This window comes from Blautia sp. BIOML-A1, from assembly GCF_009883055.1.
Classification (GTDB): domain Bacteria; phylum Bacillota; class Clostridia; order Lachnospirales; family Lachnospiraceae; genus Blautia_A.
The window spans coordinates 1-106,480 of record NZ_WWVR01000007.1 but is presented as its reverse complement, the minus strand read 5'-3'; the positions used below and the strand labels follow the sequence as shown (position 1 = coordinate 106,480).

Genomic DNA, 106,480 nt, shown 5'->3' with positions numbered 1-106,480 from the left:
ACGGTTCAGGTAGAGGCGGAAGGTTTTGAAAACTCGGAAATTGCAGGTATACAGGTTCTTCCATCGGTCAGGGCAGAGCAGCCGGTAAGACTTGCATTTCAGGCAGGTGCAGAGTTTGAGCGTCTTGTGATCGGTCCTCATACTCTGTGGGGAGAATATCCACCCAAGATAGAAGAGGCGGAGGTAAAGCCGGTAGGAGAGAGCGGAGAGATTGTTTTGAGCCGGGTTGTGATCCCGGAATATGTTGTTGTACATGACGGGCCGGTGAACGACACTACAGCACAGGATTACTATGTGCGTTATAAAGATTATATCAAAAATGTAGCAAGCAGTGAGATTTATGCGACCTGGCCGGACGATACGATACGGGCGAATGTACTGGCGATCATGTCCTTTACACTGAACAGGGTTTATACAGAATGGTACCGGAATAAAGGCAAAGATTTCACGATCACTTCTTCCACGGCCTATGATCATAAGTGGATACGCGGGAGAAATATATTTGACAGCATTTCGAGGATTGTGGATGAGCTTTTTGAGAATTATCTGTCCAGACCGGATGTGCGGCAGCCGATCCTGACGCAGTACTGTGACGGACGTCAGGTGCAGTGTAAGGACCGGGGCTGGATGACACAGTGGGGCAGTAAGTCGTTAGGAGACAGAGGATATTCACCGATTGAGATCCTCAGGTATTTTTATGGAAATGATATCTATATCAACGTCGCAGAGGGAATATCGGGAATTCCCCTGTCCTGGCCCGGATATGATCTTAATATTGGCGCAACGGGAAATAAAGTCCGGCAGATTCAGGAACAGCTGAATGTGATCGCAGAGGCGTATCCAGCGATTCCGAAGGTGGGTGTAGATGGGATTTATGGAGAGCAGACAAAAGCTGCAGTCCGTAAATTCCAGAATATATTCGGTCTTTCGGAAACAGGGATCACGGATTATTCCACCTGGTATAAGATTCAGGAGATCTATGTTGCGGTCAGCAGAATTGCGGAATTAAGCTAGGAAACAGCAATACCATCAGTCAACGATATGGCTGGTGGTATTTGCGAATTGAATTAAATTTATAAAAAAATGAAAAAATTTCAAAAAATGCTTGACTTTGTGAATGGCTTCTGGTATTCTACTACTTGTCGCGAGGGAAGAGAGCAAAGAATTCCCGATGAAATGCGATATGCGGAAGTGTCGGAACTGGCAGACGAGCAAGACTAAGGATCTTGTGAGCATTGCGCTCGTGTGGGTTCAAGTCCCATCTTCCGCATGAAAGGTATTGACTTATGTACTACCTTTTGTTATACTAATATCTATCGCGAGGGAAGAGAATAAAGAATTCCCGGAGAAATGCGATATGCGGAAGTGTCGGAACTGGCAGACGAGCAAGACTAAGGATCTTGTAAGCATTGCGCTTGTGTGGGTTCAAGTCCCATCTTCCGCATGAAAGGTATTGACTTTTACATTACCTTTTGTTATACTAACATTTGTCGCGAGGAAATGTATGTTTCCATGAAATGCGATATGCGGAAGTGTCGGAACTGGCAGACGAGCAAGACTAAGGATCTTGTGAGCATTGCGCTCGTGTGGGTTCAAGTCCCATCTTCCGCATGAGAGAACTCCTGTTACATCAGGAGTTTTTTTGTGTTATTACAGAGTGCTTTCTATAACGCAGAAATGCCCTGCGAGGATACACTCAGATGTATGAGAAAGACATCTGCGAGATAAAAAAGAAATTTTTTTGAAAAAAAGAGGAATTTGAAACATTATGTAGAATATATTAATATAAGGAATTTTGTCGTTACTGTGAACCATTTGTACGGTAGAGGATATGCTTATGAATATCAGAGAGAAGATGGAACAGCAGGAACTGGAACTTTTGAATCCGTATGCGGCACACAGTGCTCATTCCAGAGGGAGAGAACGTGCAGAAGAAGAGTGTGATGTCAGGACTGTTTATCAGAGAGACCGTGACAGGATTCTTCACAGCAAGGCATTTCGCAGACTCAAGGATAAGACGCAGGTGTTTCTTGCACCGCATGGTGACCATTACAGGAATCGTCTTACGCATACTCTTGAGGTATCACAGATTGCCCGGACGATCGCCAAGGCTCTCCGGCTGAATGAGGATCTGGTTGAGGCAATCGCACTTGGACATGATCTTGGGCATACGCCGTTTGGCCATGCCGGTGAGCATGCATTAAATGAGATCCATCCGGGAGGTTTTGCCCATTACCGGCAGAGCATCCAGGTTGTACAGGTTCTGGAGAAGAACGGAGAAGGACTGAATCTTACGTGGGAAGTGCGGGATGGAATTCTGAACCACCGTCTCAGCGGGAAACCTGCGACTCTGGAGGGACAGATCGTTCGTTTTTCAGACAAGATCGCTTATATTCATCATGATATGGATGATGCCCAGAGAGCAGGCATCCTGACCGAGGACGATATACCGGTCACGCTTCGGATACTTCTTGGCTATACGACAAGAGAACGCCTGAATACATTCGTGCACGATATTATTGAGAACAGTCTTGGCAGGGATCATATAGAGATGTCGGGAGAGATCTTTGAGGCATTGATGAATCTTCGGTCGCTTATGTTCCAGAATGTATATATGCATCCGGAGGCAAAGAAAGAAGAGCAGAAAGCAATCAGAATGCTCACGAAATTATACGAATATTATATTGATAATCCGGAACAGATGTCCAGAGAATATCAGGAGCTCATAAAGAGAGGAGAACCTGTATCCCAGGCGGTCTGTGATTACCTGTCAGGTATGACAGATCAGTATTCTATGGAGAAGTTCCGGCAGATATACATACCGAAGTCCTGGGAGGGCTATTAAGCAGCAGAGGAGGATGGGCAATGCGTTATTCCGACGATATCATTGAAGAAGTACGTCAGAAGAATGATATTGTAGATGTGGTATCCCAATATGTGAAACTAACACGGAAGGGAAGTTCTTATTTCGGACTGTGTCCCTTTCATAATGAGAAAACACCTTCGTTTTCCGTGACGCCGGGAAAGCAGATGTATTATTGCTTTGGCTGCGGAGCCGGCGGAAATGTTTTTAATTTTATTATGGAATATGAGAATTATACATTTGGGGAGGCACTGAAGCATTTGGCTGACAGGGCAGGAGTAGAACTTCCAAAGATCGAATATTCCAAAGAAGTGAGAGAGAAGGTACAGGAGAGGACGGAACTTCTGGAGATCAATAAGCAGGCTGCACAGTATTTTTATTATCAGCTCCGCACAGAAAAGGGGGAGCAGGGATACCAGTATCTTACCGGCCGCGGTCTCAGCGAGGAGACCTTACGTAAGTTTGGACTCGGGTATTCAGATAAATTTGGCGGTGGCCTGTATCAGTTCCTCAAATCCAAAGGATACAGCGATGACCGGCTTCGGGAATCGGGTCTGTTCAATGTAGATGAACGCCATGGAATGTATGACAAGTTCTGGAACCGTGTGATCTTTCCGATCATGGATGTCAATAACCGTGTGATCGGTTTTGGCGGCCGTGTCATGGGAGATGGCAAACCGAAGTATCTGAACTCTCCGGAAACTAAGATTTTTGACAAGAGCAGAAACCTGTATGGACTGAATGTGGCAAGGACAACCAGGCAGAAGTATCTGATCCTCTGTGAGGGATATATGGATGTGATCTCCATGCACCAGGCAGGATTCACAAATGCCGTTGCTTCTCTTGGAACAGCGCTTACCTCGGGACATGCAAGCCTTCTGAAGCGTTACACGCAGGAGGTGTTGCTTCTTTATGACAGTGATGAAGCCGGTGTCCGTGCGGCACTTCGTGCGATCCCGATTCTTCGGGAAGCGGGGCTGAATTCCAGGGTCGTGAATCTGCGCCCATATAAAGATCCGGATGAATTCATCAAGAATCTTGGGGCGGAGGCTTTTGAGGAACGGCTTAAGCAGGCATCTGACAGCTTTATGTTCCGGGTCAGTGTGGCAGAGAGTGAGTTCCAGATGGAGGAACCGCAGGGGCAGAACCGCTTTTTTGAACGCTGTGCGGAGATGATCCTGGAACTGAAGGATGAACTGGAGCGGAATCTCTATATCGAGGCTGTTGTCAGGAAATACCGGGGACAGTACGGGATCAGTACCGAGGATTTAAAGAAGAGAGTCAACACACTGGCACTTAAGGGGACACCGGCAGAATACCGCGTGCAGCCAAAGAAAAGTCAGGATAGTACCGCTAAGAAAAAGAAAGAAAATGCATCTGAACAGGCGCAGAAACTGATGCTGACCTGGATCGTCACCTATCCGAAGATTTTTGATAAGGTGGCACAGTATCTGACACCGGAGGATTTTGTGGTCCCTCTGTATCGGGAAGTCGCAGGCATGCTGTTTGCACAGAGGGAGGAGGGAGATGTAAATCCCGCCAGACTTCTGAACAGCTTTACGGACAGTGAACAGCAGAGAGAGGTTGCCTCGTTGTTTAATGCGACGATCCATCTTGAGACGCCAAAGGAGCAGGATCAGGCATTTGCCGATACGCTTCTTCGGATCAAGACAGAGAGCCTTGCAGAAAAAAACCGGAACTGGAATCCTGCGGATATCGCGGGACTGCAGGAGATCATCAAAGCAAAAAAAGAATTAGAGGAACTCGGCCGAAAACGCCGGGAACTGCATATTTCTTTTGAATAAGGATAAAATATAAACACTATATGGAGGAATGAGCACCTATGGAAATGAATATGGGTAAATTCAGCGAGAAACTGGTTGAACTTCTGGAGCTTGCAAAAAAGAAAAAAAATGTACTGGAATACCAGGAGATCAGTGATTTCTTCAAAGATCAGCCCCTGGAAGTTGAACAGATGGAGAAGGTATACGATTTCCTGGAAGCCAGCGGAGTAGATGTTCTCCGTATTTCAGGGAATGACGATAGCCTGATGCTGGACGATGATGCAGATCTGGATAAGCTCGATGATGAGGAAGAGATCGAGCTCGATAAGATCGATCTCTCAGTGCCGGAAGGTGTCAGCATTGAGGATCCGGTCCGTATGTATCTCAAGGAGATCGGTAAAGTCAGCCTTCTTACAGCAGACGAGGAGATCGAGCTTGCGAAGCGTATGGAGCAGGGCGATGAGGAAGCCAAGAAACGTCTGGCAGAAGCCAACCTTCGTCTGGTAGTCAGCATTGCGAAGCGTTATGTGGGACGCGGAATGCTGTTTCTGGATCTGATCCAGGAAGGAAACCTCGGACTTATCAAGGCAGTTGAGAAATTTGACTACCGTAAAGGATATAAATTCAGTACCTATGCAACCTGGTGGATCCGTCAGGCGATCACAAGAGCGATCGCGGACCAGGCCAGAACTATCCGTATTCCGGTGCATATGGTAGAAACCATCAACAAACTGATCCGTGTTTCCCGTCAGTTACTGCAGGAGTTAGGCCGTGAACCTACTCCGGAAGAAATTGCAGAAGAGATGGATATGAATGTAGAGAGAGTCCGTGAGATCCTCAAGATCTCTCAGGAACCAGTATCTCTGGAAACTCCGATTGGTGAGGAGGAGGACAGCCATCTTGGAGACTTTATCCAGGACGACAATGTTCCGGTACCGGCAGATGCGGCAGCATTTACCCTGCTCAAGGAGCAGCTGATCGAAGTGCTTGGAACGCTGACAGAGAGAGAACAGAAAGTCTTAAGACTTCGTTTCGGACTGGATGACGGACGTGCACGTACTCTTGAAGAGGTTGGTAAGGAATTCAACGTCACCAGAGAGCGTATCCGTCAGATCGAGGCGAAGGCACTGCGCAAGCTGCGTCATCCGAGCCGCAGCCGCAAGCTGAAGGATTATCTGGACTGATGGGTGCTTCAGTACAGATATCCAGGAGGCTTTGTGCGATCGCCGATATGGTGACAGAGGGAAACCGACTGGTGGATGTGGGCTGCGATCATGGATATCTGCCGGTATACCTGAAGCTTCAGGGCAGGATCCCGGGAGCGATTGCAACAGATGTTGCAGAAGGACCATTATCCAGAGCGAGAGCACATATTGAACAGTATGGCTTGGGTTCTTACATAGAAACCAGACGCTGTGACGGACTGGCTGATATCGGACATGGAGAGGGAGATACTCTGGTTATCGCGGGAATGGGAGGACCTTTGATGGAGCGCATTCTTACGGATGGCAGAAGTGTCTGGGAAGATTTTCAGGAGATGATCCTTCAGCCACAGTCGGATATTCCGCATTTTCGACACTTCCTTCTTGAAAACGGATTTCGCATTACAGAAGAAGAAATGATCCTTGAGGACGGCAAGTTTTACCCGATCCTCAAGGTGGATCGAAAAACAGAAGAGCAGACCTTGCCGTGGAGTATACAGGAAGAGATGTTTGGCAGATTCCTTCTGGAGAAGAGACATCCGGTTCTTAAGAAATATCTGGAGCGGGAATTAAGGATCCACGAAGAGATTCTGGAAAGACTGAAAGAAGCCACTGGAGAGAGTGCGGTTAAACGCAAAAAAGAAATCGAGGAGGAGAGGCAGCTTATCCTGGCTGCCCTGAATCATTATGAAAGTTAAGGAACTGACAGCATGGCTGGATCATGAATATCCGGCAGAGGCGGCAGAGAACTGGGACAACGTCGGACTTCTGGTCGGAGATGATGAGGAGGGTGTTTTTCATGTCTTTCTCGCATTGGACCTGACAGAGGAAACGCTTGAGGAGGCAGTTCAGGAAGGTGCAGATATGATCATCACGCATCATCCGATGATCTTTGGCGGAATCAAGAGGATCAATAATTATGACTCGTCCGGAAGAAAAATTATGCGTCTGATCAGGAATAATATTTCCTATTATGCCATGCACACCAACTATGATGTACTTGGTATGGCTGAACTGAGCGCGGATTATCTGAAGCTTACGGACAGAGAAGTCCTTTCTGTGACAGAGGAGACAAAGGACGGCTGTGAGGGATTTGGCCGTGTCGGAATGCTTCCGGAGCAGATGACGCTGAGAGAGTGCGGAGACTTTGTCAAAAAGGCTCTTGCACTTCATGATGTCAGAGTTTACGGTGATCCGGATTGTCTGGTGCAGAAGGCGGCAGTCTGTACGGGAAGCGGCAAGAGTATGATCCCGGATGCACTGGCAAAGGGAGCGCAGGTGTACGTTACCGGTGATATTGATCATCATACGGGAATTGATGCCGTAGCTGCCGGTCTTCCGATCATAGATGCCGGACATTATGGAACAGAATATATTTTTATGGAGGCCATGAAGAAAAAACTGAGTCAGAAATTTCCGAAGCTTCAGATTTCATGTGCAAAAATAAAAAGCCCGTATATAACATTGTGACATCAAGGGTAAACGGGAGGGTTTGTTATGGAACAAAAAATGGCAAAAGTAACTGTCAATGGTGATATAAAAGAATATCCCTGTGGGACTTCCTACAGGGATATTGTCGATGAATATCAGAAAGATACAGAGTTTCCGATCATACTGGTTACAGCAGACGGAAGGCTCCGGGAGCTTCACAAGAAGGTAAAGCGTGACTGTACTGTGAGATTTGTGACGATCAGAGATCATATAGGATTTTCCACCTACAAAAGAAGTGCCTGCCTGGTGCTCCTTAAGGCGATTTATGATGTGGCAGGTAAGGAAACTGTGGAGAAGGTGGAAATCCATTATTCTGTCGGATCAGGATATTATTTTACAATAAACGGATTCCCGGGTCTGAATCAGGGATTTCTGGATCAGATAAGAGAAGAGATGCACAGAATCGCGGATGCATGCCTGCCGATCGGCAAGAAATCTGTCAGTACAGCTGACGCGATTGCATTGTTTCATCAGCATCATATGTATGATAAGGAAAAACTCTTCCGTTACCGCCGTGTTTCCAGGGTAAATATCTACAACATCGAGAATTATGAAGATTATTTCTATGGATATATGGCAGATCATACAGGATATGTGAAGTATTTTGACCTGAAGCTTTATGATGAGGGATTTGTGTTGGAACTGCCAGAGCGCAGTGATCCATTTACGATTCCGCCGTTTGCCCCGGAGGAAAAAATATTCAGGGTACAGAAGGAATCCCAGGAATGGGCAGAAAAGATGGATATCTCCTACGTTGGTGATCTGAATGACCGGATCACCAGAGAAGGGGTGCGGAACATCCTTCTGGTCCAGGAAGCACTTCAGGAGGCCAGGATTTCCAGGATCGCACAGCAGATCGTAGCAGATGGAAGCAGGAAATTCATCATGATCGCAGGTCCGTCTTCATCAGGAAAGACCAGCTTTTCGCATCGTCTGTCGATCCAGCTCACAGCACATGGCATGAAGCCGCATCCGATCGCTGTAGACAACTATTTCAAGAACAGAGAAGATACACCTCTGGATGAATACGGTGAGAGGAATTATGAATGCCTGGAAGCCCTGGACGTGGAGAAATTCAACGAAGATATGCTGGCACTTCTCCGTGGAGAACGCATTGAACTTCCGGTATTTAACTTTGTGACAGGCCACAGGGAATACCGGGGAGATTTCCTTAAGCTTGGGAAAGACGATGTCCTCGTTATCGAGGGAATCCACGGGCTTAACGACAAACTGAGCCATTCCCTCCCGAAAGAAAGCAAATTCAAGATCTATATCAGCGCACTGACACAGCTGAATGTCGACAGACACAACCGTATTCCGACCACGGATGGCAGACTGATCCGAAGGATCGTGCGTGATGCGAGAACGCGTGGAACGAGTGCAAAGGAAACGATCGCCAGATGGCCGTCGGTAAGAAGAGGAGAGGAAGCAAACATCTTCCCGTATCAGGAAGAGGCAGATGTGATGTTTAACTCCGCACTTGTCTATGAACTCGCCTGCCTGAAGCTTTATGCAGAGCCGCTTCTGTTCGGGATCGGCAAGGACGAGCCGGAGTATCTGGAAGCGAAACGCCTTCTCAAATTCCTGGATTATTTTGTCGCAGTACCGAGCGACGATATCCCGCGGAATTCTCTTCTTCGGGAGTTTGTAGGGGGGAGCTGTTTTGATGTGTGATTCTTTTTCCGCTCATCTTATGCCTTTGATAAACAGTTCCTTTGCTCCCGGACAGGCACAGGCTACTGTGGATGCTTTTCAGGATCCGGATCAACGGCAGATCGCACAGGCGGAGTTATATTATTTTTCAGGACGCGCGCAGGAATGCAGAAACATTACGGAGCTTTATCTGCAGGACAAAGATCTCTGCCTGCGCCTGTCCGCAGGACTTTTGTATTCTTTTTCCAATCTTACGCTGGGAAATCCATCTGCTTCCAGAATGGGATTTCGAAACATCCAGGAATGCCTTCGTCTTGCAGAAGAAAACTCTGCATCAGAAGAAGTTATGGCTTCCTGTGTTTTTGCCGGCTATCTGGCAACGGTTCTGATGCATCTTCCGGCAGACGGACTTCCACCTCTCAAGGATTTTCTGCCGTACCTGCCGGCGGGTATTCGTGCTTATGCAATCTATATCCTCGCACACAATGCTTATCTGAATGAAGAATATGAGCGGGCACTGGGATTATGTCAGTCAGTTTTTCTGATGCTTGATGGCTGTTATCCCATTGCTATGGAATATCTCTACTGCGTGATCATCATGTGCCTGAATAACCAGAAGAAACACGAGGAGGCCAGTGAAATCCTGATGAAAGCATGGAACATGGCGAAACCGGATGGATTTCTGGAACCGTTCATCGAGCACCACGGACTGATGCTTGGCCAGATCGAAGCCTGTATCAAACCAACAGAACCGGAAAATTACAAACGGCTTTCACAGGCAGTCATTGCTTTCAGCCGCGGCTGGATGGATATTCATAATCCACAGCTTCAGAGCTCTGTTACAGATAAGCTGACACCTATGGAATTTTCCATAGCCATGCTTGCAAGCAAAGGCTGGAGCAACCGGGAGATCGCAGACCATCTGTCCATGTCAGTCAATACGATCAAACATTATCTCTCCCGCATTTTTCAGACACTGGGTGTGGAAAAGCGCGAAGAGCTGAAACCTTTTGTAAATAAATAACAGACAAAGATACATACGGCGGTCAATTGCGACCGCCGTAATACTTTTTTCAGAAAAAAAGGCACTTTTTTGGCTTCTGATGGGCATTGCCTAATTTTGTTCTGTAAAGTATAATATTTTCATAAAATATAAAATGTGGAAGGAGGAACAAAATGAAGAAAAATGAATTAGTGAAAAAGAGCCGGAAACTGCTTTCAGCGATCCTGACCGGAACAGTGCTGATCACATCTGTGGTACCGGAATCCCTCATCTGGGCGGCTGATGTGGAAATGCAGGAATTCGAAGACGGCGAAGACAATGAGGATGTGATCTTTGAAGCTGCAGAAGAACCTGCAGAAGAACCTGAGACAGAGGATATTGAGGAAAGTGGAGAAGTGGAGATCCAGGATCTTTCAGAATCCCAGGACGAAGATGATACTGAGGATGCCGTGGAAGTGGAAGAAGACTTTACGGATGGAGTTGCTCTTTTTAGCAGCGGCAGTGAGATGGCAGTGGGAACAGCGGCTGCGAATACGATTTCACCGGGGGAAGATGTAACGATCACTTCTGGAGGAATGTATACGGTACAGGGAGGAACGTATACGAATTCAATCAGTATTAATACTGCAGAGGAAGTTACTCTGGAGATTGCGGGGGAAATTATTGTAGAGAGGGACCCTTTTATTACTGTGAAAAATGCCTGCAAAGAATTAAAAATTATGAATAATCAAAATTATAAGGTGACTATGAAAAGGATCGCTCTTTTAGATAATAAAAATGCAACCGTTACTTTTGAAGGTGGCATTTATGAAGGACGGTCCAAAGGAGAGTCCGGTAGTTTAAACATAATTTGTAATGATGGAATTATTAATCTTAAAAATGTTAAAATTAAAGTAACGGATGTTGTGCCAGCGAAGAAGGAAAGGGTTAGAATAGTAGACAATTTTGACGGGACACTAAATATTCAGGATGGAACGACTCTGGATAATGGAGGTGCCAGGGCTGCGGTGGTTGAGGGAGGAACCGTCAATATGTATGGTGGAACCATTACATCATCAGAAGGTACAGGAGTTGGCATATTTGATCCGGACGTAGCAAAAATTGTTGGCGGAAAAATCTCAAATTTTAAAACTGGAGCAGGAATTATATATGGCATAGAGCAAAATGGACCACTTACGATTGGAAATGTAACCTTTGAAAATAATGATAGCGATATTGCTTTGGTGCCAAGCAGCGAAAAAAACTTATCATACAAGATGACTTCAAAGGAACTGCAAGTGTTCATCAAACTTATTGGTTTGGATACCCATATATAATTACAATGCCAGGAACATCTCCGGAGATGCGCACAAGGATTACTTTTATAGATGAAGATCGTAATCCTCATTCAGTAAATTATGATACAACTGAAAAGTATCTGTATGCAAGTGATCATGTTCATTCATGGAGTTATTCAACAAGTGCGGATAAAATCATTGCAACATGTACGGCGAAGACAGATTGTGAATTTAATCCAGGTAAATTAAATTTAACCCTGGCAGCAGCTGATGCATATTATTCCGGCAATACTTATACCGGAGCGACCGTGACAAATGACATTACCTGTCAGACAGGTGATGAAGCGAGCATCGTATATTATCTGAAAGACGGCACGAAGACCAACAGCAGCAACAGCGGTGCTGCGAGTGAGGGAGCTGCACCGGTAAATTTAGGACAATATACGGTAAAAGTCACGCTTGGCGGCCAGACCATAAGTGCTGATTTTAAGATTAAAAAAATGGAAATTGATCCGACAGTGACTATGGATGACTGGATCTATGGACAGAAGGCGAACACACCAAGCATAACAGTTAAGTCAGGTGAAAGTGACATTACAGCTTCTTATGATGCCTCCGGTTTTACCTGTACGTACTACACAGATGGCAGCTGTACAGATATGACGACCGCAGCAGATGGTGCAGCCACAAATGGAGGAGTACCAAAGAATGCAGGTACTTACTATGTGAAAGCGGTTGTGCCGGAGAATGGAAACTATGCAGGGGCAGAAGCGGAAACTTCCTTCAAGATCGCACCACTTCCGGCAGACTTAACCTGGTCGAAAACAGATCTGATTTATACGGGAAGTGAGCAGAGCGTATCGGCGACGGTTGCGAATGCACTGGAGGGCGATTCTTTTGCAATTGCCTATGAAGGCAATACACAGACAAAAGCAGGCAACAGCTATACGGCAACGGTAACAGACCTTGGAAATGATAACTATACACTTACCGGTGCCACGGGTGTTTCCCAGAACTGGAGCATCAGCTATCTGCAGACTTCAGTGGCCGCGCAGGTTTCCGGAACAAAAGGTAACAATGACTGGTACATAAGTCCTGTGAAACTTGTACCGGACAGTGGATACCAGATATCGACGGACAAAACAGACTGGAAGGATTCGCTTGGGGATTACACGGATCAGGGAGAACAGTCTGCAGGATATTATCTGAAAGAGACTGCAACAGGTGCCGTTACCGATAAAAAAACAGTAACATTCAAAATTGACACCGGAATGCCGTCAGGCAGTATCCGGATCGGGGAAAATACATTTGACAGTTCCCTGAAGGATATTACTTATGGTTACTGGTTCAGGGATAATGTTTCTGTTGACATCACAGGTGCAGATAGTGCCAGTGGAATTGCTTCTGTAGAATATCAGGCGGTCAGTGCGGAGGAATCCTATGATGCAAACGGCACATGGCTTCCATGGAATGCAGAGGAGAAACTTTCCCTGACAGAAAGCGGCAGGTATGTGGTCTATGCCCGTGTTACAGACAAGGCAGGAAACCAGACGATCATCAATTCTGATGGGGTAGTTGTATTTAAAGATTCTGTAGTTGTGGATTCTTCCATCGACTACACAAGGACAACCAAAGCTTCCGTGGACGCGAAAGTGAAATTGAATGGAAACACCATAGCGTCTGTAAGAAACGGAGAAACCACTCTGACAGAGGGAAAGGATTATACAGTTTCCGCAGACAGGATCACATTCAGCGGAGAGTATCTGGATACTCTGGAAGCAGGCACTTATAAACTGACAGTTGCATATTATCCGCAGGGCGTGACAGAATACAAAGGCGGTGACAAACCTGCCGACAGTCAGATCGCAGTAAATGTCAGCCGTCAGACAGCAAATGTAAAAATCACAGGTACGCTGGATAAGGAATACGACGGACAGCCGGCAGATCTGGCATATACAACAAACAGCAATGCCAATATCAAAGTTGAATACAACGTAAATGAAACCTGGCAGACAGAAGCCCCGATACACGCAGGAACTTATGAAGTCAGGGTCAGTGTATCCGAAAATGGTGATTTTACCGCTGCTTCCGATACGAAGGCTTATACGATCCGGCAGCGGGAAGTTGTGATCTCCGGAATCACTGCAAAAGGCAAGGTATATGACGGAACAGCGGATGCGGAACTGGATTACAGCAAAGCCGTGTTTGCAGGAGCAGTGAAAGGTGACAGCCTTACAGTAAGTGCAGAAGGTACTTTTGCAGACAGCAATGCAGCCAATGGAAAAACTGTTACGATCACAAAGCCTGTGCTGGGCGGCGGATCGGCAGGGGATTATATCCTGGCAGATAACGGGCAGCAGACAAGTACCACAGCAGATATCAGCCCGAAAGAGATCACAGTTAAGATCACACCAAACGGCGGGATATATGAAGGAACGATCACTCCTGCGACCGCGGTTCTGAACGGACTGGTGGGAGAGGATGATCCGGAGATCATTCTGACATATGCAGGCAAAGCAAACGATGGTACCGCAGCAGACGGGAAAGTGCCATCCAAAGCCGGAACCTACACAGTGACTGCTTCCGTCAAAGATGGCAATTACAGTCTGAAAGAAGACGGCAGCTCTGCTGAATTTACAATAAAGAGAGCAGATCCACAGTTGAGCGTATCCGCAGTCAAAGACAAAAAATATGGAGAAGAAGCCTTTAAGCTGGAAGTGAGCAACAAAGGCGATGGCGTGAAATCTTATGTAAGCAGTGACGACAAGGTTGTAACGGTGGACAATAACGGTGTGGTAACGATCATTGGAACTGGCACAGCAACGCTGACCGTTTCCCTTGCAGAGAGTGCAAACTATACAGCAGATCAGAAAGAAGTCACTGTAGCTGTCGGAAAGATCGAACACAGCCTTGTGGTAGATAAGATTTCTTACAAGGTAACTTATGGAGATCCGGCATTTAAGATCACAGCGAAGGCAGGAGATAAAGAATCCGGTATCCAGTTTGTAAGTGATAATAAAGAGGTTGCCACAGTAAGCAAAGATGGAACTGTAAACATCGGAAATACAGGAACAGCGAAGATCACAGTTTCCATGGATGAGAGCCAGAATTACCTCGCAGTTTCCAGAGAAGTGACAGTGGCGGTTGTTCCGAAAGAGATCAGTGCGAAGATCGCACCGAACGGCGGGATCTATGGAGAAATCATTGTCCCGGCAGTGGCAGCTCTGGACGGACTGGTGGGAAAAGATAACCCGGAGATTACCCTGACATACACAGGCAGGGCAAACGACGGAACAGAGGTAAATGGAACGAAGGTGCCATCTCTTGCAGGAATCTATACCGTGACAGCAACGATCAAAGATAAGAATTACAGCCTGAAAACAGAGGGTGCCTCTGCAGCATTTATTGTGGCAAAGGCGTATCCGGCACTCAGCGTATCCGCAGTCAAAGATAAAAAATATGGAGAAGAATCCTTTAAGCTGGAAGTAAGCAACAAAGGTAATGGCGTGAAAACTTATGCAAGCAGCGACGACAAGGTTGTGACAGTGGACAAAAACGGTGTGGTAACGATCGTTGGAGCCGGCACCGCAACCCTGACCGTTTCCCTTGCAGAGACTGCAAACTATACAGCAGATCAGAAAGAAGTCACCATAACGGTCAGAAAAATCGAACACAGTCTTGTGGTAGATAAGATTTCTTACAAGGTAACTTACGGAGATCCGGCATTTAAGATCACAGCGAAGGCAGGAGATACAGAATCCGGCATCCAGTTTGCAAGTGATAATAAAGAGGTTGCCACAGTAAGCAAAGATGGAACCGTGACGATCAGAAATGCAGGAACAGCGAAGATCACAGTTTCCATGGATGAGAGCCAGAATTATCTCGCTGTTTCCAGAGAAGTGATCATAACGGTCGCTCCGAAAAATATCACGGTAACTGCTGACAATAAGAATAAAATTGTCGGTAAAGCAGATCCTGTCCTTACTTATACGGCAAAAGGTCTGGTGGGAAAAGACACTTTATCAGGAATTACAGTAAGACGAAAAGCCGGTGAAAAGGTGGGAATCTATCCGATCACAGTTTCTCAGGCTTCCGGTTCTAATCCAAATTACAGGATTACTTTCAGGAAAGGTATCTTCACGATCGAGCAGGCCGATCAGTCCAAACTGAGCGGAAAGGACGTTTATCGCCTGAAACTTCCGATATTTTTTGCAACGGGCAAGGCACAGAAGAACAGCATTGTCGTTTCCTGGAGAAAGTATCCTGGTGCAGCCGGTTATGATGTTTTCTGGTGCTACTGTAACGGAAGTATAAATTATAAAAAGGCCGGAACGGTTAAAAATGGAAAGCTTTCGATGACACATAAGAATCTGAAGTCGAACCGTGAGTATAAGTATTTTGTTGCTGCTTATAAAATGGTGAAAGGCAGAAAAATCTACATTGCCAAATCCAATGAAGTGCATGTTGCCATGAAAAAGGCACGTACAACAAATGCTTTTTCGATTAAAGTAAACAGGACCACAGTTATCCTGAAACCTGGCAAAACCTTCAGGCTGAAGTGTCAGCTTACAAGTGAGAACCGTAAAAAGAAGCTGCTTTCCCACCCAAGTTCCTACCGCTATTACACTACCGACAGCAAAGTTGCAACGGTAAGCCAAAACGGGGTGATCCGGGCAAAGGCTAAGGGAAGCTGCAGCATATATATTCTTGCCAGCAACGGTGTATATAAAAGAGTGACTGTAAAGGTTAAGTAAAGCAGCCGGTTATAATTTTTCAATTTACTTATTTATAGTACTTTACTTAAAGCGGGATTCGTGTTAGAATAGCATTCGTGCGAGCAGGCCAGGTGATCGCGGCTGTACAGACGAAAGGGTACAGACGAGGAAAGTCCGGGCTTCACAGGGCAGGATGCCGGATAACGTCCGGTGGAGGTGACTCCCAGACCAGTGCAACAGAAATAAACCGCCTCCTTTGGAGGTAAGGGTGGAAAGGCAGTGTAAGAGACTACCGCCGTTGTGGTAACAGAACGGGCACATGTAAACTCCATTTGAAGCAAGACCGAAACGAAAGCGATACGGCTGCCCGTCGTGCTTTCAGGTGGGTCGCTCGAGCCAGCTGGCAACGGCTGGCCTAGATAGATGATCACTCAACGACATAACCCGGCTTATCGACCGGCTCGCACAGAAATAAGAATAAAGGCCATAAACATCGGCATAATTTACAGAAGTGTAGATTATGCCGTTTTTTCTTGACTTTTTGGATAAAATTAAATAAAAAAGCAAGACAATACTGATATGAAAAATTTATAAAAATTATTATAGTTTTATCAGGGAGTAGTATTTGTCGAGATGATTTGTTAAAATGAATAGATACAAGAAGAAATAATAAAGTATCTTCTTAAAAAATAAATGCAGGAGGCAAAAGGTGTATCTGAAAAAAATTTCTCTGGAAAATTTTAAATGTTTTGAAAAGGCCGAAATTGAATTGCAGAAGAAAATGACGTTGATCGTTGGAGCAAATGGTGCGGGAAAAACCTCCCTGTTGGAAAGTATCGCAATTGCAATGAGCACAATGTTTACTGCTTTTGATGGTGCAAAAGCAATGAATATTAATAAAGAAAGTGCTCATTTAAAGGCATACAGAATTGGAAGTACAGATAATGTGCAGCCACAATATCCGGTTCGTATATCTGCGAGGGCCGAGATAGATGGAAAGCAGGAAATATATTGGGAACGAACTTTGAATACTGCAAAGGGCAAAACTACAATAAAGGATGCCAGGCAATTACTTGAGATTGCGGAAAATTATCAGAAACGCCTTCAAAAAGGGGATACCACATTGGTGCTGCCTGTTATAGCTTATTACGGTACTGGAAGATTGTGGGATTATCATCGAGAAAAACAGACAGATATTTTTGAAAAAAATACAAGAACAAATGGATACATTGATTGTATGAGTGGAACTGCAAACATTAAATTGATGATGAACTGGTTCTTGAAAATGACAGTGCAAAAATACCAGAATCAGGAAAATGGTTATGGTCCTGTGCCGGAACTGGAAGCTGTTTTTTCTGCTATGGAGCAGTGTTATAACAGGATTACAGGTTCCAATGATTCTAAGATCCAATACAACATAGGAACCAAAGAAATAGATGTTGCTTATACTGATCTATATGGAGTGCGTATGCGCATTCCGTTAAACCAATTAAGCGATGGGTATAAGAGCACGATCAGTTTGGTTGCAGATATTGCGTATCGAATGGCTGTATTAAATCCTCAGTTTTTGGGAGAAGTTTGTTTAAAAACAGATGGGATAATTCTGATTGACGAAGTGGACCTTCATTTGCATCCCGCATGGCAAAAACGAATTTTAAAGGATCTGACAGAAATTTTTCCAAATGTACAATTTGTTGTAAGTACACATGCACCGGAAGTGATCAATTCTGTATTAAGAGAACAGGTGATTGTTCTGGAAAATTATCAGGCGTTACCGGCACCAATGGAAACATATGGAAAGGACGCAAATGGCATTTTACGTGCCATCATGCGTGTTAAAGAACGACCAAACGATATTATGGAGCAGTTTGATGCTTTTTACCATGCAATAGATTTACATGATTATATGCAGGCGGATGAAATTCTCAGCAACCTGGAAGAACTTTTGGGAGATGATCCTGAACTTGCTGCAATGCGTGTACAATTGGAACTGGAGCAGATATAAGATAGGGATGACAGTATATGATAGAAATAAAAAAGGGAACGGAACCGAAAGAACTTCTGGAGTATAGACAACAAAAATTTGCTTCATATGCAGACATGCCGGCTGATGTAAAAAAGAAAGTGATCAAAAGTCTGCTTTTGGAACAAGGACATCTTTGTGCATACTGTATGAGCAGAATCAATGCGGATGATGGCAAACACAAAACAACGATCGAACATTGTACACCACAGTCGGCTACAACAGAGAAAGAGCGTCTGGATTATAAAAATATGGTCGCAGTCTGCTGGGGAAACCGCGATGCACATTCCAATGATGACAAAAGCTGTGATGCAAAAAGAGGCACTTTGAAAGATGTACAGCAGAATATGAAGAAGATCAATGTTCTGGATGGGTCAACACTGTCAGATATAAAATATCGTTCAGATGGCACGATTTATTCAGACAATATGGAAGTGGATGAAGACTTAAACGTGAGACTTAACCTAAATTGCGAGGCTCGCAGGTTGAAAGAATGCCGTTTACAGGCTCTTCGTTCATTACATAGAAATATTACTCTGAAATATCCAAATAAAACGGCTCCAAAGGGATATTACCAAAAACTTCTGGACCATTATATGGAGCAGCGTGAAATGAAAGAACCATATAGTGGGATTCTGATAGACTGGCTAAAGAAACATATCAGATAAAATAAAACGACCATCCAAGAACACATCCAAGTTCCTGTATGGTCGCTTTTTAGTATTATTAAAAGACAGGATTATTTATTGCGTTTGCCGCGATATTTCTCTTCGCAGTATTTACATCTGTAAACTTCTTTTTCCGGGTCGGCAAGGATAAATACCTGATCCAGACCCTGCTCGATGGAAGTGATGCAGCGAGGGTTCTTGCATTTGATAACATTTGTGATCTGCTTTGGAAGCTTCAGGATTCTTTTTTCAACGATCTTCTCGTCCTTGATGATGTTGACGGTGATGTTGTGATCGATGAAACCGAGAATGTCCAGGTCAAGGTTTTCGATAGGGCATTCTACCTTGATGATGTCCTTGACACCCATTTTGTTGCTCTTGGCATTCTTGATGATGGCAACGGTGCAGTCAAGCTTATCAAGCTTCAGATCATGATAGATGGTCATAGCTTTGCCGGCCTTGATGTGGTCGAGTACGAAACCTTCGTGAAGTGCTCCAACATTTAACATTATACTTCCACCTCCAGTAATGTAAGAATCAGTGCCATACGGACATAAACACCATACTGTGCCTGTCTGAAGTATGCAGCACGAGGATCATCATCTACTTCAACAGAAATTTCATTTACACGCGGAAGCGGATGAAGAATGTACATATCCTTCGGAGCAAGCTCCATTTTCTGTTTGTCGAGGATGTAGAAATCCTTCATGCGGACATAATCTTCCTCGTTGAAGAAACGCTCTTTCTGCACACGTGTCATGTAGAGAATGTCAAGTTTCGGAAGTGCATCTTCCAAACGTTCCACTTCTTCGAACTCAACGTTGTTTTTCTCAAGAATATCCTCACGGATGTAGCTTGGCACACGGAGTTCTTCAGGTGAGATCAGAATGAACTTCACGTTGGAATAACGAAGCACCAGTGCTTCGATCAGAGAATGAACAGTACGTCCGAATTTCAGATCGCCGCACAGACCAATGGTAAGGTTGTCAAGTCTTCCCTTGAGGGAACGGATGGTAAGCAGGTCAGTGAGGGTCTGAGTAGGATGCTGATGACCACCGTCACCGGCGTTGATAACAGGAATAGAAGAAGCCATAGAAGCTACGAGCGGAGCACCTTCCTTCGGATGACGCATAGCGCAGATATCAGCATAACAGGAAACGACACGGATGGTGTCGGCAACACTTTCGCCCTTGGAAGCGGAACTTGAACCGGCAGAGGAGAAACCTAAAACCTTGCCGCCAAGATTCATCATGGCTGCCTCAAAGCTTAAACGTGTACGTGTGCTTGGTTCGTAAAAACAGGTGGCAAGTCGCTTATCATCGCAGACGTGCGCGTATTTTGACGGATTTTTTTCAATGTCGCTGGCCAGATCCAGAAGAGTATCAAGTTCTTCTTTGGAAAAGTCCAGCGGGCTCATTAAGTGTCTCATGTAATACCTCCCTTTGATACGGAAAATTTACAAATTTTCTCTCTTGCACAATCATATACTAGTAGAATTGATTTTTCAAGCAGATTTCGCAAGTATTTTTTCAAAAATAAGTCCGGCGGCGAACCAGAGAGGCGCATAGTCCAGCCGTATGATTCCTCTGTACTGAAAACGGGCGGCTGAATAATCCCAGGGACAGATGCCGAATGCCCTGAAAAAACTGCCGCTTATGAATTCAATCAGATAAAATCCTGTCATATAGAGGATTCCCCGGTATACAAAAGAGAGCGAAGATATCCGGGAATATAAAGGCGCGATAATGGCAGCGCAGCCGTAGATCGGAAACATGAGAAGAGAACTTTTGCCCGTCAGGGTCCACTGGCCGGATAAGAGTGAATGAAATCCGGTCCACAAGATTTCCATATTCCATCCGACAGAGCCGCAGAGAAGAAAGTTTGCCAGATTCTGGTTCATAAAAGAAAACTCCTTGTAACTTACAATAATTTTAGTTACAGATAGTATGCACGACTCTTGAAAAAACGATACACAGATGGTATAGTTTAACTTAATAAAGTCGTCTCTTACTGGGACGGAATATACTTAAGAAACAGGAGCATAAAAGATGGATTATCAGCAAAGCAGGGCATACATAAGAGACGCGGAGCAGTACGCAGGCGGAGCCCTGGATCTTACAAATATAAAGGAACTCATGAAGCGTCTTGGGAATCCTCAGGATCAGCTTAAATATATTCATGTGGCAGGAACCAACGGCAAGGGATCTGTGATCGCATATTTATATACGACGCTGATGAAAGCCGGATATCATGTTGGACGGTATATCTCTCCTTCGGTGTATTCGTATCGTGAAAAGATCGAAACAGAAGGAAAGCCGATCAGCAGGGAAAAGTTTGCCGAGCAGACGACGAGGGTTGCCGCAGTGATTGAAGAAATGACCGCAGAAGGTCTTGCGCATCCCACCCCATTTGAAATCGAAACGGCGGTGGCATTTTTGTTTTTTGCAGAGGAAAAATGTGACCCGGTCATTCTGGAGGTCGGAATGGGCGGTATCACCGATGCCACAAATCTGATCACCACAACAGAGCTTGCAGTGCTTGTGCCGATCAGTATGGATCATCAGTCCTTCCTTGGAAATACGATTTCCGAGATTGCTGAGAAAAAGGCCGGGATCATTAAACCGGGAAGCAGTGTGGTGACGATCGGACAGGAGACGGAGGCTCTGGAGGTTATAAAGAAGACAGGGGCAGAGGCAGGCGCGGATGTCTGTGTGGCAGATGTCTCCGAAGCAGAGGTTCTGGAGGCGGATTTTACCGGACAGCGTTTCTGCTATAAAGGAGAGGAATATACCCTTTCGCTTGCCGGCTCCTACCAGACGGAGAATGCAGTTCTTGCACTGGAGGCTCTTCGGATCCTGGATGAGAGAGGATATCATACGACTCTGGAACAGCGCAAAGAGGGGCTTTGGGCAACCCGCTGGAACGGAAGACTTACCATTATCCATAAGGATCCGTTGTTTATCGTGGATGGTGCGCACAATCCTGCAGCGGCAGACATGCTTGAGGACTCTGTAAGAAAATATTTCAAAGACCGCAGGCTGTTCTTCATCATGGGAGTTTTTAAGGATAAGGACTACCCGTATATTATCAGAAAGCTCTGTCCTTACGCAGAGCAGATCCTTGCGATCGAGACACCGGATAATCCAAGAGCACTTCCGGCGGAGGAACTCGCCAAGGCGATCCGTCCGTACAATGCAAATGTCCGGGCAGAGAAAAACATTCCAAGAGCAGTAGAGGAACTGTTTGAGATGGCGGGGAAGGACGATGTGATCTTATCTTTTGGTTCACTGTCTTTCATCGGGGAGATCACCCGGATCGTAAATACAAGAAAAGAGGTGTCAGAGGTATCGTCACCGGAAGGGAATAACGAATGATAGATTTACAGGAATGCCGCAAAGAGATCGATGTCATCGACAAAGAGATCTTACGGTTGTTTGAGAAACGAATGGAAGTCTGTGAGGATGTTGCAGAATACAAGATACATACAGGAAAACAGGTTCTGGATCCAAAGAGAGAGCAGGATAAGCTTGATGTCCTGAAGAATCAGGCACATGGAAGCTTTAACAGCCTTGGCGCCCAGGAACTGTTTCAGCAGATCATGGCGATCAGCCGCAAGCGTCAGTACCAGCTTCTGACCAAGAATGGCATTGATATGGAGAAAAACTACGAAATGGTAGATGAGCTTCCACTTAAGAATGTCAATGTGGTTTTTCAGGGCGTGGAGGGCGCATACAGCTATGCAGCCATGCGGGCATATTTTCCGGATGAGATCAACAGCTACCATGTCAGAACCTTTCGGGCGGCGATGGAAGAGGTCGCTTTTGGAAAAGCCGATTATGCGGTGCTTCCGATCGAGAATTCTACAGAAGGGATTGTAACAGATATTTATGATCTTCTGACAGAATATCAGCTTTATATTGTGGGCGAGCAGGGTGTGAGAGTACAGCATGTGCTCCTGGGACTTCCGGGAGTTTCTGTGGAGGAGATCGATACCGTTTATTCTCACCCGCAGGCACTTGCACAGTGCAAACATTATCTGGAGGATCATCCGTCCTGGAAAACCGTCAAAACAGAAAACACAGCTGCCTCTGCCAAGAGAGTTAAGGAGGAGCAGAAGAGAAATCAGGCTGCGATCGCAAGCCGTGCGGCAGGTGATCTCTACGGGCTTTCTGTTCTTGCAGAAAATATCTGTCATAATGACCAGAATGTGACGCGTTTTATTATTGTCAGCAGCAAGCCAATCTATGAGAAAAATGCCGGAAAGATCAGCGTTTGCTTTGAATTGCCTCATGCAAGCGGTACTTTGTATCATATGTTGTCTCATTTTATTTATAACAGTCTGAGTATGACAAAGATTGAGTCCAGACCGATACCGGGGCAGAAGTGGAAATATCGTTTTTTTGTAGATTTCGAGGGAAATCTGGACGAACCGGCTGTCAAAAATGCACTCAGAGGTCTTGAATCAGAGGCAATCGGTGTACGCGTACTTGGCAATTACGGACAGCAGGAGGAAATTTAAAAATGACCAGAATAAAAGAATGCGTATTATACAGAGAGTTTGAACATGGAGAAATCCTTGACAAAATGACAGCACTTATGGATGCCTGTGAGAAGTCAGCCGTAAATGCAAGGGAGATGGAAGAAGATTTTTATGAATGTGTCAATGGTCTGATCGAGATTGCAGGCTCCTATGGATTTGCGGGGAATCTGTGGCACAACTATCTGACACTGCTTCTTGTAAATAATGAGAATGCTTTCAGCACGGCAAGTGAGATCCGCGGACATATTGATGGCAGCATCAATGAGCTTGCACGGCATGATTTTACAATCTTTAAGGAACTGTATGACTTTGATCTGAACATGCTGGATAAGATTTTTCATACTTCCTGCTGCAGTATTCTCTGCAATTACCAGGCACCGCAGGATACAGGAAAGATGTTTAATAAACGAATCCGCGACCGTATCTGTGAGATGAGCTGTACTCTGGCGGCAGCACAGGATACAGAGGAATTTATGGAGGATATGGTTCAGTTCTATAAGGATTTTGGTGTAGGCAAGCTGGGACTTCATAAGGCCTTCCGTATTGAGCGTGATGAGAAAGGAAAGGCACAGATCGTTCCGATCACAAGGATTGCCCATGTGCGTCTGGATGACCTTGTAGGATATGAGATCCCGAAGCAGAAGCTGATCGAGAATACGGAGGCTTTTGTCCATGGAAGAAAAGCAAACAACTGTCTTCTGTTTGGTGATGCCGGCACAGGAAAGTCTTCCAGCATCAAGGGAATCCTGAATCAGTATTATGATGAGGGACTTCGTATCATCGAGGTATACAAGCATCAGTTCCAGGATCTGAATCAGGTGATCGCCCAGATCAAAGACCGTAATTACAGATTTATTATTTATATGGATGACCTTTCCTTCGAAGAATTTGAAATTGAATATAAATATCTGAAAGCAGTAATCGAGGGAGGCCTGGAGAGAAAGCCGGACAATATTCTGATCTATGCGACCAGTAACCGCCGTCATCTGGTTCGGGAGAGAGCAGGTGATAAGCTGGAGGTCGGAGCAGATGATGATATTCATTCCTCTGATACCGTACAGGAGAAACTCTCTCTGGTATACCGTTTTGGTGTTCGTATTTACTTTGGCGCACCGGACCGCAAAGAATTCCACACGATCGTGAAGACACTGGCTGCCCGTCATGGCATTCAGATGCCGGAAGACCAGCTGCTTCTGGAGGCTGGAAAGTGGGAAATCTCTCATGGAGGTCTTACCGGAAGAACGGCACAGCAGTTTATTGATCACCTTCTCGGAAAAGAGGAATCCAAATAACAAAAGCAGGAAGGGGTATGGGATATGGCAATAACAACATTTGCAGCGATTGACATCGGATCCTATGAGGTCAGCATGAAAATCTTTGAACTGTCAAAGAAGATTGGTTTTCGTCAGCTGAACGATGTGAGATATCGCCTGGAGATCGGAAAGGGAGCTTATTCATCAGGACGTCTTGAGCCGGAGATCGTGGATTCTATCTGTATGATCCTCAACGATTTCAGCAAGATGATGAAGGAGTTCGGAGTTTCGGATTATCGTGCCTGTGCGACCAGTGCGTTTCGTGAGATGATAAATCCTCTGATCGTACAGGAACAGATTTATTGCCGCACCGGAATCCGGGTTGAAATCCTCAGCAATGCAGAGCAGCATTTCCTTGGCTACAAATCTATTGCGGCAAAGGAAGCCGGATTCAAAAAAATGATCCAGAAGGGAACGGCGATCCTGGACGTGGGCGGAGGCGGACTGCAGGTGTCTCTGTTTGACAAGGACACACTTGTAACGACGCAGAGCCTTAAGATGGGAAGCATGCGCATCCGTGAACGGCTCAAAGAACTCGAAAAGGCTACGACACACTATGACCAGCTGATCCTGGAGTTTATCCGAAATGACCTGACTGCATTTCAGAGACTGTATCTGAAGGAACGGGAGATCAAAAATGTGATCCTGATGGGGGATTTTCTTACAGATACGATTCTTCAGGGACATAACGGCGAACATATTCTTACGATGGATGAATTCCGGACATACTATGAAGATACACTCAACAAGACGGAACAGACGCTGGCGGATGATATGGGTGTAGATCTGGAATATGCATCCCTGATCGTTCCGACGATGGTCATCTGCAAAAACTTTTTGGATATTTTTCAGGCGGAGGCTGTCTGGGTTCCCGGAGTTTCGCTTCTTGACGGAATTGCCTATGATTATGGTGAGAAGAAAAAATTTATCAAGAGCGTCCATAACTTCGAAAATGATATTCTGGTAGCTTCCAGAAATATTGCAAAACGTTATTCCAGCGGCAAAAACCATATCCAGGGTACAACAGAGATCGCACTGGCGATCTTTGACAGCATGAAGAAAGTCCATGGTATGGGAAGCAGGGAACGGCTTCTTCTGCAGATCGCAGTGCAGCTGCATGACTGCGGAAAATACATCAGCATGGGTGATGTTGCGGAATGCTCTTATCGTATTATCATGGCAACAGAGATCATCGGACTTTCTACAGAGGAGCGGCGTGTAATCGCCAGTGCGGTGAGATATAACACGACGGAATTTGTCTATTATGGAAATTATGACGATGGTCCGGGGCTTGATAAGGAACGGTATCTTCTGGTGGCAAAACTGACCGCGATCCTTCGACTTGCGAATGCCATGGACCGAAGCCATTATCAGAAGGTGCAGGGGCTCAAAGCCGTGCTTAAAGACAGAGAACTGCAGGTTATGATCGATTCCAGCCGTGACATTTCACTGGAGCTTGGACTTCTTAAGGATAAGGTAAACTTCTTTGAGGAAGTCTTTGGAATACATCTTGTGCTGAAACGCAGACGCAGAGCGTAGAGGAGGGAAAATATGGATTTAAGCAGATTTGAAAAACCAGAATACTATGTAAACAGAGAGCTGAGCTGGCTGAAATTTGATGAGAGAGTTCTGAGTGAGGCACGGGACAAAACACTTCCGCTGTTTGAGAGACTGAAATTTCTGAGCATCACTTCTTCGAATCTGGATGAGTTTTTTATGGTTCGTGTTGCATCTCTGAAAGACCAGGTGCATGCAGGCTATAAGAAGAAGGATATTGCAGGAATGACCTCAGAGGAACAGCTCAAGGAGATCAGCAGACAGACACATGAACTGGTGAAGGTACAGTACAATACCTTTAACCGTTCGGTTCTTCCGGCACTTGAAAAGACAGGGCTTCATCTTATCGCGGAGCATGAAAACCTGAATCAGAAGCAGCAGGAATTCGTTGACCGGTATTTTGAGGATAATGTATATCCGGTCCTGACACCTATGGCAATGGATTCTTCCAGACCATTTCCTCTGATCCGCAATAAGACACTGAATATCGGTGCGCTGATCGCGAAGAAAAACAATAAGAAGCATACAAAGGAACTGGAATTTGCGACGGTACAGGTTCCGTCTGTGCTTCCGAGGATCGTAGAGATCCCGTCTGTGAAGAAGGGAGACCGTACCGTGATTCTTCTGGAGGAGATCATTGAACGCAACATCGGAAAGCTTTTTCTGAGCAATGACGTTGTATGTGCACATCCGTACCGTATCATGCGTAATGCAGACCTTACGATCGATGAGGATGAGGCAGAGGATCTTCTGGTAGAGATCCAGAAACAGCTTAAGAAACGTCAGTGGGGAGAGGTCATTCGTCTGGAAGCAGAAGAAAAGATGGATAAGCGTCTTCTTGATATCCTCAAGATGGAATTCGAGATCAGGGATGCGGATATTTACAGTATCAACGGACCTCTGGATCTTACCATGCTGATGAAGGTATATGGACTGGACGGCTTTGACGAGTACAAGAGCCCGAAATATACGCCGGCTCCGGTACCACAGTTTCAGAATGACAAGGATATTTTTGAGGTGATCCGTGAGGGCGATGTATTCCTTCATCATCCATATATGAGCTTTGATCCGGTTGTTGATTTTGTACGTCAGGCAGCAAAGGATCCGGGAGTTCTGGCGATCAAGCAGACGCTTTACCGTGTCAGTGGACACTCGCCGATCATTGCGGCACTTGCACAGGCAGCAGAGAACGGAAAGCAGGTTTCAGTTCTGGTAGAACTTAAGGCCAGATTTGATGAGGAGAACAACATTGTCTGGGCGAAGATGCTGGAAAAAGCAGGCTGCCATGTTATCTACGGTCTGGTAGGGCTTAAGACACACAGCAAGATCACTCTGGTTGTCAGAAGAGAAGAAACCGGCATCCGCCGCTATGTGCATCTGGCGACCGGTAACTACAATGATTCTACAGCGAAGCTGTATACAGACTGTGGTATTTTTACCTGCGACGAGCGTTTTGGAGAGGATGCGACGGCAGTGTTTAATATGCTTTCCGGATATTCGGAACCGAAACGCTGGAATCGTCTGATCGTGGCTCCGATCTGGATGAAAAACCGTTTCCTTCAGCTGATCGAAAGAGAAGCAGAGCATGCAAAGCAGGGAATTCCGGCATGTATTGTCGCAAAGATGAATTCGCTGTGTGATCCGGCGATCATAGCGGCACTGTATCATGCTTCTTCCTGTGGCGTACAGATTTATCTGCTGGTTCGTGGAATCTGCTGTATGAAGGTGGGAATTCCGGGAGTCAGTGAAAATATCCATGTCCGCTCTATCGTGGGAGAATTCCTGGAACACAGCAGGATCTTTTATTTCCAGAATGGCGGCACGGAAGAGATTTATATGGGAAGTGCGGACTGGATGCCGCGAAATCTGGACCGTCGTGTGGAGATCGTATTCCCTGTAGAGGATGAAAAGATCAAAAAAGAAATCGAACACGTCCTGGATCTGGAATTCCGTGATAATGTAAAGGCACACCTTCTTAAGCCTGACGGAACTTACGAAAAGCAGGATAAGAGGGGTAAGGTCCTTGTTAATTCTCAGATGGAATTCTGCGATGAGGCACAGAAAGAAGCCAGGAAGCAGAAAAAAGCAGAAAAAAATCATTCCAGAGTGTTTGTTCCGGCAGAGCCGGTCAAAGATCCGGAAGAATAAAATTCCGGATAACAAATAAACTTACGAGGGGAAAGTTATTATGAAAAGCGAAAAACAAAGCTTTCTGAAACGAAAGAATGTGATCATATCGTTTAAACGCTACGGCATTGATGCGATGGGATCCATGGCACTGGGACTTTTTGCGTCACTGTTGATTGGTACGATCATCAATACGATTGGGCAGAATGTGTGTCCGGGAAGCTTCGTCTCAGAAAAACTTCTGGAGATCGGTGGTTATGCAACCAGTGTGACAGGTGCTGCAATGGCACTTGCAATCGGTCATGCCCTGCAGGCACCGCCGCTGGTCATGTATTCTTTATGTGCAGTGGGAGCAGCCTGCAATGCGATCGGTGGTTCCGGCGGCCCGCTGGCAGTGTTTTTTGTGGCTGTCATCACCTGTGAGATCGGAAAACTGGTTTCCAAGGAGACGAAGGTCGATATTATTGTGACACCGGCAGTGACTGTTATTGTCGGCGTGGTTCTTGCGATGCTTCTGGCTCCTGTATGCAAGAATGTGTGTGATGCCCTTGGCTCTTTTATCGGCTGGGCAACCGATCTAAAACCGTTCTGGATGGGAATCATCGTATCGGTGGTAGTTGGCGTGGTGCTGACCCTTCCGATCAGTTCGGCAGCGATCTGTGCTGCGATCGGAATCAGTGGAGGTGCGGTTCTTGCAGGCATCGCGGACGGAAGCGTGACGATGGAGGTCTGGAACGGACTGGCACTGGCAGGCGGAGCGGCCACAGCGGGCTGCTGTGCACATATGCTGGGCTTTGCAATCTTAAGTTTTCCGGATAACGGGATCGGCGGATTTGTGGCTCAGGGGCTTGGAACGTCCATGCTTCAGGTTCCGAATCTTATGAAAAAACCGGTTCTCTGGCTTCCGCCGGTGATCACTTCTGCGATCACCGGTCCGATCGCAACCTGCGTGTTCCATATGCGCAACAATGGTCCGGCCATCTCTTCCGGAATGGGAACTTCCGGGCTGGTAGGCCCGATCGGCGTTATTACCGGCTGGACACAGATGCCGGAAGGTTATACCACGGGAGCAGCTGACTGGATCGGAATGATCCTGATCTGTTTTGTGCTGCCGCTGGCGATTACCTGGGCGATCGGTAAGGTTTTCCGTGCAAAAGGAATTATCAAACCAGGTGACCTCAAGATCGATCTTGGCTGATTTTTCAAAGGGAATAAGTAAAAAGAAAACAGGTCTGCAGTGGATTTTTACGGAAAAACAGGCCTGTTTTCTCTTTTTTTAAAAAAATTTAAAAAAATTAAAAAAAGTACTTGCATTTTTGAAAAGGCTGGTATATACTAAGCAAGTCGGTTGCGAACAGAACCGACGAAGAGCAGTAAGGCCAGTTGGTCAAGGGGTTAAGACGTCGCCCTCTCACGGCGAAAACACGGGTTCGATTCCCGTACTGGCTGCTTAAGAAGTTCTTACTTCTTAAAACAAACTACATATACGATTCTGTCGGAGTGAGAGCATAGAACCGGCAGAGAGAATAAGGCCAGTTGGTCAAGGGGTTAAGACGTCGCCCTCTCACGGCGAAAACACGGGTTCGATTCCCGTACTGGCTGCTTCAAATAATCAGAGATTTCTCTGATTATTTTTTTTTCCAAAGATATGCTTTGTTCTACCTGTATTCCCAAAATTCTGTCAAAACTCTGTCTTGAAAATTGGAAACGGATAAGGTATGATATAGAACAAATGTTTGAATAGCAGACTCCGACTGGAGTATAAGAAAGGAAATGAATATACCCATGGCAAAAAAGCAAACCTATGATGCTGGCAGTATCTCGGTTCTGGAAGGGCTGGAGGCAGTCCGGAAACGACCGGGTATGTATATTGGAAGTACGTCCCGTAAGGGATTGAATCATCTGATCTATGAGATCGTAGACAATGCAGTGGATGAGCATCTTGCCGGATACTGCAGTGAAATCCATGTGACACTGGAGAAGGATGGTTCCGCTACGGTGACAGATAATGGCCGGGGAATCCCGGTAGACATGCATGAGAAGGGAATGTCTGCGGAGAGACTGGTGTTTACGACGCTGCATGCAGGCGGTAAGTTTGACAATGCCGCATACAAGACCAGTGGAGGACTTCATGGCGTGGGTTCTTCTGTTGTCAATGCACTTTCGACGTATCTGGATATCCGTATCAGCAGAGATGGATATGTACATCATGATCATTATGAGAGAGGAATCCCGACCGTTGAGCTGGAGGAGGGACTTCTTCCGAAACTGGGAAGAACGAAATCGACAGGAACCTGCATTAATTTTCTTCCGGATCCGGAAATTTTTGAAAAAACCCGTTTTTCTGCGACAGAGGTCAAAAGCCGCCTTCATGAAACCGCATACCTTAATCCGGCACTGACGATTTATTTTGAGGATCTGCGTGCAGCAGAGCCGGAGAAACTGGAATACCATGAACCGGAGGGAATCATCGGATACATCCGTGATCTGAACCGCAATTCGGAGGCACTGCATGAGCCGGTTTATCTGAAAGGTGAGGCGGATGGTATCCAGGTAGAAGTGGCTTTTCAGTATACCAGTGATTTTCGTGAGAATGTTCTTGGTTTCTGTAACAATATTTACAATGCAGAGGGCGGAACACATCTGACCGGATTTAAAACAACATTTACCACGGTGATGAACAATTATGCCCGTGAGATTGGTGTCCTCAAAGACAAAGACCCGAATTTTACAGGGGCTGATATCCGAAATGGAATGACGGCAGTTGTTTCCATCAAGCACCCTGCTCCGAGATTTGAAGGACAGACCAAGACAAAGCTCGACAATCAGGATGCGGCCAAGGCTACAGGCAAGGTTCTCGGGGAACAGCTGGTCCTTTATTTTGACCGGAATCTGGAAACTCTCAAAGCCATTCTCTCCTGTGCAGAGAAGGCTGCCAAGATCCGAAAGACGGAAGAGAGAGCCAAGACGAATCTTCTGGTCAAACAGAAATATTCCTTTGACTCTAATGGCAAACTGGCAAACTGTGAGAAGAAAGATCCTTCTCAGTGTGAGATTTTTATCGTAGAGGGAGATTCTGCGGGCGGTTCTGCAAAGACAGCCAGAAACCGTAATTATCAGGCTATTCTTCCGATCCGCGGAAAGATTTTGAATGTTGAGAAAGCGACCATCGATAAGGTTCTTGCCAATGCGGAGATCAAAACCATGATCAATGCATTTGGATGTGGCTTTTCCGAAGGCTATGGCAATGATTTTGATATCAGTAAACTTCGCTATGACAAGATCGTGATCATGGCGGATGCCGATGTCGACGGTGCACATATCTCAACATTGCTCCTGACACTTTTTTATCGTTTTATGCCGGAGCTTATCTATGAGGGACATGTCTATATTGCGATGCCACCTCTTTATAAGGCAATGCCCAAAAAAGGACCGGAGGAATATCTCTACGACGATAAGGCACTGGAGAGGTACCGCAAGGCTCATAAACCGGGAAGCTTTACTCTTCAGAGATATAAGGGTCTGGGTGAGATGGATGCAGAACAGCTCTGGGAGACAACTCTGAACCCGGAGACAAGAAGAATGAAGCGTGTGGAGATCGAGGATGCGCGTCTGGCTTCCAGTGTGACAGAGATTCTTATGGGAAGCGAAGTACCTCCTCGTAAGGCATTTATTTATGAACACGCAGCAGATGCGGAACTGGATATTTAAGGGAGGATGCACAAGTTATGGAAACAAAACAGGAAAATGTGATCCGTACAGACTATTCGGAGATTATGCAGAAATCATATATCGATTATGCCATGAGTGTTATTATTTCCCGTGCACTCCCGGATGTAAGAGATGGCCTGAAGCCTGTACAGAGAAGAACCTTATATGATATGTATGAACTGGGGATCCGCTATGACCGCCCATATCGTAAATGTGCCCGTATTGTCGGAGATACAATGGGTAAATATCATCCGCACGGAGACAGTTCCATTTACGATGCTCTGGTTGTTATGGCACAGGACTTCAAAAAGGGCAGGACTCTGGTGGACGGACATGGAAATTTCGGTTCCATCGAGGGAGATGGTGCGGCAGCCATGCGTTATACGGAAGCCCGCCTGGAGAAACTGACACAGGAAGTTTTTCTTGGGGATCTTGACAAGAATGTTGTCGACTTTGTGCCGAACTTTGATGAGACGGAGAAAGAACCGTCGGTTCTTCCGGTCAAAATTCCGAATATCCTGGTGAATGGTGCCGAAGGAATCGCGGTAGGTATGGCGACCAGCATCCCGCCTCATAACCTGGGAGAAGTGGCGGATGCGGTCAAGGCATATATGAAAGATAATACGATCAGTATCAAGGGTCTGATGCGCTACATCAAGGGACCGGATTTCCCGACAGGTGGAATTGTCGTCAACAAGGATGAGCTTCACAAGATCTATGAGACGGGAACAGGTAAGATTCGTCTTCGCGGCAAGGTGGAGGTCGAGAAAATCAAAGGCGGCAGGAAACAGCTTGTGATCACAGAGATCCCGTATACTATGATCGGGGCAAATATTGGTAAGTTTTTGAATGATATTGCATCTCTGATCGAGACAAGGAAGACAACGGATATCGTAGATATCTCAAACCAGTCTTCCAAGGAAGGAATCCGTATCGTACTGGAACTTAAGAAGGATACAGACGTAGAGAATCTTACCAATATGCTGTATAAGAAAACGCGTCTGGAGGATACTTTTGGCGTCAATATGCTTGCAGTGGCAGACGGAAGACCGGAAACCTTAAGCCTGAAGCAGATCATTGAGCATCATGTGGAATTCATGTTTGATGTGACGACCAGAAAATACAGAACCCTTCTGGCCAAAGAGCAGGAGAAGCAGGAAATCCAGGAGGGACTGATCAAAGCCTGTGATGTGATCGACCTCATTATCGAGATCCTGCGAGGAAGCAAAAACCGTGAACAGGTCAAAAAGTGTCTGGTGGATGGTGTGACAGAAGGAATCCGTTTCAAGACCAAAACCAGCGAAAAGGCAGCCTCAAAGCTCAGATTCACAGAGAAACAGGCCGGTGCGATTCTGGATATGCGTCTGTATAAACTGATAGGACTGGAGATTGAGGCACTTCAGGCAGAATATCAGGAGACGATGAGGAACATTGCCCTGTACCAGGATATCCTGAACAATTATGATTCCATGGCGGCGGTGATCACCAGAGAACTGGATGCCATCAAGAAAGAATATGGAAGCAAACGCCGTACTTCTGTTGAGAATGCAGAGGAAGCTGTCTATGAAGAGAAGAAGATGGAAGAGACAGAGGTCTGCTTCCTGATGGACCGCTTCGGTTATATGAAGCTGATAGACAAAAATGCCTATGAGCGAAACAAGGAAGCGGCGCATAATGAGAACCGCTGTGTGTTCCTGTGCATGAACACGGACAAAATCTGCATCTTTACAGATAAAGGAAAGATGCACTCGATCAAGGCAGCAGATATTCCGCTGGTACGCTTCAGGGATAAGGGGACACCGGCAGATAATCTGAGTAATTATGACAGCAGTCAGGAGAGGATGCTGTATGTTGCACCTCTTGGACAGATCCGTCAGGATCAGCTCTTGTTTGTGACCAGGGCTTCTATGTGCAAGCTTGTGGAGGGAACAGAATTTGATGTAGCCAAGAGAACGATCGCTGCCACGAAGCTTGCGCAGGATGATGAGCTTGTCTTTGTGGGAAGTGCAGGCGAAATGGAACAGGTAGTATTCCAGAGCAATGGAGGATACTTCCTTCGTTTCCTGAAGCAGGAGATATCCACCGCCCGCAGAGCAGCACTGGGTGTGCGTGGAATGAAGCTTGCACAGGAAGATTATGTGGAGCATGCATATCTTCTCAGTGGTCATCAGGAGTACGCGATCTCTTATCATGACAGGGAATACCCGCTCAATAAAGTACGTCTTGGGAAGCGTGATACCAGGGGCATAAAACCAAGAAGTTAAAAAATCCTTGCTTTTCGGGCTGTAAGGTGCTATGATATAAATTAACATGATACAGGACAGGATGAGAGTGGACTTCGGTCCACTCTTTTTGCGAGATTGTCCAAATGTGTGAAAGGCAGGTGGAAAATATGAGCAGACGGGATGAATATGAACAGAAGGCAGAGGCAATGCTGGCACCGATCGTTGAGGAAGCAGGGTTTGAGCTTGTAGATGTGGAATATGTCAAGGAAGCAGGAAACTGGTATCTGAGAGGATACATTGACAAACCGGGCGGAATCACGGTTAATGACTGCGAAGCAGTAAGTCGTAAGTTCAGCGATAAGCTGGATGAAGATGATTTTATCGAAGACAGCTATATTATGGAAATCAGTTCCCCGGGTCTTGACAGACCTTTAAAGAAAGAAAAGGACTTTGTCAGAAGCATGGGTAAGCTGGTAGAAATCCGTACTTATCGTCCAATAGAAAAACAAAAGGAATTCTGTGGAATCTTAAATGCATATGATGATAACAGTGTGACGATCGAGGAGGATGGTACCTTACGCACATTTGATAAGAAAGACATAGCCCTGATCCGGCTGGCAATTGAATTTTAGATTACTGTTTCAGGAAACACGATACAGATATGCTTTGATAAAATGAGGAGGAAATTAAAAAAATGAACAAAGAGTTAATGGACGCTCTGAATGTCCTGGAAAAAGAAAAAAATATCAGCAAAGATACACTTCTGGGAGCAATCGAGCAGTCTCTGATCCAGGCATGTAAGAACCATTTCGGTAAAGCAGACAACGTACATGTAATGATCAATCCTGATACCTGTGACTTCAGCGTTTATGCTGAACGTGAGGTAAAGGAATTTGTAGAGGATCCGGCACTTGAGATTTCTCTTGCAGATGCACAGAACATCAATGCCAATGCAGAGCTTGGTGATGTGATCAAGGTTCAGATCCAGTCCAAGGAGTTCGGACGTATCGCAACACAGAATGCAAAGAACGTTATCCTTCAGAAGATCCGCGAGGAGGAACGCAAGGTTCTGTATGATCAGTACTATGGAATGGAGAAAGAAGTAGTAACAGGTATCGTACAGCGTATTATGGGCAAAAATGTCAGTGTAAATCTCGGCAAGGCAGATGCGATCCTGTCTGAGAAAGAGCAGGTCAGAGGAGAGGAATTCCAGCCGACAGAACGAATTAAAGTATACATTCTGGAAGTTAAGGATACTCCTAAGGGACCGCGTATCGAGGTTTCAAGAACACATCCGGGTCTTGTAAAGCGTCTCTTTGAATCTGAGGTTGCAGAAGTAAAGGATGGCACAGTTGAGATCAAGAGCATTGCCAGAGAAGCTGGTTCCCGTACCAAGATCGCTGTATGGAGCAATGATCCGGATGTTGATCCGGTCGGAGCATGCGTTGGTATGAACGGTGCGAGAGTAAACTCTGTTGTTGAGGAGCTTCGCGGTGAGAAGATCGATATCATCAACTGGGATGAGAACCCGGCAATCCTGATCGAGAATGCATTAAGCCCGGCAAAGGTAATCGCAGTTATGGCAGATCCGGATGAGAAGACTGCACTGGTTGTAGTTCCGGATTATCAGCTTTCTCTTGCAATCGGTAAAGAAGGTCAGAACGCCCGTCTTGCAGCCCGTCTGACAGGCTTCAAGATCGACATCAAGAGTGAGACACAGGCAAGAGAATCCGGCGACCTGTATGACTATGATGAGGAAGAAGAACTTGACGCAGAAGCTTCTGAGGAAACAGAGCCGGCAGCTGAGACAGAAGCTGAAGAAACTGAAACAGTTCTGGAAGAATCCAGCGAAACTTCCGAAGAAGAGACAACAGAAGAATAATCTATGAAGACAAAAAATAAAATTCCGATGCGTCAGTGTACTGGCTGCAGAGAAATGAAAAGCAAAAAAGAAATGATCCGTGTGCTTAAGACACCGGAAGATAAGATCGTTCTTGATACGACAGGCAGACAGAACGGAAGAGGTGCGTATGTATGTCCTTCTTCTGAATGCCTCGAGAAGGCGATCCGCAATCACGGAATCGAGCGGTCACTTAAGACTGTGGTTCCACAGGAGGTCTACGAAGACCTGAAAAAGGAGTTAAGTAAGATTGAAAAACAACAATAAAGTTTTGTCACTGCTGGGCCTTGCCACCAAAGCAGGCAAGGTTGCCAGTGGAGAATTTTCTACAGAGAAATCTGTAAAATCAGGAAGAGGATTCCTCGTTCTGGTTGCTGATGATGCATCACAGAATACGAAGAAGAAATTCCAGAATATGTGTGATTTTTACGAAGTACCGATTTATTTTATTGCAGATAAAGAGGAACTGGGCAAATTCTGCGGAAAAGAATTCCGCGCCAGCCTTGCGGTACAGGATGAAAACTTTGCAAAGGCAATGTTAAAGGAACTCCAGAAATTATAAATCTGAAGGAGGGGTTCATGTGCCGAAGACAAAATCAGTTGAACAAGAAATTTTAACCAGGGGAAAGGAGCGGACTACTAAGGTGGATAATTCCAGAACAGAAGAAAAGATGATGACAGCGGGACCGGAAGCAGACAAAGCAGAGTCTCCTAAAAAGAAAAAAAATATCATTCGTGTATATCATGCACAGAATGCAAGTGACGGAGGTAAAACAAGACCGAAACGTCAGAATAATAATACAGAGAGAAAACCGGCTGTAAAGCCTCAGGCAGCACAGAAACCTGCAGAAGAAGTTAAGAAAGCACCGGCAGAGGCACCGAAGGCTGCAGCTCCTGCACAGAATAATTCTGCAAGACCACAGCGACAGGAACAGTCCGGATACAATAATAACAGAAATCAGAACCGTCAGAACAACCGCGATGGAAGAGATAATAATCGCGATAACCGCGGCGGTGATAACAGAGGCCGTGATTTCCGCGGTGGAGAGAGAAGATTTTCTGACCGCAATAATACAAACGGAGGCCAGGGTCAGGGACGTGGCGGAAACCGCCCGGCAAGACCACAGGGAGAAGGCCGTCCGGCGCGTCAGGGTGATGGCAATGGTCGTCCGATGAGAGGTCAGGGAGGCCGTCCGCAGCAGGGTGGTCAGGGAAGACCACAGCAGGGCGGAAACGGAAGACCGGATTCCAACAGAGGCGGATTCGGCGGCAATAACCGCAGCGGACAGAGAAACGGAAGCGCAAGAAGAGATAACGATGCTGTATTTACTCCGGAACTGACCAAGACATCCAAGGACAGCAAGAGAGAGCGCGACAGAGAGAATAAGAATAAGAAGAAAGAATTCGATAAGAATTCCGGTGCAGGACATAACAGACCAAATCAGGGAGGAAGAAGAAATCTCTCCAGAATTCCGAAGGCTCTTCAGAAGCCAGCTCCTCAGCCGAAACAGGAAGAGAAGAAACCAGAAGTAAAAGAGATCACACTTCCGGAGAAGATGACAATTCGTGAACTGGCAGAAGCAATGAAGATGCAGCCATCTGTAATTGTCAAGAAGCTTTTCATGGAAGGAACCATGGTAACTGTAAACCATGAGATCGATTTTGAAAAAGCACAGGAGATCGCTCTGGGCTATGACATCATTGCAGAGCCGGAAGAGAAAGTGGACGTGATCGGAGAACTTCTTAAGGAAGACGAAGAGGATGAAGCAGATATGGTTTCCAGACCGCCTGTAGTTTGTGTTATGGGTCATGTTGACCACGGTAAGACATCTCTTCTGGATGCGATCCGTGATACCCATGTAACGAGAGGCGAGGCTGGTGGAATCACACAGCATATCGGTGCTTCTGTTGTAGAGATCAATGGACAGAAGATCACCTTCCTTGATACACCGGGACATGAAGCGTTTACAGCTATGCGTATGCGTGGTGCAAACTCCACAGATATTGCAGTTCTTGTAGTAGCAGCAGACGACGGTGTCATGCCGCAGACGGTAGAGGCGATTAGCCATGCCAAAGCAGCAGGTGTTGAGATCATTGTTGCGATCAACAAGATCGATAAACCAAGTGCAAACGTAGAGAGAGTAAAACAGGAACTTTCCGAGTATGAACTGATTCCGGAAGACTGGGGCGGAAGCACCATCTTTGTACCGGTATCTGCCCATACAGGAGAGGGAATCGATAATCTGCTTGAGATGATCCTTCTTTCAGCAGAGGTACTGGAGCTTAAAGCAAACCCGAACCGTGCAGCAAGAGGTCTTGTGATCGAAGCACAGCTTGATAAAGGTAAAGGCCCGGTTGCGACAATCCTTGTACAGAAGGGAACCCTTCATGTTGGAGATTTCATTGCAGCAGGTGCATGCAGCGGTAAAGTACGTGCAATGATGGATGACAGAGGAAGAAGAGTAAAAGAGGCAGGACCATCCACTCCGGTTGAGATCCTTGGTCTCAGTGATGTTCCGAATGCAGGGGAGATCCTGATGGCATTCCCAAGCGACAAGGAAGCCAAGAACTTTGCGGCTGCCTTTGTTACAGAGAATAAGAAACATCTGCTTGAAGAAACAAAGGGCAAACTTTCTCTGGATAATCTGTTTGATCAGATCCAGGCAAGCGATCTCAAGGAGCTTCCGCTTATCATCAAGGCAGACGTACAGGGATCTGTAGAGGCAGTGAAACAGAGTCTTACCAAGCTTTCCAATGAAGAAGTTGTTGTACGTGTGATCCACGGTGGTGTTGGTGCAGTCAATGAATCTGACGTATCCCTTGCTGCAACCTCCAATGCGATCATCATCGGCTTTAACGTTCGTCCGGATCCGATGGCAAAACAGCTTGCAGATCAGGAAGGTGTGGATCTTCGTCTTTATAAAGTTATTTATCAGGCAATCGAGGATGTAGAGGCAGCAATGAAGGGTATGCTTGATCCGGTATTCGAAGAGAAAGTCATCGGTCACGCAGAGGTACGTCAGCTGTTCAAAGCATCCGGTGTCGGTACGATCGCGGGAAGCTATATCCTGGATGGTATTTTCCAGAGAAACTGCAAGGTTCGTATCACAAGAGAAGGTGAGCAGGTCTTTGAAGGTGAGCTCGCATCTCTGAAACGTTTCAAAGACGATGTCAAAGAAGTCAAGACAGGATACGAGTGTGGTCTTGTATTTGACGGTTTCAATGATGTCAAAGAGGAAGATAAAGTAGAGGCTTATATCATGGTAGAGGTACCAAGATAGGAGAATACATGAGAAAAAACAGTATTAAGAATACCCGTATCAATGGTGAGGTCCAGAAGGAACTGAGCACGATCATCAGAAATGAGGTCAAAGATCCCCGTATTCATCCAATGACTTCTGTCATGGCTGTGGAAGTTGCACCTGACCTTAAGACCTGCAAAGCATTTATCAGTGTCCTTGGCAGCAAAGAGGCAAAGGATGCAACGATCCAGGGCCTTAACAAGGCAGAGGGATATATCAGAAGACAGCTGGCAAGAAATCTGAATCTGAGAAATACACCGGAGATCCGCTTTATTCTGGATGAGTCCATCGAGTACGGCGTAAATATGTCAAAACTGATCGACGATGTAACAAAAAAAGATGCTTCCGCAGGAAAGACAGCGGAGGAAGAATAAGACAGACTGGGGCTGAGCCTGCCCGGATTGTCCCAAACAGTAACGGAATAAGAGGGAGTGTCATGAAGAATATTTCAGAAGTACTGAAAGATGTTAAAACAGTAGGTATCGGCGGACATGTCAGACCTGACGGTGACTGCGTTGGTTCCTGTATGGCGTTGTATCTCTATATCAGGAATTATTTTCCGGATGTAGATGTCAGTGTATATCTGGATCATCCGAAACCAATCTTTGGTCATATAGACCGTATCGGAGATATTAAGACAGAAGTAGAAGAAGGCAGAGAATTTGATCTGTTTATTACCTGTGATGTCAGTGCGCGTGACCGCCTGGCAGTTGCAGGTGCTGCTTTTGACCATGCAAAGAAAACAGTCTGCATCGATCATCATATAAGTAATCCGGAATTCGCGGATATCAACTATGTGAAAGGGGATATCAGCTCGTGTTGTGAAGTACTTTACGGGCTTCTGGATCCGGAGAAGGTAGACCGTCCGATCGCAACTGCGGTCTATACCGGAATGATCCATGATACCGGAGTGTTTCAGTATTCCTCCACTTCTTCTGAGACCATGCGTATTGCAGGGGAATTGATGAAACAGGGGATCCCTTTCAGTAAGATCATTGATGAATCTTTTTATGAAAAAACTTATCTTCAGTTACAGGTTATGGGCCGTGTGCTGGCAGAGAGTATCCTTCTTCAGGACGGAAAGTGCATTGTAGGCTATCTCCGCAGAAGAGACATGGAGTTTTATGGAGTGGAGGGCAGTGATCTGGATGGTATCGTCAGCCAGCTCCGCCTGACCAGAGGTGTGGAAGTTGCAATCTTTATCTACGAGACGGAGACGCAGACCTTCAAGGTCTCACTCCGCTCCAACGGTAAGGTTGATGTGAGCAAAGTTGCCGTCTTCTTTGGCGGAGGCGGACATACAAGAGCGGCCGGCTGTGATCTCCAGGGTTCCATGTACGATGTTGTGAATAATCTGACGGCAGAAATCGAGAAACAGTTTGGTGAGAAGGAGGAATAATGGACGGAGTTCTGATCATTCGAAAAGAGAAGGGATATACCTCTCATGATGTGGTTGCAAAACTTCGGGGAATCCTCCACATGAAGAAAATTGGTCATACCGGAACACTGGATCCAGATGCCGAGGGCGTTCTCCCAGTTGTGCTCGGAAGAGCGACGAAACTGGTGGATCTTCTGACTGAGAAGCGTAAAACGTACGAGGCACTTCTGCATCTGGGGATAGAGACAGATACGCAGGATATGACAGGTGAGATCCTGAGCGAAAAACCAGTAACCGTCTCCGAGGAGGAAGTGACTGCCGCGATCCGCAGCTTTCTGGGAGAGCAGCAGCAGATTCCGCCGATGTATTCGGCTCTTAAGGTAAATGGTAAGAAGCTGTATGAGCTTGCAAGAGAAGGCAAGACCGTGGAACGTAAGGCGCGTCCGGTCTGCTTCTATGAAATAGAGATCCTGGAGATGAAACTTCCGCTTGTTCGTTTTTCTGTCACCTGCAGTAAGGGAACCTACATCCGTACCCTGTGTCATGATATCGGGCAGAAGCTGGGTTGCGGTGCCTGTATGGAAGAACTTACCCGTACAGCTTCCGGTGAGTATCGCTGGGAAGACAGTATCACCCTTGATCAGGTGCAGAAAGAAATGGAAGAGGGGATCCTTGAACAGAGAATCCTCTCTGTTTCAGAAGTCCTTAAAGCATATCCGCAGATCCGGTGCAATAAATTCGGAGACCGTCTTCTTCTGAACGGAAATGCACTGCCGGATACCATGACAGAAACACAGAGCAAAAAAGGCTGGGTACGGATGTGCACCAGCGAGGGAGTTTTTCTGGGGATTTATGAGTGGGATAACAAAAAGCACCGTTATCAGCCTCAGAAAATGTTTCTCTGAAATAAAATCGGGAGTCAGAATACATGGAATACATGAAGATTGAAGGTCAGTTTCCAAAGTTTTCCAACTGTGCAGTCACCCTTGGAAAGTTTGACGGAATTCATCGCGGACACAGGAAACTGATCCAGAAGATCCAGGATCACAAGAAAGAATATGGAACCACATCGGTGGTTGTTGCCTTTGTGTCCGATCGTCAGACAATCCTCACAGGAGAAGAAAGAAGACTGCTTCTTGAAGATATGGGAGTGGATGTCCTTCTGGAATGTCCGCTGAACGAGCAGATACGGCATATGAAGGCGGATCAGTTTATCCGCCAGATCCTGGTTGGCGCACTGCAGGCCTCTTTCGTAGTAGTAGGAGAGGATTACCGGTTCGGCTATGAGCGGAAGGGCACACCTGAACTTCTCAAAAAATCCGGTCTGAAATATGGCTATAGTACAGAGATTGTTCCGAAGGAAATGGATGGAAATCGTAAGATAAGCAGTACATTTATCCGGGAAGAACTCAAAAAAGGCAACATGGAAAAGATATCCGAGCTTCTTGGAACCGATTTTTTTGTGGAAGGTACGGTGGAACACGGAAAAGGTCTTGGGCATAAGAAATTTTTCCCGACAACCAATCTGATCCCTCCCAAACAGAAGCTCATGCCGCCAAACGGTGTCTATGTGACAGTGTCAAAGTTTGGAGAAACCGAATATCAGGGAATCACCAATGTCGGATATAAGCCGACAATCGGTGAGGATTTCCTTGGTGTTGAAACCTATCTTTTTGACTGCGACAGGGATTTGTATGGACAGGACTGCGTAGTTTCTTTCCTCAGATTCCAGAGGCCGGAGCGTAAATTTGCTTCTTTCGAGGCACTCAAGGCACAGATCGCAAGGGACATCGAAGAAGGACACTTATTTTTCGAAAATAAAGTTCAAAAATAAATAATTATCTTGTTTACACGTTGGATGTTTTATGCTATACTATTCGAGGTGTAAATCAGCCCATATTCAGAGATTGGAATCTCCAACCGTTTCTTAATATGTGGCGTTTCATTCATAATAATATTTTTAAGGAGGAAATCACAATGATTTCAAAAGAAAAAAAACAGGCAATCATGAAAGAATATGCAAGATGCGAGGGTGACACAGGATCACCGGAGGTACAGGTAGCAGTTCTTACAGCAAGAATTCAGGAGCTGACAGAGCATTTAAAGACACATCACAAAGATCATCACTCCAGACGTGGTCTTCTGAAGATGGTTGGTCAGAGACGAGGACTTCTGGCATACCTGAAGAAAACAGACATCGAAAGATACCGTGCACTGATTGAGAAATTAGGTTTAAGAAAATAATTAGTATACGGACGGGGCGGATAAACCATCCGCCCCATTTTTAAATGAAAAAACAGAAGTTATTTCCGAGACTACTGAAAAGGCTATTGGTTTCAGTGGATTTTTCAGTCGTTTCGGACTTCTGTAAAATTAAAACGCAAGAAATAAAGGAGAAAAGATATGTACAAAAGTTATTCTATGGAATTAGCCGGAAGAACACTGACTGTAGATATTGGTCGTGTTGCAAAGCAGGCTAACGGCGCAGCTCTGATGCATTATGGTGATACAACTGTGCTTTCTACTGCAACAGCATCCAAGGAGCCAAGAGAAGGAATCGATTTCTTCCCTCTGAGTGTTGAGTATGAAGAAAAAATGTACGCAGTAGGCAAGATTCCAGGAGGATTCAATAAAAGAGAAGGTAAGGCAAGCGAGCACGCAATTCTGACATCTCGTGTTATCGACCGTCCGATGCGTCCGCTGTTTCCGAAGGATTACAGAAACGATGTGACACTGGTAAACATGGTTATGTCTGTGGATCCTGAGTGTAATCCGGAGATTCCGGCTATGCTTGGTTCCTCTATCGCAACCTGTATTTCCGATATCCCGTTTGATGGTCCTTGTGCTACCACACAGGTTGGTCTGATTGACGGAGAGTTCATCATCAACCCGTCTCTGGCTCAGAAGGAGCTTTCTGATCTTCAGCTGACAGTTGCTTCCACAAGAGAGAAGGTTATCATGATCGAGGCCGGAGCAAACGAAGTACCGGAAGATCTGATGATCGAAGCAATCTACAAGGCACATGATGTGAACCAGGAAATTATCCGTTTTATCGACAAGATTGTTGCAGAGTGCGGCAAGGAGAAGCATCTCTACGCTTCCTGTGCAGTACCGGAAGAACTGTTTGAGGCAATTCGCAAGATCGTGCCGTCAGAGGAAATGGAAGAGGCAGTCTTCACAGATGATAAACAGACAAGAGAAGAAAATATCCGTGAGATCACAGCAAGACTTCAGGATGCGTTTGCTGACAATGAAGAGTGGCTTGCTGTTCTCGGAGAAGCAGTATATCAGTACCAGAAAAAGACTGTTCGTAAGATGATCTTAAGAGATCACAAACGTCCGGATGGCCGTCAGATCACACAGATCCGTCCGCTGGCAGCAGAAGTGGACATCATCCCGCGTGTTCATGGTTCTGCTATGTTCACACGTGGACAGACACAGATCTGCACCATGACAACTCTGGCTCCGCTTTCAGAGGCACAGAGAATTGACGGACTTGATGAGTTTGAGACATCCAAGAGATATATGCATCATTACAACTTCCCGTCCTACTCTGTAGGTGAGACAAAACCGTCCAGAGGACCGGGACGTCGTGAGATCGGACATGGAGCACTGGCAGAACGTGCACTTGTTCCGGTACTTCCGTCAGCAGAAGAGTTCCCATATGCGATCCGTACAGTATCTGAGACATTTGAATCCAACGGTTCTACTTCTCAGGCAAGTATCTGTGCATCCACCATGTCTCTTATGGCAGCAGGTGTACCGATCCGTAAACCGGTTGCAGGTATCTCCTGTGGTCTTGTTACAGGAGCAACAGATGACGATTACATCGTACTGACAGATATCCAGGGACTGGAAGACTTCTTTGGAGATATGGACTTCAAGGTTGCAGGTACACATGATGGTATCACAGCGATCCAGATGGACATCAAGATCCATGGCCTGACAAGACAGATCGTAGAAGAGGCAATCCGCAGAACAAAAGAAGCAAGAGAATATATCCTCACAGAGGTTATGGAGAAATGCATCGCAGAGCCGCGTACTCAGGTAAATAAATATGCACCGAAGATCATTCAGCTTCAGATCGATCCTCAGAAGATCGGAGATGTTGTTGGTCAGAGAGGCAAGACCATCAATGCCATCATCGAGCGTACAGGTGTTCAGATCGATATCACAGATGAAGGTTCTGTATCTATCTGCGGCGTTGACCAGCACGGAATGGACGAAGCAAGAAAGATGATCAAAACCATCGCAACTGATTTCGAGGCAGGTCAGATTTTTGAAGGTACAGTTGTAAGCATCAAGGATTTCGGTGCCTTTGTTGAGTTTGCTCCTGGCAAAGAGGGAATGGTTCATATTTCCAAGATCAGTGATCACAGAATCGACAAAGTAGAAGATGTTCTTACTCTTGGCGACAAGGTAAAAGTAATCTGCCTTGGCAAAGACAAGATGGGAAGAATGAGTTTCAGTATTAAGGATGTACCGGAAGAAGCATAAAAATGAGATATCATAATATAACCAAGGATGATATGCTGAATGGAGACGGACTTCGGGTGGTACTCTGGGTTGCCGGATGCAATCACTGTTGCCGGGAGTGCCAGAATCCCATTACCTGGGATCCAAATGGCGGACTTCCGTTTACAGAAGCAGAGGAGAGGGAGATTTTTGCCGAACTGGATAAGGAGTATGTAAGCGGTATCACTTTTTCAGGAGGAGATCCGCTTCATCCGTCCAATATTTCAGCAGTAACAGCCCTTGCACGTAAAATCAAAGAAAAATATCCGAACAAAACCATCTGGCTTTATACAGGTTCCCTCTGGGAAGAGATCCAGCATGAAGAAATCCTTCGCTATCTGGATGTACTTGTAGACGGAGAGTTCCAGGTAGATAAACTGGATGTCGGATTGAAATGGAAGGGATCTTCCAATCAGCGTGTGATTGATGTTCCGTCTACTCTTTGTGAACACAGGATCGTTCTTCATGCCGAATAAATGAGAAATCCAGGAGGACAAAATGAAAAGGATTGCAAAATTTCACAAAGTAAGTGCAGAGCGTTTTATGGCAGACTGGAAAGATACTTTTCCGGAGACAGCAGAGGAAACGATTGCCGACATTTATAATAAAATCAAGCTTCCGGTAAGAGCAACAGCAGGAAGTGCAGGATATGATTTCTTTTCACCTGTGGACATTACACTGAATCCGGGCGAGACCGTCAAGATTCCGACCGGAATCCGTGTGGAGATGGAGCAGGACTGGGTCCTGAAATGTTATCCGAGGAGCGGACTGGGCTTCAAATATCGTCTGCAGCTCAATAATACGGTTGGGATCATTGACAGTGATTATTTTTATTCTGACAATGAAGGACATATTTTCTCGAAGATCACCAACGACAGCAATGAGAGCAAGTCTGTAAGCATTCAGGCCGGAACAGGATTTATGCAGGGGATTTTTGTAGAATATGGAATTACAGTAGATGATGATGCACAGGGCATCCGTAATGGCGGCTTTGGAAGCACTACGCAGAAATAAAATACAGTAAATACAAAAGCGGAGTTCCCGGACTTTAGTGTTCCGGATACTCCGCTTGTTTTGTGCTGTGAAATATGTGCTGTGAAATAGTAAATGAATATCAGTAACTGCGAATAAGAATTATTCCAGTGTTTCGCCTTCTTCTGCTCTGCGGGCATTGTCAAGTACAATATCAAATGCTGTGGCTGCTGCCTGGTACTCCGCGTCATCCTCGATGTTGGCAAGCATCGGATCGCCGTTCTCTGTACGGGAGAAACGATAGAGATAAACCTCTCCGCTCTGATTCTGGCCGTTCTCGTCCAGCGGAAGAAGTGCAATGTATTCCTGCTCATCTATCGGGAAGACTGTAAGGATCGCACATTCGACCTCTGTATCATCCTCCAGTGTCAGTGAAATTGTGCTGTGACCTTCTTCAGGGTCAGCTCCGCCGCAGTTCAGTCCGCAGGTTGCACAGTCACTCGGTGCACATTTGGAATTTGTAAATTCATCACTCATAATTGAATTCCTCACTTTTGTTTTCTTTTGGTTATTTTATTCATTTTATCAGAAAACACAGGGATTTACAACGGTTGCTCTGTGCAAAAAATAAAAAAATGTATTTTAACTCACTCAGGAATCATGTATAATAAATGATATAAAAAAATGAAGGAGAAACGAAATGAAATTTGTTTCATGGAATGTAAATGGAATCAGAGCATGTCTGACCAAAGGGTTTGAAGATAGATTTCGGGAACTGGACGCAGATATTTTTTGTCTGCAGGAGACGAAATGTCAGCAGGGACAGGTCAAGATTGAACTTCCGGGCTATCATCAGTACTGGAATTATGCAAACAGGAAGGGATATTCCGGAACGGCGATCTTTACAAAGCAGGAGCCGCTTTCTGTTTTTTATGGGATAGGAATAGAAGAACATGACAAGGAAGGACGTGTGATCACTCTTGAGTTTGATCATTTTTATTTTGTAACGGTATATACGCCAAATTCTCAGACGGAACTGAAGCGTCTTTCTTATCGAATGGAGTGGGAGAGAGATTTTCTCGCATATCTTCTGAAGCTCCAGGACAAAAAGCCGGTCATCTGCTGCGGAGATCTGAATGTCGCACATCAGGAGATCGATCTTAAGAATCCTAAGACCAACCACAAAAACGCAGGATTTACGGATGAAGAGAGAGGGTGCTTTACGAAAGTCCTGGAAAGCGGATTTATTGATACGTTCCGCTATTTTTATCCGGATCAGGAAGGGATTTATTCCTGGTGGTCCTATCGTTTCAGAGCCCGTGAGAAGAATTCAGGATGGAGAATCGACTACTTCCTGGTATCACCTGCCCTCAGGGAGTATTTGAAGGATGCGGTGATCCACACGGAGATCATGGGATCGGACCATTGTCCGGTTGAGCTGGATACAGAGCAGCTCTGATCATAGAAGGCATGTATAAGGAGGAGAGAGGGATTATGTACGATCAAAGCGGGCTTTTGATACACGAAGGCAATCCGATGCTGCCTGGTGCCACAAAAGTTTCCGGGGGAATAAATTTTGCTGTGGAGGTTCCCGCTGATGAAGAAGCTTCTCTGATTCTGTATCATAAGGGAGAAGCAGAACCGGTAGAAGAGATTCCTTTTACAGAAGCAAATCGGACCGGCCGTATGTGTGCAATGATGGTGTCCGGATTTAAGCCGGAACAATATGAATATAATTTTCGAATAGATACAAAGGTATGTCAGGATCCGTATGCTTATGGCCTGACAGGAAGAGAAGCATTTGGCAAAATAACAGATAAGGAAGATGAGCACAAAATAAGATGCAGTTTTCTCAATACAAAGGGATATAACTGGATGGGAGATGCGGCACCAAAGATCCCTTATCAGGATATGCTTCTTTATAAAATCCATGTCAGGGGTTATACAAGACAGGCAAAGATCTCACCCAAAAAGAGAGGTACCTTTGCAGGTCTTACAGAAATGATTCCCTATTGGAAAGAACTGGGCATCAATGCGATTGAATTAATGCCATGTTATGAATTTATGGAAAAATCTGTGGCAGACTCTGGAAAGGTCATGATCCGGCAGAAGCATCAGAAGGGCCGGATCAATTACTGGGGATATCAGCCGGGATTTTATTTTGCACCCAAAAGCGCTTACTGTGCTACCAGGAAACCGCAAAAGGAGTTCTGCGATATGGTGAGGGCCTTTCATGAGGCTGGAATAGAATGTATTATGGAAATGTATTTCCCGGCAGATACCGCACCGATGAAAGCCCTTTATGCATTGTGGTTCTGGAAAAAATACTATCATGTGGATGGTTTCCATCTGGTAGGAGATGGTGTCCCGAAGGAACTGATCGAGAGAGATCCGTTCCTGTATGGAGTCAAAAAAATGTTTTCTGATATTTCCGGACAGCCCGACAAAGAGAATATGCTGGCAGAGTACAACAGAGGATTTATGCAGGATATGCGCCGCCTTCTCAAGAGTGACGAGGGGATGATCGCCGGAGCACAGTTTCATATTAAGAGAAACACAGGAGATTTCGGAACGATCAATTACATGGCGAGTCAGGATGGATTTACTCTGTATGACACCGTGACTTATAATTACCGCCATAATGAAGCGAACGGAGAAGAGAATCATGACGGCAGTGATTATAATTATTCCTGGAACTGCGGTGTAGAAGGCGCGACGAGGAAGCAGGCAATCCGCCGTCTCAGGGAGAAGCAGCTTCGAAATGCTTTTCTCATGCTGCTTTTGAGTCAGGGTACACCGATGCTTTATGGAGGAGATGAGTTCGGCAATTCACAGGGAGGAAATAATAATGCCTGGTGTCAGGATAACAGCACAGGCTGGACGGACTGGAAATCATTCAAAAAACAGGAGAAATTGTTTTCCTTTGTGAAGAAAGCGATTGAATTCCGAAAGGAGCATCCGATCCTTCATATGCCGAATGAGCTTCGAAACGTAGATTATATGGCCAAGGGATTTCCGGATATTTCCTTCCATGGAGAACGTGCGTGGTTTTTAAATATGGAAAACACCAGCCGCCTGATCGGGATCATGTACTGTGGAGATTATGCTGAGAGAGCAGACGGAACAAAAGATGACTTCCTTTATATAGGTTACAATTTTCACTGGGAGGAGAGGAAAATCGCATTGCCAAACCTTCCGGATGGAGTGACATGGAGAAAGATTGTCGACACCTCGGATCAGGAAGAAGAAAAATGGTTCCGGGAAGACAGTGTAAGTTACAAAAAAGTAATAGATATCAATCCACGTACCATTGTGGTGCTGGTGGCAAGGCAGGAGGAGGTAGAGGATGATGCATCCGTGGCTGCACTTCAAGACGATAACAAAGCATAAATTACTGGTGATGAAATATTGTTTCCGGATCGGACTGTATAAGCAGGGGCTGCTTCATGACCTTTCCAAATATACGCCTGCGGAATTTCTGGTGGGCTGTAAATATTATCAGGGAACGAGAAGCCCGAACAATGCAGAGCGGGAGGACATCGGAGTTTCCACTTCGTGGCTACACCACAAGGGCCGGAACAAGCATCATTTTGAGCACTGGGTTGATTATTCTCTTGATAAGAATCATGTGATCATGGGAGCTCAGATGCCACGTAAATATGTGGCAGAGATGGTTATGGACCGGATCAGTGCTTCGCGGAATTATCTGGGAGATGCCTATACAAGCAGCCAGCCTCTGGAATATTTCATGAAGAGCAAAGAAGACCTCTGGTTTATTCATCCACAGACCAAGAAAGAACTGGAAGCGCTTCTTCGCATTCTGAATGATCATGGTGAAGAAAAACTTCTCCACTATATCAAATATAGATATCTTAAGGGAGAAACAAGAAAAATCAAATATTGAGAGAACAGGATAAACGCCTTTTTTCTGTCATGATCGGTCAGTCTGGTCTGGTGACAGGGAGAAGGCTTTTTTGCTTTATAGGAAATTACTCCGTAATGTGTTGGATGTTGGGATAGAAAAATGATAAACAGTATATAACAGTTGACAACAGTATAATGCTGTTATATACTGTTTATACAAGGAGGGATGAAGTTGGATCTTATTATTAATCATACTTCCATGGAACCGATCTATGAGCAGATCATGATTCAGATCAAGGCAGGAATAATAGAAGGTACACTGACTGCGGGAGCGGCACTTCCTTCCGTGCGTGCACTTTCCAGAGAACTAAAGATCAGTGCGCTCACGGTGAAAAAAGCTTACGACAGTCTGGAAGAAGAAGGTCTGGTCGTAACTGTCCATGGAAAGGGAAGCTTTATTGCAAATACAAATCAGGAGCTTCTAATGGAAGAGAGGCGCAAGGAACTGGAGAAGGAACTCGAGGCAGCCGTCCGAAGGGCACAGGCCGGAGGGCTGACTGAGAAGGAGATCAGAGAGACATTTGATATTATAATGGAGGACAGGCTATGATGATAGAATTCGATCATGTGATTAAGAAATATAATGATTTTACGCTTGATCTGAATATGCAGATTCCTAAGGATCGGATCATCGGGCTGATCGGGGCAAATGGAGCCGGAAAGAGTACGACCTTTAAGCTTATACTTGGTCTTATCCATCCGGATCAGGGCAGCGTAAAAGTATTGGACAGGACAGCGCAAGATCTGAAACCCGAGCAGAAACAGGAGATTGGCACAGTGTTTTCAGACAGCGGATTTTCGGAATATCTGAAAGTGAATCAGCTTATTCCGGTTATGAAGCGGTTTTACCCGGACTTCAGGGAAGAAGAGTTCGCTGAAAGATGTGAGAAATTTCAGATTCCACGGAACAAACAGATCAGAGATTTCTCTACCGGAATGAAAGCAAAGCTGAATGTGCTCCTTGCACTCAGCCATGGCAGCAGATTGCTGCTTCTGGATGAGCCGACAGCGGGGCTGGATGTGGTTGCCAGAGAAGAAATCCTTGATCTTCTGCGGGAATATATGGAGATCCCGGGGCGTTCCATCGTGGTCAGTTCCCATATTTCCGGGGATCTGGAGCATTTCTGCGATGACCTGTATATGATCCATGAAGGGGAAATTGTTCTTCATGAGGAGACGGACCGTATTCTTGAGGAATATGGATTTCTCAAAGTGACAGAGCAGGAATACGAGGCACTTGATAAAGAATATCTTCTGCGTGTGAGGAAGGAGCCGTTTGGATACAGCTGCCTGACAGACCAGAAGCACTATTATCTGGAAAACTACCCGGAGATCGTAGTTGAGAAAGGTAGTGTGGATGAGGTGATCACCATGCTGGTGAAAGGAGAGACATTATGAGTGGATTGTTAGCGAAAGATATGGAACTGCTCAAAATAAATATGAAGACATATCTGGCTGTTTTCCTGATCGGATTTATGTATCTGATCGTACAGAAGAATGGAAGCACTTTCTTTGTGTACTATTCGATTTTTGTAAGTATTGGTGTCTCTGTCGGAACGATTTCCTATGATGCTTATCACCATGGAATGAATTATCTGATGACCCTTCCTGTTACCAGAAAACAGTATGTATGGTCGAAATATCTGCTTGGTTTCTGCTTTGCAGCAGTGACAGGTATGGCTGCTCTGCTCATTGGGATATTGAAAGTTCAGGTTACCGGAAATCAGGAAATGCAGGACCTTCTGATCAGTGCAGGTGTCTCAATGATCCTTGCAGGGATGATTCTTTGCGGAACGATTCCGCTGCGGTTAAAGTACGAAGCGGAGAAAAGCAGAATCATCATGGTAGCGGCAGCAGCGGCACTTTTTTTGCTGGTGGCGGTATGCAGGGAAGGGTACAATATATATAAGAAAGGTTTTGTGAGAGGCTTTGAGTTTCTGGAAAGAATTTCCGGATGGCAGACAGCATGTCTGCTGATCGTATTGCTGATGATCTGCACGGCAGTATCTGTAAAAGTCAGCGAGCGGATCATGGAGAGGAAAGAGTTCTGATTAGGCTGCTGTGAACGGAGTGAACAGTAACAATAAAACTAATCCCCCTCTTAAAATAATTAACTGGAATATTTTTCCCAAATACGTTATCCTGTAAAAAGAGAAAATATAGATGCAGGCAGGAGGAGCATTTTATGGAGAAAAACCAGATTTTTATAAAAAGTGGAACAGAATACAAAAAGATCACCAAAGAACTTCTGGCAGAGAGTAATCTGGCAGAGCTGATCGGTGACCGTGACAAAATGGTTGGCATCAAGCCAAACATGGTTTCGGCATCGGATCCGTCCAATGGTGCCACGACACATACGGAGATCATTGCCGGAATCCTGGAATATCTGAAGGAGAATGGCTTCCGCAAAATGATGATCCTGGAAGGCTCCTGGGTAGGGGATCGTACCTCAGATGTATTTGAGGTGTGCGGTTATCAGCAGATATGTGATGGCTATGATGTGGAATTTCATGATACCCAGAAGGACAAAAGCTTTACAAAAGACTGCAGAGGACTGGAACTCAAGATTTGCAGCAGTGTAAAAGAGGTGGACTTCCTGATTAATGTGCCGGTTATGAAGGGACACTGTCAGACAAAGATCACCTGTGCACTTAAGAATATGAAAGGACTGATCCCAAACACAGAGAAACGTCATTTCCATTCGATGGGTCTTCACAAGCCGATCGCACATTTAAACACAGGAATCCATCAGGACTTTATCGTAGTTGACAATATCTGTGGAGACCTGGATTTTGAAGACGGTGGAAATCCGGTAGTCATGAACCGTATCTGGACAGCACTGGATCCGGTACTTGTGGATGCATATGTCTGTCAGCAGCTTCATTACAGAGTTTCCGATGTTCCGTATGTGAAGCTTGCCGGAGAGCTTGGAGTCGGATGTTCTGATATCTCAAAAGCAGATATCCGCATACTGGGTGAAGATGTTCAGCAAAATATTCCGAGACGACGCAAGGTAGTAGAGGTGGCTGATGCGGTAGAGGAAGTGGATTCCTGCAGTGCCTGCTATGGATATCTGATCCCGGCACTGGATATGCTGAAGCAGGAAGGACTTCTCGAAAAACTTCATGAAAAAATCTGTATCGGACAGGGATACAGAGGTAAGAGCGGAGAATTGGGAGTCGGACATTGTACCAGAAACTTCAGACATCATGCAGAAGGCTGTCCGCCGACAGAAAACCAGATCTATGAATTTTTAAAAGAATATATTTCCAGATAAAATGCGTGGGGGAATGATAATACATTCCCCCACGTTTATCGTTCGTATGCTTCTTTCAGGATTTTTACGATTTCTTCCGTAGTAAATCTGCTGCTGTCAATGCAAAGATCATACTGTCCCATATCCAGCCAATTCTCATCGGTAAAGAATTCGTAATAAGCCTTACGTTCCTTATCCATTCGCTTAACCAGCTTCCGGGCACTTTTTTCTTCTCTGTCAAGCCGCTCCATAATGGTCTTTACACGGGTTTCAAACGGTGCGTAGATAAACACGCTAGTCCGATCCAGGAGGATGTGATTGGCACATCTGCCGACAATCACGCAGTCCTCCTTATCCGAAAGGGAAAGGATGATATCACGCTGGAGTTCAAACAGAACATCATTCATTGGAATTGTGAGATATTCCGGGTTGATCTGAATCTCATGATTTACAGGAAAACTCCAGACACCGGGTCTCTTTTCGTCCACATCAGCGAGGTCGCCGAGAGGAATGTTTTTCTTCTTAGCGGCAATCTCGATCAGTTCTCTGTCATAAAATCCGATTCCAAGTTCTTCTGCAAGAGCCTTTCCGATAGCACGTCCACCGCTTCCGTACATTCGATTGATTGTAATGATACGTTTACTCATATAAATTCCTCCTTTCGATGGACTTTTATTTGTGAATATTATAACATAATAGTTGGAAAATATCCACAATAAAATCATAAAAAGTGAAAATATTTTATGAAAATCTGATAAGTCAGATAAATGTGACGGATTTTAAGGTTCGCTTAAGGTTAGTTCATGGGTCTTTCACAGATCTCTCAATAAGTGAACACAGTTTCCTGTTAAAGTATGTTTCAGAAACAGAGAACAGGAGAGTCGGTTACGGACAGCTTGGAGGGCAGAAATGTTTCAAAAGGGAAGAAAAGTGAAAAGATCTAAAAAAAAGAAAATCCTGAGTCTGATCATTGTTGTGGCGGTGACAGGAACATCAGGAGCGGTGGTCTGCAGGAAAGTGAGACGGCCGATGGCAGCAGCCACAGAAACAGACAACGTGCAGCAGACAGAAGTAAAGAATAGAAGCACTGCGTTATGCGGGCTGATCAGCTGGAATGCATTTTGACCAAGTTACTGTGAACGGAGTGAACAGTAACAGATAAAAGAAATGGCAGATTCTGTCGAACGAAATTTGTTGACCGCAAAAACGAAGACTCTTATAATAGGGATTATAAAAATCACTTGACAGATGGGTGATTATTAAATATAATTTTCTTATAAATTACAGAAATATTACAGAAAAAATAATTTCAGAAAAAAAGAAATAATGAAATTGCAAGGATTATAAGAGTATGAAGAAATCAGAATTAACAGAAAATCAGATCCCAACGCCCGTTAAGGGTGAGAATAAGAATAACAACAGGAAGAAACTGCCGGCTTCTATGAGAGGCTTTGTTTCACTGACGGTATGTGCGGCTGCTGTTCTGACGGTTTCAGGAGGCCTCAAGATCGCAGACAGTTTTAACAGGCAGGAAAGAGTTTATGCGGCAGCAGAGAGTACAGTAAACAGTGCATATGAGGGTGCGGGTTATGAACTTCCATCTGGAATTGCAGGCGTGGCATCCGGTGTGAGCGGAACTCCGTCTGCAGGAGCAACGATCAACAGGATCGGTACTTCGTGTGAGGATGTGATTGTAGGTCAGCGTGTACAGAAGATCACCAGCCAGGCTGTTGAGATGAATGTCAGTGAATCCATGGCTACTACGATAGATAATTTTGATTCCAATGTTGTATCCTCTGCAAAGATGATGTCAGATGAGGATTATCAGAACCTTCTGCAGATTGTAGAGGCTGAGGCAGGTACAGAGGACATCAAAGGCAGGATCATGGTTGCCAATGTAATTATGAATCGTGTGAAGTACAGTGAGTTTCCGGACAATGTCACAGATGTGATCTGGGAATACAATAATGGTGTGGCACAGTTTTCGCCGGTTGAGGATGGCCGGATTTCTGAGGTAACTGTTTCCAGGGAAACGAAGGAAGCTGTGAAGCAGGTTCTCGAAGGGGTGGATTATTCTAAGGGAGCACTGTTTTTTATTCAGAAATCAGCAGCTGCAAAGAGCAATATTTCCTGGTTTGATAAGAATCTCAAGAGATTATTTAAGCATGGTGTTCATGAGTTTTATACATATCCGGATGAGGTTCTCAGAGAAAACGCGGAGAATTAAAAGCCAGTGTCCGGGCTTGTAAAGCAGATGTCCGCAGAAGAATAACAGGGCGTACAGCTCCGAAAGAAACAGAATCTTTCGGAGCTTTTTAAATTTCCTATGGAATTTTACACGTCACCGTGGTATACTATGACAAAAATCAAAAAGATAACCAAAGAAAGGCAGGAAGAATACATGCAGGTATTATATAAGAGCACCAGAGGCAAAGGTGAAACAGTAACCGCGTCCATGGCTATTTTGAAAGGACTTTCCGAAGATGGAGGTCTGTTTGTACCGACTTCGATCCCGAAACTGGATGTTCCTGTAGAGAAACTTGCTCAGATGACATATCAGGAAACAGCCTATGAAGTTATGAGCCGTTTTCTTACAGATTTTACAGAGGAAGAGCTGAAGAACTGTATTGCAAATGCATACGATGAGAAATTTGACACAACAGAGATCGCCCCGCTTCATAAAGCAGACGGAGCTTATTATCTGGAACTGTTCCATGGTTCCACCATCGCATTTAAGGATATGGCACTGTCCATTCTTCCGCATTTGATGACAACAGCAGCAAGAAAGAATCAGGTAAAAAATGAGATCGTGATCCTGACTGCAACTTCCGGAGATACCGGTAAAGCAGCCCTTGCAGGCTTTGCAGATGTTCCTGGAACAAGAATCATTGTATTTTATCCGAAGCATGGAGTAAGTCCGATCCAGGAGAAACAGATGGTAACACAGAAGGGTGCCAACACTGCAGTCGTAGGCATCACAGGAAACTTCGATGACGCACAGACTGCTGTCAAAAAGATGTTCAACGACAAAGAACTTGCAGCGGAACTCGATGGAGCCGGATTCCAGTTTTCCTCTGCCAATTCCATCAATATTGGACGTCTGGTGCCACAGATCGTATATTATGTATATGCATATGCAAAACTGGTCAAAGACGGAACTGTCAAGGCAGGAGATGAGATCAATGTTGTAGTTCCTACAGGAAACTTTGGAAACATTCTTGCAGCATTTTATGCAAAACAGATGGGACTTCCGATCCATAAGCTGATCTGTGCTTCCAATGAGAACAAAGTTCTGTTTGATTTCTTCCGTACAGGAACCTATAACAGAAAGAGAGAGTTTATTCTTACTACTTCTCCTTCTATGGACATTCTGATCTCCAGTAACCTGGAGCGTCTGATCTATCGTCTCACAGGTGAGGATGCAGAGAAATGTGTGGAACTGATGCAGGCATTAAGCCAGGGCGGAGAGTACACCATTACAGACGAAATGAAAGCAGGTCTTTCAGATTTCTATGGCAACTACTGCAGCGAAGAAGAAACGAAAGAAGCGATCCGCAGAATCTTTGAGGATGCAGATTATGTGATCGACCCGCATACAGCAGTTGCAGCAGGAGTATATAAGAAATATACCGAGGACACCAAGGATACGACTCCGACAGTGATCGCATCCACAGCAAGCCCATACAAATTCACAAGAAGTGTTATGGCTGCAATCTCTGATAAGGGAGAGGGATTGGATGATTTTGCTCTGGCAGATGAACTGACCAGAATCTCCGGAGTCAAGATTCCGAGAGCGGTAGAAGAGATCCGTACAGCTCCGGTTCTTCACGACAGAGTTGTAGATGCACCGGATATGCCGGCAGCGGTTAAGGATATTCTTGGAATTCACTGAGATAAGACCATAGAGAAAAGGCTGTGACTTTAAGTCACAGCCTTTGTTACTTTATTTCCCGTCGGATGCTTCTGAGATTCCGGAAATATCCGGTTCAGCCATCAAAGAATAGTTGGTATAGTAAACTACAAATCCAGGTTTGGCACCACCCGGTTTTTTGACATGTTTCTTCTGAATATAGTCTATTTCGACTTTTGGTGCAGTCTGTCCTTTGGAGTAATAAGCCGCGAGGCGGCCAGCCTCTTCGAAGGTACGGTCCGGAAGTTCTCCATCCGGAGTTTTGACGATGACATGGGATCCGGCCATTTTTTTGGCATGGAACCACCAGTCATTTCCCGTTGCCTGTTTAAATGTCAGTTCATCATTCTGGAAGTTGTTTTTGCCCACAAAGATATCGAATCCGTCACTGGAAATATAGTGGAAAGGTTTGGATTTTGTCTGTGCTTTGGCACCCTTTTTGCTGGAATAATGCTTTTTGATGTAACCATACTCGGTAAGCTCTTCCTTGATCTGGCTCAGATCACTCTCTGCACGGGCAATATCGAGTGCGTTGGATATGGATTCCAGATGCTCGATCTCGGATTCGGTATCGGCAAGCTGCTCGTTCAGAGCTTCTTCCGTACGTTTGAGCTTGCCATAGCGGTCAAAATATTTTTTGGAGTTTTCCTGTGGGGTGAGAGTCGGATCCAGAGGAATGGTGATTTCTTCGTTGGTGTAATAATTCAGTGCCTTGAAAGATTTGCATCCCTCTTCCAGACCATAGCCGTAGGTGTTGATGAGTTCACCGTAGACCTTGTATTTGTCCTTTTTGGCAGTGTCTTTCATCTGTTTCTGCTGAAGTGCATATTTCTTGCGGTTACGTTCAAGGGCAGTCTGTACGATCCTGCGAAGGTCGGAAGACTTCTGGCGGATGCGGTTCAGAGTATCACGGGATGCGTAGTAGGTCTCCAGCATGGAGGAAACAGTAGAGAATGTTTCACTGTGGTATTCCTTTCCGTACTGAGTCAGCGGAAGAACAGAATACTCTATCGGTTCGCTGCCGCGGTAAATGATGTTTGGAGTAAAATCTCCTTCGGAAACCTGATCCATCAGTCTTCGGAAGGTATGATAAAGGTGTATGGAGGCTGTTTCAGTCAGTGACTGTGCGGCATCACTTCCGTCAATAGAAGCACGGTAGCATATCTCCTCTGCAATCAGTGGGCTGAGACCTGTGAGAGTGCTGTAGATCGCCTTGGATATGTTGCAGGGTTTGCAGCAGACTCTTTCGATAAATTCTGCTTCTGTGATGGTGAGCGGATCAGATTTTTCCTGTGTATGCGGAAGAAAATAATCTCTTCCCGGAAGAACCTCGCGGACAGAACTCATATGAGAGGAAACATGCTTGATGCTGTCCAGGATCATACGGTTCTCATCGCAGAAGATGATATTGCTGTGTTTTCCCATCAATTCTATGATCAGAAATTTCTTACAGGGGTCTCCCATTTCATTGCGATGCTCCAGTCCAAATTCCACAACTCGTTCCATGCCGGGCTGGTGGATACTGCTGATGCGGGCACTGCCGATGTGCTTACGCAGGAGCATGCAGAAGTTTGGTGCGGTAAGCGGGCTTGGTTTATTCTTATCCGTAAAATAGATCAGAGGGAGGGAAGCGTTGGCGGAGAGCAGAAGTCTGCACTGGCCGTTTGCTCCCTTTCCTGTGATCATTAAGGCATCTGCTTCAGGCTGGGCGATCTTGTTAAAACGTCCGCCATCCAGATTCTGGTGTAATTCCTGAACCATTGCCGCAATGGTAATTCCATCAAAAGCCATAGTTAAAATCTCCTTTTTATTTATCAGACATACAAAATTTTCATTTATAACGAAATTATTGTTATTGTAACCTTTTCGAGCCGGAAATGTCAATGTACGGTTACTGTTTGATAGTGATTTGGAATGTATTTTGACCAAGTTGCTGTGAACGGAGTGAGCAGTAACATATTCCGCGAGAATCCGGGTTATAAATAAAAAAACAAATTGACTAGTATTTTAGAATGCACTATAATAAATCTGTATGTAGTAAAGAACAGACTTGCAAAGTGAGAAAACCTATGATAAAAAGTATGACAGGCTTTGGCCATGCAGAAAAAGTAACCGGACAGCAGAAGATTACAGTAGAACTTAAATCTGTCAATCACAGATATCTGGATCTGAACATCAAGATGCCGCGTAAATTCAATATGCTGGAGGGACAGGTGCGCAGCCTGATGAAGCAGTATATGCAGCGTGGTAAAGTTGATGTTTTTATTAACTATGAGGATTATACAGGCGGTGATGTGGCACTGAAATATAATCATGATCTGGCGGCGGCGTATCTTGGATATCTGCAGCAGATGGCGGATGAATTTGGTCTGGAGAATGACATCCGTGTATCAGCTCTTTCCCGTTATCCGGAGATTCTGACGATGGAGGAGCAGACGGTAGACGAGGAGGAACTGTGGAAATCTCTGGAGGAGCCTCTGAGGGAAGCCTGCGAGAAATTTGTAGAGACCCGCACCAGAGAAGGACAGCATTTGAGAGAGGATCTTCTTATGAAACTGGATGGTCTGGATGAAATGGTCCGCAGAGTGGAGGTGCGTTCTCCGGAGGTGGTGCGCATCTATCGAGAGAAACTGGAGCAGAAGGTTCGTGATCTTTTGCAGGACAGCCAGATTGATGACAACCGCATCGCGGCGGAGGTGGTACTGTTTTCGGATAAGATCTGTAATGATGAAGAGACTGTCCGTCTGCACAGTCACATCCTCGGAATGAAGAAAATGCTTGAGGAGCAGGAAGGTGTGGGACGTAAGATGGATTTTATGGCACAGGAGATGAACCGTGAGGCAAATACGATCCTGTCAAAGTCCAGTGACCTTGAAGTCTCTGATATTGCAATCGGTCTTAAGACAGAGATCGAGAAGATCCGCGAGCAGATTCAGAATATTGAGTAATGGAGGCAGACAGTTTCTGTGGCTAAATTAATTAATATAGGATTTGGAAACGTAGTAAATTCCCGCAAGATCGTGGCAGTTGTCAGTCCTGATGCTGCACCGGTGAAGCGAATGGTACAGAGTATCAAGGGTACCCGTTCGCTGATTGATGCAACGCAGGGACGCAAGACCAAGGCTGTGATCGTTACATCTGACGATTATCTTGTTTTGTCTGCACTTCAGCCGGAGACGATTGCCAGGAGATTTGCAGAGGCATATGACTATGAGGAAAGGGAAGAGGAGCATGAGTAAGGGAGTTTTAACCGTAGTATCCGGATTTTCCGGGGCCGGAAAGGGTACAGTGATGAGACGTCTGCTAGAGAAGTATGACGACTGTGTACTTTCCATATCTGTCACTACCAGGAAACCGCGAGAGGGAGAAGTGGATGGCAGAGATTATTTTTTCAGGACAAAAGAAGAAGTAGAGGCAATGATCGAGGCAGATGAGCTGCTGGAGTATGCTCAGTATGTAGAGAATTATTACGGAACTCCGCGTGCTTATGTAGAAGAGATGCTTTCCAGAGGTAAGAATGTGATCCTGGAGATTGAGATCCAGGGTGCCATGAAGATCAAGGAAAAAATCTCAGACACCGTTCTGGTATTTGTGACACCGCCAACAATCCGGGAACTTAAGAACCGTCTGGTAGGAAGAGGTACCGAAACGCAGGCTGTGATCGAGTCACGTCTCAGAAGAGCAGCTGAGGAGGCAGAGGGAATCGAATCTTACGATTATCTGCTCGTGAATGATGTTGTGGAGAATTGTGTGGATGAACTTCATGAGATTATCCTGAGTGAAAGACGCCGTGCAGAGCGCAACGGAGAATTTATCAGGACGATTCAGAAGGAGTCCCGCGAATTTTTTAAATAAAACAAAACTGACACATGAAAGGAGATTTTTAATATGATACATCCGTCATATACAGAACTGATTCAGGCAATCAACAACAATGCAGAGGAAGATGATAACACAATGATGCTCAACAGCCGTTATTCTCTGGTGCTGGCAACCAGCAAGAGAGCAAGACAGCTGATCGCAGGAAGTGAGCCGCTTGTTGATGGTGCAGCAGGTAAGAAACCGCTTGCTATCGCCATTGATGAATTATACAAGGGCAAAGTCAAAATCGTAGCAACATCTGAGGAAGAAGAGACACAGGAAGCTGCACCGGCTGTTTCTGAAGAAACTGCAGAGACTGCAGAGGCTGTAACAGAAGAAACAAACGAAGAAAATAATCAGTAAAGTATGATAATCAGAAGGCAGTTTGTCTTCTGATTATGTGTATCAGGAGATTTATTATGAAAATTTTATTTATATCACTGGGTTGTGACAAGAACCTTGCGGATTCAGAGGAGATGCTGGGTCTTCTTACGGGAAGCGGGCATGAGATCGTTGATTCAGAGGAAGAGGCAGAAGCGATTGTGATCAACACGTGCTGTTTCATTCATGATGCCAAGGAGGAGAGTGTCAACACGATCCTTGAAATGGCAGAATACAAGAAGACCGGTAAATGTAAGGCACTGGTCGTAACAGGCTGCATGGCACAGCGCTATAAAGAAGAAATCACACAGGAAATCCCGGAGGTGGATGCGGTTCTTGGAACAACCTCCTACGGGGATATTGTAAAGGCATTAAATGAAGTGCAGGCGGGTCATGTTTTTCAAGAATTCCGCGATATCAATGAACTTCCGGAGGACTCCGGCAGACGGGTACTGACGACAGGTGGTCATTTTGGATATCTCAAGATTGCAGAAGGCTGTGACAAGCATTGTACTTACTGTATCATCCCGTCTCTTCGAGGCAGCTTCAGAAGTGTTCCGGAGGAACGTCTTCTTGCGCAGGCAGAATATATGGCTTCTCAGGGAGTGAAGGAACTGATTCTTGTAGCACAGGAAACTACTGTCTATGGTACGGATCTCTACGGCAGGAAAACACTTCACATTCTGCTCAAGAAGCTCTGCCAGATCAGGGGAATCCGCTGGATACGTGTTCTCTACTGTTATCCGGAGGAGATTTATGATGAACTGATCCAGGTCATGAAGGAAGAAAAGAAGATATGTAATTATCTTGATCTTCCAATCCAGCATGCAAGCGACCGTATTCTTAAGAGAATGGGACGCCGTACCACCAGAAAGCAGCTTACAGATATCATTACAAAGCTTCGCCGCGAAATTCCGGATATTGTGCTCCGTACTTCTCTGATCACAGGTTTCCCGGGTGAGACACAGGAGGATCATGAGGAACTGATGGAATTTGTGGACGAGATGGAATTTGACCGTCTTGGCGTATTTACCTATTCTCCGGAAGAAGGAACACCGGCGGAGAGTATGGAAGGACAGGTTCCGGAGGAAGTCAAAGAAGAGCGCAGGGATGAGATCATGTCTCTTCAGCAGGAGATTTCCCTGGAGAAAGGCAGTGAACGGATCGGACAGGAGCTTCTTGTTATGATCGAAGGCAAGGTGTCCGGCGAGAGTGCCTACATTGGAAGAACTTATGCAGATGCACCGAAGGTAGACGGTTATCTCTTTGTTCAGACAGGAGAGCTTCTTGTAACTGGTGATTTTGCCCGTGTCTGCGTGACCGGTGCACTGGAATACGATTTGATAGGAGAGTTGGCTGATGAATACACCGAATAAACTGACAGTGGCAAGAATGATCATGGTGCCGTTTCTTGTAGTGTTTCTTTTGACAGGATGGGGTGGAGAGGCAAATCGTTATATCTCTCTTATCCTTTTTGTGGCAGCAAGTATTACGGACTGGTTTGACGGATATCTGGCCCGCAAAAATCATTTAGTGACGAATTTTGGTAAATTTATGGATCCTCTTGCAGACAAGCTTCTGGTCTGCTCTGCAATGATCTGTATGATCGAGCTTGGCAGACTTCCGGCCTGGTTTGTGATCATCATTATCGGAAGAGAATTTATTATCAGTGGATTTCGTCTGATCGCTGCAGAGAACGGGATTGTTATTGCGGCGAACTACTGGGGCAAGTTCAAGACCGTATCACAGATGATCATGATCATTCTGTTGATTCTGCACTTTGATCTTTCTGTGTTTGTGATCCTGGAGCAGATTTTTATCTGGCTCTCTCTTGCACTTACCGTTATTTCACTTATGACTTACATCTGGCAGAACCGCAGCGTTCTGTCCATGCAGGAATAACCTGCAGCAAAACAGGAGGTGTATCAAATGATAACAGAGCTGATTTCTGTGGGAACAGAAATACTTCTTGGAAACATTGTAAATACCAACAGTGCATATCTTTCCGAAAAATGTGCACAGCTTGGGCTGTCTGTCTATTATCAGACAGTAGTGGGCGACAATGAGGCACGTATGCGGGAAACCATTCAGACAGCACTGGACCGTTCGGATGTCGTAATTCTGACAGGAGGTCTCGGACCGACAGAGGATGATCTGACGAAGGAAGTCACGGCTGATGTGATGGGAATGAAGCTTGTGGAGGATCTTCACAGCAAAGAGCTGATGGAGGAATATCTTAAGAAGTACAAGAAGAACAATCCACAGAGAAAGATCACAGCAAACAATTATAAGCAGGCGATGGTTCCAAAGGGGGCGATCGTTCTGGATAATCATAATGGTACAGCACCGGGACTGATCCTTGAGAAAAAGGGTAAAACAGCAATTCTTCTTCCCGGACCTCCAGGTGAGATGAAACCGATGTTTGAAGAGTCTGTTTTCCCGTATCTGCGTGAGAAACAGCCGGAGATCATTTATTCTCAGATGGTGAAGATCTGCTCGATCGGTGAGAGCCAGGTTGCAGAGGAAATTCAGGACCTGATCGAGAAACAGACAAATCCGACGATCGCACCGTATGCCAAGACAGGTGAGGTACATCTTCGCATTACCGCCAAGGGTAAGAATGAGAAGGAATGTCAGAAACTCATTAAACCTGTTGTCAAAGAACTGAAGGCAAGATTCGGAAGAAACGTTTTTGCGACGGAAGAATCCAAAACTCTGGAGGAAGCTGTGGTAGATATGCTGAAAGAACAGGAAATGACACTTTCTCTGGCAGAGTCCTGTACAGGTGGTGCGATCGCCGCAAGGATCGTTAATGTATCAGGAGCTTCTGAGGTATTTCTTCAGGGCATGGTCACTTACAGCAACAAAGCCAAGAGAAGATGCATTGATGTCAGCAAGTCCACGCTTAAGAAGCATGGAGCTGTGTCCGAGGAATGTGCGGCAGAAATGGCAAAGGGCGGACGTAAGGCGGCAGAGACGGATATCTGCCTTTCCGTTACAGGAATCGCAGGACCGGGCGGCGGAACAAAAGAAAAACCTGTCGGAACCGTCTTTATGGGCTGCTCCTATAAGGGCTGTACCAGGGTGAGAGAGTTCCATTTCCAGGGAAACCGTGCGAGAGTGAGAGAACAGACCGTCGCACACGGACTGGCATTTTTACGCGACTGTATGATGGAACGCGCGGATAAGAAAAAATAAATATATTATAGGAACATTACGGAGTATCTCCTGATTAGAAAAAATCCCCCACAGTTATCTGGTGGGGGATTTTTTTACCGGATCATACGCATAAGCCGGACGATCTGATCGAGTTTTGCAGCTTCGCTGGGGGATTTTCCGGTTTTAAGAACACTCAGTATTGTTGAAATTTCATCAGGAGAAAAATTAAGTCCATTCTGCCTGCCCTGTGCAGCTGCACTCATCAGAAAAGGAAGCATATCTGAGGGAGATCTGCCTCCGCTTTGTCCTGCGAGATTCTGAAGAAGAGCAAGTTTTGACGGGTCAATGTTATTGAGCCTGGGATCATTCTGCCAGTTCTGTTCCAGAGGTATCACCTTCTTCCATACCGGAGCTGTTCATAACCTGCATTAACTGCATCATCACGAGAAAATTGCTGATCTGATCGATCTGTTCCCGGCTTCTGCCATAGCTGAATTTACGGATATCATCCAAAAGATCCGAAGGAGAAGCAGAAGGAGAGGCGCAGATCTGCATCTCTGGCGGTCTGCCCTGAAACAGAGCCATGGTGTTTGAAAGCTCTCTTGCTTTTGTAAATACAGAGAGAACCTGCTGACTTCTGGGCGGGAGATATGGAATAAAGGCCTTCAGCATCTGTGACTGGTCATCAGAAACCAGCTGGTCAAATCTGGTCTGGGAGATCATTTCTTCTTCCATAAAATAAGGCTCCTTTTTTATATGAAGATATGCTTTTTGTTTTTAGATTATGACAGAGAGGCATGGCCTGACATAAGATAAATGGTAGGAAAAACAGGAGAGAGGATCCGTATGGACGACAAAAAAGAAAAACTGGTACTGGATGGAAATGCTTTTTATGAACTGGACATGGAATGTCTGAAAAATAAACAGAAAAAACTGCAGAGAGAAAAAGAGCGAAATGCAGAAAAAGACAGACAAAGGCAGAGGAAATGATCCTCTGCTTTTTGCCTGTTATGCCCTTACAGGAACAGAATCAGCATCCACAGTTGTTGCCGCATCCACAACCGCAGCCATTGTTGCTGCCGTATCCGCCGCAGAGAAGAAGCAGAACGAGGATGATCCAGCAGTTATCACCATTTCCGCATCCACCGCAGCTATTGCCATATCCGTTATTTCCGCAGCAACACATAAGAATGATGATCCAGAGAATGCAGCTGCAGGAGGAACCGCCGCCAAAAAGACTGGTTCCGCATCCACAGCTGTTGCTGCATCCACAGCCACAGTCACTGCCGCATCCGCACCCGTTATTACATCCACAATCGTTGTTGCACCCACAGTTTGTAGCAGCTAAATCACTCATTATAAAATCCTCCGGCTTTTTGTCTACAGTTCATTTTATGTGAGAAGGATGTCCGGTGTGATAAAATCCGGTTGCAAAAGAAACGTTCATAGGATATAATTACCCGGGTAATACAGCAGAAAAGGAGAGGATGGAATGGCAGACAGAGGACTGTTTGATATGCACTGTCATATAGTTCCGTTGGTAGATGACGGAGCACAGAGTGTGAAAGAAGCCTTTGCCATGCTTCAGATGGAGTATGAGCAGGGTGTGCGTAAAATTATTGTAACTCCGCATTTCAGACGGGAGATGTTTGAGACCTCGCCGGAGATTGTCAAAAAACATTTCCTGGTATTAAGACGACTTGCCGAAAAGATCGGACCGGATCTTAAAGTCTTTCTGGGCTGTGAGTTTCATGCGAATGTAGAAATGCTGGAATACCTGCACGCTGACAGAGTGTATTCGATGGCAGGATCCAGATATGTGCTTACGGAATTCTCTGCAAGTACAGAGGAAAAGTATATCAGGGACAGAATATATGAGCTGCTTTCCAGTGGATATAAACCGATCGTGGCACATATTGAGCGTTATAAATGCATGAAGGACATAGAACTGGTTGAGTATCTCGTAAATAAGGGAGCCTATATGCAGGTCAACGCAGACAGTGTGATCGGAAAAAACGGACATGGAGTGAAGAAATACTGTGGAAAGCTTCTTGAGGATGAGCTTGTACAGTTTATTGGTTCAGACTGCCATGGCAGCAAACGCCGTGTCACAAGGATCGGAGATGCCTATGCCTATGTTTCAAAGAAGTTTGGGCGTCAGGCGGCAGATGAGATATTTATCGATAATCCGCAGGAAATCCTGGATAATGCGAAGCACTGTTTATCACTTTAAGTTGTTAAACTAGAAAGAAAACACACTTGACAAACAAAAAGTCAATTTGTATACTTTTAGAAGTATATGAAACAGCTTTGAAGGGAAAAAGTAACAGAAGCAACACACACAGAGAGTAGCCGGACGGTGAGAGGCGCGTGCAGAACTTGCTGTGAATACATCCCGGAGCTTCGCACCGAAATTCTGCAGTAGGCTGCGACGGAATGGCACTCGTTATCGTGCTCAATGAGGCAGGAGTTTTTTCTGCGAAGTTAGGTGGTATCACGGGACCCGGTTCTCGTCCTAAGAAGGACAGGAACCGGGCTTTTTTAATAACAGGAGGAACATATTATGACAGTATGGGAAGAACTTAAGGCGAGAGGCCTGATTGCCCAGGTAACAGATGAAGACGAGATCAAAGAAATGGTAAATAACGGAAAGGCAACCTTCTACATTGGCTTTGACCCTACAGCAGACAGTCTTCATGTAGGACATTTTATGGCACTCTGCCTGATGAAACGTCTTCAGATGGCAGGCAACCGTCCGATCGCACTTCTCGGCGGCGGTACCGGTATGATCGGTGACCCGTCCGGAAGAACAGATATGCGTCAGATGATGACAAAAGAAACCATCCAGCACAACATTGACTGCTTCAAGAAACAGATGTCCCGTTTCATCGATTTCTCCGATGGTAAAGCACTGATGGTCAACAATGCTGACTGGCTTCTGGATCTGAACTATGTAGATATGCTTCGCGATGTAGGAGCACATTTCTCTGTAAACCGTATGTTGACAGCAGAGTGCTATAAACAGCGTATGGAGAGAGGTTTAAGCTTCCTTGAGTTCAACTACATGATCATGCAGAGCTACGACTTTTACATGTTATACCAGAAATATGGCTGCAATATGCAGTTTGGTGGAGATGACCAGTGGAGCAACATGCTTGGCGGTACAGAACTGATCCGTCGTAAGCTTGGCAAGGATGCATATGCCATGACGATCACTCTTCTTCTGAACTCAGAAGGAAAGAAGATGGGTAAAACACAGTCCGGTGCTGTATGGCTTGATCCGAACAAGACTTCTCCGTTCGATTTCTATCAGTACTGGAGAAATGTGGATGATGCAGATGTTATCAAATGTATGCGTCTTCTTACCTTCCTTCCGATCGAGCAGATCGATGAGATGGCAGCATGGGAAGGCAGCCAGCTGAATAAGGCCAAAGAAATCCTTGCATATGAACTGACAAACCTGGTTCATGGTGAGGAGGAAGCAAAGAAAGCGCAGGAAGGTGCAAGAGCACTGTTTTCCGGCGGGGCTGACACTGCACATATGCCAACCACAGAACTCACAGATGAAGATTTTACCGAAGAGGGAACTATCGATCTTATCACAATGCTGATCAAAGCAGGCCTTGTTCCGACCCGTTCTGAAGGACGCCGTGCGATCGAGCAGGGTGGAGTTTCTATTGATGGCGAGAAGATCACAGACATTAAGCACGTTGTCGCAAAAGACAGCCTCACAGGTGACGGCATTGTCCTGAAACGTGGTAAGAAGAAATTCAACAAGGTTTGTGTTAAATAGGAGGAAATGATCATGAAGAAATACGGGGTAAACGAACTTCGTCAGATGTTTCTTGACTTCATGGAGAGCAAAGGACATCTTGTAATGAAAAGCTTCTCTCTGGTACCGCAGGGAGATAAGAGCCTTCTGCTGATCAATGCAGGTATGGCTCCACTGAAACCATATTTCACAGGTGCGGAGAAACCACCAAGAACAAGAGTCAGCACATGCCAGAAATGTATCCGTACAGGTGATATTGAGAATGTTGGTAAGACAGCACGTCATGGTACATTCTTTGAAATGCTTGGAAACTTTTCTTTTGGAGATTATTTCAAGAAAGAGGCAATTCACTGGTCTTGGGAATTTCTGACAGAAGTTGTAGGTCTTGATCCGAACAGACTTTATCCATCCGTATACCTGGAGGATGATGAAGCATTTGATATCTGGAACAAAGAAGTAGGAATCCCGGCAGACAGAATCTTCCGTTTTGGGAAAGAGGATAACTTCTGGGAGCATGGTGCAGGTCCCTGCGGTCCTTGTTCAGAAATCTACTATGATCGTGGAGAGAAATATGGCTGCGGCAAACCAGGCTGTACAGTAGGCTGCGACTGCGACCGTTATATGGAAGTATGGAACAACGTATTCACACAGTTTGAGAATGACGGAAATGGAAATTATACGACTCTGAAACAGAAAAATATTGATACAGGTATGGGCCTTGAGCGTCTGGCAGTTGTTGTACAGGATGTGGATTCTATCTTTGATGTGGATACTATCTGTGCACTTCGTAACCTGGTATGCGAGATCGCAGGCAAGGAATACGAGAAAAACTATCAGGATGATGTTTCCATCCGTCTGATCACAGACCATATCCGTTCTGCTACATTTATGATCTCCGATGGTATCATGCCGACAAACGAAGGCCGTGGATATGTACTTCGTCGTCTGATCCGTCGTGCTGCCCGTCACGGACGTCTTCTGGGAATCAAGGGAACCTTCCTTTCAAAACTCAGTGAAGAAGTGATCAACGGTTCCAAGGCAGGTTATCCGGAACTGGAAGAAAAGAAAGAATTTATCTTCAAGGTTCTGACAAACGAAGAAAATCAGTTTAATAAGACCATCGATCAGGGCTTACGCATTCTTGCTGATATGGAAGAAGAGATGAAGGCAGCCGGAGAAAAGACTCTTTCCGGAGACAATGCATTCAAACTGTATGATACTTATGGATTCCCTCTTGATCTTACCAAAGAAATCCTTGAGGAAAAGGGATATGGAATTGATGAAGACGGCTTCCAGAAGGCAATGGAAGAGCAGAGAGTGAAGGCGCGTTCAGCACGTGAGGTAACCAACTATATGGGAGCTGATGCTACTGTATATGATGAGATCGATGTCAATGTAACCACAGAATTTGTAGGCTACGATCATCTCGCATATGATTCAGAGATCACAGTTCTTACGACAGAGAAAGAGATTGCAGCTTCTCTGATGGAAGGCCAGAAAGGTACTGTATTTGTAAAAGAAACACCGTTCTACGCTACCATGGGTGGCCAGGAAGGTGACTGCGGTGTGATCGAGACTGCAAATGGCAGATTTGTGGTAGAGGATACCATCAAGCTTCGTGGCGGTAAATTCGGTCATGTCGGACATATGGAATCCGGAATGCTTTCCGCAGGGGAGACAGTAACTCTTAAAGTCAACGAACAGGCACGCCGTGATACAGAGAAAAACCACAGTGCAACACATCTTCTTCAGAAGGCACTTAAAACAGTTCTCGGTTCTCATGTAGAACAGAAAGGTTCTCTTGTAACTCCGGACAGACTTCGTTTTGACTTTGCACATTTCCAGGCAATGACACCGGAAGAGATCGTTCAGACAGAAGCGCTTGTAAATAAAGAAATTCAGGCAGCTCTTCCTGTAGTAACAGACGTTATGGATATTGAGGAAGCCAAGAAATCCGGAGCAATGGCTTTATTTGGTGAGAAATACGATCAGAAAGTACGTGTTGTATCCATGGGAGATTTCTCAAGAGAACTCTGTGGTGGTACACATGTCAAGAATACAAGCACCATCATGCTTTTCAAGATCGTTTCTGAGGCCGGTGTTGCAGCAGGTGTACGTCGTATCGAGGCACTGACAGGAAACGGGGTCATTGAATATTATAAGAAACAGGAAGCTATGCTGCATGAGGCTGCCAAAGCTCTTAAGGCTCAGCCGGCAGAAGTTGCAGAGAAGATCACACATCTTCAGGCAGAAGTAAAATCTCTTCAGAGCGAAAATGAATCTCTCAAGAGCAAACTGGCACAGGGATCCCTCGGTGATGTTATGAACCAGGTTGTAGAGATTAAGGGAGTGAAGCTTCTTGCTGCCAAAGTAGAAGGTGTTGACATGAATGGACTTCGTGACCTTGGCGACCAGCTCAAAGAAAAGCTTGGAGAGGGCGTTGTTGTTCTTGCGGCTGTAAATGGCGGCAAAGTAAACCTTCTTGCCATGGCTACCGATGCAGCACAGAAGGCCGGAGCACATGCCGGAAATCTGATCAAAGGTGTCGCAGCGATCGCAGGTGGTGGCGGCGGCGGACGTCCGAATATGGCTCAGGCCGGCGGAAAGAATCCGGAAAAAGCACAGGAAGCAATCGATGCAGCAGCAGGAATCCTGGAGCAGCAGATTCACTAAAAAACACGAAAATTGACGGAAAAGAATTTTTTTCTAAAATTAGCCAAAATATATGTTGACGAATGTTATCACTATGTTATATAATAACACTCGTGCAAGAAAAATACCCAGACAGTTGTATTTTAGCACAATCTACAACTGGAGGGAGGTTAGGTGTGAGTCTATGTCAAACGTTATCGTAAAAGAAAACGAGACTTTAGATAGCGCTCTTCGCAGATTCAAGAGAAGCTGTGCTAAAGCAGGTATCCAGCAGGAAATCCGTAAGAGAGAGCATTACGAGAAACCAAGCGTTCGTCGTAAGAAAAAATCTGAAGCCGCAAGAAAACGTAAATATAATTAATTGTGCGCAAAAATCCCTGGCGATATATCCGTCAGGGATTTTTAAGATTTTACCGGAATAAATAACTTATAAGAACAGGGGGCAGCAAAGGTACAGGATGAGTTATGTTATGCGTTTTTTAAAAAGAATTCTTAAACTTCTGTTTAATAGAATTTTTTATGTTGCAGCTGCCCTGTTGCTCCAGCTTGGCTGGCTTTTGATCATGGCATGGAGGCTGGCGGCATATTCAAAATATATTTCAAATGCGATTGCAGTCATCAGCATTCTGGTCGTACTCTGGATCGTTAATAAAAAGATCAATCCATCCTATAAGCTTGGCTGGACGATCCTGATCCTGACAGTGCCTGTATTTGGCGTACTGTTGTATCTGCTGTTTGGAAAGTCAAGAATCGCGCAGGCGATCCAGTACAGATACGCCCAGGTTCAGGAAGAGAGTCTTCCTTACATGAGGCAGGATGAGAAAACCTTCGAAGAGCTCAAAGAACAGGGAGAGAGTGCGGCAGTTCAGTCCAGATACATTCATCGGTATTCCGGCTTTCCGGTCCATGGCAATACAACGGCAGAATATTTTCAGGTCGGCGATGATATGTTTCCGGTTCTGGTACGGGAGCTGGAGCAGGCACAACATTATATTTATATTGAGTATTTTATCATCAATGACGGTGTGATGTGGAGAACAATCCTTGATATTCTGGAGCGTAAGGCGAAGGAAGGTGTGGATGTCCGCCTGATCTATGATGGATTTGGCTGTCTTACAACGCTCCCGAACAGATATGACAAGATTCTTCAGGAAAAAGGCATCAAATGTGTGATCTTCAATCCGTTCCGGCCGATCTTGAATATTGTTCAGAATAACCGTGATCACCGTAAGATCTGCGTGATCGATGGCAAAACAGGTTTTACCGGTGGAATCAATCTTGCAGATGAGTACATCAATCAGAAGGAGCGGTTTGGGCACTGGAAGGACACTGCAGTCATGCTGAAAGGTGAGGCTGTCTGGAATATGACAGTCATGTTTATGCATATGTGGAGTGTGGTCAATGGTTCGAGAACTCCTATGGAGCATGAGCTTCATATGCCGCACAGATACCATCCGGAAGCCTTTGAGGAGGATGGTTTTGTACAGCCGTACAGTGATACTCCTCTGGATGGAGAAGTGCTTGGTGAGAATGTATATCTGAATATCATTAACCGTGCGAGAAAATATGTCTATATCTGTACGCCGTATCTGATCATTGATAATGAGATGATGACGGCACTCTGCCTGGCAGCCAAAAGTGGCGTGGACGTTCGGATCATGACACCGGGAGTACCTGATAAGAAGATGGTTTTTCTGCTGACGCAGTCTTATTATGAGCAGCTTCTTGAGGCAGGAGTGCGGGTTTATGAGTATCAGCCGGGCTTTCTGCATGCAAAATCGTTTGTCTGTGATGATGAGATCGCAGTTGTCGGAACGATCAATCTGGATTACCGAAGCCTGTATCTCCATTTTGAGAATGGTGTCTGGTTTTATAAGAATAAAGTGGTCGCGGATATTTTTCAGGATTTCAAAGAAACACTGAATTACTGTGATCCCATTAATATTGAATTTTGCAAAAATAGAAATATTCTGGTTCGTGGATTTCAGAGTATCCTCAGACTTCTGGCTCCACTTTTGTAGGAAATTTCGGCAGGAATGTGAGAATCCTTTATGGAGTGCATCGCATTCCTTTTTCTGTTTTATTCAGGTATATTTTTGCAGGGAAGATTTTACAATAGTAGGGAGAAGTAAAAAGAGGTATCGCATGAAGCTTTATAAGAGGATAAAAAAGACGATATCTGTTTTTCTGTTATGCAGTATTGTGCTTTGCTGTATTCCTGTGCAGGCGGAAGAAAATGCGGTGGAAATTTCTGCTCCCGGAGCTGTATTAATGGAGCCGGAGACCAAAACCATTCTTTATGAAAAGGACAAAGATACCAGAAGAAGTCCGGCAAGTGTTACAAAGATCATGACACTTCTTCTGATCTTTGATCATCTGAAAAGTGGAAATCTGCATCTTACCGATACGGTGACGACAAGTGCACATGCCAGATCCATGGGTGGCTCCCAGGTGTTTCTGGAAGAGGGAGAAACACAGGATGTGGAAACCATGATCAAATGCATCGTAGTGGCTTCGGGCAATGATGCGAGTGTTGCGATGGCAGAGCATATCGCAGGCAGCGAGGAGAGCTTTGTGAAGGAGATGAACAAAAGGGCGGATGAGCTGGGAATGAAGAATACCCATTTTGTTGACTGCTGTGGTCTGACAGATTCCGATGATCATTATACGACGGCGTATGATATTGCACTTATGAGCCGGGAACTGATTCTGAACTACCCGGAGATTTTTGAATATTCTTCTATCTGGATGGAAAACATTACGCATGTCACAAGGCAGGGCAGCAAGGAATTCGGACTCACCAATACAAACCGCCTGATCCGGACCTATCCGGGATGCATCGGACTTAAAACAGGAAGCACCAGCAAAGCCAAATTCTGCCTCAGTGCGGTGGCAGAGAAAAATAATCTGATGCTGATTTCTGTGATCATGGCGGCACCGGATTATAAAGCCAGACTGAAAGATGCGGCAGCACTTCTGGACTATGGGTTTGCCAGATGCAGTCTTTATGTAGATGAAGAGGGGGTAAAACTTCCGAAGCTTCCAATTAGAAAAGGAAAAAAAGAAGAAGTCTCTCTTTCCTGTCAGGGGATTTTTCGCTATCTGGATACAGACGGGCGGGATTTTTCTGAAGTGAAAAAAGAAATGAAGATTCCCCAAAAGACGGAAGCTCCGGTTCAAAAAGGGGCGAAAGCCGGAGAAATCATTTATTCTGCCGGAGGCAAGGAATTTGGACGGATGGAGATCGTTTACGGAGAAACGGTTGAGCGTGCCGGGTATTCAGACAGTCTTGGTAAAGTTATAAATTATCTGTGGTTGATGCAAAACCACAGGCGGAGTGAGCAGTAACAATCTTTTGACAAAGAGACTCTGTGAGAGTTATAATAATACTCGAATGTGTAAGCAAAAACTAGGAGAAGAAAACTATGAAAGAAATCAGAACAGTAGATGCAGTTGGGCAGATTCTGTGCCATGATATCACACAGATCATCAAAGATCAGAAAAAGGGAGTTTTATTTAAAAAGGGGCATGTTGTAAGAGAAGAAGATATACCGGCGCTTCTTTCGGTAGGAAAAGAGCATCTTTTCGTGTGGGAGAAGAAAGAGGGGATGTTGCACGAAAACGAGGCGGCCGAGATTCTCTATAAGATCTCAGCAGGAGAGCATATGCACGGAAGTGAGATCAAAGAGGGTAAGATTGAGCTGATCGCAGATTGTGACGGTCTTCTCAAGATACGCAGAGATGCACTGCAGGCGGTGAATTCTCTGGGAGAAATGATGATCGCGTCCAGACATGGCGATTTCCCGGTCAGAAAGGGAGATAAGATTGCAGGAACCCGTATCATTCCGTTGGTCATCGAAAAGGAAAAGATGGATCGCGCAGAGAAAGCAGCAGGAGAGACACCGATTTTTTCCATTCTTCCGTTCCGAAACAAAAAAGCAGGAATTGTTACCACCGGCAGTGAGGTACAAAAAGGACTGATCAAGGATACTTTTACACCGGTGCTCAGAGAGAAGCTTGATGAGTATGCCTGTTCGGTTGTCGGTCAGACTACTCCCGGAGATGACAGAAAACAGATTACAGAAGATATTCTGAACTTTATTAGAGAAGGTGCCGATCTTGTGATCTGCAGCGGAGGAATGAGCGTGGATCCGGATGACCGTACACCGGGTGCGATCAAGGATACAGGAGCGGAGATTGTCACTTACGGAGCACCGGTACTGCCGGGGGCAATGCTTCTTCTGGCTTATTATAAGACAGAAGACCGGACGGTTCCGATTCTGGGACTTCCGGGATGTGTAATGTATGCCAAAAGAACAGTCTTTGATCTGATCCTTCCGCGCGTTATGGCAGATGACAGAATCTGTGCGAAAGAGATTTCTGCCTATGGGGAGGGCGGACTTTGTCTTAACTGCCAGACCTGTACATTTCCAAACTGTGGATTCGGCAAATAAAAACATGAAGGAGTCACATGAAGACATTCAGAACCAGAACCTATGAGATTCATTCCAGAAAACTGAAAAGTGGACAGAAAGTAAGATTTGCCTTTCTGACAGATCTTCATGGTATGACCTATGGCAATAACCATCAGTATCTGTATGAGGAGATTCTTCGGCAGAAGCCGGATGCTGTGCTTGTTACGGGAGATATGATCGTAACCAGAGAAAAAGAAACACTTCAGACGGCGGCAGGACTTCTGGTCCGTCTGAGTGAACGTGTTCCGGTTTTTTATGCACTTGGAAATCACGAGTATAAGATGCTTCTGAATCCGGAGGTCAGGCAGCAGTATCTGAATTATGAACGTCTGCTTACCAGTGCAGGAGTCTGCTTTCTTCATAATGAGCACATATTTTCAAGGTTTGGGGAAACGGATTTTATATTTTATGGACTGGAGCTTCCAATCGAATATTATCATAAGCCGAATTCTCCGGCACTGAGTCTCACTGCCCTGGAAGAGTTAATCGGAACACCCTCGAAAGCGGGGATACATATTCTGCTGGCGCATAATCCAAAATATGGGAATACCTATCTTTCCTGGGGGGCAGATCTTATTTTGTCAGGACACTACCACGGGGGGATTTTGCGCTTCGATGAGAATCACGGACTGACCTGCCCGCAGTACCTCCTTTTTCCTCCGTACTGCTGCGGCAGATTTCAGAGCGGCAGAAGTACGATGATCGTCAGTGCCGGCCTTGGGGAACATACGATACCGATACGGCTTCATAATCCACGGGAGCTGCTTGTGATCGAATTTTGCCCGACAGAAAGAAAGTCCCATAAGACAGGAAGGAAATCACTATATGGCAATACCGGTAAAGATTAATGTGTTTGAAGGGCCTCTGGATCTTCTGCTGCATCTGATCGACAAAAATAAAATCGATATTTATGATATCCCGATCGTAGAGATCACAGATCAGTATATGGAATATATCCACTCCATGGAAAAAGAAGATCTGGGGATCATGAGCGAATTTCTGGTCATGGCGGCAACACTTCTTGATATCAAGTGCAGAATGCTTCTTCCGAAAGAAGTGAACGAAGAGGGCGAGGAAGAAGACCCGAGAGAGGAACTCGTCCAGAAGCTTCTGGAATATAAGATGTACAAATATATGTCCTATGAACTGAAAGACAAAATGGACGGGGCGGTAGGGGTGTTTTATAAGCAGCCTACGATCCCGGCAGAAGTGATGAAATATAGAGAGCCGGTAGATCCGAGGGAACTTCTGGCGGGACTTACCCTGGAGAAACTACATAACATTTACCAGTCGATCCTTAAGAAACAGGAAGACAAGATCGATCCGATCCGAAGCAGATTCGGGACGATCGAGAAAGAAGAGGTCAGTCTGTCCGAAAAGATGCTGGAGATGAAGGAATATGCCGGAGGCCACAGAAAATTCAGCTTCCGGCAGCTTCTTGTCGGTCAGAAATCAAGAGTGCAGCTGATCGTAACATTTCTGTCAATCCTGGAGCTTATGAAAATGGGATATATCCATGTGGAACAGGATGCATTGTTTGATGATATTCTGGTAGAGGTGGTCCGGGAGCCACAGGAGTGGACACATCTGACAGAGTTTGCAGATGAGTAAAAATAAAGATTGAGGAATTATATGGAGATAAAGAAACTAGAAGCGGCGATAGAGGCGGTTTTGTTTACGATGGGAGAGTCTGTGGAATTGTCTCAGATCGCGGGTGCGATCCAGCAGGATAAGGAAACGACAAGAAAAATCATTCATAATATGATGGATCGTTATCAGGCGGAGGAGCGCGGAATCCAGATCATTGAACTGGAGCAGTCCTATCAGATGTGTACAAAGAAAGAATACTATGAATGTCTGATCCGTCTGGCTCTGCATCCTAAGAAGCCGGCATTAACAGATGTCATGTTGGAAACGCTCTCGATCATTGCGTACAAGCAGCCGGTCACAAAGGCAGAGATCGAGAAAATCCGAGGTGTAAAATGCGACCATGCAATCAACAAGCTGATGGAGTATGAGCTTGTAAGAGAACTTGGACGATTGGATGCCCCAGGGCGGCCGATCCTTCTTGGAACTACGGAAGAGTTTCTGCGCTGTTTTGGTGTACAGGGACTGGATGAGCTTCCGACTGTGGATCCGGTCCGTCTGGAAGATTTTAAGGCAGAAGCGGAAGAAGAGATACAGCTTCGCCTGGATGTTTAGGAGGAAATTAAAATGCCTACGACGTATGCACATGATCTGTTCGGCAAGAAGATTTATCACGAACTTCCGGTGGAGATGCAGACGGTCATCCGAAGAAATGTCAATCTGTACAGGATCGGTCTCCACGGACCGGATATTCTGTTTTATCATATGCTGAAACCGGAAGTATCCAAAACCGGAATCCGTATGCACAAGGAAATAGCTGCTCCTTTTTTTGAAAGAGGCATGGCACTTGTGCGGGATACACATGATGAAAAACTTCTGGCATATCTGCTTGGGTTCGGATGCCATTATCTTCTGGACAGTGCCTGCCATCCTTATATTGAGGATATGGCAGATAAAAAGGTGATCACGCATACCCTTCTGGAGAAAGAATTTGACCGGATGCTTATGCTGAAAACGCACAAAAATCCATATCATTACTATCCGGCGTGTGGTGTGATACCAAGAATCACTTATGCCAGAGTGATCCACCGGGCAATTCCGAAGGTGACCTCAGGTGAGATCCTGACTTCCTTAAGCCGTATGAAATTTATCACAAACTGTATGGTCTATGATAATAAAGGCAGACGAAAGAAACTCCTCACGGTAATTTCCAGACTCGCGGGCAGGAAGCTGTCTGATTCTGTGATGGAGTATTTTATGGCGAAGGATCCGGTTCCCGGAAGTGCAGTTCCGGTACACAACTTATATGGACTTTATGAAGGGGAAGTCCGGGAAGCACCCGGATATCTGGAAGAACTTTTTGATCTTTCCAGAGAAGACCGCCCTCTTTCCGAAAGATGGCACAGGACATATAGCGGTTGAATTGTTACTGTTCACTCCGTTCACAGTAACTTGGTCAAAATGCATTCCAAATCACCTTCGGTGATGGCATTTTGCCCCGTATGTCTCGAGATTTTGCCATATTCATGGCAAAACACCTCGCGGGATATTACCTGTGAACAGTTACGTTGAATTTCACTGAAAGTCAGGTAACAGGAATATAGTCAGGACAGGTCTGCATAAAATATTCTATCAAGAATAAGAGGTGGAATATGAAGTGCAGATATCATGCGGCAGCCGTAATCGTGCTTTTGACATTTTTTATACTGAATTCTGTAGTCTATGATGTATCAGGGGCGGATTCCTCCCCGGGGAATCTTTATGCTCTTTCGGCTGTTTTGATGGATGGGGACTCCGGGAGAGTTCTGTACGAAAAAGAAGGAGAAACGCCGCGGCCGAATGCGAGTACCACAAAGGTCCTGACCTGTATCCTTGCGCTGGAAAACGGACAGGGTGATGATTATGTGCAGGTTTCCTCAAGGGCAGCATCCCAGCCGGAGGTACGTCTTGGAATCCGGGAGGGAGAACAGTATTACCTTGAGGATCTTTTATATTCCCTGATGCTGCAGAGCCATAATGATACTGCGGTTGCGATCGCAGAGCGTATCGGAGGTTCCACAGAAGGATTTGCAGCGATGATGAATCAGAAAGCAGAAGAGCTTGGCTGTACGGATACGCATTTTGTGACACCCAATGGCCTCGACGCGAAAGACAGCGGCGGGATACATCATACGACTGCGAGAGATCTGGCACGGATCATGCGATATGCCATACAGAATCCTATGTTTCTTAAGATCACACAAACCAGAGAATATTCTTTCTCGGACATTCAGAAGAAGCGGACTTTTTCGATCCACAACACCAATGCATTTCTGGATATGCGGGAAGGGATAGTTTCGGGAAAAACAGGATATACAGGAGATGCAGGATACTGTTATGTGTGTGCAGAAGAAAGAGATGGAAAAACCTTTATCGTTGCTCTTTTGGGGAGCGGATGGCCGGACCATAAGACCTATAAATGGAAGGATGCGTCTGCACTTCTTACATACGGAGAAAAAAATTATAACTATCGAAGCTGGTGGGAAGATCCGGAAATTCCACTGATCCGGGTAAAGAACGGATTTCGGGAAGATCCCACCAAAAGAGTGCAGTATATCCGTGGTATATCCGATGTCGACACGGAACAGAAGGAGAGTCAGATACTTCTTGCAGACGATGAAAGGATTGTATGCCGGATGAATGTACCAGAGATGCTTGAGGCTCCGGTAAAGCGCCGTGATAAGATCGGCAGGGTGACATTTTTGCTTGACGGACAGATTCTGGCCTCCTACCCGGTTCTGGCGGAACAGTCGATCGAGCGTAGAACCTTTTTTCGGGTACTGGAGTATGTTTCGGAAAAATTTTTTCATTGAGAGCAGAGGGAAGAGCCTTTTCGCGGCAGCGAGGGCTTTTTTTGTAAAATACAAAAAAATTGTATTGTCGCAAAATAAATTTAGGAGTTAAAAAATTAACAAAAAAACGGAAATGTATTGAAAAAATATTGAAAACAGGTTACAATTATAATCGGCTAAAATTTTGGTTATATTTTAAAATTTTATAAACATGGAGGGCAAAAGAGAATGAGTAATGCAACACAAAGCTTAGCAGGCACAAGAATAAATTCTTTGCTTGACGCCAACAGTTTTGTTGAAATCGGGAAAAGCGTAACAGCCAGATCCACAGATTTTAACATGGCTGAAACAAAAGCGCCTTCAGACGGTGTTATCACCGGATATGGTGTGATCGACGGAAATCTTGTCTATGTATATAGCCAGGATGCTTCCGTACTGAACGGAACAGTCGGCGAGATGCATGCAAAGAAGATTTCTGCTTTATATGACCTGGCTATGAAGACAGGCGCACCGGTGATCGGTCTTGTTGACTGTGCAGGAATGCGTCTGCAGGAAGCAACAGATGCACTGGAAGCGTTTGGTGGAATTTATCTGAAACAGACAATGGCATCCGGAATGATCCCGCAGATCACAGCTGTATTTGGTACCTGTGGCGGAGGAATGGCAGTTGTTCCGGCACTGACAGACTTTACATTCATCGAATCCAAGAAAGGCAAGATGTTTGTAAACAGCCCGAATGCACTGGATGGAAACTACACAGAGAAATGCGACACAGCATCTGCAGAATTCCAGAGCAAAGAAACTGGACTTATCGATGCAGTAGAATCAGAGGAAGAGATTCTTGCTGAAATCCGTCAGCTTATCGGACTTCTTCCATCCAATTTCGAAGACAACGATTCTTTTGAAGAGTGCACAGATGATCTGAACCGTGCATGCGAAGATATCGCAGCATGTGCAGGAGACACATCCCTCGCACTTTCCAGAATCGCAGACAATGGAATTTTCTTTGAGACAAAGAGAGACTATGGTAAAGACGTTGTTACCGGTTTCCTTCGTGTAAACGGAATGACTGTAGGTGCAGTAGCCAACAGAACAGAAGTTTACGATGCAGAAGGCAAGAAGGCAGAAGAATTCGATGGAACTCTTTCTGCAAGAGGTGCAAGAAAAGCTGCCGGATTTGTTAAATTCTGTGATGCTTTTGAAATTCCGGTGCTGACTCTTACAAATGTAACCGGATTCAATGCAACCGTATGCAGCGAAAAGGTAATGGCAAAAGCTGTCGGAGAACTTGTTCACGCATTTGCATCCGCAACTGTACCGAAGGTTAATGTGATCATCGGCAAGGCATACGGAACTGCTTATGTGGCTATGAACAGCAAATCTGTAGGAGCAGATTTTGTTTATGCATGGGAGAATGCAGAAATCGGTATGATGGATGCCTCCATGGCAGCCAAGATCATGTATCCGGGATCAGAGGCTTCTGTCCTGAATGAGAAGGCAGCTGAGTACAGAGCACTGCAGTCTAACGTAGAGTCCGCAGCAGCAAGAGGTTATGTAGATACTGTGATCGCTCCGGCTGATACACGTAAATACGTGATCGGAGCATTTGAAATGCTGTTCACAAAGAGAGAAGACCGTCCAGCTAAGAAACATGGCACAGTCTAAGCGAGGTGAGCATATGAATCAGATGTTAAAGAAAGCATCCACTACCTGTGCTGCGTTTGCGTGTGCCGCATCTCTGATGTTCTCAGGCACAGCTCTTGTCTGGGCAGACGGTGAGATGGATGATAATGTTAAGACTCAGGTTGAAGCTTATGTTGGAGCAGTAACAGATGAAATTATCGGCTTGTCAGATGCTGAGATCGAGCAGTACCTGGAAGAAGATAATGAATTTGTTGTAAATGCGATGACAGCCTGGAGTGGTGTTAAGAAAGAAGTAGGTGACCTGAAGGAGATCGGTGACACAGTAGAAGTAGAGTATGACGATAAGGATAAGGAATACACTGCTACTGTTGAGGTCGAATTCGAAAAAGAAGACGCAGACTTTGTCTACGTAATCGACAAAAAAATGAACCCTACTTCCCTGACCGTTGATGTTAAGTATTCTTTTGCGACAACCATGAAGAATGCAGCACTGAATACTCTCATGGGACTTGGTACTGTATTTGTGATCCTTATATTCCTGATCTTCCTTATTTCCCTGTTTAAATTTGTTCCGGGATCCGGGGCACAGCAGGTTAAGAAGAAGAAAGAAGAAACTCCGGCACCGGCGCCGGTTCCTGTGGCAGTACCTGTACAGGAGGAAGCTGATGATTCAGAACTGATCGCTGTAATTGCAGCGGCAATCGCGGCATCAGAGGGAACTACAACAGACGGATTTGTTGTACGCTCCATTCGTAAGATCAACCGTAAAAAAAGGTAATTGACAATTTTAGGAGGATTAAAAATGAAAAGCTATACAATCACCGTAAACGGAACAGCATATGAAGTTACTGTAGAAGAAACAGGAAGCGTAAGCACACCGGCAGCAGCACCTGTAGCAGCACCGAAGGCAGCACCGAAAGCAGCTCCTAAGGCAGCAGCACCGGCAGCAGGAGCAGGTGCAGTGAAAGTTACTGCTTCTGTACCAGGTAAAGTCCTCAAAGTCGTAGCTTCCGCAGGACAGGCAGTAAAAGCAGGAGACAACATCGTGATCCTGGAATCCATGAAGATGGAAATCCCGGTTGTTGCTCCTCAGGATGGTACTGTAGCCAGCATCGATACATCCGAAGGCGCATCCGTAGAAAACGGAGATACTCTGGCTACAATGAACTAGGACGGGAGGTAATCAAATGTCTTATGTAACAGAAACCCTGTCCAACCTGATTCATCAGACGGCATTTTTTAACCTGACATGGGGAAACTATCTGATGATCGCGGTGGCGTGTGTATTCTTATTCCTTGCTATCAAAAAAGGTTTTGAGCCGCTTCTTCTGGTTCCGATCGCTTTTGGTATGCTCCTGGTAAATATCTACCCGGATATTATGGCAAATCCGGAAGACATGTCCAATGGTGTTGGTGGTCTTCTGCATTACTTCTATATCCTTGATGAGTGGAGTATTCTTCCGTCCCTGATCTTTATGGGCGTTGGTGCGATGACAGACTTTGGTCCGCTGATTGCCAATCCGAAGAGTTTCCTTCTTGGAGCAGCTGCACAGCTTGGTATCTATGTTGCATACTTCCTTGCAATCTTCCTTGGATTCAACGGAAAGGCAGCAGCAGCAATCTCCATCATCGGTGGAGCAGATGGTCCTACTTCCATTTTCCTTGCAGGAAAACTTGGACAGACCACTTTAATGGGACCGATCGCGGTGGCGGCATATTCTTATATGTCACTGGTTCCGATCATTCAGCCGCCAATCATGAAACTCTGTACTACAGAGAAAGAACGTAAAATCAAAATGGATCAGCTTCGTCCTGTAACCAAAATCGAGAAGATTCTCTTCCCGATCGTAATTACCATCGTTGTGTGCCTGATTCTTCCTACAACAGCTCCGCTGGTAGGTATGCTGATGCTTGGTAACCTCTTCCGTGAGTCTGGCGTTGTTAAACAGCTTACAGAAACAGCATCCAACGCGCTGATGTACATCGTAGTTATCCTGCTTGGTACATCTGTAGGTGCTTCCACAAGTGCAGAAGCATTCCTTAATATTGACACTCTGAAAATCGTTGTTCTTGGTCTTGTAGCGTTTGCATTTGGTACCTTTGGCGGATGTATGCTCGGTAAACTGATGTGTAAACTGTCAGGCGGAAAGATCAATCCTCTAATCGGTTCGGCAGGTGTATCTGCGGTTCCTATGGCTGCCCGTGTTTCTCAGAAAGTCGGTGCAGAAGCGGATCCTACAAACTTCCTTCTGATGCATGCGATGGGACCGAACGTAGCCGGTGTAATCGGAACAGCCGTTGCAGCTGGAACCTTCATGGCTATCTTTGGAGTCTGATCTAGAGTACTTAATAAATACAAGGAGAAAACATAATGGCTGAATTAGAAAAAAAACCTGTAAAAATTGTGGAAACTGTTCTCCGTGATGCACATCAGTCTCTGATTGCAACCAGACTGACCACAGAACAGATGCTTCCAATCGTAGATAAAATGGATAAAGTCGGCTACCATGCAGTAGAGTGCTGGGGTGGAGCTACTTTTGACGCTTCCCTTCGTTTCCTCAAGGAAGATCCGTGGGAAAGACTTCGTAAATTACGTGACGGCTTCAAAAACACCAAACTTCAGATGCTCTTCCGTGGACAGAACATCCTTGGATACCGTCCGTACGCAGATGATGTAGTAGAATATTTCGTACAGAAATCCGCAGCAAACGGAATCGACATCATCCGTATTTTTGACTGTCTCAATGATATGCGTAACCTTCAGACAGCTGTAAAGGCTGCAAACAAAGAAAAAGCACACGCACAGGTTGCTCTTTCCTACACTTTAGGCGATGCATATACTCTTGAGTACTGGGTAAACATCGCAAAACACATCGAAGAGATGGGTGCAGATTCTATCTGTATCAAAGATATGGCAGGTCTTCTGCTTCCTTACAAAGCAACTGAGCTTGTAGGAGCACTCAAAGATGCTGTAAGCATCCCGATCGACCTTCATACACATTACACATCCGGTGTTGCTTCCATGACATACCTCAAGGCAGTAGAGGCAGGCGTTGACATCATCGACACTGCAATGTCTCCGTTCGCTCTGGGAACTTCCCAGCCTGCAACAGAGGTTATGGTAGAAACCTTCAAGGGTACACCATATGACACAGGATTTGATCAGAAACTCCTTGCTGAGATCGCTGATTACTTCCGTCCGATCCGTGATGAAGCTCTGGACAGTGGCCTTCTGAATCCGAAGAACCTTGGCGTTAATATCAAGACTCTTCTGTATCAGGTACCGGGCGGAATGCTTTCCAACCTGACATCACAGCTGAAAGAACAGCATGCAGAAGATAAATTCTATGATGTTCTTGAGGAAGTTCCGAAGGTTCGTAAAGACCTTGGTGAGCCGCCGCTCGTAACTCCGTCTTCCCAGATCGTTGGTACACAGGCTGTATTTAACGTACTTATGGGCGAGAGATACAAGATGGTAACAAAAGAAACAAAAGACATCCTGTTAGGAAAATACGGAGCAACCGTAAAACCGTTCAACCAGGAAGTACAGAAGAAGTGCATCGGCGATGCAAAACCGATTACCTGTCGTCCGGCAGACCTTCTCGACAACGAGCTGGATAAGCTGGAAACAGAAATGTCTGCTTACAAAGAGCAGGATGAGGACGTTCTGTCCTATGCACTGTTCCCGCAGGTTGCTACTGATTTCTTCAAATACCGTCAGGCTCAGGAGAAGAAAGTAGACGAAAAAGCTGCAGATACAGAAAACGGAGCATATCCGGTCTAAAAAAATATAAAGAAGTCCCTGTTTTGGATAGGATTCTGATACAGGAAAGCAGGCCCGCCAGATTTTTCTGACGGGCTTGCTTGCAAAAAAGAAAGGATTTCCATGAATAAAGTGATAATTGTCGGAGGCGGAGCAGCAGGTATGCTGTGCAGTATTATTGCCGCCAGAAACGGCTGTGAGGTTTTTCTGTTTGAAAAGAATGAAAAGCTGGGAAAAAAACTCTATATTACAGGAAAAGGGAGATGCAATGTTACAAATAACTGTGAGGTTGAAGAACTGCTCCGGGCAGTCATGACGAACAGCAAGTTTCTGTACAGTGCATTTTATACTTTTAACAGTCAGGATATGATGGCTCTCCTTGAAGAAGCGGGGGTACCGCTTAAGACGGAGAGAGGAAACCGTGTATTTCCGGAATCTGACCGCTCATCAGATATCATCCGTGGTCTGGAACGTCTGATGAAGAAGTATGGTGTTCATGTCAGATTCAGAAGCGAGGTCAGAGAGATTCTGACGCAGGACGGTGCTGCTGTGGGAGTTTCTCTTGCAGATGGTGAAATAAAGCGCGCAGACGCTGTAGTTGTCGCGACAGGTGGTCTGTCTTATCCAACGACGGGATCCACAGGAGACGGATACCGTTTTGCCAGAGAAACCGGGCATCAGGTGACAGACTGTATTCCATCCCTGGTTCCGCTTAAGACCAGAGAAGATTACATTCCGAGGATGACAGGTCTTTCTCTTAAGAATGTGGAACTTACCGTCAGACGCGGCAAGAAGATTCTTTATCGGGATTTCGGGGAGATGATGTTTACACATACCGGTGTTACAGGTCCTCTGATCTTAAGTGCCAGTGCCAGACTTGGCAAATATCTGGTCAAGGGAGAAGAACTGACTGCGTTTATTGACCTTAAGCCGGCACTTTCTCTGGAACAGCTGGATGAGAGGATCCTGAGAGAATTTGAAAATGGTAAGAATAAACAGTTCAAAAATGTGATAGGAGTCCTGTTTCCTTCTTCTCTGACACCGGTAATGCTTGAAATCGGCGGAATACCAGGGGATAAAGTGATCCATGAGATATCCAGAGAAGAGAGACTTGCTTTCGGCATGACAGTCAAGAATTTTCCGTTTACGATCACAGAGCCGGGCGAATTTAAAGAAGCAGTCATTACACAGGGTGGAGTCTCTGTCAGGGATATCAATCCGGGAAGCATGGAATCCAAAAAAATCAAAAACCTGTATTTTACAGGAGAAGTTCTTGATCTTGATGCAGTAACAGGGGGCTATAATCTTCAGATTGCATGGTCCACCGCATATCTTGCTGCTATGGATATAAGTGAAAAGAGTTACTGCGAACAGTAACAAAGAAATAAGCAGGAGGATGAAATAAATGGTACACAATATTGCAATTGACGGTCCGGCAGGAGCGGGCAAAAGCACGGTAGCAAAAAAAGTGGCAAAAGAGCTTTCGTTTGTATACGTGGACACAGGAGCCATGTATCGGGCTATGGCACTTTATCTTCTGAGAAAGGGCGTAAACCGGGAAAATCTGGACGAGATCGGAGAAGCATGTCAGAATGCGGAGATTTCTATTGAGTATCAGAACGGAGAGCAGATCGTCCTTCTTGACGGAGAAAATGTAAATGACTATCTTCGCACGGAGGAAGTAAGCGGGATGGCTTCCGTAAGCTCAGCAGTGCCGCGGGTGAGGGCAAAGCTTCTGGATCTGCAGCGCAAGCTGGCAAGGGCCATGAGTGTCGTCATGGACGGGAGAGATATCGGAACAACCATTCTGCCGGATGCGGATGTCAAAATTTACCTTACAGCAAGTTCTCTGACCAGAGCACGCCGCCGTTATCTGGAATATCAGGAAAGAGGAGAGGACTGTAATCTTGTAGAAATCCAGAAAACCATCGAGGAGAGGGATCACAGGGATATGACCAGAGAGGTTTCTCCGCTCTGTCAGGCGAAGGATGCGGTCCTTGTGGATTCCTCAGAGCTTACGATTGATGAGACCGTGGAGAAGATCCTTTCTGTATATCACACAAAAGTATCAGAAGAGGAATGAGGAGTATGAAGGTAAAAGTAGCCAAAACTGCCGGATTCTGCTTTGGGGTCAAACGTGCGGTCGATAAAGTCTATCAGCTGATCGAAGAGGGAGTTTCTCCGATCTATACTCTGGGCCCGATCATCCACAATGAAGAGGTTGTATCTGATCTGGAATCCAGGGGCGTTCAGGTGATTCAGGCAGAAGAACTGGATCAGATCAGGGACGGTACGGTTGTGATCCGGTCCCATGGAGTAGGGAGAGATATTTATCAGAAACTCAAAGAAAACAATCTTGAGTATGTGGATGTTACCTGTCCTTTCGTTCTGAAGATACACAGGATCGTCGAGAAGGAAAGCCTTGCAGGCAGACAGATTTTTATTTTTGGTGATCCGAAGCATCCGGAGGTTCAGGGAATCTGCGGATGGTGTCATGGTCCTTACAGGGTTCTCAAGAACAGAGAAGATGTTGAAAATATGATTCCCGATCCGGATATGGAGGCGTGCATCGTATCACAGACGACATTTAATTACAACAAATTTAAAGAATTAGTTGAAATTCTTTGCGAAAAGAGGTATTATAATAATGTTTTAAATATTAGCAATATTTTAAACACTATTTGTAATGCTACTGAAGAACGGCAGAAAGAAGCAAAAAACATAGCCGGAGAGGTAGACACTATGCTTGTCATCGGTGGCAGACATAGTTCCAATACTCAAAAGCTGTTTGAAATATGCAAAGAGGAATGTGGAAATACTTACTATATACAAACACCTGTAGACTTGGATTCTGAAATGTTCCATCGCAGTAGTTGTGTAGGTATTACAGCAGGGGCGTCCACCCCAAAGAAAATTATTGAGGAGGTTCAAGAACATGTCAGAATTAAGTTTTGAACAGATGCTGGAGGATTCCGTAAAAACAATCAGAAATGGAGAGATCGTACAGGGTACTGTTATCGATGTCAAAGAGGATGAGATCATCCTGAATATCGGTTATAAAGCAGATGGTATCATCACAAAGAATGAATATTCCAACGATTCTTCCCTGGTACTTACCGATGCAGTTAAAGTTGGTGATACTATGGAAGCAAAAGTCCTGAAAGTAAATGATGGAGAGGGACAGGTTATCCTGACATACAAACGTCTTGCTGCAGAGAAAGGCAACAAACGTCTGGAAGCTGCTTTTGAATCTCAGGAAGTACTCAAAGCACCTGTAACACAGGTACTGGATGGCGGACTTTGTGTAAACATTGATGAAGCAAGAGTATTCATCCCTGCAAGCCTTGTATCCGATACTTATGAGAAAGATCTTTCCAAATACGCAGATCAGGAAATCGAATTCGTGATCACAGAGTTCAACCCGAGAAGACGCCGTATCATCGGTAACCGTAAACAGCTTCTTCTTGCTGAGAAAGCAGAGAAACAGAAAGAACTCATGGAAAAGATCAACGTTGGTGATGTTGTTACAGGTACTGTTAAGAACGTTACAGATTTCGGTGCATTCATCGATCTTGGCGGAGCAGACGGACTTCTTCATATTTCCGAAATGTCCTGGGGCAGAGTAGAGAATCCGAAGAAAGTATTCAACGTTGGCGATGAAGTTAAAGTTATGATCAAAGAGATTAATGGAGACAAGATTGCACTTTCCATGAAATTCCCGGAAGAGAATCCATGGCTGACAGCTGCAGAGAAATTTGCAGTAGGAAACGTTGTAACTGGTAAAGTTGCCCGTATGACAGATTTTGGTGCATTTGTTGAACTGGCACCTGGAATCGATGCACTTCTTCACGTATCCCAGATTTCCAGAGAGCACGTTGCAAAACCATCTGATGTACTTTCCATCGGACAGGAAATCGAGGCAAAGGTTGTTGACTTCAACGGTGAAGACAAGAAGATCAGCCTCAGCATGAAAGCACTGGAAGCTCCTGCACAGGCAGAAGAAGATACAGAAGCTTAATTAGTTCTCGAGAATATTAAATCCCGGCAGACTTAAGATCTGCCGGGATTTTTTGTTTTATTTGGAAATTACTTTGTAAATTTCCGAATAAGTATTGCAAAGCCTTAAGAAGGACTTGTACGCCTGGTTCCGAGATTGTTGAGAAGACAGGGAAGAGAGTGTGTCAGATACTGCATTTGCATGGAAGTGCTGTTAAGAAAATTTTTGTCACATTGAAACCATGTATAACAGGTCTGAGGTGTGGCCGGCATTCGAAGACTTTTGTCCATATAGCGGCTGAGGGATTTGGGAATTGCCTGATCTTCTCCGGGAAGATACTCGTAATCCTTATAATTGGAGTAGTATTGTCGGAGCTTTCCGTTTTTTAGATGGAGAAGCAGACGTGCTTCCTCTCTGTCGGCGGTAAAGTAAAATTCATCTGTGACACAGGAGACAGATATCGGTACCGGATGCTCTAGCTTCAGTGTGATCACGAGCTCCTGCTGATCATGAATGCGGATTGCAGAAGGCTCGTATTTTCCGAGATAGAGTGATCTGTAACTCAGAAGCGTAAAGACAAGTCCGAGACCATGTAAGTCTTCCTGGTTGTGTCCGAGCACAGTTTCCAGTGCTTTTGGATCCTTTTTTTTCATATAGGAGCGGTACAGGCGGATACACTGTCCTCCATCACAGTAGATTCTGTGCATGGAAGGGAAGAGATTTTCCAGGTCAGGCTGCTTCATTCGTGATAATTTAAACAAACTTTGACAGGATTTAAGTACCTGATAGACATCGATTGAGGCGAGTCCTTCAAATGGAGACGGAAGCTCATTTTTTCGGCAGCGTTCTTCAAGATAGGGCTGGTCAAAACGATCTCCGTTGTACTGGATCGTATAGGTTGAATCCTGTAGATAGTTAGTGAATTCGCGAATGATCAAGGCTTCTTCTTCCGGAGATTCTCCGAGCCACTGTGTGAGGATCCACTGATTCTGTTCCCATTTGACGGCTCCGATGAGGTAGACAAAGGTGGAATATCTGGATAAACCTGTAGTCTCAATATCATAAAAAACAGGTGTAAATTCTGACAATTTTAATTCTGTACTCGACAAAAATTTAACAGTATCAGGGGTCGGAAACCCTTGTAAAATCGGCATTTTTTTAACAATCATGTGATATTTTTCCTTTCTTGATTGTATTTGATTATACACAATATTTTGAAAATTTGGTAGTGAATTTTTGAAGAAAAAGATGTATAGTATAAATAGGGTTTTGCGATATCATCAGAAAGAAAATAAACATGAGCAGGTCGTTCTGGGCAGAGCTCATGAAAAAGGAGGAAACGAATATATGGGAAAACTGACCTTTAAAGGCGGAATCCATCCTTACGAAGGTAAGGAACTGGCAAAGAACCAGCCGGTTGAGAAGTATCTCCCAAAGGGAGATATGGTCTATCTGATGTCTCAGCACATTGGAGCTCCATCTGTTCCGTGTGTCAAAAAAGGTGACCAGGTTCTTGCAGGACAGAAGATTGCCGATGCAGGCGGATTTGTATCGGTACCTCAGCATGCATCTGTATCCGGTACCGTCAAGGGCATCGAGAAGAGACTGAATGCTACAGGGGCAATGGTTGATGCAGTCATCGTAGATAATGACCAGCAGTATCAGGAAGTAGAGTTTGTTCCTGCTGCACTTGAGGATCTGACGAAAGAAGAGATCCTGAACCGTATCAAGGAAGGCGGAGTTGTTGGTATGGGTGGAGCCGGATTCCCGACCCATGTCAAGCTGGCACCGAAGGATCCTTCCAAGATTGAATATGTACTGGTAAACGGTGCAGAGTGTGAACCTTATATTACAAGTGACTATCGAAGAATGCTGGAAGAGCCGGAGAAGGTTGTAGAAGGACTTAAGGTGATCCTTAAACTCTTTGATTCTGCCAAAGGCTATATCTGCATTGAGGATAACAAACCGGACTGTATCGAAAAGATGCAGAAACTGGTAAAGGATATCCCGAGAATCGAAGTCAAAGAAGTTATGACCAAATATCCACAGGGTGGTGAGCGTACTCTGATCTATGCCACAACCGGCAGAGAGATCAATTCCACAATGCTCCCGGCAGATGTCGGATGTGTGGTAGATAACGTTGCAACTGTTATTGCTATATATGAAGCGGTGATTCTGGGAAAACCAGTTGTGGACAGAGTTGTAACGATAACAGGTGATGGTATTAAAGCGCCTAAGAACTTCAGTGTCTATACAGGAACAGATATGTCAGAGCTGATCGATGCGGCAGGAGGACTGAAAGCAAAGATCGAAAAGATTATTTCCGGTGGTCCGATGATGGGATTCCCGCTGTATGAGCTTCATATTCCATGTACAAAGACAACATCTGCGTTCCTTTTCCTGGAACATGATGCAGTAGCTGAAGCACAGAAGATCCAGACAGCGTGTATCAACTGCGGACGCTGCGTAAGTGTCTGTCCAGGTCATGTTCTTCCGGCACGTCTGGCTACGCTGGCTGAACGTGGTGATATGGCAGGCTTTGAAGCCCTGGATGGTATGGAGTGCTGTGAGTGCGGATGCTGCAGTTACATCTGCCCGGCAAAGAGACCGTTGACCCAGAGTATCAAATCCATGCGAAAAATGGTTCTTGCCAGCCGTAAGAAGAAATAGGGGGAGGGAACAAAATGGAACAAATGTTAAATGTATCATCTAATCCTCATGTCAGGGACAAAATGACAACAGGTCGGATCATGCAGCTTGTCGTGCTTGCACTGCTTCCAACCACACTGTTTGGTATCTGGAACTTCGGCTTCCGTGCATTTCTTGTTGTACTTGTGACGGTAGCATCCAGCGTATTTTTTGAATGGCTGTATGACCGTCTTATGCATAAAAAGAATACCGTTACTGATTTCAGTGCAGCAGTTACAGGACTTCTGCTTGCACTCAATATGCCGCCTCAGATCCCGCTGTGGATGCCTGTACTTGGCAGTGCTTTTGCGATCATCGTTGTAAAGCAGCTTTTTGGCGGACTTGGACAGAACTTTATGAACCCGGCACTGGCTGCAAGATGCTTCCTGATGATTTCTTTCACAGGTAAAATGACCGATTTTGCAGTGGACAAGCTGAGCGGATATCATTGCATTGATACCGTTACAGGAGCAACTGCACTTGCAGAGCTTAAGAACAGCGGATTCACAGCAGATTCCATTTCTGTAAAAAATCTGTTCATCGGTAACATTCATGGAACCATCGGAGAAACTTCTGCTCTTGCGATCCTGATCGGTGCAGTGATCCTCCTTGCATTCAAGGTCATTGATCTCAAGATCCCGCTTACATATATCGGAAGCTTTGCAGTATTTGTGATCTTTTATATGCTTGGAACAGGCAAAGGCTTTGATGTGAACTATCTTTTCAGCCATCTGTTCGGCGGCGGACTTATGCTTGGTGCATGGTTCATGGCGACAGACTATGTAACAACTCCGATCACACCGAAGGGCCAGCTGATCTACGGATGCTGTCTTGGTGTTGTTACCGCGATCTTCCGTCTCTTTGGCGGATCCGCAGAGGGTGTTTCCTATGCGATCATCTTCTGTAACCTTCTGGTACCGCTGATCGAGAAAGTGACCAAACCGGTTGCCTTTGGAAAAGGAGGTAAGAAAGCATGAGTATTGTAAAAGATACGATCGCGATCACTGCGATCACGCTTGTGGCAGGTCTGGCTCTTGGCGTAGTCCAGGATATCACGGAAGGCCCTATCGCACAGCAGCAGGAACAGTCCAAGCAGGAGGCATACAAGGCTGTATTTGAAGATGCAGACAGCTTTGAACCATGTGAAGTGGATGCCGATGCACTGGCAGCAAACCTTGCAGAAAACAATTTTAACGCACAGACGATCAATGAAGTCATGGAAGCGAAGGATGCTTCCGGCGAGACGATCGGCTATGCACTCAATGTCACAGATTCTGAAGGATATGGCGGAGATATCCAGTTTACCATGGGAATTCAGAATGACGGAACTTTAAATGGAATTTCCATCCTGTCCATCAGCGAGACTGCAGGACTTGGTATGAAGGCCAAAAATCCGGATTTCCAGGATCAGTTCAAGGACAAAAAAGTAGAAAAATTCGAGTACACCAAGACAGGGGCCACATCTGACGATCAGATCGATGCCATCAGTGGTGCCACAATTACTACAAATGCCATGACAAACGGTGTAAATGCCGGCCTTTGTGCATTTCGTTATGTGGAAGGAGGAGCAGAGTCATGAAAGCAAATACACCTGCAGAACGTCTTGTAAACGGTATTATCAAAGAAAACCCGACTTTTGTGCTGGTGCTGGGTATGTGTCCTACACTGGCGGTTACTACATCTGCGATCAACGGTATCGGAATGGGTCTGACTACAACTGTAGTTCTGGCAATGTCCAACCTTATGATCTCCCTTCTTCGGAAGTTTATTCCGGATGGAGTTCGTATGCCGGCCTTTATCGTTGTCGTTGCATCTTTTGTAACCATCGTGCAGATGCTGTTAGAGGGATTCATTCCGAGTCTTTATTCTGCACTTGGAATTTATATTCCTCTTATTGTTGTAAACTGTATCATTCTTGGCCGTGCAGAGGCTTATGCTTCAAAGAATCCTCCGATTCCGTCACTCTTTGATGGTATTGGCATGGGACTTGGTTTTACTTTAAGTATCACCTGTATCGGTGCAGTACGTGAACTTCTTGGTGCAGGACAACTCTTCGGACGTCAGATCCTTCCGCTTGCTGATGCGGCAGCCGGAAAGATGGGCTATGAGCCGATCACGATCTTTATCCTTGCGCCTGGAGCTTTCTTTGTTCTTGCCATGCTTGCAGCACTTCAGAACAAGTTTAAGATCGGTGCAGCAAAGAGAGGTATTGATCCAAGTGAAGGCTGTGGATGCTGTTCAGGCTGCGATACCTGCAACAATACAATGTGCAAAGGAGGCAAGGAAGCATGAAAGAATTATTACTAATCCTGGTAAGCTCTGCGATCGTCAACAACGTAGTCCTGAGCCAGTTCCTCGGACTCTGCCCGTTCTTCGGTGTATCCAAGAGAATTGAAACAGCAGCCGGAATGGGTGGTGCGATTATTTTCGTTATCACATTGTCCTCTTTTGTAACAGGTCTGATCTACAACTTTATCCTGGTGCCGACAGGTATGGAATATTTACAGACGATCGTATTTATTCTTATTATCGCTGCACTGGTTCAGTTTGTTGAGATGTTCCTCAAGAAAGGTATGCCGGCACTTTATCAGTCACTTGGTGTATATCTTCCTCTGATCACAACAAACTGTGCAGTTCTCGGTGTTGCACTGACAAACGTACAGAAAAGCTACAACATCCTTCAGGGAACTGTGAACGGATTTGCCACAGCAGTTGGTTTTACCATTTCCATTACTCTGATGGCTGGTATCAGAGAAAAAATTGAATTCAACGATGTTCCGGAATCTTTCAAAGGCTTCCCGACTGTCCTGCTCACAGCAGGTCTGATGGCGATTGCTTTCTTCGGATTCTCCGGACTGATTAAGTAACAGAGGAGGCAGAGATTATGGATATGAATGCGATTATCGTGGCAACTGTCGTTGTTGCAGCAGTAGGCCTCTTTATTGGAATTTTCCTTGGTGTAGCCGGTAAGAAGTTTGCGGTAGAAGTAGATGAACGAGAGGTTGCTGTCCGTGCGGCTCTTCCGGGAAATAACTGCGGCGGTTGTGGATACCCGGGCTGTGATGGTCTGGCAGCAGCAATCGCCAAGGGTGAAGCTCCTGTCAATGCATGTCCGGTAGGCGGCGAAGCGGCAGGAAAAGTTATTGCAGGGATCATGGGCCAGGAGGTTGTTGAGAGCACCCGTATGGCTGCGTTCGTAAAATGCACAGGAACCTGCGAAAAAACAAAAGACAATTATACATACACAGGTGTGGAAGACTGTGAAATGATGGCATTTGTCCCGGGCGGCGGAGCAAAATCCTGTTCCTATGGATGCATGGGATTCGGAAGCTGCGTAAAGGCATGTCCGTTTGATGCGATCCATATCATTAACGGTGTGGCAGTGGTTGACCGCGACAAATGTAAAGCCTGTGGTAAATGTATTGCAAAATGCCCGCATCATCTGATCGAGCTTGCACCATATGAGCAGAAAACTTTTGTAGGCTGCAGCTCCCATGCCAAAGGAAAGGCAGTCACAGAAGCCTGCGAGATTGGATGCATCGGATGTAAGAAGTGCGAGAAGACCTGTCCGAACGGTGCGATCACTGTGACAGATTTCTGTGCACATATTGATTATGACAAATGTACAAACTGCGGTGCATGTAAGGAAGCATGTCCGAGAAAAGTTATTCTCTAAACCCCATATTGGTAAAAATACGATCCCGGCCGGAGAAAGAAGTCTTTTCTTTCTCCGGCCGGGATTTTGTATATTCCGGAATGACTCGAATAGATGTTTGCTTTTTGCCCGGGGTTATGTTATGATTGAAAAACAGGAAAAAATTAATTTGAAGCGGGAGTAGATTTTGCATGATTTCATTCATTTGCGGCCAGGTGGCAGATATAACAGAAAATTCTGTGATCATAGAAACAGGCGGGATCGGATATGAGATATTTATGACAGGAGAGGCGATCGAGCAGGCAGCCCGCATGGAGGGAAAGGTGAAGATCCATACCTATTTCCAGGTGAGAGAGGATGCCATGCAGCTGTACGGGTTCTGGCATAAGGATGACCTTCAGGTGTTCCGCCTGCTCCTCAGTGTGAATGGCATCGGTCCGAAGGCAGCGCTGGGAGTGCTCGCAGGGCTTAGTGCCGATGAACTGCGGTTTGCAGTGCTTTCCGATGATGTAAAGACGCTTTCCAGGGCACCGGGAATCGGCAAGAAGACAGCGCAGAAGCTGATTCTTGAGCTGAAGGACAAGCTGAAGCTGGAGGATGCATTTGAGAAGAAACTGATGCATGAACAGGAAAATGCAGACCTGAATGACACAGATTTCCATGATGGACGCCAGGAGGCTGTGGAAGCGTTGACAGCTCTTGGATACAGCAGTTCCGAGGCACTGAAGGCAGTGCATAAGGTTACGGATGTGGATCCGGGTGATGTGGAGGCAATCCTGAAAGCAGCCCTGAAGCAGCTATAATGGCAGGGTTTACAGCAATATACAATGGAGCGATGATATAGATGGAAAAAAGAATGATCACAACAGATGTGACAGAGGAGGATCTGCCGCTGGAGGGAAGCCTCCGTCCGCAGACTCTTGATGAATACATTGGTCAGGAAAAAACCAAGAATACACTCAAAATATATATAGAAGCTGCCAAACAGAGGCATGATGCACTGGATCACGTCCTTTTTTACGGTCCTCCGGGTCTGGGTAAGACTACTCTGTCCGGAATCATTGCCAATGAGATGGGAACTCATATGAAGGTGACCTCCGGACCGGCAATCGAGAAACCCGGAGAGATGGCGGCCATTCTGAATAACCTTCAGGAGGGAGATGTCCTTTTTGTGGATGAGATTCATCGTCTGAACCGTCAGGTGGAGGAGGTACTCTATCCGGCAATGGAGGATTTTGCGATTGATATCATGATCGGCAAGGGTGCCTCTGCCAGATCCATCCGTCTGGATCTTCCGAAATTCACTTTGGTTGGCGCAACGACGAGGGCCGGGCTTCTCTCGGCACCGCTTCGCGACCGTTTTGGTGTGATGCATCATCTGGAATTTTATAATAAAGAGGAACTTCAGACGATCATACTTCGTTCGGCAGATGTTCTGGGAGTCGAGATCGACAAAAGAGGTGCGGCGGAGATCGCCAAGCGTTCGAGAGGAACCCCGCGTCTTGCAAACCGCCTTCTTAAGAGAGTCCGGGATTTTGCACAGGTCAAATATGATGGAAGGATCACCTATGAGGTGGCTGTCTTTGCACTGGATCTTCTCGAGGTGGATCAGTATGGCCTGGACAAGATCGACAGAAGAATTCTCAAGACTCTGATTGTGAATTTTCAGGGCGGCCCGGTGGGACTGGAGACCCTGGCTGCGGCCATCGGTGAAGATGCGGGTACTCTGGAGGATGTTTACGAGCCGTATCTTCTGCAGAATGGATTTCTCAACAGAACTCCGCGGGGGCGCACAGCGTCCGCACTTGCCTACAAACATCTCGGAATCGACAGGATTTCATGATTTTTCAGTACCTGCACAGTAATCCTAAAATGTAATACTTGCAAGATTTCTTAAAAATTCCTATACATTTTTACAAAATTCGATTATAATGGAGTACAGACAAGGTGTAAGAAGCATTACTACGCCTCAGATCAGCAGGATCTGATCTGTTTCCGTTATGGAAGAAAGATGAAAGTTTAAGATACGGGAGGCTTGTTATGGCAGTCAAAAATACGGCGCAGGTAGTCATCGGAGGAAAGATCATAACTCTGGGCGGCTACGAATCTGAAGAGTATTTTCAGAAAGTGGCATCATATATAAATAACAAAATGTCTGAATTAAGCGAAATGCCGGGATATTCCCGCCAGCCGATGGAGACAAAGCATACACTGCTCAGTCTGAATGTTACCGATGATTATTTCAAGGCAAAGAAACAGGCGGAGATATTTGAGCAGGATCTTCAGCAGAAGGATCAGGAGATGTATGAACTGAAGCATGAGCTGATCGCACTCCGCATGAAGATCGAAGAAACCGAGAAGAAGGAATCCGATGCCAGACATCAGAAGGAACTTCTTGAAGGCAAGGTCAAAGAACTGGAACAGGAAATCGATAAGTTACTTAAGTAAGAGTAGGGAGGGGATTGCTTCGGTAGTCCTCTTTATTTACTTTATAGGAAGTTACTTCGTAATGTTCCGATAAAGTCACAAGACCAGATGAAAGGAAAGACCGATTTGAAGAAACAGGAAATAGAATTACTTTCACCGGCAGGTTCTTATGAGGGATTCGAAGCTGCGATCGGAGCCGGTGCGGATGCAGTTTATGTTGGCGGTCCGGATTTTGGTGCCAGGGCCTATGCACAGAATTTTACACAGGAAGAGCTGATCCGTGCGATTCGGACAGCGCATATTCATGGCAGGAAGCTATATCTTACAGTAAACACGCTTCTTAAGAATCGCGAGATTAAGGAGAAGCTTTTTGATTCTCTGAAGCCATTGTATGAGGCGGGACTGGATGCTGTTATTGTCCAGGATCTCGGTGTGTTCCAGTTTATCCGCAGGAATTTTCCGAAGATGCATATCCATGCCAGTACGCAGATGGCAGTTACCGGTCCGGAGGGAATGAAGTTTCTCGAAGAGCAGGGTGCAGCCCGTGTGGTTGCAGCCAGAGAACTGAGCCTTGAAGAGCTTGCCGCCATGCACAGAAAGAGCAGCATTGAAATAGAAGCCTTTGTCCATGGAGCTTTGTGCTACAGCTTTTCGGGACAGTGCCTGATGAGCAGCATCCTGGGAGGCAGAAGCGGCAATCGTGGCAGATGCGCACAGCCATGCCGTCTGCCGTATCAGGTGCGTAAGGGGGAAGAAAGAAGATTTCAAAAGAAAGAGGAACTTTGTCCTCTGAGTCTTAAGGATATCTGTACGCTGGATATTTTACCGGAGATCATAGATGCGGGTGTGATCTCGCTCAAAATCGAGGGAAGAATGAAACAGCCGGGATATACAGCCGGAGTCACAGGCATGTACAGGAAATATTTGGATATATTATCAAGGGACAGAGAAGGGTACCGGGTGACGGAAGAAGACCGGAGATACATTCTGGATATCTTCAACAGAGGCGGCTCCTGTACGGGATATTATAAACAGCACAACGGACCGTCTATGATGGCGTTTTCCAACGAGAAAAAGACGGGCGGTGTTTCAACAGAACTTAAGAAATGCAGAGAGAAGATCACGGGAAGCCTGATGCTTTATCCGGAAAGTCCTGCAATCCTGCAGATTTCCTGCAGGGATAAACAGGTGGTGGTTTCTGACGGCGAAGTGCAGTTTGCGAAGGAGCATCCAATGTCAGAGGAGCGTATCCGCAAACAGATGGAAAAGCTTGGAAATACAGAGTTTGAATGGGAAGAACTGGATATTCAGATGGATGGAAATATCTTTGTTCCGGTGAAACTCCTCAACGAACTCAGAAGAAATGCACTGGCAGAGCTGGAAGAAGAGCTTTGTGTGCCGATGTACCGTAAGGCAGAGAATAAACCGAAGTTTTCACAGTCTTTTGATGCGTCTGGACAAAATAAAGAGATCCCGCCAATGTTTGTATCCTGTGAAACAATGAAACAGGCAGAGACTGCATGGAGCCATGAAGAAGTCAGAGGACTGTATCTGCCGTATTCTGTGATGGAACAGGCCATTGGAAGGGAAATCCAGAATCAGAAAGAACTCTATCTGGCACTCCCTTATATTACCAGAGAACAGGCCCCGGAACATTTCTTTGAGACAGCCGGAGAATGGATAGAGAAGGGGATGAAGGGCTTTCTCGTGAGAAATCTGGAGTCCTACGGAATGCTCAGGGCGCTGGGACTTGAAAGATATACGGTGCTGGATGCGACTATGTATACCTGGAACAATGAAGCGGTTGATTTCTGGGAGAAACAGAAGATTCTTAAGAATACAGTTCCGCTGGAATTGAAGGAAGCAGAAATGCGTCACAGAAACAATCAGCACAGCGAACTGATCGTGTATGGATATATTCCGCTCATGCAGTCGGCGCAGTGTGTTCGCAGGAATCTTTCTTCCTGTGACATGCAGGAGGGAAGCATGGTTCTGAAGGACAGGTATGAGAAGGAATTTACAGCAGTCTGTGTCTGCCATCCATGGAAAACAGGGGCTACAGGAAAAAAAGAACGCTGTTATAATATAATCTATAACAGTCTGCCATATGGACTCCTTAAGGAAGCAAAGCAGGTGGCTGCACTTGGGATGCAGTCGCTGCGCATTTCGCTTACTATGGAGAATGAAGAAGAAACAGAGAAGATTCTGGATGAATTTCTGGGGGTATATTATCATAACCGTATACCTGCCGAAAGGAACTTTACAAAAGGACATTTTAAAAGAGGAGCCGAGTAGGGGCATATGATCAATGTAATAGTAGAATTATCCAAATATATCATCTTGACGCTGATGATCGTTTATACGTTTCATTGTTTTTATACTGTGCGTCAGCCGGATGAGGAGGAGAGGAACGAGCTTTTGCGTCAGCAGCTGATGCTGATCTTCTTCATCGATTTTACCGCATTTCTTGTGATCTACCTTAAGACCTTTGATTATAAGGTGGTCCGTTTCTATATAGAAATGCAGATCTTTTTTGCAGCAATCCAGATACTGTACCGTATCCTGTACAAAAAAGCATCACTGCTGCTTCTGAATAATATGTGTATGCTTTTGAGTGTCGGATTTATCATGCTGTGCCGTCTGGACATCACGATGGCGACCAAACAGCTTCTGGTTGCAGCAGGAGCCAGCGGAGTTGCACTTGTCATACCGGTCATGATCCGGAAAATGCGTTTTCTGCGCAGGCTGACCTGGATATATGCCGGAATTGGTATCATACTTCTGGCAGCGGTATTTCTTCTGGCCAAGACCAGTTACGGAGCAAAGCTGACACTTCTGGGTGTTCAGCCGTCTGAGGCGATCAAGATCACGTTTGTATTTTTTGCAGCCTCCTTTCTGTCAAGAGATACCAGTTTTAAGGCGGTTGTCCAGGTGTCGGTGATCGCAGCTCTTCATGTAGGAATACTGGTTCTTTCTACTGATCTTGGAAGTGCAGTGATCTTTTTTGTAACCTATCTTGTGATGGTTTATGTTTCTACCAGAAATGTCGGGTATCTCGGGCTGGGACTTGCCGGAGGAAGCGGTGCCGCGGTGGCTGCCTATCATCTGTTTGGACATGTCAGACAGAGGGTCAGTGCATGGAAGGATCCGATGGCTGTTTATCAGAACGAAGGATATCAGATCGTGCAGTCACTGTTTGCGATCGGAACCGGCGGCTGGTTTGGCATGGGGCTGTGTCAGGGCTCTCCGGAATCTATCCCGGTAGTTAAGAACGACTTTATTTTCAGTGCGATCTGTGAGGAACTGGGAGGAATTTTTGCAATCTGTCTGATACTGGTATGCATGAGTTTCTTTTTGATGATTGTCAATATCGCGCTGCGTATCATCAATCCTTTTTATAAGCTGATCGCGCTGGGACTTGGAACAGAGTATGCATTTCAGGTATTCCTGACGATCGGCGGTGCTACCAAATTTATCCCTATGACAGGTGTTACTCTTCCGCTGGTAAGCTATGGAGGAAGTTCTCTTCTGAGTACGATCCTCATGCTGGCGATCATTCAGGGACTGTATATTTTGAGAGAAGACGAGGACGAGGAATTTGAGAAACGAAAAAAGGAAGCATTACAGAGAATCAGAGCAAGAGAGGAGATTGGCGACAGAACGCGCCGCTTCTAAGAGACGTCGGGCAAGAAATAAAGAATATACATTTGTATCTGTCTTCTTTGTGCTTATTTTTCTGGGACTGGCAGGGTATCTGGTGTATTTCAATGCCATAAAGAGAGACAGCTTTATCAACAGCCCTTATAATACAAGGCAGGATACATTTGCAGACAGAGTCGTGAGGGGAAATATTATGTCTTCAGACGGTGAAATACTCGCACAGACGAATGTCAGCGATGACGGAACGGAAGAACGTTCTTATCCGTATTCCAATATTTTTGCACATGTTGTCGGATATGATACCAATGGCAAAAGCGGTCTGGAGTCGGAGGCAAATTTCCAGCTGCTGAGTTCTCATGAATTCTTTCTGACCCAGATCAAAAACGAATTTATGGGTGCCAAGAATGTGGGAGATACAGTGGTTTCCACCCTGAATGCAGATCTTCAGACAACAGCCTATAATTCTCTGGGCGACAGAAGAGGAGCTGTTGTGGTCATTCAGCCATCTACAGGAAAAATCCTTGCGATGGTCAGCAAGCCGGATTTTGATCCGAATACGATTGCAGCAAACTGGGAACAGCTTGTAAATGATGAGACAAACAGCAGCCTTTTGAACCGTGCGACAATGGGACAGTATCCTCCGGGATCGACCTTCAAGATTGTTACGGCACTGACTTATCTTCGTCAGCGTGGAACGTTTAACGGATTTTCCTATGACTGCCAGGGAAGTATCACAAAAGAAGACCATACGATCCAGTGTTATGGAGGAACCGTTCACGGACAGGAGGATTTTTATGCGGCATTCGCGAAATCCTGTAACTGTGCATTTGCGGAGATGGGAACACAGCTTGGCGGAGCTGCACTTCTTAAGACAAGCGAGGACCTTCTGTTTAATCAGAAGCTTCCGCTGAGATCCTATCGTAAGAGCTCCTTTACTTTAAATGGAAGCTCCGGAGTTCCGCTCACGATGCAGACGGCGATCGGTCAGGGAAATACCCTGGTATCTCCGATGCACATGGCACTGATCACAAGTTCCATTGCAAACGGCGGTGTTCTGATGAAACCATATCTGATCGACAAGGTGCAGAATCATGCCGGTGATGAGGTGGATACCACAGAGCCGGAAGCATATAAACGTCTGATGACAGACAACGAAGCATCTCTCCTCGGAGAACTGATGAAGGGGGTTGTACAGAACGGTACAGCTTCTTCTCTGAATGGAAGAGGCTATACAGTGGCAGGAAAGACCGGTTCTGCTGAATACAACGAAAGTGGTGCAAGCCATTCCTGGTTTGTCGGATATTCTAATGTTGATAATCCGGATATCGTGGTTTCTGTCATCGTCGAGGATGGTGGTACCGGAAGCGAGGCGGCAGTGCCGATCGCAGCGGATGTCTTTGATGCATATTATTTTGACTGATCGAATAACGATAAAGGTTGCCAGTTTGCCCAAAAAGAGTTATACTATTAACAGTTCAGTGTATGAAACTCACACGCAGTACAGGAGGAAATTGCAACATGATAGAAGCAACGAGCTGTGGCGGTGTGGTAATTTATCGTGGCAAGATACTGGCACTTTACAAGTCTTATAAGAACCGTTACGAAGGCTGGGTGCTGCCAAAGGGAACTGTAGAACCAGGTGAAACACATATCCAGACAGCGCTTCGTGAAGTGCGCGAGGAATCTGGAGTGAAGGCTACTGTAGTTAAATATATCGGCAAGAGCCATTATAATTTCACAGTTCCGGAGGATATCGTTACAAAGGAAGTACATTGGTATCTGATGACGGCTGATAATTATCATAGCAGACCTCAGAGAGAAGAGTTTTTTGTGGATTCCGGCTATTACAAGTTCCATGAGATTTATCATCTCCTTCGTTTTTCCAATGAGAAACAGATCGTGGAAAGAGCATATCAGGAATATCTGGAACTGCGAAGCCAGGGACTCTGGGGTAAGCAGCGCAGAGACTGAATCTCTGCATGAAATAGGTACAATAGGGCTGTGTTTCTGACGCAGCCCTGTTTACTATCCTGAAAAAAAGGAAATACTCCAAATAACAGCCGGGGGAGGAATGAAATGCTGAAGTGGTGCAGAGATCTTCGCATAGGAGAAAGCGTAAAAAAGGCGGACAGGATCCGCCGTAAACTAAATCATGGGAAGATTGTACCGGGCGTGTATCTTATCACTTTTTCAGAGAATCCCCGCAATCTTCTGGAGATCATACCGGCTCTGACAATGATCCAGCAGAGCGCGGCAGATATCTGTCCGGAGATCATCGGGCTTGCAGGAAATAAAGATGAGGCAGTGGAGATGACTGTCGAGATCATTCAGGAAGTCTATGACAGGACGGGAGATTTCCGGGTAGAAGAATATTGGAAGAACAGGTGAGGCGATGCTACATATTTTGTGGATGATCATAAAATTTATATTGATCCTTATAGGAATCATACTGGGGCTGCTTCTTCTTGTATTGCTTCTGCTTTTGTTCTGTCCGGTGAGATATCAGGCGGATGGCATGAAGGAAGCCGGTTCGTTTCGTACTGCCACAGGGAGAGCAAGAATAAGCTGGCTTTTTGGAGGAGTGTCTTTTTCGCTTGGATTTACAGAGGGACAGACAGATGTGGATTTTCGGCTTTTTGGAATCCCACTGATGAAGCTTCTTAAGAAAATCAAGAACCGTAAGAAGAAACAAACGTCAGATGCTGATAAGAAAGAGACTCTGGATGACAGCGGAGCCTGGAAGGACGAAGGAGAACCTTCAGATACTTATATAGAAACAACAGACAGTCCTCTTCTGGAATCTTTTGAGGATGAGCAAAAGCACAGAGAAGAAGATACAGAATCCATTCAGGTGGCTTCACCGGAGAATGAAGAAGAAATCCTGTCAGACCAGGATGCCGAGAAGGAACGCAGATGGCATGAGATGGCAGAGAAGTTAAAGAAACTGTTTTATAATCTCGGGAATAAAACCAGGAAGCTCTGGGACAAAATAAAAGCAGTCCATCGAAGGATCATGAAGATTCCTGAGGATATGGAGAAGCTTTCCAGGAAGAAAGATGCTCTTTGCGATAAGATCGACTGGTGGAGTGCATTCATCGGACATCCTCGTACGCAGGAAGCAGTCTCTCTTGTGCGGACGAAGGTGTTTCGTCTGTTAAGACATGTATTTCCGACAAGGATAGAGGGAGAACTGGCATTTGACTGTACAGATCCTTCTGTTACAGGTTCGATTCTTGCAGTACTTGGAATGACGATCCCTCTTCACAGAAACTGTATTCGGGTCACACCGCTTTTTGAAAACAGAAATGTTCTTTATGGACATGCGCATTTCAGAGGCAGGGTGTATGGTGTTATGCTGGTCAAAACAGCACTTGAGCTGTATTTTGATAAAAATATAAAATATGTCATCAGACGATGGAAACATAAATAAAGGAGGACAGGCTTATGTCAGGTGAAAACAATTTTAAGGATACTGTAAATTCTCTTTTTAAAGGAATGGACGCATTTATTTCTGCCAAAACTGTAGTGGGAGAGGCAATCCATGTTGGAGATACGATCATCCTCCCTCTGGTGGATGTTTCTTTCGGGGTAGGTGCAGGTGCTTTTGAGAGCGATAAGAAAAACAATGGCGGCGGCGGAATGACAGGAAAACTGACACCGAGTGCAGTGCTGGTTATCCAGAATGGAACTACCAAGCTTGTCAATGTAAAGAATCAGGATGGACTTACCAAGGTTCTTGATATGGTGCCGGATTTTGTAGACCGCTTTGCTTCCGGATTTGGCAAAAACAGTGATGCGGAAAGCGAAACGGAAATCTGATCATGAATAATATGGACAGAAGCTTTATCGTAGAGATGCGATAAAGCTTTTTTTGCTTTGCAGGGATTCAGGGAGTTTGAAGCGGACTTGTCCGCTTTGTTATTATTCTGCGGAGTTTTTGCATAAACTATGGTAAGACCATAAGACGGGGTTCGGAATGTGGGAAGACTTCTGGGATTGATGATTTTCTGCATTGGGATAGGAATTGTGATCGGTATGCTGATAGAGGAAAATATAGTCATTATTGTCACAGCCGGGCTTTGCCTTCTCTGTGGTTATCATATGTTCTGCCGGTAAAGCTTTTGGTTTGTATAACGAAAACAGGCACGGGATATCTCCCGTGCCTTTCTTAGTTCATACATAAATCGGAATTATGCTCTCTCAACGTTTCCGGATCTCAGACAAGAAGTACATACATACATCTTCTGTGCACCGCCGTTAGCTGTTTTAACTTTAACGGATTTTACATTGGATTTCCACATTTTATTGGATCTTCTATGGGAATGACTTACATTATTTCCGAAATAAGCACCTTTTTCACAAACTGCGCATTTAGCCATGATAGCACCTCCTTGACGCTTTTTTTCAACAGATTTTATTCTACCAGATGAATATGGTTTTTGCAAGCAAAAAAACAGAAAATCTCGAAATATTCTTCAAAGTGAGCAAAAGCAGGTGCTTTTATCTCTGCGTCATACGATTATCTTATGTCGAAATTAAACATGTCAAGCGTTTTTGAAAATGTCCTAAAATAATTGAAGTATTAGCCCCGGCTTTTTGCTGGGGCTTGTTAAATTGAT

The 106,480-nt window shown here is 45.4% G+C and carries 100 protein-coding genes, 5 tRNA genes, 1 other RNA gene and 1 other annotated feature; of the genes, 95 read left to right on the top strand and 11 right to left on the bottom strand.

Annotated features, from left to right (window positions below):
- The 16 genes from GT674_RS05400 to GT674_RS05325 form a co-directional block, all read left to right on the top strand.
- Positions 1-1,014, top strand: a 1,014-nt coding sequence (locus GT674_RS05400; RefSeq protein WP_161284778.1) for a peptidoglycan-binding domain-containing protein, incomplete at its 5' end; no start/stop codon positions are given.
- 171 nt (positions 1,015-1,185) lie between these two features.
- Positions 1,186-1,270, top strand: a tRNA-Leu gene (locus GT674_RS05395).
- An 89-nt stretch (positions 1,271-1,359) separates the two neighbouring features.
- A tRNA-Leu gene (locus tag GT674_RS05390) sits at positions 1,360-1,444 on the top strand.
- Positions 1,445-1,526: 82 nt separating this feature from the next.
- Positions 1,527-1,611: transfer RNA gene (locus GT674_RS05385), tRNA-Leu, on the top strand.
- A 226-nt stretch (positions 1,612-1,837) separates the two neighbouring features.
- The gene (locus GT674_RS05380) at positions 1,838-2,845 is read left to right on the top strand and encodes a deoxyguanosinetriphosphate triphosphohydrolase (protein ID WP_161284777.1); all 1,008 of its coding nucleotides are present in this window, start codon (positions 1,838-1,840) and stop codon (positions 2,843-2,845) included.
- A gap of 20 nt (positions 2,846-2,865) precedes the next feature.
- Positions 2,866-4,668, top strand: coding sequence for a DNA primase (dnaG, locus tag GT674_RS05375; protein WP_161284776.1), 1,803 nt, complete (start codon positions 2,866-2,868; stop codon positions 4,666-4,668).
- 38 nt (positions 4,669-4,706) lie between these two features.
- Entirely contained in the window at positions 4,707-5,831 is a 1,125-nt protein-coding gene (gene rpoD / locus GT674_RS05370) for an RNA polymerase sigma factor RpoD (protein ID WP_161284775.1), read from the top strand.
- Positions 5,831-6,547 (top strand): tRNA (adenine(22)-N(1))-methyltransferase, encoded by a 717-nt coding sequence (locus tag GT674_RS05365; protein WP_161284774.1) that lies wholly within the window; start codon positions 5,831-5,833, stop codon positions 6,545-6,547. Before rpoD ends, GT674_RS05365 begins: the two co-directional genes overlap by 1 nt.
- Entirely contained in the window at positions 6,537-7,319 is a 783-nt protein-coding gene (locus GT674_RS05360) for a Nif3-like dinuclear metal center hexameric protein (protein ID WP_161284773.1), read from the top strand. The genes GT674_RS05365 and GT674_RS05360 overlap by 11 nt, the downstream gene beginning before the upstream one ends.
- 27 nt (positions 7,320-7,346) lie before the next feature.
- Complete coding sequence (locus GT674_RS05355; protein WP_161284772.1) at positions 7,347-9,014, top strand: nucleoside kinase; 1,668 nt, start codon at positions 7,347-7,349, stop codon at positions 9,012-9,014.
- Positions 9,007-10,017 (top strand): response regulator transcription factor, encoded by a 1,011-nt coding sequence (locus GT674_RS05350; protein ID WP_161284771.1) that lies wholly within the window; start codon positions 9,007-9,009, stop codon positions 10,015-10,017. The genes GT674_RS05355 and GT674_RS05350 overlap by 8 nt, the downstream gene beginning before the upstream one ends.
- Positions 10,018-10,169: 152 nt before the next feature.
- Positions 10,170-11,312, top strand: coding sequence for a hypothetical protein (locus tag GT674_RS05345; RefSeq protein ID WP_161284770.1), 1,143 nt, complete (start codon positions 10,170-10,172; stop codon positions 11,310-11,312).
- Between the two features lie 26 nt (positions 11,313-11,338).
- Positions 11,339-16,027, top strand: a complete 4,689-nt coding sequence (locus GT674_RS05340) for an MBG domain-containing protein (RefSeq protein ID WP_161284769.1) — start codon at positions 11,339-11,341, stop codon at positions 16,025-16,027.
- An 80-nt stretch (positions 16,028-16,107) separates the two neighbouring features.
- An RNA gene (gene rnpB, locus GT674_RS05335) (RNase P RNA component class A) lies at positions 16,108-16,456 on the top strand.
- Between the two features lie 241 nt (positions 16,457-16,697).
- Complete coding sequence (locus GT674_RS05330) at positions 16,698-17,993, top strand: AAA family ATPase (RefSeq protein WP_161284768.1); 1,296 nt, start codon at positions 16,698-16,700, stop codon at positions 17,991-17,993.
- A 17-nt stretch (positions 17,994-18,010) separates the two neighbouring features.
- On the top strand, positions 18,011-18,679 hold the full coding sequence (locus GT674_RS05325; protein WP_161284767.1) for a hypothetical protein: 669 nt from the start codon (positions 18,011-18,013) through the stop codon (positions 18,677-18,679).
- A 71-nt stretch (positions 18,680-18,750) separates the two neighbouring features.
- Here the strand turns inward: GT674_RS05325 and GT674_RS05320 are convergent, their stop codons facing one another.
- From GT674_RS05320 to GT674_RS05310, 3 genes are all read right to left on the bottom strand, one after another.
- Positions 18,751-19,188 (bottom strand): aspartate carbamoyltransferase regulatory subunit, encoded by a 438-nt coding sequence (locus tag GT674_RS05320; RefSeq protein WP_005425617.1) that lies wholly within the window; start codon positions 19,186-19,188, stop codon positions 18,751-18,753.
- Positions 19,188-20,108 (bottom strand): aspartate carbamoyltransferase, encoded by a 921-nt coding sequence (pyrB, locus tag GT674_RS05315; protein ID WP_161284766.1) that lies wholly within the window; start codon positions 20,106-20,108, stop codon positions 19,188-19,190. The genes GT674_RS05320 and pyrB overlap by 1 nt, the downstream gene beginning before the upstream one ends.
- A gap of 75 nt (positions 20,109-20,183) precedes the next feature.
- A complete protein-coding gene (locus tag GT674_RS05310; protein ID WP_161284765.1) occupies positions 20,184-20,579 on the bottom strand; it encodes a putative ABC transporter permease in 396 nt (131 codons plus the stop codon).
- A gap of 148 nt (positions 20,580-20,727) precedes the next feature.
- Here GT674_RS05310 and GT674_RS05305 point away from each other — a divergent pair, with 148 nt between their 5' ends.
- The 23 genes from GT674_RS05305 (at position 20,728) to GT674_RS05195 (ending at position 46,261) form a co-directional block, all read left to right on the top strand.
- Positions 20,728-22,053: a bifunctional folylpolyglutamate synthase/dihydrofolate synthase gene (locus tag GT674_RS05305; RefSeq protein ID WP_161284764.1), complete on the top strand. Its 1,326-nt coding sequence runs from the start codon at positions 20,728-20,730 to the stop codon at positions 22,051-22,053.
- Positions 22,050-23,198: a prephenate dehydratase gene (gene pheA, locus GT674_RS05300; protein ID WP_161284763.1), complete on the top strand. Its 1,149-nt coding sequence runs from the start codon at positions 22,050-22,052 to the stop codon at positions 23,196-23,198. Before GT674_RS05305 ends, pheA begins: the two co-directional genes overlap by 4 nt.
- Positions 23,199-23,200: 2 nt before the next feature.
- Complete coding sequence (locus GT674_RS05295) at positions 23,201-24,511, top strand: ATP-binding protein (protein ID WP_161284762.1); 1,311 nt, start codon at positions 23,201-23,203, stop codon at positions 24,509-24,511.
- Positions 24,512-24,535: 24 nt separating this feature from the next.
- On the top strand, positions 24,536-26,071 hold the full coding sequence (locus GT674_RS05290; protein ID WP_161284761.1) for a Ppx/GppA phosphatase family protein: 1,536 nt from the start codon (positions 24,536-24,538) through the stop codon (positions 26,069-26,071).
- 12 nt (positions 26,072-26,083) lie between these two features.
- The gene (locus tag GT674_RS05285) at positions 26,084-28,237 is read left to right on the top strand and encodes an RNA degradosome polyphosphate kinase (protein WP_161284760.1); all 2,154 of its coding nucleotides are present in this window, start codon (positions 26,084-26,086) and stop codon (positions 28,235-28,237) included.
- A 40-nt stretch (positions 28,238-28,277) separates the two neighbouring features.
- Positions 28,278-29,414, top strand: coding sequence for a PTS transporter subunit IIC (locus GT674_RS05280; protein ID WP_161284759.1), 1,137 nt, complete (start codon positions 28,278-28,280; stop codon positions 29,412-29,414).
- Positions 29,415-29,593: 179 nt separating this feature from the next.
- A tRNA-Glu gene (locus GT674_RS05275) sits at positions 29,594-29,665 on the top strand.
- 81 nt (positions 29,666-29,746) lie between these two features.
- Positions 29,747-29,818, top strand: a tRNA-Glu gene (locus GT674_RS05270).
- A 183-nt stretch (positions 29,819-30,001) separates the two neighbouring features.
- Positions 30,002-31,927 carry a DNA gyrase/topoisomerase IV subunit B gene (locus GT674_RS05265; protein WP_161284758.1) on the top strand — a complete coding sequence of 642 codons (1,926 nt, stop codon included), beginning with the start codon at positions 30,002-30,004 and terminating at the stop codon, positions 31,925-31,927.
- Positions 31,928-31,944: 17 nt separating this feature from the next.
- A complete protein-coding gene (locus GT674_RS05260) occupies positions 31,945-34,191 on the top strand; it encodes a DNA gyrase/topoisomerase IV subunit A (RefSeq protein WP_161284757.1) in 2,247 nt (748 codons plus the stop codon).
- Between the two features lie 128 nt (positions 34,192-34,319).
- Positions 34,320-34,784, top strand: coding sequence for a ribosome maturation factor RimP (gene rimP / locus GT674_RS05255; RefSeq protein ID WP_161284756.1), 465 nt, complete (start codon positions 34,320-34,322; stop codon positions 34,782-34,784).
- Positions 34,785-34,846: 62 nt separating this feature from the next.
- The gene (gene nusA, locus GT674_RS05250) at positions 34,847-36,034 is read left to right on the top strand and encodes a transcription termination factor NusA (RefSeq protein WP_161284755.1); all 1,188 of its coding nucleotides are present in this window, start codon (positions 34,847-34,849) and stop codon (positions 36,032-36,034) included.
- Positions 36,035-36,037: 3 nt separating this feature from the next.
- On the top strand, positions 36,038-36,319 hold the full coding sequence (gene rnpM, locus GT674_RS05245) for an RNase P modulator RnpM (RefSeq protein WP_161284754.1): 282 nt from the start codon (positions 36,038-36,040) through the stop codon (positions 36,317-36,319).
- Entirely contained in the window at positions 36,303-36,614 is a 312-nt protein-coding gene (locus GT674_RS05240) for a L7Ae/L30e/S12e/Gadd45 family ribosomal protein (protein WP_227239882.1), read from the top strand. The genes rnpM and GT674_RS05240 overlap by 17 nt, the downstream gene beginning before the upstream one ends.
- A gap of 19 nt (positions 36,615-36,633) precedes the next feature.
- A complete protein-coding gene (gene infB, locus GT674_RS05235) occupies positions 36,634-39,333 on the top strand; it encodes a translation initiation factor IF-2 (protein WP_330585474.1) in 2,700 nt (899 codons plus the stop codon).
- Between the two features lie 8 nt (positions 39,334-39,341).
- A complete protein-coding gene (rbfA, locus tag GT674_RS05230; RefSeq protein WP_161284753.1) occupies positions 39,342-39,728 on the top strand; it encodes a 30S ribosome-binding factor RbfA in 387 nt (128 codons plus the stop codon).
- A gap of 62 nt (positions 39,729-39,790) precedes the next feature.
- A complete protein-coding gene (locus GT674_RS05225) occupies positions 39,791-40,753 on the top strand; it encodes a DHH family phosphoesterase (protein WP_161284752.1) in 963 nt (320 codons plus the stop codon).
- Positions 40,753-41,637, top strand: a complete 885-nt coding sequence (gene truB, locus GT674_RS05220) for a tRNA pseudouridine(55) synthase TruB (protein ID WP_161284751.1) — start codon at positions 40,753-40,755, stop codon at positions 41,635-41,637. The genes GT674_RS05225 and truB overlap by 1 nt, the downstream gene beginning before the upstream one ends.
- A gap of 23 nt (positions 41,638-41,660) precedes the next feature.
- Positions 41,661-42,566, top strand: coding sequence for a bifunctional riboflavin kinase/FAD synthetase (locus tag GT674_RS05215; protein ID WP_161284750.1), 906 nt, complete (start codon positions 41,661-41,663; stop codon positions 42,564-42,566).
- A 143-nt stretch (positions 42,567-42,709) separates the two neighbouring features.
- Positions 42,710-42,976, top strand: a complete 267-nt coding sequence (gene rpsO / locus GT674_RS05210) for a 30S ribosomal protein S15 (RefSeq protein WP_161284749.1) — start codon at positions 42,710-42,712, stop codon at positions 42,974-42,976.
- A gap of 159 nt (positions 42,977-43,135) precedes the next feature.
- The gene (locus GT674_RS05205; RefSeq protein WP_161284748.1) at positions 43,136-45,229 is read left to right on the top strand and encodes a polyribonucleotide nucleotidyltransferase; all 2,094 of its coding nucleotides are present in this window, start codon (positions 43,136-43,138) and stop codon (positions 45,227-45,229) included.
- Between the two features lie 2 nt (positions 45,230-45,231).
- Complete coding sequence (gene nrdG, locus GT674_RS05200; RefSeq protein WP_161284747.1) at positions 45,232-45,723, top strand: anaerobic ribonucleoside-triphosphate reductase activating protein; 492 nt, start codon at positions 45,232-45,234, stop codon at positions 45,721-45,723.
- A gap of 22 nt (positions 45,724-45,745) precedes the next feature.
- Entirely contained in the window at positions 45,746-46,261 is a 516-nt protein-coding gene (locus GT674_RS05195; protein ID WP_161284746.1) for a deoxyuridine 5'-triphosphate nucleotidohydrolase, read from the top strand.
- Between the two features lie 120 nt (positions 46,262-46,381).
- On the opposite strand, the gene GT674_RS05190 is transcribed toward GT674_RS05195, so the two are convergent.
- Entirely contained in the window at positions 46,382-46,756 is a 375-nt protein-coding gene (locus GT674_RS05190; protein ID WP_161284745.1) for a DUF1292 domain-containing protein, read from the bottom strand.
- A gap of 163 nt (positions 46,757-46,919) precedes the next feature.
- On the opposite strand from GT674_RS05190, the gene GT674_RS05185 reads away from it, so the two are divergent.
- The 7 genes from GT674_RS05185 to GT674_RS05155 all read left to right on the top strand — a co-directional run bounded on the left by GT674_RS05185 (position 46,920) and on the right by GT674_RS05155 (position 53,420).
- A complete protein-coding gene (locus GT674_RS05185; RefSeq protein ID WP_161284744.1) occupies positions 46,920-47,678 on the top strand; it encodes an exodeoxyribonuclease III in 759 nt (252 codons plus the stop codon).
- A gap of 35 nt (positions 47,679-47,713) precedes the next feature.
- Positions 47,714-49,609: a Type II secretory pathway, pullulanase PulA and related glycosidase gene (locus GT674_RS05180; protein WP_161284743.1), complete on the top strand. Its 1,896-nt coding sequence runs from the start codon at positions 47,714-47,716 to the stop codon at positions 49,607-49,609.
- Positions 49,569-50,123, top strand: coding sequence for a DUF5662 family protein (locus GT674_RS05175; RefSeq protein ID WP_161284782.1), 555 nt, complete (start codon positions 49,569-49,571; stop codon positions 50,121-50,123). The genes GT674_RS05180 and GT674_RS05175 overlap by 41 nt, the downstream gene beginning before the upstream one ends.
- 192 nt (positions 50,124-50,315) lie before the next feature.
- Entirely contained in the window at positions 50,316-50,693 is a 378-nt protein-coding gene (locus GT674_RS05170; RefSeq protein WP_161284742.1) for a GntR family transcriptional regulator, read from the top strand.
- A complete protein-coding gene (locus tag GT674_RS05165) occupies positions 50,693-51,541 on the top strand; it encodes an ABC transporter ATP-binding protein (protein WP_161284781.1) in 849 nt (282 codons plus the stop codon). The genes GT674_RS05170 and GT674_RS05165 overlap by 1 nt, the downstream gene beginning before the upstream one ends.
- Complete coding sequence (locus tag GT674_RS05160) at positions 51,538-52,194, top strand: ABC-2 transporter permease (protein ID WP_161284741.1); 657 nt, start codon at positions 51,538-51,540, stop codon at positions 52,192-52,194. Before GT674_RS05165 ends, GT674_RS05160 begins: the two co-directional genes overlap by 4 nt.
- Before the next feature lie 134 nt (positions 52,195-52,328).
- Positions 52,329-53,420, top strand: coding sequence for a DUF362 domain-containing protein (locus GT674_RS05155; RefSeq protein WP_161284740.1), 1,092 nt, complete (start codon positions 52,329-52,331; stop codon positions 53,418-53,420).
- Positions 53,421-53,455: 35 nt separating this feature from the next.
- On the opposite strand, the gene GT674_RS05150 is transcribed toward GT674_RS05155, so the two are convergent.
- Positions 53,456-54,046, bottom strand: a complete 591-nt coding sequence (locus tag GT674_RS05150; RefSeq protein ID WP_161284739.1) for a cytidylate kinase-like family protein — start codon at positions 54,044-54,046, stop codon at positions 53,456-53,458.
- A gap of 283 nt (positions 54,047-54,329) precedes the next feature.
- Between GT674_RS05150 and GT674_RS05145 the strand changes: the two genes are divergently transcribed.
- The 3 genes from GT674_RS05145 to thrC all read left to right on the top strand — a co-directional run bounded on the left by GT674_RS05145 (position 54,330) and on the right by thrC (position 57,291).
- On the top strand, positions 54,330-54,524 hold the full coding sequence (locus GT674_RS05145) for a hypothetical protein (protein WP_161284738.1): 195 nt from the start codon (positions 54,330-54,332) through the stop codon (positions 54,522-54,524).
- A gap of 226 nt (positions 54,525-54,750) precedes the next feature.
- Entirely contained in the window at positions 54,751-55,626 is an 876-nt protein-coding gene (locus GT674_RS05140; RefSeq protein ID WP_161284737.1) for a cell wall hydrolase, read from the top strand.
- Positions 55,627-55,800: 174 nt separating this feature from the next.
- Positions 55,801-57,291, top strand: a complete 1,491-nt coding sequence (gene thrC, locus GT674_RS05135) for a threonine synthase (protein WP_161284736.1) — start codon at positions 55,801-55,803, stop codon at positions 57,289-57,291.
- 51 nt (positions 57,292-57,342) lie between these two features.
- On the opposite strand, the gene GT674_RS05130 is transcribed toward thrC, so the two are convergent.
- Positions 57,343-59,100: an Rqc2 family fibronectin-binding protein gene (locus tag GT674_RS05130; RefSeq protein ID WP_161284735.1), complete on the bottom strand. Its 1,758-nt coding sequence runs from the start codon at positions 59,098-59,100 to the stop codon at positions 57,343-57,345.
- A 278-nt stretch (positions 59,101-59,378) separates the two neighbouring features.
- Here GT674_RS05130 and GT674_RS05125 point away from each other — a divergent pair, with 278 nt between their 5' ends.
- Genes GT674_RS05125 through GT674_RS05095 form a run of 7 tightly spaced genes read left to right on the top strand, consistent with a single transcriptional unit; the run spans position 59,379 to position 64,749 of the window.
- A complete protein-coding gene (locus GT674_RS05125) occupies positions 59,379-60,257 on the top strand; it encodes a YicC/YloC family endoribonuclease (protein WP_161284734.1) in 879 nt (292 codons plus the stop codon).
- 18 nt (positions 60,258-60,275) lie between these two features.
- Positions 60,276-60,548, top strand: coding sequence for a DUF370 domain-containing protein (locus GT674_RS05120; RefSeq protein WP_161284733.1), 273 nt, complete (start codon positions 60,276-60,278; stop codon positions 60,546-60,548).
- Complete coding sequence (gene gmk / locus GT674_RS05115) at positions 60,541-61,164, top strand: guanylate kinase (RefSeq protein WP_161284732.1); 624 nt, start codon at positions 60,541-60,543, stop codon at positions 61,162-61,164. The genes GT674_RS05120 and gmk overlap by 8 nt, the downstream gene beginning before the upstream one ends.
- Positions 61,165-61,197: 33 nt before the next feature.
- Positions 61,198-61,533 (top strand): DNA-directed RNA polymerase subunit omega, encoded by a 336-nt coding sequence (rpoZ, locus tag GT674_RS05110; protein ID WP_161284731.1) that lies wholly within the window; start codon positions 61,198-61,200, stop codon positions 61,531-61,533.
- Positions 61,534-61,589: 56 nt separating this feature from the next.
- Positions 61,590-62,927 (top strand): 30S ribosomal protein S12 methylthiotransferase RimO, encoded by a 1,338-nt coding sequence (gene rimO, locus GT674_RS05105; protein WP_161284730.1) that lies wholly within the window; start codon positions 61,590-61,592, stop codon positions 62,925-62,927.
- Complete coding sequence (gene pgsA, locus GT674_RS05100; RefSeq protein ID WP_161284729.1) at positions 62,911-63,453, top strand: CDP-diacylglycerol--glycerol-3-phosphate 3-phosphatidyltransferase; 543 nt, start codon at positions 62,911-62,913, stop codon at positions 63,451-63,453. The genes rimO and pgsA overlap by 17 nt, the downstream gene beginning before the upstream one ends.
- A gap of 27 nt (positions 63,454-63,480) precedes the next feature.
- Positions 63,481-64,749, top strand: coding sequence for a competence/damage-inducible protein A (locus GT674_RS05095; RefSeq protein WP_161284728.1), 1,269 nt, complete (start codon positions 63,481-63,483; stop codon positions 64,747-64,749).
- A gap of 74 nt (positions 64,750-64,823) precedes the next feature.
- On the opposite strand, the gene GT674_RS17355 is transcribed toward GT674_RS05095, so the two are convergent.
- Together GT674_RS17355 and GT674_RS05085 are read right to left on the bottom strand one after the other, a co-directional pair.
- On the bottom strand, positions 64,824-64,988 hold the full coding sequence (locus GT674_RS17355; RefSeq protein WP_243149064.1) for a hypothetical protein: 165 nt from the start codon (positions 64,986-64,988) through the stop codon (positions 64,824-64,826).
- An 85-nt stretch (positions 64,989-65,073) separates the two neighbouring features.
- Positions 65,074-65,445, bottom strand: coding sequence for a hypothetical protein (locus GT674_RS05085; RefSeq protein ID WP_161284727.1), 372 nt, complete (start codon positions 65,443-65,445; stop codon positions 65,074-65,076).
- A 111-nt stretch (positions 65,446-65,556) separates the two neighbouring features.
- On the opposite strand from GT674_RS05085, the gene GT674_RS17080 reads away from it, so the two are divergent.
- Positions 65,557-65,700, top strand: a complete 144-nt coding sequence (locus GT674_RS17080; protein WP_178637106.1) for a hypothetical protein — start codon at positions 65,557-65,559, stop codon at positions 65,698-65,700.
- A 40-nt stretch (positions 65,701-65,740) separates the two neighbouring features.
- On the opposite strand, the gene GT674_RS05080 is transcribed toward GT674_RS17080, so the two are convergent.
- The gene (locus GT674_RS05080; protein WP_161284726.1) at positions 65,741-66,067 is read right to left on the bottom strand and encodes a hypothetical protein; all 327 of its coding nucleotides are present in this window, start codon (positions 66,065-66,067) and stop codon (positions 65,741-65,743) included.
- Positions 66,068-66,202: 135 nt separating this feature from the next.
- On the opposite strand from GT674_RS05080, the gene GT674_RS05075 reads away from it, so the two are divergent.
- From GT674_RS05075 to rpsA, 21 genes are all read left to right on the top strand, one after another.
- Positions 66,203-66,943 carry a CpsB/CapC family capsule biosynthesis tyrosine phosphatase gene (locus GT674_RS05075; RefSeq protein WP_161284725.1) on the top strand — a complete coding sequence of 247 codons (741 nt, stop codon included), beginning with the start codon at positions 66,203-66,205 and terminating at the stop codon, positions 66,941-66,943.
- Between the two features lie 68 nt (positions 66,944-67,011).
- Positions 67,012-67,231, top strand: a binding site (T-box leader).
- 42 nt (positions 67,232-67,273) lie between these two features.
- Positions 67,274-68,503: a tyrosine--tRNA ligase gene (gene tyrS / locus GT674_RS05070; protein ID WP_161284724.1), complete on the top strand. Its 1,230-nt coding sequence runs from the start codon at positions 67,274-67,276 to the stop codon at positions 68,501-68,503.
- A gap of 12 nt (positions 68,504-68,515) precedes the next feature.
- Positions 68,516-71,155 carry an alanine--tRNA ligase gene (alaS, locus tag GT674_RS05065; protein WP_161284723.1) on the top strand — a complete coding sequence of 880 codons (2,640 nt, stop codon included), beginning with the start codon at positions 68,516-68,518 and terminating at the stop codon, positions 71,153-71,155.
- A gap of 163 nt (positions 71,156-71,318) precedes the next feature.
- A complete protein-coding gene (rpsU, locus tag GT674_RS05060; RefSeq protein ID WP_004222305.1) occupies positions 71,319-71,495 on the top strand; it encodes a 30S ribosomal protein S21 in 177 nt (58 codons plus the stop codon).
- A gap of 109 nt (positions 71,496-71,604) precedes the next feature.
- Complete coding sequence (gene cls / locus GT674_RS05055; protein ID WP_227239867.1) at positions 71,605-73,155, top strand: cardiolipin synthase; 1,551 nt, start codon at positions 71,605-71,607, stop codon at positions 73,153-73,155.
- Positions 73,156-73,279: 124 nt separating this feature from the next.
- Positions 73,280-74,482: a D-alanyl-D-alanine carboxypeptidase family protein gene (locus GT674_RS05050; RefSeq protein ID WP_161284721.1), complete on the top strand. Its 1,203-nt coding sequence runs from the start codon at positions 73,280-73,282 to the stop codon at positions 74,480-74,482.
- Between the two features lie 77 nt (positions 74,483-74,559).
- Entirely contained in the window at positions 74,560-75,588 is a 1,029-nt protein-coding gene (locus GT674_RS05045) for a molybdopterin-binding protein (protein WP_161284720.1), read from the top strand.
- Positions 75,589-75,605: 17 nt separating this feature from the next.
- Entirely contained in the window at positions 75,606-76,457 is an 852-nt protein-coding gene (locus GT674_RS05040) for a metallophosphoesterase (RefSeq protein ID WP_161284719.1), read from the top strand.
- Positions 76,435-77,220, top strand: coding sequence for a segregation and condensation protein A (locus tag GT674_RS05035; RefSeq protein ID WP_161284718.1), 786 nt, complete (start codon positions 76,435-76,437; stop codon positions 77,218-77,220). Before GT674_RS05040 ends, GT674_RS05035 begins: the two co-directional genes overlap by 23 nt.
- Before the next feature lie 21 nt (positions 77,221-77,241).
- Positions 77,242-77,811, top strand: a complete 570-nt coding sequence (gene scpB, locus GT674_RS05030) for an SMC-Scp complex subunit ScpB (RefSeq protein WP_161284717.1) — start codon at positions 77,242-77,244, stop codon at positions 77,809-77,811.
- Positions 77,812-77,823: 12 nt separating this feature from the next.
- Positions 77,824-78,618 carry a zinc dependent phospholipase C family protein gene (locus GT674_RS05025; protein ID WP_161284716.1) on the top strand — a complete coding sequence of 265 codons (795 nt, stop codon included), beginning with the start codon at positions 77,824-77,826 and terminating at the stop codon, positions 78,616-78,618.
- A 230-nt stretch (positions 78,619-78,848) separates the two neighbouring features.
- Positions 78,849-80,048 (top strand): D-alanyl-D-alanine carboxypeptidase family protein, encoded by a 1,200-nt coding sequence (locus tag GT674_RS05020; protein ID WP_161284715.1) that lies wholly within the window; start codon positions 78,849-78,851, stop codon positions 80,046-80,048.
- Positions 80,049-80,255: 207 nt separating this feature from the next.
- Positions 80,256-81,692 (top strand): acyl-CoA carboxylase subunit beta, encoded by a 1,437-nt coding sequence (locus tag GT674_RS05015; RefSeq protein ID WP_161284714.1) that lies wholly within the window; start codon positions 80,256-80,258, stop codon positions 81,690-81,692.
- 13 nt (positions 81,693-81,705) lie between these two features.
- On the top strand, positions 81,706-82,449 hold the full coding sequence (locus GT674_RS05010) for an OadG family transporter subunit (protein ID WP_161284713.1): 744 nt from the start codon (positions 81,706-81,708) through the stop codon (positions 82,447-82,449).
- Positions 82,450-82,473: 24 nt separating this feature from the next.
- Complete coding sequence (locus tag GT674_RS05005) at positions 82,474-82,842, top strand: biotin/lipoyl-binding carrier protein (RefSeq protein WP_161284712.1); 369 nt, start codon at positions 82,474-82,476, stop codon at positions 82,840-82,842.
- 16 nt (positions 82,843-82,858) lie between these two features.
- Complete coding sequence (locus GT674_RS05000; protein WP_161284711.1) at positions 82,859-84,007, top strand: sodium ion-translocating decarboxylase subunit beta; 1,149 nt, start codon at positions 82,859-82,861, stop codon at positions 84,005-84,007.
- Positions 84,008-84,042: 35 nt separating this feature from the next.
- A complete protein-coding gene (locus tag GT674_RS04995; RefSeq protein ID WP_161284710.1) occupies positions 84,043-85,455 on the top strand; it encodes an oxaloacetate decarboxylase subunit alpha in 1,413 nt (470 codons plus the stop codon).
- 102 nt (positions 85,456-85,557) lie between these two features.
- Positions 85,558-86,811 carry an NAD(P)/FAD-dependent oxidoreductase gene (locus GT674_RS04990; RefSeq protein ID WP_161284709.1) on the top strand — a complete coding sequence of 418 codons (1,254 nt, stop codon included), beginning with the start codon at positions 85,558-85,560 and terminating at the stop codon, positions 86,809-86,811.
- Positions 86,812-86,839: 28 nt separating this feature from the next.
- Entirely contained in the window at positions 86,840-87,517 is a 678-nt protein-coding gene (gene cmk, locus GT674_RS04985; RefSeq protein ID WP_161284708.1) for a (d)CMP kinase, read from the top strand.
- Between the two features lie 5 nt (positions 87,518-87,522).
- The gene (gene ispH, locus GT674_RS04980; RefSeq protein WP_161284707.1) at positions 87,523-88,389 is read left to right on the top strand and encodes a 4-hydroxy-3-methylbut-2-enyl diphosphate reductase; all 867 of its coding nucleotides are present in this window, start codon (positions 87,523-87,525) and stop codon (positions 88,387-88,389) included.
- Positions 88,370-89,452 (top strand): 30S ribosomal protein S1, encoded by a 1,083-nt coding sequence (rpsA, locus tag GT674_RS04975; RefSeq protein WP_161284706.1) that lies wholly within the window; start codon positions 88,370-88,372, stop codon positions 89,450-89,452. The genes ispH and rpsA overlap by 20 nt, the downstream gene beginning before the upstream one ends.
- Before the next feature lie 104 nt (positions 89,453-89,556).
- Here rpsA and GT674_RS04970 read toward each other — a convergent pair whose 3' ends face one another.
- Positions 89,557-90,600, bottom strand: coding sequence for a ribonuclease H-like domain-containing protein (locus GT674_RS04970; RefSeq protein WP_161284705.1), 1,044 nt, complete (start codon positions 90,598-90,600; stop codon positions 89,557-89,559).
- 178 nt (positions 90,601-90,778) lie between these two features.
- Between GT674_RS04970 and rsxC the strand changes: the two genes are divergently transcribed.
- The 17 genes from rsxC (at position 90,779) to GT674_RS17075 (ending at position 105,977) form a co-directional block, all read left to right on the top strand.
- Positions 90,779-92,101: an electron transport complex subunit RsxC gene (gene rsxC, locus GT674_RS04965; RefSeq protein WP_161284704.1), complete on the top strand. Its 1,323-nt coding sequence runs from the start codon at positions 90,779-90,781 to the stop codon at positions 92,099-92,101.
- Between the two features lie 14 nt (positions 92,102-92,115).
- A complete protein-coding gene (locus GT674_RS04960; RefSeq protein WP_161284703.1) occupies positions 92,116-93,096 on the top strand; it encodes an RnfABCDGE type electron transport complex subunit D in 981 nt (326 codons plus the stop codon).
- Positions 93,093-93,698, top strand: coding sequence for an RnfABCDGE type electron transport complex subunit G (locus tag GT674_RS04955; protein WP_161284702.1), 606 nt, complete (start codon positions 93,093-93,095; stop codon positions 93,696-93,698). Before GT674_RS04960 ends, GT674_RS04955 begins: the two co-directional genes overlap by 4 nt.
- Positions 93,695-94,411 carry an electron transport complex subunit RsxE gene (gene rsxE, locus GT674_RS04950; protein WP_161284701.1) on the top strand — a complete coding sequence of 239 codons (717 nt, stop codon included), beginning with the start codon at positions 93,695-93,697 and terminating at the stop codon, positions 94,409-94,411. The genes GT674_RS04955 and rsxE overlap by 4 nt, the downstream gene beginning before the upstream one ends.
- Complete coding sequence (gene rsxA, locus GT674_RS04945) at positions 94,408-94,986, top strand: electron transport complex subunit RsxA (RefSeq protein WP_161284700.1); 579 nt, start codon at positions 94,408-94,410, stop codon at positions 94,984-94,986. Before rsxE ends, rsxA begins: the two co-directional genes overlap by 4 nt.
- Before the next feature lie 17 nt (positions 94,987-95,003).
- Complete coding sequence (locus GT674_RS04940; RefSeq protein ID WP_161284699.1) at positions 95,004-95,795, top strand: RnfABCDGE type electron transport complex subunit B; 792 nt, start codon at positions 95,004-95,006, stop codon at positions 95,793-95,795.
- A gap of 170 nt (positions 95,796-95,965) precedes the next feature.
- Positions 95,966-96,577: a Holliday junction branch migration protein RuvA gene (ruvA, locus tag GT674_RS04935; protein WP_161284698.1), complete on the top strand. Its 612-nt coding sequence runs from the start codon at positions 95,966-95,968 to the stop codon at positions 96,575-96,577.
- Positions 96,578-96,618: 41 nt separating this feature from the next.
- Positions 96,619-97,617 (top strand): Holliday junction branch migration DNA helicase RuvB, encoded by a 999-nt coding sequence (gene ruvB / locus GT674_RS04930; protein WP_161284697.1) that lies wholly within the window; start codon positions 96,619-96,621, stop codon positions 97,615-97,617.
- Positions 97,618-97,814: 197 nt separating this feature from the next.
- On the top strand, positions 97,815-98,222 hold the full coding sequence (gene zapA, locus GT674_RS04925; RefSeq protein WP_161284696.1) for a cell division protein ZapA: 408 nt from the start codon (positions 97,815-97,817) through the stop codon (positions 98,220-98,222).
- Positions 98,223-98,327: 105 nt separating this feature from the next.
- Positions 98,328-100,496 carry a peptidase U32 family protein gene (locus tag GT674_RS04920; protein WP_243149063.1) on the top strand — a complete coding sequence of 723 codons (2,169 nt, stop codon included), beginning with the start codon at positions 98,328-98,330 and terminating at the stop codon, positions 100,494-100,496.
- Between the two features lie 6 nt (positions 100,497-100,502).
- Positions 100,503-101,876, top strand: a complete 1,374-nt coding sequence (locus GT674_RS04915) for an FtsW/RodA/SpoVE family cell cycle protein (RefSeq protein WP_161284694.1) — start codon at positions 100,503-100,505, stop codon at positions 101,874-101,876.
- Between the two features lie 49 nt (positions 101,877-101,925).
- Positions 101,926-103,281, top strand: coding sequence for a peptidoglycan D,D-transpeptidase FtsI family protein (locus GT674_RS04910; protein WP_161284779.1), 1,356 nt, complete (start codon positions 101,926-101,928; stop codon positions 103,279-103,281).
- Positions 103,282-103,379: 98 nt separating this feature from the next.
- Positions 103,380-103,832: an NUDIX hydrolase gene (locus GT674_RS04905; protein ID WP_161284693.1), complete on the top strand. Its 453-nt coding sequence runs from the start codon at positions 103,380-103,382 to the stop codon at positions 103,830-103,832.
- Between the two features lie 105 nt (positions 103,833-103,937).
- Positions 103,938-104,249: a hypothetical protein gene (locus GT674_RS04900; RefSeq protein WP_161284692.1), complete on the top strand. Its 312-nt coding sequence runs from the start codon at positions 103,938-103,940 to the stop codon at positions 104,247-104,249.
- Positions 104,250-104,253: 4 nt separating this feature from the next.
- On the top strand, positions 104,254-105,291 hold the full coding sequence (locus GT674_RS04895) for a DUF2953 domain-containing protein (RefSeq protein WP_161284691.1): 1,038 nt from the start codon (positions 104,254-104,256) through the stop codon (positions 105,289-105,291).
- A gap of 14 nt (positions 105,292-105,305) precedes the next feature.
- Positions 105,306-105,680, top strand: a complete 375-nt coding sequence (locus GT674_RS04890; RefSeq protein WP_161284690.1) for a GerW family sporulation protein — start codon at positions 105,306-105,308, stop codon at positions 105,678-105,680.
- A gap of 159 nt (positions 105,681-105,839) precedes the next feature.
- Positions 105,840-105,977 carry a hypothetical protein gene (locus GT674_RS17075; RefSeq protein ID WP_173902339.1) on the top strand — a complete coding sequence of 46 codons (138 nt, stop codon included), beginning with the start codon at positions 105,840-105,842 and terminating at the stop codon, positions 105,975-105,977.
- A 74-nt stretch (positions 105,978-106,051) separates the two neighbouring features.
- On the opposite strand, the gene rpmB is transcribed toward GT674_RS17075, so the two are convergent.
- Positions 106,052-106,240, bottom strand: coding sequence for a 50S ribosomal protein L28 (gene rpmB / locus GT674_RS04885; protein WP_161284689.1), 189 nt, complete (start codon positions 106,238-106,240; stop codon positions 106,052-106,054).
- Between the last annotated feature and the right edge of the window lie 240 nt (positions 106,241-106,480).

Coding starts and splice junctions, on each gene's coding strand:
- GT674_RS05380 (WP_161284777.1), top strand. CDS start 1,838: ATGAATATCAGAGAGAAGATGGAACAGCAGGAACTGGAACTTTTGAAT.
- dnaG (WP_161284776.1), top strand. CDS start 2,866: ATGCGTTATTCCGACGATATCATTGAAGAAGTACGTCAGAAGAATGAT.
- rpoD (WP_161284775.1), top strand. CDS start 4,707: ATGGAAATGAATATGGGTAAATTCAGCGAGAAACTGGTTGAACTTCTG.
- GT674_RS05365 (WP_161284774.1), top strand. CDS start 5,831: ATGGGTGCTTCAGTACAGATATCCAGGAGGCTTTGTGCGATCGCCGAT.
- GT674_RS05360 (WP_161284773.1), top strand. CDS start 6,537: ATGAAAGTTAAGGAACTGACAGCATGGCTGGATCATGAATATCCGGCA.
- GT674_RS05355 (WP_161284772.1), top strand. CDS start 7,347: ATGGAACAAAAAATGGCAAAAGTAACTGTCAATGGTGATATAAAAGAA.
- GT674_RS05350 (WP_161284771.1), top strand. CDS start 9,007: ATGTGTGATTCTTTTTCCGCTCATCTTATGCCTTTGATAAACAGTTCC.
- GT674_RS05345 (WP_161284770.1), top strand. CDS start 10,170: ATGAAGAAAAATGAATTAGTGAAAAAGAGCCGGAAACTGCTTTCAGCG.
- GT674_RS05340 (WP_161284769.1), top strand. CDS start 11,339: ATGCGCACAAGGATTACTTTTATAGATGAAGATCGTAATCCTCATTCA.
- GT674_RS05325 (WP_161284767.1), top strand. CDS start 18,011: ATGATAGAAATAAAAAAGGGAACGGAACCGAAAGAACTTCTGGAGTAT.
- GT674_RS05320 (WP_005425617.1), bottom strand. CDS start 19,188: ATGTTAAATGTTGGAGCACTTCACGAAGGTTTCGTACTCGACCACATC.
- pyrB (WP_161284766.1), bottom strand. CDS start 20,108: ATGAGACACTTAATGAGCCCGCTGGACTTTTCCAAAGAAGAACTTGAT.
- GT674_RS05310 (WP_161284765.1), bottom strand. CDS start 20,579: ATGAACCAGAATCTGGCAAACTTTCTTCTCTGCGGCTCTGTCGGATGG.
- GT674_RS05305 (WP_161284764.1), top strand. CDS start 20,728: ATGGATTATCAGCAAAGCAGGGCATACATAAGAGACGCGGAGCAGTAC.
- pheA (WP_161284763.1), top strand. CDS start 22,050: ATGATAGATTTACAGGAATGCCGCAAAGAGATCGATGTCATCGACAAA.
- GT674_RS05295 (WP_161284762.1), top strand. CDS start 23,201: ATGACCAGAATAAAAGAATGCGTATTATACAGAGAGTTTGAACATGGA.
- GT674_RS05290 (WP_161284761.1), top strand. CDS start 24,536: ATGGCAATAACAACATTTGCAGCGATTGACATCGGATCCTATGAGGTC.
- GT674_RS05285 (WP_161284760.1), top strand. CDS start 26,084: ATGGATTTAAGCAGATTTGAAAAACCAGAATACTATGTAAACAGAGAG.
- GT674_RS05280 (WP_161284759.1), top strand. CDS start 28,278: ATGAAAAGCGAAAAACAAAGCTTTCTGAAACGAAAGAATGTGATCATA.
- GT674_RS05265 (WP_161284758.1), top strand. CDS start 30,002: ATGGCAAAAAAGCAAACCTATGATGCTGGCAGTATCTCGGTTCTGGAA.
- GT674_RS05260 (WP_161284757.1), top strand. CDS start 31,945: ATGGAAACAAAACAGGAAAATGTGATCCGTACAGACTATTCGGAGATT.
- rimP (WP_161284756.1), top strand. CDS start 34,320: ATGAGCAGACGGGATGAATATGAACAGAAGGCAGAGGCAATGCTGGCA.
- nusA (WP_161284755.1), top strand. CDS start 34,847: ATGAACAAAGAGTTAATGGACGCTCTGAATGTCCTGGAAAAAGAAAAA.
- rnpM (WP_161284754.1), top strand. CDS start 36,038: ATGAAGACAAAAAATAAAATTCCGATGCGTCAGTGTACTGGCTGCAGA.
- rbfA (WP_161284753.1), top strand. CDS start 39,342: ATGAGAAAAAACAGTATTAAGAATACCCGTATCAATGGTGAGGTCCAG.
- GT674_RS05225 (WP_161284752.1), top strand. CDS start 39,791: ATGAAGAATATTTCAGAAGTACTGAAAGATGTTAAAACAGTAGGTATC.
- truB (WP_161284751.1), top strand. CDS start 40,753: ATGGACGGAGTTCTGATCATTCGAAAAGAGAAGGGATATACCTCTCAT.
- GT674_RS05215 (WP_161284750.1), top strand. CDS start 41,661: ATGGAATACATGAAGATTGAAGGTCAGTTTCCAAAGTTTTCCAACTGT.
- rpsO (WP_161284749.1), top strand. CDS start 42,710: ATGATTTCAAAAGAAAAAAAACAGGCAATCATGAAAGAATATGCAAGA.
- GT674_RS05205 (WP_161284748.1), top strand. CDS start 43,136: ATGTACAAAAGTTATTCTATGGAATTAGCCGGAAGAACACTGACTGTA.
- nrdG (WP_161284747.1), top strand. CDS start 45,232: ATGAGATATCATAATATAACCAAGGATGATATGCTGAATGGAGACGGA.
- GT674_RS05195 (WP_161284746.1), top strand. CDS start 45,746: ATGAAAAGGATTGCAAAATTTCACAAAGTAAGTGCAGAGCGTTTTATG.
- GT674_RS05190 (WP_161284745.1), bottom strand. CDS start 46,756: ATGAGTGATGAATTTACAAATTCCAAATGTGCACCGAGTGACTGTGCA.
- GT674_RS05185 (WP_161284744.1), top strand. CDS start 46,920: ATGAAATTTGTTTCATGGAATGTAAATGGAATCAGAGCATGTCTGACC.
- GT674_RS05180 (WP_161284743.1), top strand. CDS start 47,714: ATGTACGATCAAAGCGGGCTTTTGATACACGAAGGCAATCCGATGCTG.
- GT674_RS05175 (WP_161284782.1), top strand. CDS start 49,569: ATGCATCCGTGGCTGCACTTCAAGACGATAACAAAGCATAAATTACTG.
- GT674_RS05165 (WP_161284781.1), top strand. CDS start 50,693: ATGATAGAATTCGATCATGTGATTAAGAAATATAATGATTTTACGCTT.
- GT674_RS05160 (WP_161284741.1), top strand. CDS start 51,538: ATGAGTGGATTGTTAGCGAAAGATATGGAACTGCTCAAAATAAATATG.
- GT674_RS05155 (WP_161284740.1), top strand. CDS start 52,329: ATGGAGAAAAACCAGATTTTTATAAAAAGTGGAACAGAATACAAAAAG.
- GT674_RS05150 (WP_161284739.1), bottom strand. CDS start 54,046: ATGAGTAAACGTATCATTACAATCAATCGAATGTACGGAAGCGGTGGA.
- GT674_RS05140 (WP_161284737.1), top strand. CDS start 54,751: ATGAAGAAATCAGAATTAACAGAAAATCAGATCCCAACGCCCGTTAAG.
- thrC (WP_161284736.1), top strand. CDS start 55,801: ATGCAGGTATTATATAAGAGCACCAGAGGCAAAGGTGAAACAGTAACC.
- GT674_RS05130 (WP_161284735.1), bottom strand. CDS start 59,100: ATGGCTTTTGATGGAATTACCATTGCGGCAATGGTTCAGGAATTACAC.
- GT674_RS05125 (WP_161284734.1), top strand. CDS start 59,379: ATGATAAAAAGTATGACAGGCTTTGGCCATGCAGAAAAAGTAACCGGA.
- gmk (WP_161284732.1), top strand. CDS start 60,541: ATGAGTAAGGGAGTTTTAACCGTAGTATCCGGATTTTCCGGGGCCGGA.
- rpoZ (WP_161284731.1), top strand. CDS start 61,198: ATGATACATCCGTCATATACAGAACTGATTCAGGCAATCAACAACAAT.
- rimO (WP_161284730.1), top strand. CDS start 61,590: ATGAAAATTTTATTTATATCACTGGGTTGTGACAAGAACCTTGCGGAT.
- pgsA (WP_161284729.1), top strand. CDS start 62,911: ATGAATACACCGAATAAACTGACAGTGGCAAGAATGATCATGGTGCCG.
- GT674_RS05095 (WP_161284728.1), top strand. CDS start 63,481: ATGATAACAGAGCTGATTTCTGTGGGAACAGAAATACTTCTTGGAAAC.
- GT674_RS17355 (WP_243149064.1), bottom strand. CDS start 64,988: ATGCTTCCTTTTCTGATGAGTGCAGCTGCACAGGGCAGGCAGAATGGA.
- GT674_RS05085 (WP_161284727.1), bottom strand. CDS start 65,445: ATGGAAGAAGAAATGATCTCCCAGACCAGATTTGACCAGCTGGTTTCT.
- GT674_RS17080 (WP_178637106.1), top strand. CDS start 65,557: ATGGACGACAAAAAAGAAAAACTGGTACTGGATGGAAATGCTTTTTAT.
- GT674_RS05080 (WP_161284726.1), bottom strand. CDS start 66,067: ATGAGTGATTTAGCTGCTACAAACTGTGGGTGCAACAACGATTGTGGA.
- GT674_RS05075 (WP_161284725.1), top strand. CDS start 66,203: ATGGCAGACAGAGGACTGTTTGATATGCACTGTCATATAGTTCCGTTG.
- tyrS (WP_161284724.1), top strand. CDS start 67,274: ATGACAGTATGGGAAGAACTTAAGGCGAGAGGCCTGATTGCCCAGGTA.
- alaS (WP_161284723.1), top strand. CDS start 68,516: ATGAAGAAATACGGGGTAAACGAACTTCGTCAGATGTTTCTTGACTTC.
- rpsU (WP_004222305.1), top strand. CDS start 71,319: ATGTCAAACGTTATCGTAAAAGAAAACGAGACTTTAGATAGCGCTCTT.
- cls (WP_227239867.1), top strand. CDS start 71,605: ATGCGTTTTTTAAAAAGAATTCTTAAACTTCTGTTTAATAGAATTTTT.
- GT674_RS05050 (WP_161284721.1), top strand. CDS start 73,280: ATGAAGCTTTATAAGAGGATAAAAAAGACGATATCTGTTTTTCTGTTA.
- GT674_RS05045 (WP_161284720.1), top strand. CDS start 74,560: ATGAAAGAAATCAGAACAGTAGATGCAGTTGGGCAGATTCTGTGCCAT.
- GT674_RS05040 (WP_161284719.1), top strand. CDS start 75,606: ATGAAGACATTCAGAACCAGAACCTATGAGATTCATTCCAGAAAACTG.
- GT674_RS05035 (WP_161284718.1), top strand. CDS start 76,435: ATGGCAATACCGGTAAAGATTAATGTGTTTGAAGGGCCTCTGGATCTT.
- scpB (WP_161284717.1), top strand. CDS start 77,242: ATGGAGATAAAGAAACTAGAAGCGGCGATAGAGGCGGTTTTGTTTACG.
- GT674_RS05025 (WP_161284716.1), top strand. CDS start 77,824: ATGCCTACGACGTATGCACATGATCTGTTCGGCAAGAAGATTTATCAC.
- GT674_RS05020 (WP_161284715.1), top strand. CDS start 78,849: ATGAAGTGCAGATATCATGCGGCAGCCGTAATCGTGCTTTTGACATTT.
- GT674_RS05015 (WP_161284714.1), top strand. CDS start 80,256: ATGAGTAATGCAACACAAAGCTTAGCAGGCACAAGAATAAATTCTTTG.
- GT674_RS05010 (WP_161284713.1), top strand. CDS start 81,706: ATGAATCAGATGTTAAAGAAAGCATCCACTACCTGTGCTGCGTTTGCG.
- GT674_RS05005 (WP_161284712.1), top strand. CDS start 82,474: ATGAAAAGCTATACAATCACCGTAAACGGAACAGCATATGAAGTTACT.
- GT674_RS05000 (WP_161284711.1), top strand. CDS start 82,859: ATGTCTTATGTAACAGAAACCCTGTCCAACCTGATTCATCAGACGGCA.
- GT674_RS04995 (WP_161284710.1), top strand. CDS start 84,043: ATGGCTGAATTAGAAAAAAAACCTGTAAAAATTGTGGAAACTGTTCTC.
- GT674_RS04990 (WP_161284709.1), top strand. CDS start 85,558: ATGAATAAAGTGATAATTGTCGGAGGCGGAGCAGCAGGTATGCTGTGC.
- cmk (WP_161284708.1), top strand. CDS start 86,840: ATGGTACACAATATTGCAATTGACGGTCCGGCAGGAGCGGGCAAAAGC.
- ispH (WP_161284707.1), top strand. CDS start 87,523: ATGAAGGTAAAAGTAGCCAAAACTGCCGGATTCTGCTTTGGGGTCAAA.
- rpsA (WP_161284706.1), top strand. CDS start 88,370: ATGTCAGAATTAAGTTTTGAACAGATGCTGGAGGATTCCGTAAAAACA.
- GT674_RS04970 (WP_161284705.1), bottom strand. CDS start 90,600: ATGATTGTTAAAAAAATGCCGATTTTACAAGGGTTTCCGACCCCTGAT.
- rsxC (WP_161284704.1), top strand. CDS start 90,779: ATGGGAAAACTGACCTTTAAAGGCGGAATCCATCCTTACGAAGGTAAG.
- GT674_RS04960 (WP_161284703.1), top strand. CDS start 92,116: ATGGAACAAATGTTAAATGTATCATCTAATCCTCATGTCAGGGACAAA.
- GT674_RS04955 (WP_161284702.1), top strand. CDS start 93,093: ATGAGTATTGTAAAAGATACGATCGCGATCACTGCGATCACGCTTGTG.
- rsxE (WP_161284701.1), top strand. CDS start 93,695: ATGAAAGCAAATACACCTGCAGAACGTCTTGTAAACGGTATTATCAAA.
- rsxA (WP_161284700.1), top strand. CDS start 94,408: ATGAAAGAATTATTACTAATCCTGGTAAGCTCTGCGATCGTCAACAAC.
- GT674_RS04940 (WP_161284699.1), top strand. CDS start 95,004: ATGGATATGAATGCGATTATCGTGGCAACTGTCGTTGTTGCAGCAGTA.
- ruvA (WP_161284698.1), top strand. CDS start 95,966: ATGATTTCATTCATTTGCGGCCAGGTGGCAGATATAACAGAAAATTCT.
- ruvB (WP_161284697.1), top strand. CDS start 96,619: ATGGAAAAAAGAATGATCACAACAGATGTGACAGAGGAGGATCTGCCG.
- zapA (WP_161284696.1), top strand. CDS start 97,815: ATGGCAGTCAAAAATACGGCGCAGGTAGTCATCGGAGGAAAGATCATA.
- GT674_RS04915 (WP_161284694.1), top strand. CDS start 100,503: ATGATCAATGTAATAGTAGAATTATCCAAATATATCATCTTGACGCTG.
- GT674_RS04905 (WP_161284693.1), top strand. CDS start 103,380: ATGATAGAAGCAACGAGCTGTGGCGGTGTGGTAATTTATCGTGGCAAG.
- GT674_RS04900 (WP_161284692.1), top strand. CDS start 103,938: ATGCTGAAGTGGTGCAGAGATCTTCGCATAGGAGAAAGCGTAAAAAAG.
- GT674_RS04895 (WP_161284691.1), top strand. CDS start 104,254: ATGCTACATATTTTGTGGATGATCATAAAATTTATATTGATCCTTATA.
- GT674_RS04890 (WP_161284690.1), top strand. CDS start 105,306: ATGTCAGGTGAAAACAATTTTAAGGATACTGTAAATTCTCTTTTTAAA.
- rpmB (WP_161284689.1), bottom strand. CDS start 106,240: ATGGCTAAATGCGCAGTTTGTGAAAAAGGTGCTTATTTCGGAAATAAT.